Below are 115,343 nucleotides of genomic sequence, written 5' to 3' on the forward strand. Positions count from 1 at the left end.
AACCAGTTCGAGCTGGCTCCCGTCTTCGAGGAATGCAACCTGGCGGTAGACCACAACATGCTCATCATGGCCTTGATGCGTAAAGTGGCACGTAACCACGGTTTCCGCGTACTGCTACACGAAAAGCCCTTCAAGGGTGTCAACGGTAGCGGCAAGCATAATAACTGGTCGCTGGGTACGGACACCGGTATCCTGCTCCACGCACCCGGCAAACTGCCCGAAGAGAACCTGCGTTTCATCACCTTCGTAGTGAATACGCTGATGGCCGTATACCGTCACAACGGATTGCTGAAAGCCTCCATCTCCAGTGCGACGAACGCCCACCGGCTGGGTGCCAACGAAGCGCCTCCGGCCATCATCTCTTCCTTCCTGGGCAAGCAGTTGAGCCAGGTGCTGGAACACATCGAAGAGAGCACCAAGGACGACCTCGTCAGCCTCAGCGGCAAGCAAGGCATGAAGCTGGACATCCCGCAGATTCCGGAACTGATGATAGACAATACCGACCGCAACCGCACCAGCCCGTTCGCCTTCACCGGCAACCGCTTCGAGTTCCGCGCCGTGGGTTCCGAGGCCAACTGCGCCAGCGCCATGATTGCGCTGAACTCCGCCCTTGCCGAGCAATTAACGGAATTCAAGAAAGATGTGGACGAACTGATTGAAAAGGGGGAGCCGAAAATCTCCGCCATCCTCGAAGTCATCCGCCGGTACATCAAAGTCTGCAAACCCATCCACTTTGACGGCAACGGTTACAGCGATGAATGGAAAGCCGAAGCAGCCCGCCGCGGTCTGGACTGCGAGACAAGTGTTCCCGTCATCTTCGACAACTACCTGAAACCGGAGAGCATCCGGATGTTCGAGTCCATCGGTGTCATGACGAAGAAGGAACTGGAAGCCCGCAACGAGGTGAAATGGGAAATGTACACCAAGAAAATACAGATTGAAGCCCGCGTGCTCGGAGATTTGGCCATGAACCACATTATCCCCGTAGCTACACAGTATCAGTCGGATTTGATTGACAACGTCTACAAGATGAAAGACCTGTTCCCCGCAGAGAAGGCTGCAAAACTGTCTGCCAAGAATCTGGAACTCATCGAAGAGATTGCCGACCGTACCGCCTTCATCAAGGAGCATGTGGATGCCATGATTGAGGCGCGCAAAGTGGCCAACAAAATTGAGAGTGAACGTGAAAAAGCCATCGCCTACCACGACAACATCGTACCGATGATGGAGGAAATCCGTTACCACATCGACAAGCTGGAACTCATCGTCGACAATCAGATGTGGACGTTGCCCAAATATCGCGAGTTACTGTTTATAAGATGAAAAATGGAGGATGAAGGATGAATCCTTAATCCCTATCTCATTCTTTTGTTGGTTGTTTTAAGTTTGCAGGGGGGAGAGGTGCCGCGAGGCAGTTCTCTCTCTTTTTTTCGTCCATGCCAACTGTTGGCGGTAAGCGGGAAATAACCTATCTTTGCCCGTCAGATAAAACAATCCTGTCATCATGAAGAATTTACGTAACTGCTATGCAGCGTTCCTGCTGTTTGCCTTGCTGTTCGTTTCGGCTGCTGCCCCGGCACAAACCGATCTGCAGCAAAAACTGGGTCGGATTTCCGCCATTACGGAAACCCGTCCGTTGGAGTCCACCCGGTTCTCCGAGAAGTATGTAACCTATTTTACCCAGCCGTTGGACCACCGTCATCCCGAAAAGGGCAGTTTCCGCCAGCGCGTGATTGTCTCCCACGTCGGCTTCGACCGTCCCACGGTGATTGTAACCGAAGGCTATGGAGCTGCCTATGCCCTCAACCCCAAGTATCGCGAGGAACTTTCAGAGTTGCTCGATGCCAACATGATTTTTGTGGAATACCGTTATTTCCTGGAATCCACCCCTGAGCCTAAAGACTGGCAATACCTCACCGCCGAGAATTCTGCCGACGACCTGCACGCCGTCCGCAACGCCTTTAAAAGCATCTATCCCGGCAAATGGATTGCGACCGGCATCAGCAAGGGCGGACAGACTACCCTGCTCTACCGCACGTTCTATCCGGACGACGTGGATATTTCCGTGCCTTATGTAGCTCCGCTCTGCTACGGGGCGGAAGACGGACGCCACGAGCCTTTCCTCAGGAAAGTGTCTACTCCGGAGGACCGCAAACGGATTGAGGACTTCCAGTTGGAAGTGTTGAAACGGAAAGCCGCACTGCTCCCCCGCTTTGAGAAATATTGCAATGAAAAAGGACTCAAGTTCCGTGCGCCCGTTGAAGAGATATACGACTATTGCGTGCTGGAGTATTCTTTTGCCCTTTGGCAGTGGGGAACTCCCGTCAGCAGCATCCCTGCCACCACGGCCTCGGACGATGAGATATTTGCCCATCTGCTCGGTATCAGTAATCCCGACTACTTCATTGCCGACAGTCCCACAGCCTCATTCTTCGTGCAGGCCGCCCGCGAACTGGGCTATTACGGCTACGATACGAAGCCTTTCAAGAAGTATCTTTCCATCCAATCGAGCAAGGGTTACCTGCATCGCCTCATGCTCCCCGAAGAGCTGAAAGACATGCCCTTCGACAAGACCCTAAGCAAGAAAATCACGAAGTTCCTGAAAGAGAATGACCCGAAAATGATATTCATCTACGGACAGAACGACCCGTGGACAGCTGCCGGAGTGACCTGGCTGAAAGGAAAGAAAAACATCCATGTATTCGTAGAGCCCGGTGGAAGCCATCGGGCACGCATCGGCACACTGCCCGAAGAGGAAAAGAAGCAAGTGATGGAGCTGATAAATGAATGGTTGAAACAATAAAAACGGATGGTCCGTGTGGCATGAACAGACCATCCGTTTACTCCTGACAGACCATCTGTTCTACCTCAACAGATGGTCTGTTTTTTTATTCTATAATTTGTGCATCCTCAATATCGTCCACTGCCTTTACTGAAGCATCCGGTGTCTTCGGGCGGCGACGCGTAAACTTGAACCAGTTCAGCAGTTCCGAAGCCGCATAGACCAGACTGCTGATACCGATAATGATAAATGCCGTGGAGCGTACTCCCGTAGGATTGAACAGCGCAACCAAGCCGGCAAGCAGAATCAATACCGGAACCACATAAAAACCTCCCGGTACCGGCATCCAGCGACGGGCAGCGGAAAGCGAGGCAATCTGTTGCACTCCTCCCATCACCAGGATAAATCCCAATACAAATGTCAGCAAATCGGCAAAGAAACCGGGCATGATAATCAGCCACAAGCCAAACAGCAGGCTGCCCACTCCCTCGATAGGGAAACGGCTGCGCATCTCCGTGCTCTGTGCAAAGTAGCCTATGATGCTGATAAGCGAAGGCACCAGGAAAATGACACCTATCGTAATCACAAAGTAATCACCCGCCTGGTCGGGAAACATCACCAGCACCAAACCGATAACCAGCGCACATATAGCACGCAAAAATGAATAACTTAATCCTTTCATGAGTCTATGTTTTTTTGCGAAGATACATCTTTATCCGAATAACTCCACACGAAAATCCCGAAAAATCAGTTTACATTCAGCCAGGCATTCATATCTTCGGCCACAAAAAGCCAGTATAATAACAACAGTACAGCAATAACCACGCCTATGGCAACTAAATGTTTTCTATTCATAGTTTGTTCCTTTCTTTTTTTGAATGAATATTCGTTTTTACTACACTTATAAGAACAATATTTCAAGAAAAATGTTCTTATCCAGAAAAAAAGTCATATTTATTTTGGCAGTTAAAACAAAGTGCTTATATTTGTCGCGAAAACGAAGACAGGCTGCACCTCAGCATAAAAAATGAACAAGTTCATTTTATTATACATTCGGTTTGCACTGTCTTTGCCCCCGATAAAACAAAAAAAGTCAATGAAAACAATGTTAGTAAATACATATTGGTGGTGGCACCCGTTACAACTCCGACAGTCGTAAGGGAGCAGCGCTCGTATGTATATATGTAATATATAGTAAAAAACAAAAAGAGCCCTGTCGCACCAAGCGACGGGGCTTTTTTCGTTTAAGCAATAATGCGTTTTGATTTCTGAAATAGTAAATAGTAAATCGTCAAATAGTAAATAACATGATGAATTTCTTAGTTGACAAAGAAGGTTATTACGGAGAGTTCGGCGGGGCATACGTTCCCGAAATCCTCCACAAATGTGTAGAAGAGTTGCAGAACACCTACCTCAAGGTGCTGCAAAGTGAGGACTTCAAGCGTGAATACGACCAGTTGCTGCGCGACTACGTGGGACGCCCTTCCCCACTCTACTTGGCACACCGCTTGTCCGAGAAGTACGGTTGCCGGATTTACCTCAAGCGTGAAGACCTGAACCACACCGGTGCCCACAAAATCAACAACAGCATCGGGCAGGTGTTGCTGGCACGCCGCATGGGCAAGCGCCGCATCATCGCCGAAACCGGAGCCGGACAGCACGGTGTGGCCACAGCCACCGTCTGCGCCTTGATGAACATGGAATGCATCGTCTACATGGGTAAGACCGACGTAGAGCGCCAGCGCGTCAATGTGGAGAAGATGAAGATGCTCGGCGCCACCGTCGTTCCCGTCACCAGTGGCAATATGACGTTGAAGGACGCCACCAACGAAGCCATCCGCGACTGGTGCTGTCATCCCTCGGACACCTACTACGTGATAGGTTCCACCGTCGGCCCGCATCCGTACCCCGACATGGTGGCACGCCTGCAGTCCGTCATCAGCGAAGAAATCAGGAAACAACTTCTTGAGCATGAAGGACGCGAATGCCCCGACTACCTCATCGCCTGCGTAGGCGGAGGAAGCAATGCAGCCGGCACCATCTATCACTACGTCAACGACCCGCACGTGCAAATCGTCCTCGCCGAAGCCGGAGGAAAAGGCATTGAAACGGGAATGACAGCCGCCACCATCGCCCTCGGCAAGATGGGCATCATCCACGGCTCGCGCACCTACGTCATCCAGAACGAGGACGGACAGATAGAAGAGCCCTATTCCATCTCTGCCGGACTGGACTATCCGGGCATCGGCCCCATGCACGCCAACCTTGCCAAGCAGAAACGTGCCATCGTCCTCGCCGTGAACGACGACGAAGCCATCCGCGCCGCCTACGAGCTGACCCGGCTCGAGGGCATCATCCCCGCATTGGAAAGCGCCCACGCACTGGGTGCGCTGGAGAAGATGAGGTTCAAGCCGACGGACGTGGTGGTGCTGACGGTGTCGGGACGGGGGGATAAGGATATAGAGACGTATTTGAGTGATGAGTTATAAGTGATAAGTGATGAGCTATTTGAAAATACGAGATGAAATAAAATACAAGATACAATGAAACAATATGATTATAAAACAGTCAGCCGCACCATGCTCGGTGACTTGCATACGCCGGTGAGCACGTATCTGAAGGTGCGTGACATCTTTCCGCAGAGCGCACTTATGGAGAGTTCCGACTATCACGGCAGTGAGAACAACCGCTCGTTCATCGCTCTGTGTCCGCTGGCTAGTGTCAGCATAGACCACGGCACGGCTATCTTCCGTCTGCCGGACGACAGCCGCGAAGAGCATCCCATAACCGAAGAATACCGGGTGGAAAACGCACTGAACGATTTCCTCTGCCGCTTCCGCGTGGAGGGCGAATACAGCAATTACTGCGGACTCTACGGATACACCTCCTTCAATGCTGTCCGCTACTTCGAGAATATCCCCGTGAAGGACAGCCGCGAAGCTACCAACGATGCGCCGGACATGCTGTACATATTATATAAGTACCTCATCGTCTTCAACGACTTCAAGAATGAGATGCTGCTTCTCGAGATGCTGGCGCCCGGCGAGACCAGCGAACTGGACCAGGTGCAGAAGGCCATCCATAACCGTAACTACACCGCCTACGATTTCCGCGCCATCGGCCCCACCACCTCTCCGCTTACGGACGAGGAGCACAAGGCGAATATCCGCCGGGGCATCGCCCACTGTCTGCGCGGCGACGTTTTCCAGATAGTCCTCTCCCGCCGGTTCGAGCAGCGTTTCACAGGCGATGACTTCAAGCTCTACCGTGCCCTGCGCAGCATCAACCCTTCTCCCTATCTGTTCTATTTCGACTTCGGAGGCTTCCGCATTTTCGGCTCGTCCCCCGAAACCCATTGCCGCATCGAAGGCCGCCATGCCTATATCGACCCCATTGCCGGAACCACGAAGCGCACCGGCGATGCAGAGCAGGATGCCCTCAATGCCCGGTACCTGCACGACGACCCCAAAGAGAACGCCGAACACGTGATGCTGGTGGACCTTGCCCGCAACGACCTCTCCCGCAACTGCCACGATGTAAAGGTGGACTTCTATAAGGAGATGCAGTATTACAGCCATGTCATCCACCTCGTCAGCCGTGTCAGCGGAACGCTCCGCGAAGAGGCCGACCCCGTCAAGGCCTTCATCGACACCTTTCCTGCCGGCACCCTGAGCGGTGCCCCCAAGGTACGCGCCATGCAGCTCATCAGCCAGCTGGAACCGCACAACCGTGGAGCCTACGGAGGCTGCATCGGTTTCATCGGACTGAACGGCTCGCTGAACCAGGCGATTACGATTCGTACTTTTGTCAGCCGCAACGGTGTCCTCTGGTTCCAGGCAGGCGGCGGCATCGTGGCCAAGAGCAACGACGAGTACGAACTGCAAGAGGTGAACAACAAGCTCGGCGCACTGAAAAAGGCGATTGAGATGGCAGAAAAAATGTGAGTTTATGTACGATTTGACGATTTACGATGTACGATTTGCCATGCGGCGTACATTGCGCAGCCAAATCGTACATCGTAAATAAAGTAACTTCAATCGTACATCGTAAATCGTCAAATAGTAAATAAAATAGATTGTAAATACAAAAGATGAAAACAGTTATCATAGACAATTACGACTCCTTCACCTACAACCTTGCCCATCTGGTGAAAGAGCTTGGCGCAGAAGTGGATGTGCTGCGCAACGATAAATTCCGGCTCGAAGAATTGGAGCCATACGATAAAATCATCCTCTCACCCGGCCCCGGTGTCCCCGAGGAAGCCGGACTGCTGCTGGATGTCATCCGCACCTATGCCGGACGGAAACCCATACTCGGTGTCTGTCTGGGCGAACAAGCCATCGGACAAGTGTTTGGCGGAAAGCTGGTCAATCTGGAAGAGGTATTCCATGGGGTACAGACGGAGATAAGGATTAGGAGTGAGGGATTAGGGACGAGGGAGGAAGGATTAGGGATTAGTGATGAAGGATTGGGGGGAAAGGATTATGAAGGTATTTCTCTCGAAGAAGACTATATCTTCTGCGGTTTACCCAATAGGATTCCCGTCGGACGATACCACTCCTGGGTAGTGGATACGAAGGACTTTCCCGAAGCGCTGGCCATTACCGCCATCAGCCCCGAAGGACAAATCATGGCGCTGAAACATCGGGAGTATGACATACACGGCATCCAGTTCCATCCTGAATCGGTACTGACACCCGACGGAAAAACAATCGTAAAAAACTGGCTTTTCAAATGAGGCACTTCAGAAAAAGAGTAAATTCAATCGTCAAATCGTAAATCGTCAAATCGTAAATAAAAAGATGAAAGCAATACTCACCCGTCTCTTTAACCACGAAGAGCTTACGTCGGAGGAAACCAAACAAATCCTCCTCAACATCACCAAGGAAATGTATCCTGAGGCGCAGATAGCAGCCTTGCTCACTGCCTTCCAGATGCGGAGCATCACTGTGGACGAGCTTATCGGTTTCCGCGAAGCACTGATGGAGACACGCCTTCCCATCGACTTCGCCCCCTATCGCCCCATCGACATTGTAGGTACGGGCGGCGACGGAAAGAACACCTTCAACATCTCCACCTGCGCTTGCTTCGTGGTGGCGGGAGCCGGCTACAAGGTTGCCAAGCACGGCAACTACGGAGCCACTTCCGTGAGCGGAGCCAGCAATGTCATCGAGCAGCACGGCGTACGCTTCACCAACAACCCCGACACGCTGAAACGCAGCATGGAGGAGTGCAACATCGCTTACCTTCATGCCCAGCTTTTCAATCCGGCGATGAAGTTTGTCGGTCCCGTACGCAAGACGTTGGGAGTGCGCACCTTGTTCAATCTGCTCGGCCCGTTGGTGAATCCATGCTGTCCGGCATACCAGCTGCTCGGTGTGGCAGACCTCTCGCAGATGCGCCTATACACCAACGTATTCTATAAGCTCGGCATTGACTTTGCCGTGGTCAACAGCCTCGACAGCTACGACGAAATCTCCCTGACGGACGAGTTCAAGGTGATGACCCGCAACTATGAGCGCATCTACCGTCCGCAGGCCCTCGGCTTCAAGGATGCCCGTCCCGAAGAACTCTTCGGCGGCGTATGCAAGGAAGATGCCGCCCGCATCTTCGACAATATCCTTACGGGGCATGCCACACCTGCACAAACGCAATGCGTCATTGTCAACGCCGCCTTTGCCATCCAGGTGATGGAGCCGCAGAAAGAGATTGAAGAGTGCATCGCCATCGCACGCGAATCATTGGATAGCGGACGGGCGCTGGCGACACTGAAAAAATTTATCGAGATTAATAAATGAAGCAATGAAAGATATACTGTCCGAAATCATCGCCCATAAGCAAACAGAAATTGAACTGCAAAAGCAGACCGTCTCTCTGGAACAGTTGCAGGAGCAGGCCGGAGTCATCATCCGGGAGAATGCGGCCCACCGCCGCAGCATGAAGCAGGCCCTTGCCGCTTCTTCTACAGGAATCATCTCCGAGTTCAAACGCCGTTCACCCTCTAAAGGCTGGATAAACGAGGCTGCCCAAGCAGAGGAAATACCCGCCTCCTACGAAGCCGCCGGCGCCGCCGCCCTCTCCATCCTGACGGATGAGAAGTTCTTCGGCGGTACGCTGCGCGACATCCGCACGGCCCGTCCGCTGGTCCACATCCCCATCCTGCGCAAAGACTTCATCATCGACGAGTACCAGCTTCTGCAAGCCTGCATCGTAGGTGCCGACGCCGTACTGCTCATTGCCGCCTGCCTCAGTCCGGAGCAGTGCAGCACCCTCACCGCCCAAGCCCACGAACTCGGGCTGGAGGTATTGCTCGAAATCCACAGCCCTTCGGAACTCTCCTATATAAATAAGGAGGTCGACATGGTGGGTGTCAACAACCGCAACCTCGGCTCCTTCGTCACCGATGTAGAAAACTCCTTCCGGATAGCCCGGCAACTGCGCGAAGCCACCCACGGACCGGCATCCCCGCTCCTTGTCTCCGAAAGCGGCATCTCCGACCCCGAAACCATCTGCCGCCTGCGTGCCGCCGGCTTCCGCGGTTTCCTCATCGGCGAAACCTTCATGAAAACAGCCAATCCGGGCGAAACCCTGAAAGAGTTCATCCAAGACAGTCTCTTAATTAATAATTGAAAGCTGAAAGTTGATAATTGTAAATACAAAAGTCTCTCATACAGCGTTACATCGCGCAGCCAAATTGTAAATCGTAAATTGTAAATCGTAAATTGTAAATCGTAAATTGTAAATCGTAAATAAAATGTCTCCTCTCATCAAAGTATGCGGAATGACCGAAGCAGAAAACATCCGCAATGTAGAACTGCAAGGTGTAGATATGATTGGTTTTATCTTCTACCCCAAATCTCCCCGTTGTCTGTGCCAGATGCCCGGGTATCTGCCAGCCTGCGCCAAGCGCGTCGGCGTCTTTGTCAACGAAAGTAAGGAAAACATCCTGATGTATACCGACCGTTTCAGCCTGGACTACATCCAGCTGCATGGCAATGAAGCTCCCGAATACTGCCGTTCCCTGCGCAATGCAGGCCTGCACCTCATCAAGGCTTTCTCTATCTTGCTGCCCAAGGACCTGCTTGCCGTATCTGCCTACAATGGTCTGTGCGACTACTACCTCTTCGACACCAAGACCCCGCAGTACGGCGGTTCCGGCAACCAGTTCGACTGGAACCTCCTGCACCGCTACAACGGTCCCACCCCGTTCCTGCTCAGCGGTGGCATCAACCCCTACAGCGTAAAAGCCCTCCGGGAGTTCCGCCATCCCTATTTCGCAGGTATCGACATCAACAGCCGCTTCGAGACGGCACCGGGAATAAAGGATGTGGAACGCATCTCAAACTTCCTGAAAGAACTCAAGGGAGGTACGATTTGACGATTTACTATTTACTATTTGGCTGCGCAATATACGCCACATGGCAAATTGTACATTGTACATGGTAAATAGTAAATAGTAAATTGTCAAATAGTAAATAGTACCATGCAGCGTTATTGCGCAGCCAAATAGTAAATAGTAAATTGTAAAATAGTAAATAAAAATAGTATGTTGAACCGCATTAACCAACTTTTCCAGGACAGCCCCAAGAATCTGCTGTCCATTTACTTTTGTGCAGGCTGTCCCACCCTCGACGGTACAGCCGACGTTATCCGTGCCCTCGAAAAAAACGGAGTCAGCATGATTGAAATCGGAATTCCGTTCAGTGACCCCATGGCCGACGGCATTGTCATCCAGAATGCCGCCACCCGCGCCCTGCATAACGGCATGTCCCTCCGTCTGCTTTTCGAACAATTGCGCGACATCCGTCGCGATGTCCGCATCCCGCTTGTCCTTATGGGATACCTCAATCCCATCATGCAGTTCGGCTTCGAAGCCTTCTGCCAGAAGTGCGTGGAATGCGGCATCGATGGCGTCATCATTCCCGACCTCCCTTTCCGCGATTACGAAGAGAGTTACAAAGCCATCGCCTCGAAGTATGACATCCGTGTCATCATGCTCATTACCCCCGAAACCAGCGAAGCCCGCGTCCGCGAAATAGACGCCCACACCGACGGCTTCATCTATCTGGTGTCCAGTGCCGCTACCACCGGTGCCCAGAAAGACTTCGACACCCGGAAGCAAGCCTACTTCAAGAAGATAGAGGATATGAACCTGCGCAATCCACGCATGGTAGGCTTCGGCATCAGCAACAAGCAGACATTCGATGCCGCTTGCGCCCACTCATCCGGTGCCATCATCGGCAGCCGCTTCGTCACGCTGCTCAACGAGAAGGAAGGAGATGCGGAAAAGGCTATCAGGCAGTTGAAGGAAGATTTGAAACAGTGAGCTTATTCAAATTTCATACAATATATTTTTCGCAATGAAATAATAAAAGAGACAAAATCTGCAAAGACTTGTCTCTTTTATTTTCTCCCCATCTCATATTTCACTATCTTTGTGCCCGAAAAAAGCTCTAATACGAATATCATGAAAGTCGATTGCCCTTCCGTACTATTGATTTACACTGGCGGAACTATCGGAATGATAGAAAATCCCGAGACCGGTGCGCTTGAGAACTTCAACTTCGACCAACTGCTACAGCATGTTCCCGAACTGAAGCGCTTCAACTACCGCATCTCTTCCTATCAGTTCGACCCACCGATCGACTCTTCCGACATGGAGCCTTCCCTCTGGGCAAAGATTGTAAAAATCATCAACTACAACTACGACAATTTCGACGGCTTCGTCATCCTGCACGGTACCGATACGATGGCCTATACAGCCTCCGCCCTCAGTTTCATGCTCGAGAACCTTTCCAAGCCGGTCATCCTCACCGGTTCCCAGCTTCCCATCGGCACCCTGCGCACCGACGGGAAAGAGAACCTCATCACCGCCATTGAAATAGCCGCCGCCAAGCATCCGGACGGTACTCCTATCGTCCCCGAAGTGTGCATCTTCTTCGAGAACGAGCTGATGCGGGGCAACCGTACCACCAAAATCAATGCCGAGAATTTCAATGCTTTCCGCTCCTTCAACTATCCCGCACTGGCAAAGGCAGGCATCCATATCCGTTATAACGAGCACCTCATCCACCGTCCCGACCCGTCACGCCCCATGAAGCCGCACTACCTTTTCGACACCAATGTCGTAGTGCTCACCCTCTTTCCCGGCATCCAGGAAAGCATCATCAACTCCGTGCTTCATGTTCCCGGCCTGAAAGCTGTTGTCCTCAAGACCTTCGGTTCCGGCAATGCCCCCCAGAAAGAATGGTTCATCCGCCAGCTGAAAGAAGCCAGCGAACGTGGCATTGTCATCGTCAACATCACCCAATGCCAAAGTGGCGCCGTCGAGATGGGACGTTACGAAACCGGTCTGCAACTTCTCCAGGCAGGTGTCATCAGCGGCTATGACAGTACCCCCGAATGTGCCGTCACCAAACTCATGTTCCTCCTGGGGCATGGACTGGACCAAGCCGAAATCCGCCACCGCATGAATTCCGACCTGGCAGGAGAAATCACCAAGATTTAGTAAAGCGGCAATACAGAGGGCATTTAGTAATATTGATAATTTTCAAGACAAACTTGCATTATCTATCCATGCAAAATCGTTAAAAAGCGTTAACCAACACGCTTTTATCCCCCATTAATAAAGCTTATTAGTTTAAATAAACGTACTTTTGCTTACAATCAAGCAAAACAAATGTAAAATATGGGAGAAAATACCCTATACAAACGCTTTCTGCCGCTTGTTATTCTTACAGTAGGCATACTGCTGCAGGGTTGTAAAGACGATGTTTTTAACCCCGAAAAAGTGAAAGCAGCCTATCAAGACAGGTTTCCGGTCAAGAACATAGATCCGGCTATGGATTGGAAAATGACTCAGCAGGTCCGGGTCAATGTTTCTGTATCCGAAGATACCGGCATCGACTATACCATACGTATTTACGACAAGAACCCCTTAATCAGCCGGTCATCTGCCAAACTGCTGACAGAAGGCACCGCCAATAATACAACAGTATTTACTACCGTCATGGACTGCCCTTCTGTGCTGACGAGCGCTTTTGTGTGCCGCACCGATGCACACAGCCGCAACATAGTAAAATACGTATCCATCCAAAACGGTCAGCTCCATGCCGCTTTCGGCAGTTCCCCCACAACTACACGTGCCGCATGGACACGCAGTGTCAGCATCGAGACCTATTCACCGGAAAAGTCTGAGGCAGAAATCACCGCAATGCTATCAAGTGCCGAAGAAATAAGGCCGAATACCGATTTTCAAAACGGAAAAGCCTACAAAATCTCCAAAGACAATATATATAGGAATAAAATCAGCAAGGACGGCATGGGAAGTGACAATCCGGCCATCATCATCATTGAAGGCAGCTGGGAACCCAATGGAAACAACATGACCGTTGAACGAGGCTTCGAATTCTATGTGATTGACGGAGGGGAAATCGTGATACCGGACGAGCACACCTTCACTTTAGTGCAATCCAGCCGGTTTATCGTCTACGCGGGTGGAACCATCAAAGGGAACGACATCGAATTGACCAATGCATCCGGAGGCAGCTACAACTACAATGCCGGCACTATGGAAATAGATGATTTCCATGTCAGCCAGGGAGGAGCATTCTATAATTGCGGTACTGTGCGTGTCGATGAAATGAATTTCGACAGCGGATGCAAATTCATCAACCAGGGCAAAGCCTATATCGGGAAAACCGACAGCAACATCACTATAGACAACGGATGCTATCTATATGCGGAAGAATTTGTAGGCACACTGAACATGGGAGACACCTCTTCTGCAGAGATAGAGGATTTCGGGGACCATAGCAACAATTACAACACCCAAATCACGATGGGTGACAACTCCATGATAACCGTACTTGATGAAGCAGAATTGTCACAAGCACAATTTATGGGTCCAAACAATGAATATGCACTGGTAAAAATCAATAAAATTGAAGATATAGGAAATTTCTCCAGCCAGGGAAACATTCATTATGAAGTGAAAGAAATTGACGATGATATCACCGAGGATATCTGGTGGGAAGCCAAATTCCTTGATGCCATCAAGAACACCGAAGGAACCATATCCAAATGGGGAGAATCCCCCATCACCATTCCTGCCGGAGACTGTACGGGCGAAGGCAATACTCCGGACGAGTCCGGCTCAGAAACCCCTACAGACCCGGTCTCCTATACGTACGTATTCGAAGACAACTTCCCGTTGGTAGGCGACTATGACTTCAACGACGTGGTCTTGGACGTGAAGACCTACTATCACCGCGAGAAAAAGACGAACCACATCAAGCGCATACAGCTCGACGTGACCCTTGCTGCAGCAGGAGCAAGCAAGCCGTTGGGCGTAGGGCTCCGGATTACCGGAATCAATAAATCCGATATCCGGGAAGTCAAGACCGGAGGCGACGATTCGCGTTTCCAGGAGTCATTCAACAGCTCGTACAACAAATTCAGGTACAATAACGTTACTTATATGGAAGATTCCGATCCGAGTGTCGTAATCCCCATTGCAGGCGAAGTACACAATGTATTTGGAGTCGAACCGGGTGAGATGGTAAACACCGGCATTGGAGTAACCGCCAAAGAGTATACTTATGAAGTCATTATTGAACTGACAGACCAAACTCGGACAGAGCCCCTATTCTCAAAAGACAATCTGGACTTCTTCATCTGTTATCAATATAAAAGCATGGAACAACGCATGGAAGTTCATCTTTACGAATTTTGGGGATATGGCGCCACTGCCGCCGGAACCATACAGCAAGAGAATCTTGACTTAGCGGGCAACAACACGTGGGCAATCTGCGTGCCGTATGGCTTCCGCTATCCCAAGGAAACCATCAATGTTTCACGTACTGACATCCCCGAAGCAAGCGCATATCCGGAATTCATCTATTGGGCCCAAGACAGAACCCAGTATACGGAATGGTACGAACACCCGGTAGAAGAAAATGTATATAGATAAATATAGCAAACAATTATCATAAACAATGAAACAAATATTATTTGTAGATGACAAACCTGCCATAGGCAAGGTACTCTCGGTCTATTTAGGGAAAGAGAATGAGCTGGTTTATTTCGAAGATCCCGTCAGGGCCATAGAATGGCTGAATGAGGGGAACGAACCCGCTCTCATCATTTCGGACATACGCATGCCCAAGATGACCGGCAGTGAATTCCTGGCATATCTGAAAAGCAATTCACTTTTCAAGGACATTCCGGTTGTGATGCTTTCCAGTGAAGAAAGTACCACCGAGCGCATCAACCTGCTCGAAGCCGGGGCCGAGGATTTCATACTGAAACCTTTCAATCCTATGGAGCTGAAGGCCCGCATCAAGAAATTTCTCTAAACAACAAAATCAATGGATATGTTATATTATATCTACATAGGTAGCAACCGCGTCACCATCGACCACTTGAGCAAAATTACGGGAGGCATGTTCATGGCTGTTTCATCCTGCAACAAAGCGGCGAAAGTCATCGACGGTATCCGCGAACGGTACAACACATCCATTCTTTACGAAGAAAGTACCCCTCAAAAGGACAGCCAGAACATCACTTTCCTGCACAAGCGCTTCCCCCGTGTCTACATCATCCTCATCACCGAAGGACTGCAGAAGGAACACCGCAAGCTCTATCTGCAGGCAGGTGTCAACAACACCCTTTCCCCCATGGCCAGCGAAGAGAGCCTCCTGCAAATGGTAAAATTCCTCCGGTTGCGCAAGGAGCACAAACTGCAGGAATTCAGCCAGTCACACCGTAAGATATTCAACACCTTCCACCTGCCTGTGTGGAAGCGCATATTCGACATCCTCTTTGCCGTTGCCGTACTGATTGTGCTGTCTCCCATACTCATCGCGACAGCCATAGCCATCCGCGTGGAAAGCAAGGGAAGAGTGATTTACAAGTCCCAGCGTGTGGGCAGCAACTACCAGATATTCAACTTCCTGAAGTTCCGCTCCATGTACACCAATGCCGACAAGCGCCTGAAAGAGCTGAACGCCCTCAACCAATATAAGATAGAGGAAGAGCTTACGGACGAGCAGCCCGATATCCGCTTCGACGACCTGACCGGCACTTCTGAAGAAGAGGCTACCCTGCTGATTTCGGACGATTTTGTCATCTCTGAAGAAGATTTCCTCAAAAAGAAGGCCCAAGAAAAACAGAATACGTTCGTCAAGATAGAGAACGATCCCCGTGTCACCCGCGTAGGCCGTTTCATCCGCAAGTACAGCATTGACGAACTGCCGCAGCTGTTCAACGTCCTCAAAGGAGACATGAGCATCGTGGGCAACCGCCCGCTCCCCCTCTACGAGGCCGAGCTGCTGACCAGCGACGCATATATCGAGCGCTTCATGGCCCCCGCCGGACTGACGGGACTGTGGCAAGTGGAGAAACGAGGCGGCGCCGGGAAGATGTCGGCCGAAGAGCGCAAGCAACTGGACATTAAGTACGCCCAAGAATTCTCATTCTGGCTGGACATGAAGATACTGTGCAAGACGCTGACGGCGTTTGTGCAAAAAGAGAATGTATAAAAAGATAATAGGAATTATATGGTTTTAGAGATGATAAAAAGATATATCAAGTCCATCATTTACAGTGTAATCCTTTTAGGATTGTTGGGGGTACCTTTGTCTGTGGCTGCGCAGCAGGAGTTGACACGGGAGGAGCGCATCAAGATATTGGAGCAACTCAAGATGGAGGATAAAAAAATAGAAGTCAACACATTGGGTTTAATCAGTCCGAAGACATCAATAGATATTGAGAAATTAGAATTGCCCCCTCTATCTGTCTTTCTTGATGCAGTGACAGAGAATGCGTCAGTAAAAAGAGCCCAATCCCAAGTAGAGCAACTCAAGAACCAATATCGCCTGGAAAAGCGGAACTGGTGGAACTACTTCAGACTGAACGGTAACTATTCTTACGGACGCTACAATATTATAGGCAATGCCAGTGACGAGTTCACCCCTATGTACCAGACAACCATGTCGAGTGCCCAGCACAACTTCAATGTCGGGGCCAGCTTCGGCATCACCTTAGGAGACTTGTTCAACCGACCACTGAAACTGAAAGACTACCGCTATCAGATAGAACAATTGCAATATATGCAAGAAGATGTCATGGAAGAACGGAGACTAAAGGTATTGGAAGCCTACAATGCAGTTACCGAACAATTAGCCACTATAAAAGCCAAAGCAGAAACGGCCGCCTTGTATAACGCACAGATGAAAATTTCAGAAAACAACTTCATACAAGGAGCCATTGATATCATTGCACTTTCTTTGGAACGTGCACGCCGCACCGGTGCCGTGACTAATTATGAGCAAAGCCGCGTAGCTTTACACAATTCAATCGTATTGTTAGAGATGCTGACTAATGTTAAAGTTATAACAGACAAGTAAAACTAATTATGAATATAGTACAATTTTTGGCAAGCTTCTTTTACCGCATCCGTTATTGGTTATTGTGGGGAAGCCTCCTTGTTACAGCATTAGTCATATACTTTACACAGTTTTTACCATACAGTTATACGGTAAACAGCAGTCTATATGCAGGTGTAACCAACAGCACCAATCTGGACGGAAGCCAGCTTATCAATATCAACAGTACCTTCGACAATATCATCAATATAGGCAAGTCCAAAAACACTTTGGCAAAGGTTTCGGTACGTCTGCTTGCAACCAGCCTCGTATACGGTGATGAGTGGAAAGACAACATGTACATTCAAGCCAAACATTATAGGCAGCTCGTCCAAATCCTTCCTAAAGAAGTGCTGGCTTTGGTAGACCGTTCCTCTTTGGATAAAACTACAAATAATCTGATGAATTACCGGAAAGAGAACAGCAGTAATTTTGTCTATTCCATATTCAACCGTCCCTACCCTTATTACAGTTATAGCGCATTAAGCACAATCACCATTAAACGACTGGGTACCAGCGACCTGATAGAATTGGTATATACCTCCTCCGATCCCGGTATTACGCAAAACACCCTCAAGATATTGGAAGATGAACTGTTAAAGGCTTATGAGCAACTCCGGTTCAGTGCCACGAACAGTGCTATCGCCTATTTTGAAGAACAAGTGCGCATAGCCAAAAAAGCACTTACTGCAGAAGAAGATGATTTAACAGACTATAGTGTTCAAAAACAAGTCATCAACTACGACGAGCAATCCAAGGCATTAGCTTTGACCAAATATGCGACGGACGACCGTATGGAAGAAGTGCAGCGAAACTATGGAAGCGCAGTGGCTTTACGCCAGATGTTAGAGAATAAAATGGACATACGTGCCAAGATTATACGCACAAATACTAATTTGTTGCAAGAACTGGAAAAAGTTAGTACCCTGAACCAAAGTATTCTTGAGCAAGAAATATTCACCACAGAACAGAGCCAGCAGAATAGTGATAAACTTCAAAGAGAAAAAGACGCTCTGCAAAAGGCAGAAGAAAAGATAAGCCATCTCTCCGATAATTTAAACGAGTATGGTTTCTCCAAGGAAGGGGTAGGCATTCAAGAAATGGTGACAGAATGGCTGACGGCATGCATCAATGAGGCGAAAGCCAAAGCTGAAGTGAAAGTATTGGTTGACCGCCAACGGGACATTATCGACCAATACCGGGAATTCTCACCCGTAGGCACTCAAATCAAGCGGAAAGAACGTGCCGTAGGCATTGCCGAAGACAATTATCGCCGACAAATAGGAGGCCTTGCCGAAGCACACCTCCGTTTGCAGAATATCAAGATGACAACTGCCAACCTGCAGGTCATAGCATCCCCCGAGTATCCGCTGACAGACAATGGCAGAAAAAGAATTATCTACGTCCTTGCCGCATTCTTCGGCAGTATGATATTCATAAGCGGCTACTTCCTGCTGATTGAATTGTTAGACCGCACTCTCCGCGACCCGGACCGCAGCAAACGCCTGACCGGACTCTCTGTCATTGCAGCATTCAACGGTGTAAGCAACTTGAAGTATCGTGGATTCCTCAAGGCCTGTAACCGGCTTGCCGCTGCCTATAGTTGCCGGCAATTGAACAACTACCTGCACCCGGACCGTCCTACTGTCATAAACCTGCTCAGCATGGAGAAACGTGAAGGAAAATCATTCCTTGCCAAATATTTCATTGATTACTGGGAAACTGAGGGTATAAAAGTGCGCCTTGTAAAATATGACCACGATTTCGATACCCAAAACAAGGGATATGTACAAGCTCAAGAATTGTCTGACTTCTGGGTTCTGAATGAAGCAGAAGAAATACCGGACATCATTTTAGTGGAATATCCTGCTGTCAGTACCGCAACTCTACCTATGTCGGTATTGAAAAAAGCAGATTTCAATTTGCTGATAGCCAACGCCGCCCGATTGTGGGGCAGAGATGACGACACCCGGTTGAAACCGTTAAAGGAAGAATTGGAAGGAACTCCTCTATTTATGTATCTCAACAATGCAGACCGCGAAGTGGTTGAAAGCTTCACCGGAGAATTGCCTCCTCACACCCCGGTTCACAGCTTCTTCAGCCGGTTGGCACAATTAGGTTTAACATCAAAATCAGCAGCTGTCAAATAAATGCAAACGGATATCAAAGGACATAGCATATCTCCCTTGGCGGTAACATTATTAGTGTTCATCATCGGACTGGGTGCGCTCATCTATAGCATATTATTCAGTACTTGGGATATCACTGCATACGTTTGCCTTTCCCCTTTCTTCCTGATAATAGCAATACAAGCATTAAGAAACCCTTTTGCCGGTGTATGTTTCCTATTCACATTCAATTACTTTTTCATTCCCTGGTACAGATACACGCAGGGCAGTGGGTTGAGTGTCTGGTATGATGTCGCAACCGTCACCCTGCTTGTGACGCTCCTGATATATTCCTATCACCAACAAGGTAAGATTGCATGGAAATACACCAAAAACATTCTGACGTTCGGAGGTTGCATATGGGCCATATATACTGCGGCTGAAATCATGAATCCAACAGCTCTCACGGAAGCTTGGATTTACTCCCGTGGAATCATATACAGTACCCTTGTCATGTCATTAATTGGCGTTTTAACAATGACCTCCTACAAGCGGTTGCGCGTCATTATGCTTTTTCTGTCCATATTCACATTGACAGCCGTAGCCAAAGCTGTTTACCAGAAATATGCAGGTTTTGATGAGACAGAAACAACCATGCTGATTGAAACGGAAATGTACAAGACACACCTTTTATCCGATGTCACCCGATATTTTTCCTTTTTCACAGATGCCGGAAATTTCGGTTCCAACATGGGCTTTGCCGCCATTCTGTTCGGTATCTCGGCTATCTTCATAAAAGAACGTTCCATAAGAATCTATTATGCAATTATTGCCGTCTGTTCCATATATGCCTTGTTCATTTCCGGAACCCGCGGTGCACTGTTTGTCCCCATCGGAGGAATCATATTGTTAACTTTCCTCAGTAAAAATATCAAGCTCATGGGAGCTACAGTCTTCTTCGGATTGTTTTTTTATGTCTTTTTCGCCCATACCTATATCGGTGAAAGCAACACTTCCATCAGACGCATGCGTACAGCTTTCAGACCTACAGAAGACGCCTCATACATTGTCCGCAAAGAAAACCAAAAAAGATTGGCTGAATATCTAAAATACAAACCTTTCGGAGAAGGACTTGGTTTGGGAGGGGTAGAAGCCAGAAAATATGGTTCCCGTCTCACAACACTCATTCCCCATGATTCTTTTTATGTCAAGATATGGATGGAAACCGGCATTGTAGGATTAGTGCTTTTTCTTACCATATATGTCTGTACATTGTTAAGAGGTTGCTATCTTATCATGTTTCGGATTAAGAATAACGAGCTACGTGGAATACTCACGGCCATTGCTTGCGGTATTTTCGGACTAATGATAAGTGCCTATGGAAATGCCTTTTTCTTTCAATTCCCTACAGGATTTATAATCATTTTATTTTTGTCAGTTCTGATTAACGGGGAGCATATCGACCAACTGCTGACCCAACAAAAAATGAAAAAGAAATAGAAAATATTAAATAGAAAACATATATGAACGACATTTTTTCCATATTCAATCCCGACTGGTGGATGGACGAGAACAACAATGCCTTGCAAATGACAGACGCGGTTCTTTTCTTATTGCTGGCCATCCCCGTAGCCTACTTGTTTATCTATGCATTGGCCTCCTTGCGGAAATACAAGAATCCCTATCCACCGTCCCCCAAGCGACATCGGTTCCTGGTCCTCTTTGTTGTGCTGAAAAACGGCAAGGAAGTGATAGAGTCCATCAATCATTTCCTTGACACGCAGACGTATCCGAGAGAAAAATACGACATCGCAGTGGCTGCCACACAACTGTCCGAAGAAGATTTGGTTACGCTGCTCCAGATGCCGGTCAACATTGTCGTGCCCGATAAAGAACATTGCACAAAGATATATGCCATACAGCAGGTCATGGAGCGCTATTCTCCTCATGAGTACGATGCCATCACCATATTCAATTCAGACAACAAAGTTGTTCCTAACGCATTAGAGCTTTTCAACAATGCCTACTACTCCGGATGTGATGCCATCCAAGCCCACCGCATGACGGAAAACCTGAATACTAACATCGCCGTATTAAACGCCACCAGCGAAGAAATCAACAACCACCTCTTCCGCAAGGCACATACGGCACTGGGATTCTCCTCCGCCCTCATCGGTTCGGGCATGATGTTTGATTTTGAGATGTTCCAGGAAATCGCTCCCAGATTATCAGGAAGCGATTTGGCCAAAGCTACAGAAATGGAACTTCTGAAGGAAAACATATATACCGAATACATGGAAGAAATAGTCTGCTATTGCAAAAAGACGGACGATACATCGGGGTACAGCAAAGAACGCCAGCGCTGGTTGGGCTCACAGTACCGCAGCTCCATACTGGCATTGCAACAATTTCCGATAGCATTCTTACAAGGAAAGTGGGATTTATGCGAAAAATTATTCCAATGGCTACTTCCATCCCGTTTCCTGCTCATCTTATATATCACGATATGTGCCGTAGCAATGACGTTTCTGGAGTGGCCGCTTGCTACAAAATGGTATGCACTTTTAGCCGTTTTATTCATCACTTTTTTGATGGCCATGCCCGAAGGGGAAATCAGCCGCAAATTCCGGAGCGCTTTCTGGTCTCTGCCCATATTGGTAGTCACCTCTTCCATGAGCCACATCACAAGAATCTTTAAACGGAAAAAGAAAAGAAAGGCAGCAAAATGAGAATCGCCATCGAAGCCCAACGCATTTTCCGCAAAGACAAGCATGGCATGGACTTTGTCATCCTGGAGACACTGAAAGAACTGCAAAAGCGGAAAGACGGTAATGAATATTACGTATTCGTTGCTCCGGGGGAGGACTGGTGCCTGGAAGAATCGGAAAACCTCCATATCATTGAGCTTCGCTGCCCTACTTATCCTTTGTGGGAGCAGATAGCATTGCCCCAGGCCGTCAGGAAGCTGAAAGCGGACTTGCTGCATTGTACATCGAATACAGCCCCGTTATGGTGTCCCGTCCCTTTGGTGCTGACGCTTCATGACATTATCTATTTGGAGCCGCGTCAGCATCGCAGTCCTTCCTTCTATCAGGAAATGGGATGGCATTACCGTCGCCTGATTGTTCCCCGCATCCTGAAGAAAGCAAGAAATATTATTACAGTTTCTCAGTTCGAGTGTACCCGCATACGCGAAGCGCTGCAACTTCCCAAAGAAGTCATTAAAGCCGTTTACAACGGCTACAGCGCTTACTTTACGATGCAGGAAACACCCGATGAGAGTATTGTGCAGAAATACATACCGCACCCAGACTTTCTTTTCTTTCTTGGAAATACAGACCCCAAAAAGAATGCGGCACGTACCCTGAAAGCATACGCGTTGTATCTGAAAGCATCCCAAACGAAACGCCCCCTTCTCATTGCCGATTTAAAAGAAGAATATATCGACCAGCTTCTTCAGCAAGAAGGAATCACCGGGATAAAAGAACATCTGTATTATCCGGGATATATCGGCAACAAAGATTTAGCAACCCTTTATAATGCAGCATTTGCATTTCTCTATCCTTCCTTGCGTGAAAGTTTCGGGATTCCGATACTGGAGGCTATGGCTTGCGGCACTCCCGTAGTGACGGGCAACGTTTCGGCAATGCCCGAAGTAGCCGGTAAAGGTGCCATTTTAGTCGACCCTCAAGAACCGCAAAAAATAGCAGATGCCTTGCTACGCCTGGAAAATGATGCGACACTCTATCAGCAACAAGTAAATTACAGTCTGGAACGTGTAAAACTGTTCTCCTGGAAACACACTGCAGAAGAATATGTAAAGATATATCACTGTATTCACCAGTAACCGGCAAACATCATGAGAGACTTCATCATCACCAGCCTGCAAACATGGGACATCGAAATAGGTAGTACCATCAAGAATACTGCATTGGAAATTTCAAAGCAGAACCGAGTGCTCTACATAAACACTCCGATGGACATTTCCATCCGGCTGAGAGGGAACAGACAATCTCCGTCCTACATCCGGCGCATGGCTGTCATCAAGGGAGAGACTTCACCGCTCCGGCAAATCAACGCCAACATGTGGGTGCTGGACTGTCCTTTCATGTTGTTCTCGGCCAACTTCCTACCTGCACCGCTTTTCAATATCGTCAACAGAAAAAACAATGCCCGCATAGCCCGATGGATTGTAGAGCAGGCTGCCGCGCTCGACTTCAAAAATTACATCCACCTTATCGATACAGACATTTACCGCAGCCGCTATCTAAAGGAGTATATCCATCCGTCTGTTAGCATCTATTACCGGCGCGACTACGTCATAGGCGAAGCCTACTGGCGCAGGCACGGCACCCGTCTTGAACCGGAACTGGCTGCTTCGGCCGACCTTGTTCTGGCAAACTCCACCCGTTTTGCCGCAGAGTTGCAAGCCTACAATCCCCATACCTACCCCATCGAAACCGGCGTAAACCTAAAGCTGTACAATCCGGCCAAGAAATACGAAACACCCGGTGACATGCAAGACATTCCACGCCCTATCATCGGATATATGGGTACGATAAACAGTACCCGCCTTGACGGAGACCTGCTTTATCAGATAATAAGTCAGCGTCCCGATTATAGTTTTGTGTTCACCGGACCAGAAGATGACATTTTCCGTCGGAACCGTATCCATAGTTTGAAAAATGCCTATTTCACCGGACAAAAAAAAGTGGACGAATTACCGGCCTACATAGCTGCCTACGATGTCTGCATCAATCCGCAAATGGTGAACGAGATTACCGACGGTAACTATCCATTGAAAATAGACGAATACCTGGCTATGGGTAAACCCACTGTCGCAACCAGTACCCACACCATGCGCCACATATTCGCAAATCACACGCACCTGGCCACCACCCCGGAAGAATGGCTTTCGGCCATAGACCGTGCTGTGACCGAAGCCGATGACGAAGAACTTGCCAAACAGCGCATAGCCTTTGCCGAGACCCACAGCTGGGGGCACAGTGTAAAGAAAATATACGACATAATCGATAATTTTTTGAAGGAGAAAGCTACATGAACTATCGTAACATAGACGACCTGAACCATTGCATCCTGCAACATCTCAGCATTCTGCCACGGGATTTCGACCTCATTGTCGGCGTGCCCCGCAGTGGCATGTTTCCCGCCAACCTGCTGGCGCTCTACCTGAACCTGCCGGTCACGGACATAGACTCTTTCCGCAACGGGCATATCTATCAGACCGGAGAACGGGGGAAAACTTTCAACATGAACAATATACATAATGTATTGGTTGTGGATGATAGCATAGCCACGGGAAAAGCCATGAAGAAATGCCGCGAGCTCCTGAAGGACATAGAACATTTATACAACATCCAATATTGCGTCATTTATGCAGTCCCACTACACTCCCATTCCGTAGACTATTTTTTCGAAATAGTCGATTATCCCCGTTTCTTCCAATGGAACATAATGAACCACTCCATCCTGCAAAAAACGTGTATGGACATTGACGGCGTGCTTTGCGCAGACCCCACTCCGGAAGAGAACGACGACGGCGAGAAGTACCGTCATTTCCTGCTGAACGCTCCTCCGCTATTCATTCCCAAAGTCACCATCGGCACACTGGTCACTTCACGCTTGGAGAAATACCGTCCGGAGACGGAAGCCTGGCTCCAGAAGAACCATGTAAAATACAATAAGCTCGTCATGCTGAACCTGCCGGATATGGCTGCACGCCAACGGGCGAATTGCCACGCCTCCTTCAAAGCCAAAGAATACGGTTCATCCACAGACAACATGCTGTTTGTAGAAAGTTCCATGACACAAGCTGTCGAAATCAACCGCCTGACCAAGAAACCGGTACTCTGTACGGAAACGTTCCAGATGATTTATGAATCCAAATCGTTGTACTACAACCTGAAGTCGGGAGAAACATTCCCGTGGCTGCGGCGTTTTATGATAAGGATGCGCAACAAATTAAGCTCTCATTCAACCTCTTCCACCTGTAATAATGGCTGTAAAATGTGGAAAAAGTTTTTTCAACGAAGCGTATAACAAAAGATTAACAAGAATAATCACCAAAGGGCTAACAATATAAATAAGCATAAATTGCCAATCAGAAACGGGAGACATAAACTTAAACAGAATACGGACGAACATATTCAAGGGAAGCTGGTGACATGCATACACTAAAAAACAAGAGCTTATCAAAAAATAAGAAGATTTCCATCTTTCCCGTTCCACAAAGTAAGCAGTCAAAGCTATAATCGATACAATGCCCAATAATATGCCGGCATTGGCTACATATAGAAATCCATCTGCTCCTCTTACGCCAATTGTACCTATAGCAAAAAGAAAGTACAAGGCTACTCCCCAAGGAAAAAAAGATTTAAAGTCAGCAACAAAGTTACGTCCGGTAATACTAAACCATGCTCCCACAAAAAAGAAAAAGACAGCATCCATTCTTGGAATCTCCAAAGTTCCCCCTACCAGCCAAATACAACCAAACACTACCAATATATACCAACGAAAATAACGAAGACACCAGTATACTAATGGAGAAAAGGCCAACATGACCATTAAATCACGTATAAACCATAAAGCTCCATTTACCGGCATTCCATTAATATTCCAAAAACTAATCAGATAATCACAAACAGTATAATCGCTCACTTGTTTATAAGCACCTGATGTCAATTGTACCGGTGATAAAACTGTAACAATCCAATGTCCCACAAGTACTACAAAGTTCCAAAACAAATATGGTATTAATAAGGTTTTAATCCTTGACTTTAGCTTCTTTTTATAGACATCAACAGAAAAGGCAGTGCGAAAGAAAAAGAGATACCCTGAAATAAAAAAAAATAAAGGAACTGCCACTGAAGCCAAAATACGTGATATAAAAAAAGAAGTAGTATGATATATCGGTATCCCTGAATCCGGAATATCCAATCCCATAATACCTTCAAAAAAAGAATGCCACAGAACGACTCCAACAATCATAGGAAACCGCAGTACATCTATAACTCTTGATTGCAAAATATTTTTTTCCATTTGATTTAAGTAATCATGTACAAAGTTAATGATTTATAGATGTTTTACAAATTCTCCCCCATTTTTTTCGTGCACTTTTCTTTTTCGTATAGTAAATGGTAGAATACCAATAATTAAGTATCTTTGCCAAGATATTTTTTAACTAATAATGAACATAAAAAAACAACCTTGACCCTCCAAAGCGGAGGTCAAAACGCAGTAAGCATCGAAAAGAATACTGCACACAGTAGAAATCCATTATTGGATCAGTTGGAAATCATTGCAGAGGCAATTGGCGGCTTGCTGGAAGGGAAATCGTCTTTCTCCCAAAGCGAACTGCGCAGTCTGGCCCACATACGGCAGATGACACGTATGCACAAAACAAAGTCCGGAGAGTAATAGCCACTGTGAGTCAAATGTTTACGAATGTAACAAGTAGAAGGCCGCCTAAAGAGCGAGCTCCACCGGCTACTTTCTATAAAAAAATCACATATTTCACCATTGTAGGCTTCAGTTCCCCAGACGAAGGCCAGAACCCCCATACAATAGCTTCTGGACACGCCAAAGCATACATTAAGCCTACAAAAGTCCATTTGCAGGCTTATCCTATTATCCCTACCTTTGCATCACTAAACATAGAGAAAAATACTACGGAAAACGCCGTCGCCACAACAAGCAGCCCCGCTTTACGCACTACTTTTTCCCTCTAAAAAAATATATATGAAAAAGAATTTTTATTTCCAACACTCCTTAATGTCAATGTTCGACCCCAGAATGAAACACTTGGTAGACAACGAAGGACTCAGAGGACTGGGTGCCTACTGGATTATCATCGAAAAACTGTCAATCTTGCCAGAACCGCGCGCGCAACTGGATTATCTCCGTGCCTACTGCGACAGCAAGAAAATTACCTTATGCTACCTTAAGAAAATCATCCTGGAATACGACCTTTTTGAACTGGACGAAGACGGATACTTTATGCCCAAAGAGTTGAATCCCCTACACAAAAAAGGCGAAAAAACGGAAAAAACTACTCAGGAAAAGCCGGATTCCAAAGCAAAAAATGACGAAAAACAGCAAAAAGTATCGAGGAATAAAAGCAAAAAACAGTCTGATTTGTCAAGCAATACACTAAACAACAAGCATTTAGCTAAAAACGCCACAAATACTAATAAGAAGACTATAGATATTAATAAAACAACAACAGCAACAACAGAAGAAAAAGAAGCTGCTGCTGCCGATGCACTTTCATCACCCCAAACAACACCCGCTCCCATCGAACCCTGGCATACGCTGATAGACAAACTCACCGAAGAAAGTGCCTGGCTGGACGTGGCCTGCATGCACAGCGGCTATGGCAGCTTGCTGAAGACGCACATCAAAGAGGCTGTGGAGGTATTCAGGCAGCACGTCATACTGCACGACAACGGCAATGTGCTGCTGAACATGAAAGACACCCGACAATATTTCGTCAACTTTGTAAGGGCCGGCCAGCGCACCTCGCAGGAACTGCATATGCTGTTGCAGGGCCTCGAAAAGCAGCAGTCCGCCGCTGCACCTCCCGACCCCTACCGCTACGAGCTGCTTGTGGACGGACGGCGCACCTACCTGGGCTGCCCCATCCCCGACGGAGCGCCACCCCGACCAGACAATACCGCCTTCTGGAACGAAACTGCCCGTTCGTGGACGTCGCAAACCCCGCCGCCTTCATCGAAAAAGCCGAAACAGAAACCCGGCTGAAACGCCACACTCCGGCACCCGGAATGCCACACGTCAGCGTTCCGAATGCCACATGTCAACGTTCCGAATGCCACACCTCAGCACGTCCCAAGTGTGGCATTTACCCCCGTGAAGTGTGGCATTTCAACCCGCTAAGTGTGGCATTTCAACCCGCTAAGTGTGGCATTTCAACCCCTCAGGCTGCCCTGAAACTAAAATCTGCGTCTAAAAAATTATCAGAAAACTACTAAAGCAAACCTATATGAGAAATTTCCATCAACACGGCATTGATACCCGCGGCCGCATCAGCGGCAAAATCAAGATCATCTGCCCGCAATGTAACGACACCCGCGGACACAAAGGCAACAAGTCACTCTCCGTAGACCTGGACAAAGGCTTGTGCTACTGCCACCACTGCGGCTACAAGCTCTACGTGCCCGACGACGCCGAAGAACGCCTCAAGCAGCAACGCCGCGACATGCACCGGAAGCCCACCGCACCGCCCCAGCACTTCCGCCGTCCCACCTTCAACCCTGCCCGGATGCAACTCTCCGAGAACCTGGAACGCTACTGGACCACCGTCCGCTGCCTGCCGCAGGAGCTGCTGCGCACCCTGCGCATCACCGAAGAGACGGTGCGCCTCCCGGAGAGCAGCCAGGAGGAGAACTGCATCTGCTTCAACTACTTCGAGAACGGGACGCTCGTCAACACCAAGTACCGCAGCGCCCTGAAGCACTTCATGATGGTGAAGGGGGCCGAGCTCATCCCCTACAACGTGGACAGCATCCTCGGCACCCCGGAGTGCATCATCACCGAAGGCGAGTTCGACGCGGCAGCCGTCATCGCCGCCGGACGCAAGGACGTCGTCTCCGTGCCCGCCGGCGCCCAGAGCAACCTCACGTGGCTGGACCGCTTCGTGGAGTCGCACTTCGAAGACAAGCAGACCATCTACATCGCCGTAGACGAGGACCCGGCAGGGCAGTCGCTCCGGCAGGAACTCACGCGCCGCATCGGAGTGGAACGCTGCCGCATCGTGCACTTCGGCGAGGGCTGCAAGGATGCCAACGAGCATCTGGTGAAATACGGCGCCGAAAGCCTCCGCATCTGCATCGAGCAAGCCGAAGAAGTGCCCCTGGAAGGCATCTTCACCGCCGAAGACTGCCGCGACGACCTGCGCTCCCTCTACGAGAACGGCCTGCAGCGGGGTGCCGACACCGGCTGGGACAACTTCGACGAACACTGCACCTTCGAGCCCCGCCGCCTGCTGGTGATGACCGGACGCCCCGGCGACGGCAAGTCCGAATTCACCGACGAGCTGGTGCTGCGCCTCTGCCTGCGCCACGAGTGGAAAATCGCCTTCTTCAGCCCCGAAAACATGCCCATCGCCTACCATCTGCACAAGCTGGCGGAGAAGCTGACCGGCCACCGCTTCACCCCCGGACCGGGCATGACGGAAGCCGTCTACGGGCAGGCAGTGGGCTGGCTGGACCGCAACGTGTCGCACATCCTGCCCGACGACGGGAGCTACGGCATCGACCACATCCTGGAGAAAGCCCGCCAGGTGGTGCGCCGCAAAGGGGTGCGCATCCTCGTCATCGACCCCATGAACCGCCTGGAACAACGTCTGGAACCGGGGCAGACGGAAATGGACTACATCACCGACACGCTGAACAAGCTGGGACGCTTCGCCACCCGCAACCAGTGCCTCGTCATCCTCGTGGCCCACCCCCGCAAGGTGAACCGCAACGAAAAGGACGGCACCCGGCGCCGTGTCGAGATGAACGACATCAACGGCTCTGCCAACTTCGCCAACATGTCCGACTTCTGCCTCGTGGTAGACCGTAACGACACGAAACAGATAGCCACCATCTACATCGAGAAAGTCCGCTTCAAGCACCTGGGCAGCGCCCACACCGAGGCCAAGTTCGTCTACAACCACCTGAACGGACGCTACTGGCCCTGCGAGGAAGACGTCATCCACCCCCCCCAAGGAGAGCAACTGGGACCGGTGAACACGCAGTTCGACAATGAGAATTGGTTGAAAAATAATGAAGAACAAGGCAGGTTATTCGAGTAAAAATCCGTATCTTTACAAGACGGAAAGAAGAGAATAGGTGCAAGCATGTGCAAACTGTGCAATCACGTGTTATCCCTATCAAAGAAAACATACAACCTGAACTTTAAAGAATATGATGAAACAGAATGATTCCTTTGCAGAGCCACGCTTCCCCGTCCGCAGTTACGGGAAAGGCGAACTGGCCATGTACTACCTTCCGGGCATTGCCCAGCAGACTGCCGTCAACCGGCTGAACGAATGGATACGCACCGCCCCCGGGCTGGAACAACGCCTGCTTGCCACGGGCATGAACCCTTATTGCCGACGGTACACGCCCGCACAAGTGCAGCTTATGATTAATGTCTTCGGGGAGCCTTCTTAGAAGGTTCCCCCCCTTTTCACATAAATCCTCACCCCCACTCTGTCTATATGCTCACGCAATGCCTCGTTTTCAAGATTGGCATATACCACCACTTCACGCACTTCATCAAAACGAGCTAAAACAGCACATATCCTGATTACTGTTTTCCAACATATTCCATGTCTTTTTATTCAGTTTACGCACATCTATGCGAATACAAATATACCTCCTATTTGTCACAAATCCAAAACAAAAGAAACAATAACCTCCCTTATCCTCTCCCAACCTCCTCCTACCTCCCCCAACCTCCCATCCTCCCTGCCCCATGTCCTATCTTTGTATCAACGAAACGGAGCAGAGGCCATCGCCGCGGAGACACCTCCTTTCCCCCTTCGGAATGAAACATTAACCATTAAACATCAAACATCATGCCAACAGCATTAGTAGTGCGCACACAGCGCCACAAGAAAATCGGAGACAGCAGCTCCCCCATGGTCTACACCCTGAAACGCAAGCCCCAAGATGCCAAAATCTTCGACCTTGCCCGTATCGCGCAAGACATTGAAGCACTGGGAGCCATGTCGGCCGAAGACGTGGAGCACGTAGGCAAAGCCATCGTACGACAGATGCGCCAGACGCTGACGGACGGCAACAGTGTCCGTCTGGACGGCTTCGGCATCTTCCACACCACCTTTAAATGCCGTACCACCGAACTGGCCAAAGACTGCACCGTGAAAAACATCGAACGCGTCAATATCCGCTTCAAGGTAGCCAACACCCTGCGGCTGGTGAACGACAGCAACGCCACCACCAAAGGTGGAGCAAACAACCTCATCTTTGAGCTTGTAACTGCCGACAAGGATAGCACCGGTGGAGGTTCCGGCGGCAATAATCCCGATGGCGGAGGTTCCGACGGAGACCAAGGAGAGAATCCGCTGGGATAAAAAAATAGGGGTTAGCGATAAGCTTGTGTTCCCTAACCCCTACCCCTAATCACTAACCCCTAACCATTAACCATTATGAGTACAAAATCATCAGCCTGGGATAAGATTCTGAAAGTAATCATTGCTGTAGCTTCGGCACTTTTGGGTGCATTCAGCGCACACGCCATGAACAGCGGTGGTCCCTTTTAGCGAACAGCCCCCAAAGGCAAACAGTAAAGAAAAATGAGAAAAATTGATTTGATTGTGATACATTGCAGCGCCACGTGCGAGGACCGTCCCTTTACCGGGCAAGCTCTGGAAGCCGCGCACCGCCGACGTGGATTTGATGGCACGGGCTATCATTTCTACATCCGCCGTGACGGACAAATCCTGACTACCCGCCCGGTCGAGAGGGCCGGCGCCCACGCCCGCGGCTACAATGCCCACTCTATCGGAATCGCCTATGAAGGCGGATTGGACCACTATGGGAATCCCAAAGACACACGCACGGAATGGCAACGCCACTCGCTCCGCGTATTGGTCCGCGCTTTGCTGATGGACTATCCGGAAGCAAAAGTGGCGGGACATCGCGACCTCAGCCCCGACCTGAACAACAACGGAGAGGTGGAACCGATGGAATGGACGAAACAATGCCCGTGTTTTGAAGTAAAAAAAGAGAAGTGGTAACCAAGAAAAGGGAGGTGACAAAGCATGACAAAAGCTTTGCCACCTCATTTTTTATTCATACATTTGTTCTAATTAAGCAAAATGCGCATCAAACAAAGTTCAGCCGTATGAAGTACCCTATTGGAATACAGAGTTTTGAGAGCCTTATCAATGACGGATATATCTATGTGGACAAAACCGCCCTGATTTATCAGTTAGTACATACCGGTCGTTACTACTTCCTGAGCCGCCCGCGGAGATTCGGAAAGAGTCTGCTCATCAGCACACTGGAAGCCTACTTCAACGGGCAGCAGGAACTGTTCAAGGGACTGGAAATGGAACGGCTCGAAAAAGAATGGACGAAATATCCGGTACTGCATTTGGATTTGAACACGAGTAAATACGATGAGAAGAACAGTCTTATCGACATATTGAACGATACCCTCTGCCAATGGGAAAACATCTACGGAGCCGTCTCCAGCGAAGTCAACCCCGAACTGCGCTTCAAGGGAATCATCCGCCGCGCCTACGAGCAGACCGGCCAGCGCGTGGTCATCCTCGTGGACGAATACGACAAACCCATGCTCCAGTCCATAGGCAACGAGGAACTGCAGAACGAATACCGCAACACGCTCAAAGCCTTCTACTCCGTAATGAAGACGCAAGACCGGTATATCCGTTTCGGATTCCTGACGGGGGTGACGAAATTCGGAAAGGTCAGTGTGTTCAGCGACCTGAACAACCTGATAGACCTCTCCATGGACCGACAGTTCCAGACGCTCTGCGGAATGACCGACAAGGAGATACACACCTATTTTGAAGAACCGCTGCACCAGATAGCCGAAAACTACGGTATCACCTACGACGAAGTCTGCCTGCGACTGAAAGAACGGTACGACGGCTACCGCTTCCGTCAGAACGGAACCAATCTGTATAACCCCTTCAGCCTGCTGAATACGTTCCGTTCCTTGGAGTTCGGCAGCTACTGGTTCGAGACCGGCACCCCCACCTACCTTGTGAAACTGCTGAAAGACAACAACTTCTGTCTGCCCGACCTTACGAGTGAAGGAGTGACTGCAGAGACACTGACAGACGTGGAGTCGTTCAAGGATAATCCCATTGCCGTGATTTACCAAAGCGGCTACCTCACGATAAAGGAATATGACGAAGAATTCAACATCTATCGGCTGGGATTCCCCAACAAGGAAGTGGCCGAAGGATTCATCAAATATCTGGTTCCCTACTACATGCCGATAAAGGACAGTGAATCCGTCTATTAATAGATGAACAACAATGCCACTTGCTAAAAATGAAGCCAGCGCTTCACCTTATCCTTCAGATTTATATTGACCATGAAGCCAACCAACCACTTTTTAGCGGCCATAGGCATCATATAGAACAGAAGAAAAGGAAGCAGCTTCATCAAATTTTTATCCAAATGCCAATGTGACGGATAAGAAAAATGGCGGGATAAAAGATTTTCCAGATATTGCCGCTTCTTCTCCGGCGAAATACATGCAGAAGCATATACCCGGTTGGCATGATAAAGGCTCATTTTCATGATGTCCAACATCAGTCCGTTATAGAAAGACTCGCCGGTCAAAGAGTGTATATACCCAGACTTCAACAACTGCGTACCAATATATTGTTCTGTCAAAAACTCTGAATACCCTTGCAGCTCTTTCAAACTGGTGACCGATTGAGGATTATAAGTAAAGAACAGTGTACAATCCGGCAACAAGCGGCAAGAACGGGCCCGCAATATCACTTGATACGTAAACCAAGGGTCATCAATCAGATAATGAGGAATACAACGAACCTCATTTTTGCGCAGAAAATCCGTCCGATAAAGCTTGTTCCAAGTAGCTACAAAGATATTCTGCCCCCGTCCGTAACGATATTTAGCCACTGCATAATCTCCATCAGTAATTAGAGTATCCTCGTACTGGCATCCACCGGGATACACTTTTCCTTCCAAATCACGCCGGACGAAGGATGCCGCCACAAAATCCACTGGATGTTCCTGCATCTTATTATACAGCAATTCAATGCACTCCGGTATAAGCACATCGTCGCAATCCATTGTAAACAGATATTCCCCCGTCGCCTTCTCGACAATGGTATTACGTGCCGCCCCCGTACCCTGATTGACCACTTGGTCGATAATACGGACAGCACTTCCGCGTGGATGTTCCCCGGCTACCCTGCGAACTATATCCATACTATCCCCTTTATCATCGACAAAAATAAATTCAATGTTCGGATACGTTTGGTTAAGGGCAGACAATAATGTACGCTCTATAAGACCCGCAGCATTATAAATAGGTATGCCCAGCGTTATAAGCGGAAGAGTATTCATCTTTTTATCCATCGTTTCATTGTACGTAAAAAACGTTGCACATCCAGTATCAACAGAGGGGAAAGCGAAGCCAGACATAAGACAGCATAATCAATGGACAACCGGAAAGGCAATCGCTCTAACGCCGACCTTAGAGCCAATCTCTCCCGGCCAATGAACTCGCCTTTCTCTTTTCTATTATCACAAGCTGTATCCAGCCAAATGTGTACCCGTCGTATATCGTGTACACAAACCCTCATCCAGAAATCAGGGGCCGGATGTTCTTTCACATAGTCACTGTGGTTTTCGAGCCCTTCCAATAAAGACTCTATAATTCTTTTCTGATTATCAACATGATGAGACACCGACTGACTACGCATCCGATAATAATAAGCATCGACCGGAAGTGAACAGACAGCATTGGCATGATAAAAACAAAGAGGATTCAGCACACAATCCTCTGCCTTATTCCCTGGAATATAACGCAAACGGTGCTTTATCAGCAGGTCACGGAGTATCAAGCGATTGGTCAGTACCGGATTGTAATAGAAATCCTGATAGAGCTCTATCCCCGTCTTTATCGGTGATTCAGGTACGTCAAATCCGACAAAACGCCTGCATTTGCCGTCTTCAAAAGCCACATTATTGAATATCAGCATGTCCAAATGGCTTTCGCGGGTCTTCTCATAAAAACGAGACAACAAGCCGGGAGCAATGAAATCATCGCTGTCAACAAACCAGATGTATTTGCCGACCGCCTTTTCAATGGCTTCATTCCGAGTTTCAGCCGCTCCGGAATTAAGATGGGTAAAAACACGGATATTAGCATAATCAGCCCCATATTTCTGTGCTATCCGCAGACTTCCGTCAGTAGACCCGTCATCATAGAGTATTATCTCATATAGCTCTGACGGAACATCCTGATTCAACAAGCTATCTACACATTCAGACAGATAATCTTCCACATTGTATACCGGAACAATAAAACTCAGCCATTTCTCCATAAATTCATTATTCAACCATTTACCTACAAAAATACACAAAAAAAGGGAGCATACTATTTTTTTGTGTACTTTTGCTGGTAATAACAAAAAACTTATGCCTCAGGAGTCACGCCTTAAAAAATCATTGCTCAATGCGCGGGTTAATCTCATTTTTTATTTCCTGAGTTTAGCCCTATCATTTTTTTCCAGAAAAATCTTTCTGGATGCATTGGGCGCAGACTTTATGGGGCTGATAGGTACACTGAACAATCTCTTGGGTTTTCTGAACCTTGCAGAATTGGGTATCAGCACAGCCATCGGCTACGTTCTGTATAAACCCCTCTTTGAACACGATGAAAAGAAAATCAATGAAATAATTTCCGTTTTCGGTTTCATCTACCGCCGTATCGGTTTTATCATTCTAAGTGCAGGATGTGCCTTGGCATGCTTCCTGCCCTTGATATTCCCCAATAATGTCTTTGATTTAGGCGTCATCTATTTTGCATTTTTCTCGTATCTGACCACTTCACTAATAGGATATTTTGCCAATTACAAGCAAACCCTTTTGGGAGCAGACCAGAAGAACTATGTAGTGACAGCCTATTTTCAAAGTGCCGTACTGATAAAGACTTGTCTGCAAATGGGATTAGTCTATTATACGGGCAACTATTACCTATGGATTAGCCTGGAACTTCTGCTGGGCATTGTCTATTCCATTATCCTGAACTGGAAAGTCAACCAGGTATACCCTTGGCTGAAAAGCGAAGTGAAACAAGGAAAGCTGCTTTTCAAGAAATATCCGGAAGTAACCCGGTATACCAAACAGCTCTTTGTCCATAAACTGGGCAGTTTCGTACAGTTCCAAACCACTCCCTTCCTGGTATATGCCTTCGTCTCACTCAAAACTGTGGCTTACTATGGGAACTATACGCTCATTATTGATAAGATAAGTATATTTATCAGCAACCTATTAGGGAGTACCAATGCAGGAGTAGGTAACCTGATAGCCGAAGGTGATTCCAAACGTATCCAGCAAGTATTCTGGGAGTTGATGGGTATCCGTTTCTTGATAGCCGGAACCATTTCATTTGCCCTGATTCGACTGACCGGCGCTTTTATTTCATTATGGCTGGGAAGTGAATACGTATTGCCCCAACATATTCTGTATCTGATTATCATCAACTCGTTCATCAGCTACACCCGAGGTGCCATAGACCAATTTACCTATGGGTATGGTTTATTTCAAGATACTTGGGCTCCCATTGCGGAAGTAATCATCAACCTGACTGTTGCCATCATTGCCGGACATTTTTGGGGACTGCCGGGAATTTTGATGGGCAACATAACCAGCCTATTTCTCATCATAGTCATTTGGAAACCTTACTTTCTTTATTCGCAAGGATTCAAAATACCCGTTCTTCACTATTGGATGGGCTACATCAAGCATCTGCTGATTATACTGCTGCCGGGAATAGTATGCTACCATCTCTATCCAAGCAATGACTTTACACCGGAAAGCTCTTTTACACATTGGATTCTCTATGGAATGATTCTGATTTCCACTTATGGGATATTGACCTGCTCGTTGCTCTATCTTTTCACTCCGGGCATACGTGCATTCGCTCACCGGATACTGAAAAGGCATCATTGACGAGCTGTTGATTTCAGTCGGTCAAAGGCATTTTCCCACTCGTCCGCCACATTCTGTATGTCAAAGCGCCTCACATACTGCACACAATTTTTTGACATCTCCCTGCGCAGTTCTTCATCTTTCATCAATGAGCCCAACTTCCGGGCAAACTCCTTATGCGAGAACGGAGGAACCAACAATCCGTTCTTCCCATCATCAATAATATCTGTGATAGCTGCATACGAATTGAACGCCACCGGAACCGCCCCGAATGTCATGGCTTCGGTCAATACCATTCCCCACCCTTCAAAGTCACTCGTCAGACATAGGATGCTTGCATCCCGGTAAAATGGTTCAGGGTCTTGCCAACCGGTGAAAACAACCCGTTCCATCTTTAAGGCTTTCTGTTCCAATGTCTGCCTTATCGGCCCGTCTCCCACAATGACCAACTCCCAATCGGGAAATTTTTTATATATACGCTTCCAGATATCAATCAGCCGTCCTACACGCTTCTGGCGCCACTCTATCCGGCCTACATACAATATCTGCTTCTTCTTGAGAAAATCTGTATTTTCTTGAGCAGGATATGTATTCGGATTGGGGATGGCAATCACCCGGCTCAAATCTTTTGAATATATCTGCCACAAATCAGGAAGAAATTTCAAGGAAAGTAAACATAATGCATCTGTATATCGAAAAATGCCTCCATAATCTGATTGTAATGTACGCTTGTAATCATACTTAAGCATGGGAATTTTGAGGATACGGGCCACCTTTCTGATTTTTCCCATGATTGTGTTTTTTCCTGATACCCACATTACGAACTCTCCCAAATGATGATATATGCCAAGAGGATTATAATGTATCACGGAAATAATATACACGTCCCGCAAGGTTTTAGAGAAGGAATATAATGTATAATAAGTCTGCGGGTCCTGGTCTATGACCATATCAATACGGTGCTCTTGCAGGAAACTACGGAAAAACAACCCGTTCTTTTCTACTTTCCGAACCTGATATGGGAAAAAATAAGAGGATGCAGGATATGCATAATCCATGCGGCTTTCATCCCGCACACTATGTAAACAAAGAACATGGTGTCCCCGTCTTATGAATTCACGGCACAAAAGGTCACTTACTCTTTCAATCCCTCCCCGTTGGGGATGGAACATGACAGGATGTATAAACAAGATATTCATAATGCCCTCCGTTATTTCGCTCCAAACATTTTCTTGAATTTTATACCTGACAAGAAACGCATCCACCCATCAAAAGCCGATGCCCCCACCCTGCAAAGCAAGAATTTGCCCAACACATCCGCTTTATACTGTGGAAGAAAAAATCGTCTTATCCATTCTTTGTCTGATAAAAGGACTTGATGTAAAAAAGACAACCGTTCCTGCCGGGTATACTTATGCTCTGGTTTATAGATGGCCAAAATCACTTTATGGAAAAAGACAGTCAATGAATTCCATGTTCTATCCAGTGAGCTATCCTCCAAATTAAATTTCTTTTGATACACATAGACCCTTTCCAAAAAATTGGAGAATGCTGCATATTCTGCCGGAAAGCTGTTTATACGCACAGACAACACATCTACAGAATACCCTACTCTATAAACGTAATTATTGTAATCACGAATAACCATAAAATCCGCATACATCAGGTAGTCCAACATAAACAGCATATCTTCCAGTCCGGAAACAAAAGGAACAAAGCCCACCCGGTATTGCTTGATAATCCGATGGTCGTATAGCTTGCTGCCTGCGTACGCAACACGCTTGTCTATCAAGTCTGTCAATATAAGATACATCTGTTCCGAAGCTATATCTTGTTCGGGAACGTGAAACGTTTGAAAGTCCCCATTTGGCAGATACGCATCAAGAGAACCGACTATTACTCCCTCCTTCGTTTTATCGGCAGGCAATGCACCGTACAGCCTTTCAAGATAACAAGGCTTTACATAATCATCTGAATCAATAAAGGTTACATATCTTCCACGAGCATTCATCAAACCAGTATTCCGGGCACAGCTCAATCCTGCATTAGCCTGATGGAACACCCGTATCCTCGTATCCTTCCCGGCATACTCTTCACAAATCTCCCCACAACGGTCAGGGCTCCCGTCATCTACCAGCAACAGCTCAAAATCCGTAAAGGTCTGTGCAAGAATACTGTCAATGCACTGGGGCAAGTACTCTTCTACCTTATAAACGGGTACTATAACGGATATTTCCGGAAGATTATTCATATTCGCTCATTTTGCATGAAACACTGCCTTCATTTTTATAGACAACACCAACAAATAGTAGGCTGACTTTACAAAAGCCTTAAAATACAGATAGCCGGCATACGTAGGAAGCACATAATGGATGTTCTGCAGCATCAGCTTCCATTCGGGACGCAGGCCCGTCATCTCCAACAAAGACGCATACTTTTTGTTCCTGAATACCAAATAACTCTGATAATGAAAGGATGTGTCTTTCGTGAAATACAGAATACGGTCAAAATATTTCGCCTTCAGACTCTCAAAGTATATATATATCAGCCGGTTATCCTGCAAACACCGGGAAGACCGGATAAAGTCGTAGATATAACCAAGCACCAGCACACGACATTCCAAATTACGCATAGACGGCGCTCGCATGATGGAATCTGGCTGCATGGAATAATAGTAAGTGGTCTCATTGACGACATACATACTTTGAGACATACATGCCAACTTAAATGACCATAAATCATCCTCGTGTACAATGCCCTCCTGGAAGTAGAGTTTATGCTGCAAAACGAGGGGACGACTCACCAGCTTGTTCCATGCCATGACATACCATTTTCCCTGCACATAAGTGGAAAGTACAAGAGCATTCCCTTCATAAAACCCGGTGCCTAATGATAAAGGAGGAGCCCAACGTCTGGCGCCGGTCACCTCGTAATTGCCTATCACAAAATCCGGTCGCTTCTGCACCGCTGCATCCGCCAAAAGCTCTATTGCATTCGCTGAAATATAGTCGTCGCTATCCAAGAAGTACAGATAATCGCCAACAGACGCTGAAATACCGGTGTTTCTTGCAGCAGAAAGCCCTCTGTTCTCTTCATGTTCCAGACATCTCACCACCGTTCCGCGCGGATGCGAAGCCACCACCCGTCTGGCTATCTCCATAGAGTTGTCCGGAGTGCAGTCATTCACAAGAATGACTTCCAAATCCTGCCAAGTCTGGTCCAACACGGACAACAAACACCGTTCTATGTACTTGGCAACATTATAAACCGGAACAATAATGGAAACTTTCATGCTTTCAATCATATTTTCAGAATTTCACCTCATGGCCTTCCACAAACTCTTCCCACCACACAACAAGCGTCAACAGATTGAAATATTGCAAAGCCTTGTTCTGCCTATGCCAGAACCAACCACCCTCCTTCTCTGCAACTTGTTCATAATCTGTAAGAAACTTCTCCACTGCATCACGACGCAGATAGTTGTCCATAATGCCGGAAGCAAGAATAAATTCCTTAAAGAAAGCACGTCGGGCCCTATCACGGAAGAACAGTGGCATAGGTGCAAAACCGCCCTGCTTCTTCTTCAAGGTAATGGCCTCGGGAAGTAAAGGTTTATAATGGTGCTTTAACAGATATTTAGAAACGGAACGACCCCGCGCAATGTCCAGTACACTGTTGCCCCTGCACTTCAACCCTACCGGCAGCTCCTGCAGGAAATGGAAAAGCTCCAGGTCCATAAAAGGATACGTCAGATTGTTACCGAACATGCGTGCCATGCTGGAAGCCTTGAAAAGAATGATACGGTTGATTACAGTCTCCAAATCGGAAAGAATGGCATGCTGCGCATAAAGATGCTCGAAACTGTGGATATCGGGCCGTAGTGATTTTACCGGCTCAAAATCTTCTTTCGGATTTTGCAGAAGGGCACACAAGGCAGAATCGGAGAAGCCGAAACGCTCCCCTTCCAGAATATGAAGTATCTTATCCAAATGGAAATTGATGCGGGAAAGCTTTCCACCGGTATCAAAGGTTTCATGCTCCAGCAGACGGCTGATGCCACGCAGCAAGGGACGCAATCCTATGCGGGCGGATAGATAATGCAACGCCACTTCGCGACCGGAAGTACCGAAATACTGGTCACTGCCGTCACCTCCCAGAATCACGTCGGGCTTGTCATCGCCTATCATGCGCATGGCACAATAGTTTACCATCAGCCCGCCTTCCATAAAAGGCTCACCCAGAAAACGGACAATGTCGGGCAAGGCACTGGTTTCCGTACCGTCAATCTCGTACTCGTGGTGGCGGGTACCAAAGGTTTCAGACATCAGACGGGCCATGGGCAGCTCCGTCCAGGCATCTCCTTTAAAGCCCACGGAATAGGAGTCAATCTGGCCGTCGTAAATGCTGCGCAGCGCAGCAAGGTTTGAACCGGAATCATAGCCGCCACTCAGCAGGATACCTACCCTGCGGCTATGGCCGATACGCCGGCGGATGGCTTGCGCATGCAATTCTCCATAACGGCGGGAGTAGGTTTCTACATCCGGATTCCGTTCAGTCGCCACCTTGGGTTCATGCTCAAAAACGCTGTCGCGCTTCAGACAATAAATGTCATCTGCCACCTTTTCATATAAGCTGGGATTTCTTTCCTTCAGCGAATCAAACATGGAATGTACGTTCGCCTGTGTCTCTAACTTTACAGAAGCCCAAACCGGCATCAGATAACCAAGCTCTGTCAACATGTAGAACTTTTCGCCAGCACCTAAAGAATGAACATCGAATAGGGCGAAATTATTCTTCTTCAAAATGCCACGCTGAAGGAATGTACTCAATGAAACCAGATTAGGCTCGAAATTTTCTTCCAGCTGGTCCTCTAAAAATTGCCAGGAAGTGGCAAAATTACCATCAATGTGACAATAGACGGGATAATGCGTGCCATGATGGTCGCGCACCACTCCGCATTCATTTTCTGAATAATATACTATGGTGAACGAACCGTCCAGGCGTGAAAAGCCATATGCCGGATCGGATAGAAACGCATCGGCAGCAAGCTTGGCATTGGTATCATCCGGAGTTGCCTGCAAGGTGTCCCGATTATACAAAGTTCCGAAAAAGAAAAGTCTCAGATTATAACTTTCAAAAGAAGATTCCGGCTCTTCTCCCTCTACGCAGGCTGTACGCCAATCTTCTAAAGTGATTTTTCCGTATATCATTTGTTTGCTTATAGACTTATTTGTTTCACGTAAATGCACTTCTTCTATTTTTCGACCACCCCATGCTTTGTATGTATAAAGCTCTTGTTTGCCCCCCGCAGCTTAAAGATATTTCCCGCCATCAGCAGGAAAGTGTAAGGTATCTTTTGCAGGGCCATTGCCAGGCGGCTGGTACAGAATCTTTTGGGAACGGCAACGAGCAATGCCACAGCGAGCAGAACCAGAAGCAGCCACCACTTCAGTCCCCACGTCCAGCGATAAATCGTAAATAGTACGGAAAAAAAGAACGTGAACCCCATCAACAGCAGGCGGGGAATGGAAAGCTGCTGGAAAAGCTTGTCGCAGAAGTCCCAGTTACGCGCAGCAAGCGCCTTCCACAGAAACTTGGCGAAGGTCTGGCAGTAATGCCATTGTGCCGACAGCCAGCGGCGGCGCTGACGGGAGAAATCGTCGGTGTTCTGTATCTTCTCATCGAACACAAAGGTTTCGGGCAGATAATAAAAACGCTTGCCGCGATAGAGCAGGGTCAGCTCCAATTCACGGTCGAAACCGCCCACAGCCTTGATGTCAGCCATCGTATCACGAAACAAGTCATAACGGAACGCCATACCGGAACCGATAAGGGCAGCCGACAAGCCCAGCTTGGCATGCCCCAGACGGAAAATGGTATTGTTGATTTCCTCACTGATGGCATCGAGCAGGGCCATGTCATTGTTCAGGTTCTTGGCACTCCGGTGGGTCTGCACAATCTCGACTTCCGGATTGGCGAAGAGGTCGTTAATATCACTCAGATAATCGTAAGGGATGACATTGTCCGCATCGAGCACCAAAGCGATGTCATAGTCATTGCCGATGGCAGCCATGGCGGCATTCAGAGATTTGGACTTGGTGCTTTTCTCAAAATGCACTTCAACCAGGCGGACAGGAAGCACAGCGAGGGAAGCGTTGGTTTCGGGCTGCATACGGTCCGAAATGACAACCGTATCAAAACAGTCGGCGGGATAATCCTGCTCCAGACATGAATGGACGCACTCGTGTATCACGGCGTCTTCGCGGTAGGCAGGAATCAGTATGGCAAAACGCTTGTGTTCCTTGGCTGGAGGGGGCAGAGGCAGGTCACGCCGGCGTGACGCCAGACTGTAAACCAATAGATACAGTATGTTTATTGCAAACCATATGTATAAAAGCCAATCGAATATATTCAATATATGTTCCAAAATCAGAGCTATTTAAGCTTTAGAGTTGCTGCTTGTTTTTAATGGGTATCCGACACAAAGATACAAAAAAGAAGTAGAGTCTGGACAAAATATACAAAAAATGCGAAGAATATAGGAATAAAAAAACGAGCAAGCTCTCACGAACCCCTCGCCCCTGTAAGAAAAGCCTTAAAGGCTTTTCTTTTAAACTGCATCAATGTTACCTAAAAATCAATCTTTCTCTTTACCTGAAAAATAAAACTTCAATTACCTATTCTGAAAACTTCAAAATCCAATTTTTACCTTTACCTAATTTACCTATTTATTCAAAACATTTAGCTTATGAAAAAAATCTATTTTCAATCCTTTTACCTAATAACTAATATCCTTTATTGAAAACTGTTTTGTTATTTATCAAATCCAAATGCAGTTTCCCAACTGCACTGCAAAGGTAAGTGTTTTATCCGCGCGCGCAAAACGCCGGCACATTTTTCGCGCGTTTTATAACATTGTTTTAGAGTTTAAGGGTACAGTTTACACTTATAAACATTTTATTGTTCATCGGGAGTATACTTTCCAGTAAAAAACAAGCCACCGAAGCGCCGAAACGCTTCGATAGCTGTCCCCTTTAAACACCTTTAAACAAAATGAATTTCTTATTTATTTTCTTGCTTCGGCAATATACCCCAAAGCTTCTTTACATTTTTCTGTAACGTAAGTCCAGTCTTCGGCAGCGACCTTATCCTTCGGGAAGAGTTTGGAACCCATACCTACGCAGAACACACCCGCCTTAATCCAGGAGGTCAGGTTTTCCTGAGTCGGCTCCACCCCACCGGTCACCATCAGCTTGGACCAGGGCATCGGAGCCAGCAGACCTTTCACGAGTTTGGCACCAAGCACGTCGCCCGGGAATATCTTGCAGAGGTCGCACCCTGCTTCTTGCGCGAAACCTACCTCTGAAACGCTTCCGCATCCCGGAGTATAGGCTACCAGGCGACGGTTACAAATCTTGGCAATCTCCGGGTTGAACAACGGGCCTACAACGAAACATGCACCCAACTGCAAATACAGCGCCGCAGTAGCAGGGTCAACGATGGAACCTACACCCATAGCCATCTCCGGGCACTCTTTGGCCGCAAACTTCACAACTTCCGCAAACACCTCGTGGGCAAAGTCACCACGGTTCGTGAATTCGAACGCACGAACACCTCCATCGTAACAAGCCTTTACAACTTTCTTTGCAACTTCTGCATCCTTATGATAAAAGACGGGCACCATGCCGGTAGAACCAATCTTATTCAATACTGAGATTTTATCAAATTTACTCATCTTTTTATTTACTATTTACAATGTACAATGTACAATTTACCATGCGGACTACTTGTACAATGCTTAATTGTCATATTACTTAATATATTATACTTACCTCTATATATTATACTTTACCATTTACTTTATCACGCATAGTGAGTATAGATTTTACTACAATCTTCAAAAGCTCCTTGTTTTCAAGATACAAATCCTGCAACAAATCAGGTTTAACAAGTTCCAATTCCATTATAAGCTCCAACCAATAGGCCGTTTCATCAAGTTCTTCCTCTACCATTTTTAATTTGTTTAAGAAATCCTTGTCTGATTTTCCAACACAAGCTGCCCGATAATTGGCACCGGGAGAAGTACCGGAACGGACAATCTGGTTGCCAATAGCTCTACCTGCTGATGTATTAGGCAACTTGTCTACCAGCCTTATTATTCGTACCGCAAACATCTTCAAGCGGTTTTTCATATCATCTCGATTCATCAGCAGCACAAATTGTACATTGTAAATGATAAATTGTAAATGAACTTATCTCTGCACTCGTCCGCTTGCATCCCCTCCTGCCAGCGCTTCTACCTCTTCTGTGGAAACAAGGTTGAAGTCACCGTTGATAGTGTGCTTCAAGGCGGAAGCGGCTACTGCAAATTCGAGGGCGGCACCCTGGTTGGGTTTTGTCAGCAGGCCGTGGATGATACCACCTGAGAAAGAGTCGCCGCCACCTACGCGGTCGATGATAGGATTGATGTCGTAACGCTTTGACTCGTAGAATTCCTCGCCGTTGTAAATCATTGCTTTCCAGCCGTTGTGGGTAGCGGAGAAAGACTCGCGCAACGTAGAGATTACGTATTTGAAGCCGAATTCCTTCGCCATCGCCTTGAAGATTCCCTTGTAGCCTTCAGCGTCCGTCTTGCCGCCTTCCACGTCTGCATCGGGCTTGAAGCCCAGACAGAGTTCAGCATCCTCTTCATTGCCGATGCAGACATCCACATACTGCATCAAAGGCTTCATGATGGACTGGGCTTTTTCTTTGGTCCAGAGTTTTTTACGGAAATTGAGGTCTACCGACACCGTAACGCCGTGACGTTTGGCAGCCTCGCAAGCCAGGCGGGTCAACTCGGCGGCCTTGTCGGAGATGGCGGGAGTGATACCTGACCAGTGAAACCAGTCTGCACCTTCCATGATGGCATCGAAATCAAAGTCTGCCGCATCTGCCTCGGCAATGGCAGAGTGTGCACGGTCATAGATTACCTTACTGGGACGCATGGAAGCACCGGTCTCAAGATAGTAGATACCTACACGGTCACCACCACGCGCAATGAAATCTGTCTTTACACCATACTTGCGCAATGCGTTGACAGCCGACTGGCCTATTTCATGTTTCGGCAACTTGGTTACAAAATAAGCATCATGTCCGTAGTTGGCACAGCTGACAGCCACGTTGGCCTCGCCGCCGCCATATACCACATCAAAAGAGTCGGACTGCACAAAACGGGTGTTTCCCGGAGTAGACAGCCTCAGCATGATTTCACCTAATGTAACTACTTTCTTTCCCATAATCTTTCTATGTTTTATTTTAATATGAAATTAATTTGTTTCCTTTCAATTTATCATTTCGAGGTATAAACAGAACCTAAACATCTGAAACTATGGAGAGTAAATCAAAATAATATTCGTTCTTCATAGTCTTCGTGTACGGGCACAAAGATACAACAATTTTTGAAATACAAAAAATTATCATATATTTGTATCGAAAATATTAAGATTATAATTGTGTGCGAGCACAAGAAGATGTACGATGGGACGATTTACGATTAGACGATTGAGATTACATTGTAGAATCGTAGCCAAAGCAACATCAATCGTACATCGTAAATCGTTAAATCGTAAATATACAGATGGAAAGAGTCAGAATAAAGGATATCGCCAAGATGGCCGATGTATCCGTGGGAACCGTCGACCGTGTGATTCACGGGCGTAGCGGTGTGTCCGAGTCCAGCCGGAAGCGGGTGGAAGAAATCCTGAAACAACTGGATTACCAGCCCAATATGTATGCCAGTGCACTGGCTTCGAACAAGAAGTACGCATTTGCCTGCCTGCTGCCACTGCACGAGAAAGGCGAATACTGGACAGACGTGGAGACGGGCATACACAACGCCGTAGAGACTTACTCTGACTTCAACGTGGCCGTGCACCTCTCCTACTATGACCCGTATGACTATCATTCATTCGCGGAAGCCTCCGGACAGATTCTGGCACTGGAGCCGGACGGAGTGATGTTTGCCCCCACCGTTCCGCAATACACCAAGCCCTTCACGGATGAGCTGACGCAACATAATATACCTTATATATATATAGACTCCAACATAAAGGAAGAGCCCGCCCTCTCCTTCTACGGGCAGAACTCGCACCAGAGCGGATATTTTGCCGCCCGCATGCTGATGCTGCTTGCCGGAGAAGACGCGCAGGAAATCGTCATCTTCCGCAAGATAAATGAAGGCATCGTGGGGTCGAACCAGCAGGAACGCCGCGAAATAGGTTTCCGCGAATACATGCAGGAGCATCATCCCGCCTGCCGCATCTGGGAACTGGACCTGCATGCCAAGCGCGACAGCGAGGACACACTGATGCTGGACGAGTTCTTCCAAGAGCATCCTACCGTAAAGAACGGAATCACCTTCAACTCCAAAGCATACATCATCGGGGAATACCTGCTGAAGAAAGAGAAAAAGGGCTTCAACCTGATGGGCTATGACCTGCTGCAACGCAACGTAGACTGCCTGAAGCAGGGAAGCATCTTCTTCCTCATAGCACAGCAGCCCACCCTGCAAGGATTCGACGGCATCAAGGCCTTGTGCGAATACCTGATTCTGAAGAAGGAAATCACAAGGGAGAACTTCATGCCGATTGACTTGCTGACGAAGGAGAATATAGAGTTTTATTACAATAAATAGTTACATGTACAATGCACCATCTACAATGTACAATTCGGCCATGCGGAAGGGGACTAATACTAATGCAGCGCAGCCAAATTGTACATTGTAAATGGTAAATGGGAAATTTAAAAGATGGAGGCAAAGTACCTGAAAATCAACCCTGCCGACAATGTTGCAGTGGCCATCACAGCACTCCCGGCCGGTGAAAAACTCACGGTGGACGGAAAGGAAATCACCTTGAATGAGGATGTTCCTGCCGGACACAAATTTGCACTGAAAGATTTTGCGGAAGGCGAAAACGTCATTAAATACGGATATCCCATCGGCCACGCCCGGAAAGCGCAGAAGCAGGGGGATTGGATGAATGAAAACAATATCAAGACCAACTTGTCCGGGTTGCTGGAATACACTTACAACCCCGTCAACGTAGACCTCAATACTACAACCCTAAACCTCAATACCGGCGCGCCAAACCTGACCTTTAGAGGGTACAAACGTAAGAACGGCGACGTAGGTGTGCGCAACGAGATATGGATTATTCCGACAGTGGGCTGCGTGAACGGAATCATCAACCAGCTTGCCGAAGGCCTGCGCCGCGAAACGGGCGGAAAGGGCGTGGATGCCATCATGGCTTATCCCCATAACTACGGCTGCTCCCAGTTGGGCGACGACCACGAGAATACAAAGAAAATCCTCCGCGACATGGTGCTGCATCCCAATGCGGGAGCCGTACTCGTGGTAGGCTTGGGGTGCGAGAATAATCAGCCGGATGTATTCCGCGAGTTCCTGGGAGACTATGACCAGGAGCGCGTAAAGTTTATGGTGACCCAGAAAGTGGGTGATGAATACGAAGAAGGAATGGAACTGCTGCGCGAACTTTATGCCAAAGCCATCCAGGACCAGCGCGAGGATATTCCCTTAAGCGAACTGCGCGTAGGCCTGAAGTGTGGCGGTTCGGACGGTTTCTCCGGTATCACCGCCAATCCGCTACTGGGCATGTTCTCCGACTTCCTCGTAGCACAAGGCGGCACCAGCGTACTGACGGAAGTGCCGGAAATGTTCGGCGCAGAAACCATACTGATGAACCGCTGCCGCACCAAAGAGCTGTTTGAGGACACGGTGAAGCTGATTAATGACTTCAAGGAATATTTCCTCTCACACGGTGAACCGGTAGGTGAAAACCCGTCTCCGGGAAATAAGGCGGGTGGCATCTCTACATTGGAGGACAAGGCCTTGGGATGCACACAGAAATGCGGCACAAGCTACGTGGAAGGGGTACTTCCATATGGCGAACGCCTGAAAGTAAAGGGACTGAACCTGCTGTCTGCTCCGGGAAACGACCTTGTAGCCGCCACTGCCCTTGCCTCTTGCGGATGCCACATGGTGCTGTTCACCACAGGACGCGGAACCCCCTTCGGAACCTATGTGCCGACCATGAAGATTTCCACCAACTCCACTTTGGCAAAGAACAAGCCGGGCTGGATAGACTTCAACGCCGGAGTTATCGTCGAGAACGAACCGATGGAGAAAACCTGCGAACGCTTCATCGAATATATCATCAAAGTAGCAAGCGGTGAATTCGTGAACAACGAAAAGAAAGGCTACAAGGAAATAGCCATCTTCAAGACCGGAGTAACTTTGTAAATTGAAAATTAAGGGCTGATAGATGGAGGGCGGGACAAAACCATTTTGTGCCGCCCTTTGTTTTTGTTACCTTTGCGGCGGAATTGATTTCACCACAGATAACACCGATTAACATGGAATTGATTGAAAGATAGAAATCTGTGGTGAAACATTAATCTCAACCAAACAATACAACTATGTCAGCAACAACCGATACAACCCCTAAAACCAAAGGCGGCTGGTGGGCACTCAGCCCGTTGGCGGTGTTCCTTTGCCTCTACCTGGTGACCTCGCTCCTGGTGAACGACTTCTATAAAGTCCCCATCACGGTAGCCTTCCTCGCCTCATCCTGCTATGCCATCGCCATCACGCGCGGCCTGAATCTGGAACAGCGCATCTATCAGTTTTCCGTAGGCGCCAGCAACAAGAACATCATGCTGATGGTATGGATATTCATCCTTGCAGGAGCATTCACCCAAAGCGCCAAGCAGATGGGCGCCATTGATGCAACCGTAAATCTGACCCTACATATACTACCGGACAACCTGCTGCTGGCGGGCATCTTCATTGCCGCCTGCTTCATCTCCCTCTCGATAGGAACAAGCGTAGGAACTATCGTCGCACTGACTCCCGTAGCCGTGGGGCTGGCGGAAAAGACGGGCATCGACCTGCCCTACATGGTTGCCATCGTGGTGGGAGGCTCGTTCTTCGGAGACAATCTTTCCTTCATATCCGACACCACCATTGCATCGACCAAGACGCAGGACTGCGTGATGAGGGACAAGTTCCGCGTCAACTTTATGATTGTGGTACCGGCAGCACTTATCATACTGGGCATCTATATCTTTCAAGGACTGTCCGTCTCTGCCCCACCACAAGTACAGACCATCGAGTGGATAAAAGTAATCCCCTACCTCATCGTACTGGGTACGGCCGTAGCAGGCGTCAATGTCATGCTGGTACTGCTGCTGGGCATCCTCTCTACTGGAATTATCGGTATCTATACCGGCACCGCCTTCTTCGACTGGTTCGGAGCCATGGGAACGGGCATCACCGGCATGGGCGAGCTCATCATCATCACCCTGCTGGCCGGAGGCATGCTCGAAACCATCCGCTACAACGGCGGCATCGACTTCATCATCTCCCGGCTGACCCGCCACGTCAGCGGCAAGCGGGGAGCCGAATTCAGCATCGCCGCCCTGGTCGGCATCGCCAATCTCTGCACCGCCAACAACACCATTGCCATCATCACCACCGGCCCCATAGCCAAGGACATCGCCCTCCGCTTCCACCTGGACCGCCGGAAAACAGCCAGCATACTGGACACCTTCTCATGCCTCGTGCAAGGAATCATCCCCTACGGAGCGCAAATGCTGATAGCCTCCGGACTTGCCGGCATTTCACCCATCAGCATCATCGGAAACCTGTATTACCCCTTCTGCATGGGAACATGCGCCATACTCGCCATTCTGCTGAGATACCCCAGGAAATACTCGGGAGAAGGATGAGTGACAAGTGATGAGTTATGGGTGACGTTGTGTGAACATTTAAAAAAAACACCCCTCGTGCCAACAAATAACTCATAACTCATAACTCAAAACTCAAAATCTTTTCTTACCTTTGCACTCGCTATTACGAGATAGTAGCATAATTCAAATCATTAACTAAAAACATTTTAATTAAATGGCAACAAAAATCAGATTGCAAAGACATGGACGTAAAAGCTACGCTTTCTACTCTATCGTTATTGCAGACGTAAGAGCACCACGTGATGGTAAATTTATTGAGAAGATTGGTACTTACAATCCTAACACCAATCCTGCCACAGTAGATTTGAAGTTCGACCGCGCACTTGACTGGGTGTTGAAGGGTGCACAACCTACTGACACAGTTCGTAACATCCTCTCTCGCGAAGGTGTTTACATGAAGAAGCACTTGCTGGGCGGTGTAGCGAAAGGCGCATTCGGCGAAGCTGAAGCTGATGCTAAGTTCGAAGCCTGGAAGAACAACAAACAAAGCGGTTTGGCTGCTCTGAAGGCTAAGGAAGACGAAGCTAAGAAAGCTGAAGCAAAAGCACTGGCTGAAAAGAAAGCTGCTGAAGCTGCTGCAAAAGCCGCTGCCGAAGCACCGGCCGAAGAGGCTCCTGCCGAAGAAGCCCCTGCTGCTGAAGAAGCTGCTGCCGAATAATAGTAAGCACAGCGTTATCGCTAAAAATGGGATTAAAACTATAAAAATCCTCTCCGGTTCATATCGGAGGGGATTTTTTATTACTATATTTGCAGCTATAATCATTCATTAAAAAAACAAACAATGAAAAAGTTTACTTATCTGCTCGCTGTAGCCGCTGTATTTACAGCTTGTAACAGTGGAAACAACGGTTACACCGTAACCGGAACTGTAGAGGGTGCAGCCGACGGCGACACCGTATATCTGGAAACCGTGGAAGGACGCCAATTCGTAAAATTGGACTCTGCTGTCATCAAAGATGGAACATTTACCTTCAAGGGTACACAAGATACTGCTGTCAACCGCTACATCTCCTACAAAGCCGAAGGAAAAGACGGCGCAGCCATCGACTTCTTCCTGGAAAACGGCAAGATTAAAATCAACTTGTCGCAGGAAAACAACTCTGCCACCGGTACTGCCAACAATGATGCCTACCAGGAAATCAGAGCCCAAATCAACGGTCTGAACAAACAAATGATGAGCATCTACGAATCCATGTCGGACACCACACTGACCGACGAACAACGCGAGGCTAAAGGCAAAGAGATGGAAAATCTGGAAAACAGCATGATATCCGCCATCAAAGCCGGCATCAACAAGAACATCACCAACCCGGTGGGTGTACTCCTGCTGAAGCAGAACTACTACTACATGGATGTGGCAGACCTCGACCCGCTGATGCCCCAAATCCCTGCAGCTTACGACAACGACGAAGCCATCGTCAAGATAAAGAACAACGTTGAAAAGATGAAAGCCACTGCCGTAGGCCAGAAGTTTACAGACTTCGAGATGCAGACGCCGGAAGGAAAAACGGTAAAACTGTCCGACTACGTAGGCAAGGGCAAAGTTGTCCTTGTTGACTTCTGGGCAAGCTGGTGCGGCCCCTGCCGTCGCGAGATGCCCAACCTGGTGGAAGCTTACGCCAAATATAAGAACAAGAACTTCGAGATTGTAGGCGTATCTCTGGACCAGAGTGCTGACGCATGGAAAGAAGCCATCAAGAAGCTGAACATCACGTGGCCGCAAATGTCCGACCTGAAATACTGGAACTGCGAAGGCGCACAGCTTTATGCCGTAAGCAGCATCCCCCACACTGTGTTGATTGACGGTGAAGGAACTATCCTTGCACGCGGACTGCACGGTGACGAGCTTCAGGAAAAGATAGCCGAAGCTGTCAAATAATAAAACCGGACACACCGGAAACTAAAAAAGGAGTGCCACACTTCGTCAATCGAAATGCCACACTTCACGAGGCCCAATCAATGGCATTTACCTCTGTGAAATGTGGCATTTTCCTTGCTGAAGTGTGGCATTCGGAATGATGGAATGCGGCGTTTTTCAAGAGAAGATACGCGCAGCCATTTCCATCCCCAACCTTACGGTTTCCCACTGTTTCTCCTCATCGGCCTCCGAAGGCGAAAGAAGCGCATTGGCATCCGGCAGACATAAAGTGAAACGTTTCAAAGGAATATAGTTCAATACACTTTCGGTTTTCGCCTGCAATTCATCCAATTCGTCTTCCTGAGGATAATGGGACAGCACGAAACCGAACACCGCTTCCTTCTCGTGTATGAACCAGAGCAGACGGTTACGGTCGCACGCGCCACAGTCGTAATTCAGGAAATAAGCATCGGCCCCATGCAGTTGCACCAGCATATCCGTAGGTGCATGGAATGCAACATACATCCCTGCAGGACGCTCACGCAAAACCCGGTTGTTGAGCCGGATGGTATCTTCCATTATCACCGAATGTACCCCGTCGAACTGGACGTAGCGGCAGCCTGCATCATAAAGTTTGGTAAGCAAAAATTTGTAGCAGGAAGCAATATCATCCGTCAAAAGCCGGATGTCGGAGTAAACGGTTTCTATCTGAGTCCGCTCCACACGTTGAATAATCTGGGTCATAACCTCTGCCGGCGAAGGGATATGCTGTTTTTTCATCACCCCTCCGTCCACAATGGAATCAAGAAATGCGAATTCTTCCAGAATAGGATGCCGTAGCAAACTGAGCCGTCCTGTAATCTCCAAAGGAGAGCCTTCGGAGAAAGGCCGGCCGTCTTTGGAACAAATACCCTCCCAGCTTTCCAAAAAATCGCGACTTCGGAAACCACCATCGGAAACAACCTTCATGCCTCCCAGCTCCAGCCGTTCCACCAGACTGCGCACTTCCGCATCTTCAACAGCCTGCAATATCTGCCGGCTCACCTGCCCGTTCTGATATTGCTCGCGGACATCCTTCAATGCACGAGGTACACAAAAAGCCCCAGCTATATCAATTTTAAACGGAGGAAATACATTTGCCATGTTCATCCTTTCTTTGATTATTATAATAATGATACTTTTGCCCCAATACCATGAGCAGCAAAGCAATACAATCGAATGGCAACAAGAAGTATTATCAAGGACTAAAAACCTTAAATAAACCAATTCGTTGCAAATATAACTAAAAAAATCGAAGATTCACAATCTGCCCAAAAGATTTATCTTCATTTGACACTTCGAAATCAGATGATGCTTATGCATGCAATAATAATCAGTAATGAATAACTTTAAAAGTTATTTTTCATTAGAAGTTTTCCACTTTAAACAATTATATCATTAATAATCAATAGATTAACACTTTTTAAACTACAAAAAGTTTTCCAAAAAGCAAAACCTATCAATAACTATAATATCTTTGTTTCCGCAATTAAACTAAAAAAGACAGTCACATTTAAGCATAAAAGGTTATGATACAGACAGTACTCAAGCGCGACGGGCGCGTTGTCGGATTCAACGAAGAAAAAATAGCAACGGCCATCCGCAAAGCCATGTTGCATACAGACAAGGGGGAAGACCTGCAACTGATACACCAGATTACGGACCGCATCTCTTTCAAGGGAGATTCGCAGATGACGGTGGAAGCCATCCAGGATTTGGTGGAAGTGGAGCTGATGAAGAGCAGCCGCAAGGACGTTGCCCAGAAATACATCGCTTACCGCAACCAGCGAAGCATTGCCCGCAAAGCAAAGACGCGCGACATGTTCCTGGAAATCATTAACATCAAGTCCAACGACATCACACGCGAAAATGCCAACATGAATGCCGATACCCCGGCGGGCATGATGATGAAGTTTGCCAGCGAAACCACCAAGCCTTTTGTGGACGACTATCTGCTGAGTGAAGAAGTGCTGGATGCTGTCACCCAGAACTATCTGCACATCCATGACAAGGATTATTATCCCACCAAGAGCCTGACATGCGTGCAACATCCGCTGGACCATATTCTGAAATACGGCTTCTCTGCCGGACACGGCGAATCGCGCCCGGCCAAACGCATCGAGACTGCCAGTATCCTGGGATGCATCTCGCTGGAAACAGCCCAGAACGAGATGCACGGCGGACAAGCCATCCCTGCATTCGATTTCTACCTTGCCCCCTACGTGCGCAACAGCTTCATCGAGGAAGTCAAGAACCTGGAAGAACTGAATGGAAAAGACTATTCCCATCTCTATCAGAAGGAACTGGCCGACTATCTGCTGCAGCCGTTGGACGGACTGACGGGCGAGGACCGCATCGTACAGCATGCCGTCAACAAGACCGTATCGCGTGTGCACCAGTCCATGGAGGCGTTTATCCATAACATGAACACCATCCACTCACGCGGCGGCAACCAAGTGGTGTTCAGCTCCATCAACTACGGCACAGACACCTCTGCCGAGGGGCGCTGCATCATCCGCGAGCTGCTGAAAAGCACCTATCAAGGGGTAGGAAACGGAGAAACCGCCATCTTCCCCATCCAGATATGGAAAAAGAAACGGGGTGTGAGCTACCTGCCTGAAGACCGCAACTACGACCTCTACCAACTGGCCTGCAAGGTGACGGCACGGCGTTTCTTCCCGAACTTCCTGAACCTGGACGCCACCTTCAACCAAAGCGAGGACTGGAAAGCCGATGACCCGAAACGCTACCAGCATGAAGTTGCTACCATGGGATGCCGTACCCGTGTATTCGAAAACCGTTTCGGACCGAAGACCTCCATCGGACGCGGCAACATCTCTTTCTCTACCATCAACATCGTCCGTCTGGGCATTGAGTGCATGAACATCGAAGACAAAGAACAGCGCATCGCCCGGTTCTTTGCCAAGTTGGATAGTATGCTCGAAGTGACCGCACGCCAGCTGCACGAGCGCATGGAGTTTCAAAAGACCGCCTTCGCCAAGCAGTTCCCGCTACTGATGTCTGCCTTGTGGATAGGCAGCGAGAAGCTGAAACCGAACGATACGATTGCTTCCGTCATCAACCAGGGAACACTGGGAATCGGTTTCATCGGGTTGGCAGAATGTCTCGTGGCATTGCTCGGAAAACATCACGGCGAATCTGGCGAAGCCCAGGAGCTGGGACTGAAAATCGTGACCTATATGCGCGACCGTGCCAACCAGTTCTCGGAGCAATACCAGCACAACTACAGCGTGCTTGCCACTCCTGCCGAAGGGCTGTCGGGCAAGTTCACCCGCATCGACCGTAAGAAGTTCGGCACGCTGCCGGGCATTACGGACCGTGACTACTACACCAACTCCAACCACGTGCCCGTATACTACAAATGCAGCGCCCGCCACAAAGCGGAAGTGGAGGCTCCTTATCATGAGCTGACCCGCGGCGGACACATCTTCTATGTGGAGATAGACGGTGACGCCACCCACAATCCGGAAGTCATTATGCGTGTAGTGGACATGATGGACCAATACAACATCGGCTACGGTTCGGTAAACCACAACCGTAACCGCTGTCTGGAGTGCGGCCACGAAAACTCCACCCCAAACCTGGAAGAATGCCCGAAGTGCGGCAGCAAGCATATCGACAAGCTGCAACGCATCACCGGCTACCTGGTGGGGACAACCGACCGCTGGAACAATGCCAAGCTGGCAGAGTTGAACGACAGGGTCGTTCATAATTAAAAATTGAAAATTAAAAATTAAAGGGCTGCGCAGTGCAAAGCGGAGCTTCATTTTTAATGGTTGACGTTTAATTTTTAATGATTAATGTTCAGCTTCCTACCTGCGATGTTTAATTTTTAATTATTAATTCCCTACTCATGCTTTCTATTCTCGACATTTTAGAAGATACCACAGTAGACGGTCCGGGCTTCCGGACCGCCATTTATGCTGCCGGATGCCCCAACGGTTGTCCCGGTTGCCACAATCCGGAGTCGTGGGACATCAACCGCGGGCACTGGATGAGTACGGAAGAGATTCTGGAAAAAGTCCTTGCCGACAACTTTGCAGACGTCACCTTCAGTGGTGGAGACCCGATGTTCCAGCCGGAAGGATTCACCCAACTGGCGCATGCCATCAAGGAGCGGAGCCGGAAAAACATCTGGTGCTATACGGGCTATACTTTCGAAAAACTACTGCGCAACCCGCGCCAAGCCCAACTGCTGAAGTACATCGACGTACTGGTGGACGGCAAATTCAAGAAAGAACTGAGGGATGAGGAACTCTATTTCCGGGGAAGCCGCAACCAGCGTCTGATTGACGTACAAACATCCCTGCAAAAAGGCGAAACCGTCATTTACCACTATAATCCGAAAAAGGGCATTTAAAAAAGAAGAGAAGTTTTCAAAAATATATGAGCACTTTTATAATGTTATAATATCAGGCGCGAATTACACGGAATAACACGGATTCAATAAACAAAATCCGTGAAATCCGCGTAATCCGCGCCTAAAAGAAAGTGTTAAGAGTTTTTTGACACCCTCCACCTATATCACCATTCTATAAATTTCCCTCTTTCCCTGCGCTTCTGCAGCTCCTCCTGAAGAAAGCGCTGCCTATCCTTGGCAATATACCGGCGGGCAAAGATATTGGGCACCGCCACTCCCAGCGCTATGCAGAGAATAATCAGTGAAGCCGTGATGCCGTTGGAAACAACCGCCGTCACCTCGCCTACCACACCGTGCATATTGATAAGCCCGAAAAGTGCACGATACATCAGCACTCCCGGAATCATCGGGATGACAGAAGGAATCGTCAGTACGTGATTGGGAACATGGAACCAATGCACTGCCTTCACGGCTATCAGGCTGACAACCATGCTGCCCATGAACGAACCTATCACCGGTCCGTAACCCAATTCGAAATTGACAAAGTTACGCGTACAAACGGCAATGATACCGCCCACCGCAACAACCCACAACAAGCGCCGCTGTATGTTGAATATCATGGAAAATCCCATGGCAGCTATCGCCGCCGCAATGGCATACACCAGATAACTGTCATGAGGCACCATACTCAATTCGCTGAACTTCTTGTCAATCACGACATCCTCCACCGTCAGCAGGCGCATGGCTATTACAATGCCGAAGGCCATTGCACAGACCATCAGCACCGTATTCACAGCCCGCACAATGCCCACCTGGATATAATTGTCAATCATATCATCCACAAAGTTTATCAGCGGCACCCCCGGAACGATGAACAGTGCACACGCCAACAACGGATGATAGGGAGTTTCCGAGAGCCCGGCAAACGAAGACACATAGGCCAGACAGGTAGAAATCAATGCGGCAATGGCAATACTCATATAGTGATTGATGCCGAACTCCATGCAACGGGCACGGACGCGGAAGCCGGCAAAAGCGCAGATAGAGGTAAACAGAAACGCCATCCAGTCACCACCGAACAGTTTACAGAAACCTCCGCAGGCAAAGCCGGCACCGATGGCAACAACGTATGGCACATAGTTCCGCTTCTTGTTTTTGATTCTTTCCAGTTCCTCCTCATACTGGTCGAGGGAATAGTCATTCTCAATAGCCCGCCAGGACAGTTTGCTGATTTCGGAAATGGCCGTCATGTTGATGCCATGCTTTTCACATTTCTGGAATTTGGAGAACGAATGCAGGCCGTCGCTCACATTCACCACCAGCATGGTATAACTTACGTCGATGTGGAGCTTTTCTTCCGGCAGCCCCAGATAGGCGGCAACACGGTTCAGGTTACGAACAACACGGTTCGTATCAGCCGCACTCTCCACCAGCAGCTGTCCGGTACGAAGCAATAAATCGAGTTTCCTGCGCAGCAGGGCAATCTCTTGTTCAGTCAAAGTCTTATCCATGAATCTTTTTACCTATTTTTTTGGAGGCACAAAGATAGGCAAAATGTAGAAAACGATTTCATTCTTTCGGCAGAAAACTCTACCTTTGCAGCCGTTTTTTTAATGGACACAAATGGAAATATTCTGGAATACTATCGCACAATACAACGAGGCCACCTGGTGGACACAGCTCCTCATCACCGCAGCAGGTATCCTGCTCACCACGCAACTCTACTGGAAACCGACCTTATGGGCAAAACGCTCCATGAAAATCTACATGGTATTTCTGAACGGGTGGATATCCATCGTGTACTACATGATGTATTGCGGAGCGCGCGGACACCACCATATACTCGCCATCTTCTGGGGAGTGATTGCAGTGTTGTGGCTATGGGATTTGTTTACCGGCTACACTCCGTTCGAGCGCAACCCGAAATACAAGGTACTGGTGGGGGTACTCTATGCAATGCCTTTCCTCTACCCGCTCCTTTCGTGGGCACGCGGAATGGAATTTCCCATGATGACCACCACCGTGATGCCCTGCTCGGTAGCAGTTTTCACCATCGGGCTGCTGCTGGCTTTCTCGCGCAGGGTCAACCTGCTCGTCATTCTGTTCCTTTGCCACTGGGCGCTCATCGCCTTTTCCAAAGTCTACATCTACAAGATTCCCGAAGACCTGCTACTGGCAAGCGCCACTGTGCCTGCCATCTATCTGTTCTTCAAGAACTACTTTGAACAGAACTTGCACAAGGAAACCAAGCTGGGCGCACGGCTCATGAACTGGTTCCTTATCCTCATCTGTATAGTGGTCGGGGTACTGCTCAGCATGACGCTGCTCCATGGGATGAGAGGATAAAGAAATAGCGCGCTTCCGCGCGCCAAAATCATTTCTTCTTTCCCTGATTGGCCACAGCCTCCATCAATTTCTTTATCTCCTCGGGGTCACCCAAGAAATAGTCTTTCGTCAAGTTCAGCTCATCGTCAAACTCAAAGACGTAGGGCACCGCCGTAGGCAGGTTCAGATGCACAATTTCATCGTCCGAAATATGCTTCAGATGCTTGATAATACCCCGCAGGCTATTGCCATGAGCCACTACCAGCAATTCGTCGGCCGTCTTCAGATTCGGGAAGATGACACATTTCCAGTAAGGCATGATACGCTCAATCGTATCTTTCAACGACTCCGTACGGGGCAGTTCGGCATCGGGCACTTCTTGATAACGGTCCTCAAAACGCGGATTACGCGGGTCATCCTCGGCCAATGCATGCGGAGCCACATCAAAGCTCCGGCGCCATACCAACACCTGCTCGTCACCGTACTTGGCAGCCGTCTCTGCCTTGTTCAGCCCTTGCAACTGGCCGTAGTGTTTCTCATTCAACCTCCACGATTTCTCCACCGGAATCCAGTCCTGGTCGAGGCGGTCCAGCACACAATCCAGTGTCTTCACGGCACGCTTCAGATAGGAAGTATACGCCTTCTTGAAGCGGAATCCCTTTTCTGCCAGCAGCTCACCCGCCCTTACAGCTTCAGCAACGCCTTTCTCTGTCAAATCAACATCCGTCCACCCCGTGAAGCGGTTTTCCTTATTCCATGCACTCTCGCCGTGGCGAAGCAAAACAATCTTTTTCATATAGTCTCCTTTCAGTTTTACCTATAGAACACCCGGCTACCTCCTCTTGTTCATGCAATAGCGGACCACATATACCAAAAGTATCAGAAACGCCACCCACACCATGCTGATGACCGGCAGGTAGCGGTTATACAAATATTCCCCTTCCTTCGGGACACGGTTGAAAGTACAGATTATGCAATTACAGCACGCATCGAGTGCATCATGCGAGAATACCGAAAAAACAATGATAGCCACCCCCGCAAGAAGCATCATCAAAGTCCCCCACACCAGCCACTTACCAGCCACGGAAGGATGGAATTGCGAATGAGTGGAATGTACGAATCTAACCATAAACACTTGTCTATTATTACCGGTACAAATGTCCTTCATTTTTAACAATCCGGCAATACCTACTTTTCATCAAAAAGAGAGTCTGCCATCCCAATTAGTAGGTAGCCGCGACCTCTATAAACCACGCCACAAGCTAACCCGAAATGGGGAGCGGCACAACACTAAAAGCCCTACATGTAGGTATTTCACGTTCTCCGGCAAAGCCTTTACTTTGCAGCAAACAATTTAATCACTTTATTTACAATGAAAAAGACTGGTGTTTTTTATGGTTCCAGTACCGGAACCTGCGAAGAGTTGGCTAACCAGATAGCCGAAAAGTTGGGAGTTTCCTCCACCGACGTACATAGTGTTGACAAGATGACCGCCGATAAAATCAAGGAATATGAAGTGCTGGTTCTAGGTACCTCCACTTGGGGAGACGGCGAACTGCAGGACGACTGGTATGACGGCGTAAAGGTACTGAAGAGCGCCGACCTTTCCATGAAGTTCGTAGCCTTATTCGGTTGCGGCGACTCCGACTCCTACTGCGACACATTCTGCGACGGCATCGGAGTACTCTACGAGGACCTGAAGGATAGCGGGTGTACCTTCTTGGGCAACAAAGTCAGCACGGACGGGTATTCCTTCTCCTCTTCCATCGCCGTGGTAGACGGTGCATTCGTAGGACTTCCCCTCGACGAAGTGAACGAAAGTAACAAAACCGCCGAACGCATTGATGCCTGGACAGCCGAAATAAAAAGCAAGCTCTAGAAAAGAAACAGACCATCCGTTTACTTTAAACGGATGGTCTGCCTGCATCATGCAGATGATATCTTTTATCTGAACAGATAATGTGTTCTGCCATATCCGCAGGCACATTATCTTTTTTATGCTCTTATACGAACCAGCGAACGTAGCAGAAGTCCTGACGGTGAGGCAGGTCTGCATTCTTCGGGAACATACGGTAAGAAACCTTGAAGCTACCCGCATTTTCCATCTTGTGCTTAGCTTGGAAAGTATAAAGGTTACCTTCTTTCTTCACTACATTGAACGGTTCTACGGAATAAACGTGCTGTTTGCCATCCTGAGCCGTATAAGTAGTCACCAGTTCCAGACCGATAGCATCGTTCAAGCCCTTCTCGTCGATAACATAAGTAATGGTGTATTCCTTACCGCTCTCGATGGAGCCTTTCACCAGGTCTTCGGTCTTTTCGCAAGACACCACTTCAATGCTGTCCCACTTCTCGGCAACTTCTTCCTTCCAAGCAGCTATTTCCTTAGCCTTGGCACAACCGTCGGCAGCCAGCATCTTGAAACGTTTGGCCTCCTTGATGTAGAACTTGTCGTAATAGTCGTCCAGCTGACGCTTCATTGTATAGTGGGGAGCAATCTGTGCGATGGAGTTCTTGATAGTCTTCACCCAACCTTCAGAATATCCCTTCTTGTTGCGTGCATAGAACAACGGCAGAATTTCTTGCTCAAGAATGCTGTAGATAGTAGCGGCATCGAGCTGGTCCTGATGTTCCTGGTTCTGGTAAGTACGCTTTTCGGTCAATGCCCAACCGGCACCTTCACGATAGCCTTCCAACCACCAGCCGTCGAGTACGGAGAAGTTTACAACACCGTTCATCAACGCCTTTTCGCCGGAAGTACCGGATGCTTCGAGCGGACGTGTCGGAGTGTTCAGCCAGATATCCACACCTGAAACGAGGCGACGTGCCAACTGCATGTCATAATTTTCCAGGAAGATAATCTTGCCCAGGAACTCCGGACGACGGGAAATCTCGATGATTCTCTTAATCAAGCCCTGGCCAGCACCATCGTGCGGGTGAGCCTTACCGGTAAAGAGGAACTGTACCGGATAGTCGGGGTTGTTCACAATCTTGGCCAGACGGTCGAGGTCGGTGAACAGCAAGTGTGCACGCTTGTAGGTAGCGAAACGGCGTCCGAAACCTATCAGCAGAGCGTTCGGATTGATTTTGTCCAGCAGGGAAACGATGCGTGAAGGGTCACCCTGGTTCTTCAACCAAGTTTCACGGTATTGCTTGCGAACATAGTCAATCAGTTTGTTCTTCATCACCATGCGCGTCTTCCAGATTTCTTCGTCGGACACGTTATAGATAGCCTCCCAAATCTTGGGGTTGGACTGGTCGTAGAGGAAGTTCTCATCAAAATGCGCAGCATAGAGATGTTTCCACTCCGTAGCGCTCCAAGTGGGGAAGTGTACACCGTTGGTAACGTAGCCCACATGGCTTTCTTCGGGGAAGTAACCCTTCCAGATGGAAGCGAACATCTCCTGGGAAACCTTTCCGTGCAGCCAGCTCACACCGTTCACCTCCTGAGAAGTATTGCAAGCGAATACAGACATACAGAAACGTTCACCCTTGTCGCCCGGATTGTTACGTCCGAGGTCCATCAGGTCGTCCCAGCTGATACCCATTCTTGAAGGATAGCCGCCCATGTACTTGCCGAAAAGGCCTTCGTCGAAGTAGTCGTGACCGGCAGGAACCGGAGTATGTACAGTATAGAGAGAAGAAGCACGTACCAGCTCGATAGCCTGGTCGTAAGTCAGACCTTCGGCCACGTAGTCACAGATGCGCTGTACGTTGATTAAAGCAGCATGTCCTTCGTTGCAGTGATAGATATCTTTCTTGATGCCCAGCTTCTTCAGCGTCAGAATACCACCGATACCGAGCAGGATTTCCTGCTTCAAGCGGTTTTCCCAGTCACCGCCATACAGCTGGTGAGTGATGGAACGGTCGAACTCGCTGTTCATTTCATTGTCAGTATCAAGCAGATAGAGAGAGATACGTCCAACGTTCACTCTCCACACATAAGCATGCACGTAGTAGTCCAGATAAGGAACATCCACTACCATCTGCTCGCCCTTCTCATCCAATACACGGTCGATGGGCAACTGGCCAAAGTTCTGTGCCTCGTAATTGGCAATCTGCTGGCCGTCCATAGACAATGTTTGTGTAAAGTAACCGTAGCGGTACAGGAAACCGATTGCACACAAGTCGGCGTTGCTATCGGAAGCTTCTTTCAGGTAGTCACCGGCAAGTACACCCAGACCGCCGGAATATATCTTAAGTACATGGCTCAAACCATACTCCATACTGAAATAAGCCACGGACGGGCGCTTGCTGTCAGGCTTCACATCCATGTATGTGCGGAACTTGGAGTATACGTCATCCATTCTGCGCAGAATAACTTTGTCATTTGCGAGTGCCTCGAGTTTAGCATAACTCATACGTTCCAGCAGAAGTACGGGGTTCTGTCCCACTTCTTTCCAGAGAGCAGGGTCAAGGTCTCTGAACAGTTCGGTGGCTTCATAATTCCATGCCCACCAGATGTTATGTGCCAGTTCAGACAGTTTCTCCAGTTCGGCGGGAATGTGCGATTTCACATTCACATCTTTCCAGTTAGGAGTGTTTACATTACTAACTTTAATCTTCATTGTATGATAACTAATTGATTAATAATTCTTTTATTTTAGTTGACGCTTCATGGCATTGCGCAGTGCAATGTCGTAAGCCTCGTAATAATATTGTATAAAGTGCTTCCACAAAGCCTGCTCTGCCACCTGGCCTGCACGCTTGCGTATTTCCTTGATTTCGGCTTCCGTCTTGGTAGAGAACAAGGCTACGGTGTCCTTGATGCCGTCTGCCACTTCGGAATAGTTATAGTCCGAACGGTGCAGCACTTCCACTCCGTCGTTTATGCCATGCTGGTTTTTCAGGCTGTTCACCCAAAGTCCGAAACCGGCAAGGTCGGTGGTGATGGTAGGCACCCGGAAAGCCACGCTCTCCAGCGGGGTATATCCCCACGGTTCATAATAGGACGGATAGACACTGAGGTCCTCGCCTAAAATCAAGTCATAATAATGCTTGTTGAGGATGCCATCGTGACCATCCTGATAGCAAGGTACAAAAATTACTTTCACCTTATCTTCGGGACGATTGCCCATACCGAGGTATTTCAGCATATCCAGCACCTGGTCGTGCGTCATATTGTGCAGCCAGTGGGTGATGAAAGGACACTGCAACGGTTCGGTGAACTTATCTTTGCTCTTCAAGCGCTTCTGCAAGTCCTCGCGGGGGTCTCCCACCCAGCTGGGCACGTTGACAAACGCCAATACTTTCTTCTTTAAATCTTTATCGCGGTTCAGCCGGTTCAATGATTCCAGGAACACATCGATACCCTTATTTTTGAACTCATAGCGTCCGCTGGTACCGATAATCAGCGTATCGTCGCCCAAGTCCTCACCCAGCAGGCAGTTTGCCACACGCAGCATGGTGGAACGGGCACGTTTGCGCTTGCCGGTAAAGGTGGCGCCTTTCGGTACAAAATCATCTTCAAAACCGTTCATCAGCACAACATCCGCAGGCTTGTCAAGCAATTCCCTGCATTCGTTGTTTGTGATTTCGCTCACAGTGGTGAAACAGTCCACATAGTGGGCCGTCTGCTTTTCAATGGAATGTTTGGACTGCATGTTCAGCTCCTCCGCCATCTGGTCGCCGTTGTAGGCGAAAAGATAATCGTAAAGCGGCTTGTTGTTGCCAGCTATGGAGCGGCCGATGGACGTGGCATGGGTGGTGAAGATAGTCCCTATCTCGGGAACGGCAGACTGAAGATAGAGGGCGGCCATGCCGGTCATCCACTCGTGTGCCTGGAACACCACTTTGTCCGTTTCCGTCAAATTATAGCGATAGAAGCTCTCTATCACCTTGCCGGTAGCGAAAGCAAACATGGATGCTTCGTCATAATCACCATATCCATGCAGTGAATCCACCTGATAGCGGTTCCACATTTCTGTATAAATCTCATTTTTTTCTGCAAAGAACGGTTGGAAATCAACCAATATAACAATAGGTTCTCCCGGAATGTTCCAGCGACCTACGCGGACGGAAAGATTGTCTTTCAACGCTGCATGTTTTTTCCACGCTGCACAAAGGTTATCAGACTCAATGAACAAAGGGTTCTCTTTTCCCTGCCAGAAATCCGGCCCTATAAAGAATAATCTATCGCGAAATTTAGTCTGTAAAGTATTTGCCCTTGTAGACAAAACTGTATAGATACCGCCTACTTTATTACACACTTCCCAACTCGCTTCGAAGATGTAATCGGGGGTAAGTAGTTCTTTAGTCATATTATGTTATAATCTCTTTATCTTAATTACGGCTGCAAAAGTACGTATTATTCTTTGAAAAATAGCCTTTTAATCGAAAAAACTGATTAAATATGCATAAACAATCGTTTGCGGAATGTCATAGTTTAGCCACAAAAGCCCCATTGGCTCGCCCATCCATGCATTTTTCGTCTAAAATTCCCGAAGTTTCAAAAAAGAATTCCCGGAGTTTTCAGTTGAAGCCCCAGGAATTTAAACAAAAAACCCCAGGGATTTCAATTGTAAATCCCTGGGGTTTATTTTCTTATAATCCGGATTATACCATCAATGCAGCTACCAGCGCCAAAATAGCGTAGAATTCAGGAAGCGCGGCGTAAATCATTGTATTGGTCTGTACGTCGTGTCCCTGGGAAATACCCACAATACCGCTAGCACAAATCTGTCCCTGACGGATAGCGGAGAACAGGCATACCAGCCCCACACCCAGTCCGATGCCCAGCATCAAAGGGCCGTCCGTAGCAAAATCCCTGCCCATGGACATCAGGAAAGCCACGAAGCCGTAAAGTCCCTGCGTAGCCGGAAGGGCCGACAAAATCATATAACTTGCTGACTTGGAAGGGTCTTTCTTCAACGCACCTTCTGCCGCACTACCGGCGATAGTTGTACCGAAGCAACTGCCAATTCCTGCAAGGGCCAACATCAGGCCCAGACCGAGATAACCTAAAATTTCATTCATAATGTTTCTATTTTTATTTGTTTTTTAATTTGTTTATTTCTTTACTACTGTAAAAGGTTTATAGGCTTCGCCCTTACCTTCGTAACCGGAATTCTTGAAGTATTCCACAAATGTCAGACGGAGCGGGTGTACAAAGGCACTCAGACAAGACATGGCAATGTTCAGCGTATGCCCGAATATCAGTATCAGACCGCAGAACAGCCATCCCAGGGCCGGACCTGCAGCATCGTTCACCATGAAGGCAAGCTGGTTGAACACGCCTCCAAGCATACCGCCTGCCAAGCCGAGGGCATAGAGACGGATGTAGGAAAGTATATCGCCCATCAATCCGGTTGCCATGTTATAGGTATCCCATACTCCGGCACCGATGTTGACAAATACATTCCGGTGGATATTGTTCAGCAGGTAGATACCGATGGCAGAAACACCGCCAATCACGATAAATGCCCACGTAGACACGTCTTCCGAAATTATTTTGAAGAAGGAAAGTCCGCCGGTGCAGATAAATCCCACCACCAGCAACAGCCATCCCCAGGCACTGAGCGACTCCTTGAAGCCGAAACGAACGGTCTGTCCCACGGCCTTCACCGTCATGGCAATGCAGATGTGCACCGCACCGATAATCAACGCCAGCAGCATTTGCTTGTCATAGGTAGTCTCACCTATCTTACCCACAATCATGAATTCCTTCAGTTTGGCGGGTATCTCCAGGTCAAAGAGGCTTACACCGAAGAAGGTTCCCAATATGGCACCGATGACGGACGTAAATATACCCAACGTAATCACCAGGTTCATCATGCCTTTCATGGACTTGGACATCTTCCTTTTCAAAATGAACCCGAGTGCAATCAGTACCAGACCGTAGCCCGCATCTCCCATACAGAAAGCAAAGAAGAGCGAGAAGAATGGCGCAAGTATCGGTGTCGGGTCGAACTCGGCATATTCGGGCATACCGTACATTTTGGTAAGCACTTCGTACATGCGTGTATAGGCGTTGTTTTTCAGCTTGATGGGAGCATTGTCCTCGCGCTTGGCAGCCCTTATCTCATAATAAGTGCCGCTTTCATCGAGAAGTTTCCTCACATCCGCCTCGCAGTCTTCGGGAATCCAGCCTTCCATCAACACTACGGCACCTTCTGCCATATGTTCGCTGTTCAGCTTGACTTTCAGCAGGTCTATCTCTTCCTGGAGCTGTAGGTTGTACTTCTCCAACGTGCAGTAATTCGCTTTGCAGAATTCTTTCAATCCGGCATGTGCCTGCACAAGGGCCTCTTCCGTATCGGCTTTCTTCCGGCTCAGTTCGGAGAGGCTGAGTGAAGGTAGACGGAGCGGTTCCACATCCAGTTCTACCGGTTGGGGAGTGACGGTCACGAAATAAAGATGTCCGCCGTTCTCTTTCACCACGATGGCATTGTAGTCCTCTGCCCACGCTTCGTTATAGTCTTTCTCCGGGCAGGTATAGAACTGCACGAACCAACCAGCATCTTCCAGCTTGCGGATGGCTCTCCAATCGAAATCGCCCCAGACTTCCATCTGCACCACATCCTTGTCGATGGCGGGAATCTGCTGGTTCAAGTCTTGTATCCGCGCCTGCAAGTCCTCGTAGAATTTCACCAGAGCATCGGCCGACAACTCTTTATGCACCTTTTCTTCCGGCTGTTTGTCTGCCAGGGTGTGCATGCTCTGAAGCATATTCTTGTAGAGCGTACGCTTCTGCATGAATTGCTGCAAGGTGTCGTCCATCTCGCCGCACTGCCTTTCCACAACGTGCACCACGCCCAGTTCCCGGATTTGTGCCAGAAATGCTTCGTACTCCTTATGATACACAAGGAACGTGAGCTTCTTCATTTTCGTAATCATGCCTCTGCCTCCTTCCTTTTCTCCTGATGGGATTTCATGATTTTCTGCGATGACTTGGAAAGGTTCTCCTCGTCTTCCATAAACCGCTTGATTTTGCGCAGAGCATCCTGATAACCCGGAATCTGTACTTTCTCAAAAAGATTCACCTTCTGGGTGGTCTTTTTACGCGCATGTTCCAACAAGTTCAACTTGGCAACAGTAAATTCACGCTCGATGGCAGTATGTGCCAGTGACTTAAGCAAATGCAGCCCGTCTGCATACCATTTGGGCGCATTGAACAAGCTGTAAGGGCGTATCTCGAAATCTACATTCTCGAGCAACGGCACCCGTACACCGGCAATCTTCTTTACACCGAGATGAACATCGCTGACCTTTATCAATGAAGCGTCGAACTCATTCCAAAGGGCGAACATGGCTTCGTAAGCTTGGATTTCCTTTTCCAACCTCGCGTCCAACGCGGCAGCGTCTCCCTTGCAGCGCTTCACTTCCATACGCAGGGCACTCTCCTTATTCTTAATAATGGGGAGTGTGCGCACGCGCACCTTCAGTTGCTTTTCGAGTTGCTGAAGCGAGGTTTTGTTATATTGAAACTTAATAGCCATTTTATTTACGATTTAACGATTTACGATTAGACGACTGAAGCTACTCAATTTCTCAATTTACAGATTTACAATTTCAGTAATATCAATCGTAAACCGTAAATCGTCTAATCGTACATTTATTTAGTTTGCTTTCGGCCAGAACTGGTCCACAAGCTCTTTCTTGATATTCACCTCTTCCGGACGGAAATACTTGCCGAACAGACTCCATGCCACATCGAGCATCTCTGTGGTATCGAGGTTGACGTCGATGGCCAGCAGTTGGTTGGAGTAGTCCTTGGCAAAGGCAAGGGTACGTTCGTCGTAGTTCGTCAGGTCGAAACCGTTTTCAAGCTTGGTTTTGGCGTTGGCGGCATCGGCGTACAGACGTACGGCGGCATTCATCACCTGCGGATGGTCCTTACGTGTCTTTTTGCCCGTAACAAGCTGTTTCAGACGGGACAAGGAACGGAACGGGTCAACGATAACCTTACCGATGTCGCTGTCACGACGGAGGAACAACTGGCCTTCCGTGATATAACCCGTATTGTCGGGCACGGCATGCGTAATGTCGCCACCGGACAGAGTCGTCACCGCAATAATCGTGATGGAACCGCCGCTTGGGAACTGCACCGCCTTTTCGTATATCTTCGCCAAGTCCGAATAAAGGGAACCCGGCATGGAGTCCTTCGAAGGAATCTGGTCCATACGGTTGGACACGATGGCGAGCGCATCGGCGTAGGAAGTCATATCCGTCAGCAGCACCAGCACCTTTTCATTATTGTTTACAGCAAAATACTCGGCCGCCGTCAGTGCCATATCCGGAATCAGCAGACGCTCTACCGGAGGATTCTCGGTGGTATTCATAAAGCTGACGATACGGTCGAGCGCACCGGCATTGGAGAATACGTTCTTGAAGTAGAGGTAGTCATCGTTCGTCATACCCATACCGCCAAGGATAATCTTGTCGGTCTCCGCACGCAGAGCCACATTCGCCATCACCTGGTTGAAGGGCTGGTCGGGGTCGGCAAAGAACGGAATCTTCTGTCCGGACACCAGCGTATTGTTCAAGTCGATACCTGCAATACCGGTTGCAATCAGTTCCGAGGGCTGCTTACGGCGCACCGGATTCACGGATGGACCGCCAATTTCCACCTCCTCGCCTTCAATGGCCGGACCACCGTCGATGGGGTCGCCAAAGGCGTTGAAGAAGCGTCCGGCAAGCTGCTCGCTCACTTTGATTGTAGGAGCCTTGCCCAAGAATACTACCTCTGCATTGGTGGGAATACCTTCCGTACCCTCAAACACCTGCAAAGTCACTTCGTCGCCGGCAATCTTCACCACCTGGGCCAGCTTGCCGTTTACGGTCGCCAACTCGTCATACCCCACTCCGGTTGCCTTCAGCGAACACGTAGCTTTCGTAATCTGAGTAATCTTGGTATATATTTTTTGAAATGCTTTTGTTGCCATCTATTTATTTACAATTTAGCAATTTACTATTTACTATTTAAATCTCTGCCATCCTATTCTACTATTTTCCTATCTACAACCTCCGTACACCTGCATCCGCAAGGCAAATAGTAAATTGTAAATAGTCACATAGTACATCCTTAGGCTTTACGTTCCTCAACCAGTTCCTGCAACTGCTTATGGAACTTGTCGTATTCTTCCGACTTAAACTTCGAGTAGTTCATCTGCTTGCAGATGTTAATCATCTTCTTGAAGTAATCCATTACTTCGTTGAAGTTGTCGAACTCAAATTCGGTATGACAGATTTCTATTACCATATTCAGAATCTCCTCCTGACGCTCCATCGGGGTCACGGCATCAATTTCATCAAAGGCATCCTGCTGCAGAATAACGAAGTCAATCAATTCCGATTTCCAGAAAGTCACGTGATACTCTACGGGCACACCGTCGTCACCCAAGATGTTGATTTGCTCGGCAATCTCCTTACCACGCTGCAAACGGGTCTTGATTTCATTCACCTTGCCAATCCACTCACCGTTGATGTGCTTGGTGATATACTCTTCAAATTCAGGGTATTCTATATATTTGGAATACGAGTCAATCGGGTTTACGGCAGGATAACGCTTCTTGTCGGCACGGTCTTGCTCAAGGGCATAGAAGCAGCGTGCCACCTTCTTCGTATTCTCGGTTACCGGCTCCTTCAAGTTACCACCGGCAGGCGATACCGTACCGATGAAAGTAATGGAACCGGACTCGCCGTTGTTCAGCTTCACATAACCCGCACGGCCGTAGAAGTTGGAGATGATGGAGGACAAGTCCATCGGGAAGGCATCGGGACCGGGCAACTCCTCCATACGGTTGGACATCTCGCGCAATGCCTGCGCCCAACGTGAAGTGGAGTCCGCCATCAGCAGTACCTTCAATCCCATGCTTCGGTAGTATTCTGCAATCGTCATAGCCGTGTAGACAGATGCCTCACGGGCAGCCACCGGCATGTTCGAAGTATTGGCAATGATAATCGTACGTTCCATCAGCTTCCGTCCCGTATGCGGGTCAACCAATTCGGGGAATTCTGTAAAGATTTCCACAACCTCGTTGGCACGCTCACCGCAGGCAGCGATGATTACGATGTCCGCTTCCGCTTGTTTTGAAATGGCATGCTGAAGCACCGTTTTTCCAGTACCGAACGGACCGGGGATAAAACCCGTACCACCTTCCACAATCGGGTTTACGGTGTCGATTACACGCACACCGGTTTCCAGCAATTTGAAAGGACGCGGTTTTTCCTTATAGTTGGTCATGGCGCGCTTCACGGGCCATTTCTGTATCATGTTCACCCGGATGTCATTACCTTCGCTATCCGTCAGCACTGCAATGGTATCCTCAATGCTGTAATCACCTTCCTTTGCAATGGATTTCACGGTGCACACACCTTTCTGTTCAAAAGGCACCATGATTTTCAGAGGTTGGAAGTTTTCGTCCACTTGTCCCAGCCAGGCAGCGGCTTCCACTTGGTCGCCCACCTTTGCCAAAGGCACAAAATGCCATTTGCTTCCTTTATCCAGCGGATAGGTATATTGCCCGCGTTTCAAGAAAACACCGTCCATCTTATCGAGGTCGTTTTGCAGACCGTCGTAGTTCTTCGAAAGCATACCGGGCCCCAGTGTTACTTCGAGCATATGTCCGGTAAACTCAGCTTCGGCCCCCACTTTCAGTCCGCGGGTACTCTCAAATACCTGCACGTAGACCTGGGTACCTACTACCTTAATCACCTCCGCCATCAACTTGTCTCCTCCGGTCGAGATATAACAAATCTCATTCTGCGCTACCGGTCCGTCGACGACGAGGGTCACCATGTTGGCTATTACGCCACTAACAGTTCCTTTTGTTGCCATATATTTTTAGTTGTTTATTTTATCTGAATTCTGCGGGTATCTGCACCTCGTCTTTCAAGGCAGCGATAATGCTGCGGAACAGTTGGTTACCCTTCTCTTTATCCAACGAAATCCACCGTTCTATCATCTCCAGCTGTAGCAGGAAGACAAACAGACGTTCCACGGTAAAGTAATCGAAGAATGTGGCCTCCTCCATCCAGTCCCAGCGAAGCTGGTCCAGTTTCTTTTCCCGGTCCACCAGTTCCTCCGTCTCACTGATTTTCACCAGCTGCTCCAGATAATCCACCTCAGTACCCAGACCGAAGTCACGGGCATTGGAAGTACGCAGAGCCTCGCACACTTCCGTATCACCCACAATCAGCGGAGCAATGTCCAGCTTGAACTTACGTGCTGTGAGCGCCACCAATATATTATTGAGAGTGAGGTTGAAGCCAAACCAGGAAGACACAAACTGATTCCTGCATTCCATAGCATAGGCGTAATAGAGCGCTGCCAGGCGGTCTTCATACAAGAAACCGTCCTCGGCAGGCAGGCTGAAGTATTCGGAAATGAACGTAGAGAGATAAGATGGGAATACACTGTCAGAGACTTCGTCGCCATCCTTCAGTTGTGAGATATATTCCGCCAGTTCCTCCGACGAATAGTTTCCGCGCGGGTCGATGGCAGCATCCTTATCCTTCAATAGTTTCAAGACATTCGCATTATCGAATTTCAGATAAAACAAATCTATCAACTTTTTATCATCTTCCGACAAGGCAGGATATAGTTCCGTCTTGAAATCGGCTACTGTATAGCTCAGTTTACTGTCTTCCAGAGTAAGTTCAGGCAAACCGGCTACCAAGTAATAGTATTTACTCATAATCCTGTGGGAGTTTTTAGAACAGCATTTCCACTAATTGCGGACGCAGGAATTCCTTGAAGTAATTCATAAATTCTTCTTCGCCGAAGTTCACCTTGTACGAACCATCGGCAGGCGATACGGAGAACAAGGTTTTGATGCCATTCACTTGCTCAATCTTCACACCCTTGTCCAGCAGGTCTTTCGCCTTCGCTGCGAAATATTTTGTCAAGCCTTCCGCATCGGCAGTAGAGATAACGATTGGTTCGTTCACACTCCATTTGGACGCCAATGCAACGATGAAGGCATTAAGATAATCCTTGTTTGCAGCAAATGCCTTTACATCGGCATTCACAATGTTGTCCGTCACCAACGTAGCGATTTCGGACTTCAGAGCATTCACAGCCTGACCGGCAAACAACTTTAATTCAGATTTTGTATTCTCTGCCAGTTCATCGGCAGACTTATGAGCGGTAGCCACGATAGAATCCGCTTCCTTGTGAGCATCCTCTATAATTCTCTTGGCTTCTTCCTGAGCTTTTGCGATAAGTTTCTGTGCCTCTTCGTTTCCTTTCTCTACGCCTTCGCGGTAGATCTTATCGGTCAGCTCTTGAATCTTGTTTTCCATATTTGCAGGAGTTATTATATGATTTATATTACAATATTAATTGCGTGATTTTTTCCCTTCCTATTAGATTCACGCCAAATTTACAAAAATCCATTTGATATTGAATAGAAAGAAAGGAAGAAAAGTTCTTGCTCTTCCAAAAAAAACTCATTTTACACCAACTTTGTTCTGTAATGATAACAAAAGAATGACAAAAGAAGCAGAAAAATACGTATGCAACAACGCATGACAGGGATTAAGGGGAGCAGTTCCGGAGGTATATAAACGAACAAAGCCTCCGTATCCTTATCAGACACGGAGGCTTCTTCTGAAAACGGCGACTACCTACTCTCCCACTGTTACGCAGTACCATCGGCGTGACCGGGCTTAACTTCTCTGTTCGGAATGGGAAGAGGTGGAACCCCGGTGCTGTAGTCACCTGAATAAGGCAGACATGATGAGAAAAAAGTAAAGTGTCCATACATTGCTGAACGTATATACCTCCATACACGGAAGGCAAAAAGTGGACGGGCAATTAGTAATGCTCGGCTATGACATCGCTGCCTTTACACCTGCATCCTATCAACGTTGTAGTCTACAACGACCCTGAGAAATCTAATCTTGTGGCTGGCTTCGTACTTAGATGCTTTCAGCACTTATCCAATCCCGACTTAGATACCCGGCAATGCACCTGGCGGCACAACCGGTAAACCAGAGGTCAGTCCAACACGGTCCTCTCGTACTAGTGTCAGAGCCACGCAAATTTCATGCGCCCACGATAGATAGAGACCGAACTGTCTCACGACGTTCTGAACCCAGCTCGCGTGCCACTTTAATGGGCGAACAGCCCAACCCTTGGGACCTTCTCCAGCCCCAGGATGTGACGAGCCGACATCGAGGTGCCAAACCCCTCCGTCGATATGAGCTCTTGGGAGGGATCAGCCTGTTATCCCCGGAGTACCTTTTATCCTTTGAGCGATGTCCTTTCCATACAGAAACACCGGATCACTATGCTCTAGTTTCCTACCTGATCGACTTGTAAGTCTCCCAGTCAAGCGCCCTTATGCCATTACACTCTGCCGACGGTTACCAATCGTCGTGAGGGCACCTTTAGAAGCCTCCGTTACACTTTTGGAGGCGACCACCCCAGTCAAACTACCCACCAAACAGTGTCCCCGCAACAACGGGTTAGAACTCAAATAATCAAAGGGCCGTATTTCAACAGCGGCTCCACGGACACTGGCGTGCCCGCTTCGAAGCCTCCGGCCTATCCTACACATCAATTACCCAAATTCAATGTTAAGCTATAGTAAAGGTTCACGGGGTCTTTTCGTCCCATCGCGGGTAATCGGCATCTTCACCGATACTACAATTTCACTGAGCTCACGGTTGAGACAGCGTCCAGATCATTACACCATTCGTGCAGGTCGGAACTTACCCGACAAGGAATTTCGCTACCTTAGGACCGTTATAGTTACGGCCGCCGTTTACTGGGGCTTCAATTCAATGCTTCTCTTGCGATGACATCTCCTCTTAACCTTCCAGCACCGGGCAGGTGTCAGGCTGTATACTTCATCTTTCAATTTTGCACAGCCCTGTGTTTTTGTTAAACAGTTGCCTGGACCTATTCTCTGCGCCTCGCCGTTAAGCGAGGACCCTTTATCCCGAAGTTACAGGGTCAGTTTGCCTAGTTCCTTAACCGTGAATCACTCAAGCGCCTTAGTATATTCAACCCGACTACGTGTGTCCGTTTGCGGTACGGGTACCTGCAGGATTAAGTTTAGCGGATTTTCTTGGAAGTATGATTACACGCACTATTGGATTGTTCTAAGAACGCTCCATACTATCAGGTTCGACTCTTGCTCCGGATTTGCCTGGAACAATCAGCATCTACACCCTTCAACGGACTATTCCGTCAGTCCGCGGCGCTGTCACGACTCCGTCTCCACGTCACTCCCACAGGTAGTACCGGAATATTAACCGGTTCTGCCATCGGCCTCGCCGTTCGGCTGAGCCTTAGGACCCGACTTACCCTGATCCGATTAGCGTTGATCAGGAAACCTTAGTCTTTCGGCGAGGGGGTTTCCCACCCCCTTTATCGTTACTTATACCTACATTTGCTTTTCCACACGCTCCAGCAAAGCTCGCGCTTCACCTTCGACGCCGAGTGGAATGCTCCCCTACCGATGATTTCTCATCCCAAAGCTTCGGTAGAATACTTATGCCCGATTATTATCCACGCCAAACTCCTCGACTAGTGAGCTGTTACGCACTCTTTAAATGAATGGCTGCTTCCAAGCCAACATCCTAGCTGTCTTAGCAATCTGACTTCGTTAGTTCAACTTAGTATTCATTTCGGGACCTTAGCTGTTGGTCCGGATTGTTCTCCTTTAGGACATGGACCTTAGCACCCATGCCCTCACTCCTGACATAGAACTGACACGCATTCGGAGTTTGTCAAGACTTGATAGGCGGTGAAGCCCTCGCATCTTATCAGTCGCTCTACCTCATGCCAGTATAAGTCAAGGCTGCACCTAAATGCATTTCGGGGAGTACGAGCTATCTCCAAGTTTGATTAGCCTTTCACCCCCACCCTCAGGTCATCCAGAAGCTTTTCAACGCTTATTGGTTCGGTCCTCCAGATGGTGTTACCCATCCTTCAACCTGCCCAAGGGTAGATCACTTGGTTTCGCGTCTACTCCTTCCGACTATACGCCCTGTTCAGACTCGCTTTCGCTTCGGCTGCAGATCTGAAATCCTTAACCTCGCCGGAAAAAGTAACTCGTAGGTTCATTATGCAAAAGGCACGCCGTCACACCAGAAGGTGCTCCGACCGCTTGTAGGCACATGGTTTCAGGAACTATTTCACTCTTCTGTTCGAAGTGCTTTTCACCTTTCCTTCACAGTACTGGTTCACTATCGGTCTCTCGGGAGTATTTAGCCTTACCGGATGGTCCCGGCAGATTCACGCAGAATTCCTCGTGCTCCGCGCTACTCAGGATACCACTAGGCTTCGCTTGGCTTCGCATACGCAGCTCTCATGCTCTATGGCTGTACTTTCCAGAACATTCTGCTCACCAACTTTCTTGCCACGGCGTGGTCCTACAACCCCACCCATGCCGTAACATGGATGGTTTGGGCTATTCCCCGTTCGCTCGCCACTACTGGGGGAATCATTGTTTATTTTCTTTTCCTGCAGGTACTAAGATGTTTCAGTTCCCTGCGTTAGCCTCCTGCAATGCAGGATGATACTTCTTCAAAGTACCGGGTTGTCCCATTCGGAAATCCGCGGATCAAAGGTCATTTGCACCTACCCGCAGCTTATCGCAGCTTATCACGTCCTTCATCGCCTCCGAGAGCCAAGGCATCCGCCATGTGCCCTTACTTACTTTTTGTCTTACCGATCACGTATGGTCGATATATACTTTCAGCTTTTAACTTTACTTTTTTTTGGTCACATCATGTCAAAGAACGGTGTTTCAATTATAAAACAATAATCAAAACGGAGTGGAGAATAACGGATTCGAACCGTTGACCCCCTGCGTGCAAAGCAGGTGCTCTAGCCAGCTGAGCTAATCCCCCTTCTTATAAGTGGAAAACGGAAAGTGGAAAGTGGAAAATCCGGAGAGTTCCCGATTTTCATTTCTCAATTTTCAGTTTTCAACTTTGAAGTAGTCCCAGGCAGAGTTGAACTGCCGACCTCTACATTATCAGTGTAGCGCTCTAACCAACTGAGCTATAGGACTGTCAGTCAAACCCTCGCCTTACGGCTCGGCTTCTACTTTTCTCGTATATTTTAATAAACAAGTACGCGCAGTACAAGAGGTTCTTATGGAAGCATAACTTCAAGAACCAACGATCGAGTCGAGACGTCACTCCAGAAAGGAGGTGTTCCAGCCGCACCTTCCGGTACGGCTACCTTGTTACGACTTAGCCCCAATCACCAGTTTTACCCTAGGGCGCTCCTTGCGGTTACGCACTTCAGGTACCCCCGGCTTTCATGGCTTGACGGGCGGTGTGTACAAGGCCCGGGAACGTATTCACCGCGCCGTGGCTGATGCGCGATTACTAGCGAATCCAGCTTCATGGAGTCGGGTTGCAGACTCCAATCCGAACTGAGAGAGGCTTTAGGGATTAGCATCACGTCGCCGTGTAGCTGCCTTCTGTACCCCCCATTGTAACACGTGTGTAGCCCCGGACGTAAGGGCCGTGCTGATTTGACGTCATCCCCACCTTCCTCACATCTTACGACGGCAGTCTCGACAGAGTCCCCAGCATAACCTGATGGTAACTATCGATAAGGGTTGCGCTCGTTATGGCACTTAAGCCGACACCTCACGGCACGAGCTGACGACAACCATGCAGCACCTTCACAACTGCCTTGCGGCTGACATGTCTCCACATCATTCAGTTGCAATTCAAGCCCGGGTAAGGTTCCTCGCGTATCATCGAATTAAACCACATGTTCCTCCGCTTGTGCGGGCCCCCGTCAATTCCTTTGAGTTTCACCGTTGCCGGCGTACTCCCCAGGTGGAATACTTAACGCTTTCGCTTGGCCGCTTACTGTATATCGCAAACAGCGAGTATTCATCGTTTACTGTGTGGACTACCAGGGTATCTAATCCTGTTTGATACCCACACTTTCGAGCATCAGCGTCAGTTACAGTCCAGCAAGCTGCCTTCGCAATCGGAGTTCTTCGTGATATCTAAGCATTTCACCGCTACACCACGAATTCCGCCTGCCTCTACTGTACTCAAGACACCCAGTATCAACTGCAATTTTACGGTTGAGCCGCAAACTTTCACAACTGACTTAAGCGTCCGCCTACGCTCCCTTTAAACCCAATAAATCCGGATAACGCTCGGATCCTCCGTATTACCGCGGCTGCTGGCACGGAGTTAGCCGATCCTTATTCATACGGTACATACAAAAAGGCACACGTGCCTCACTTTATTCCCGTATAAAAGAAGTTTACAACCCATAGGGCAGTCATCCTTCACGCTACTTGGCTGGTTCAGACTCTCGTCCATTGACCAATATTCCTCACTGCTGCCTCCCGTAGGAGTTTGGACCGTGTCTCAGTTCCAATGTGGGGGACCTTCCTCTCAGAACCCCTATCCATCGAAGGCTTGGTGGGCCGTTACCCCGCCAACAACCTAATGGAACGCATCCCCATCGATGACCGAAATTCTTTAATAGTTCCACCATGCGGAAGAACTATGCCATCGGGTATTAATCTTTCTTTCGAAAGGCTATCCCCGAGTCATCGGCAGGTTGGATACGTGTTACTCACCCGTGCGCCGGTCGCCATCAAACTTAGCAAGCTAAGTTCATGCTGCCCCTCGACTTGCATGTGTTAAGCCTGTAGCTAGCGTTCATCCTGAGCCAGGATCAAACTCTTCATTGTAAAAGTATCTTGACTGCGCAAATTAAAAATTAAAGTGCGACAGCTTAATTATCTGTTCAGGACGCTCGAATTCAAAAGTTTATCTTTACCTATCTATATAGAATAAGTATTGACGGTTCTTTTGTTTTACCCAGGTACGACGCGCCTTAATTATTAGTTTCCAATTATTAATTTGCGAAGCACCTGCTCTTGTACTACTTGTATTGTTTATGTAAATCTGTTCAAAGATCGCTCGTTTCACGATTGCTGTTCTTTTCAGAAAGCGGATGCAAAGGTAAGAACTTTAAAGCATATCTTCCAAATATTTTCGGAAGTTTTTTTTTCATTTTTTTCTTTTTCCTGTATTTTCAAATCCTTTAAACAAGGATAAGAAAAGCAAAACAAGAAAAGTTCTTTTTCTTTGCGAGTCGGACTGCAAAGATAAGGAGAATTATTAATAAGTTCCAAATGTTTTTCGAAAAATATTTTTATCTCTTTTTATTTCTCTGTGTCACCTTCCACACTTCTGTTTCAGTATTTCAATCTTACCACTTTCCTTCTCTTGGAAAGCGGGTGCAAAGGTATAGGATTTAACAATACAAGCCAAACATATCTATCATTTTTTTTAATAAAAATGAAACTTTTTTGTAACTTACTGATTCATAAATGCATTTCGCATGAACAATTTTGAAGAAAGGAAAAAGAGAGAAAATAACTATACATTATATATATACGTGCGCGCGAAGAGCACGAAGAAAGAGAATAAAAACATTTTATAAGCATGCCGGATTGGGTGGTGGCGGTTCTGTCAGTATAGTCGCCGCATCAAAGCAGGGACATTGTTTCACCCACTCTTCCGGCTCTATCTCCCCGTTATGGTTCAGGTCGGGGCTCAGGTCGCGGTGACCGCAAAGCCGGGAACCGGGATAATCCTTCAGCAGCAGCAACACAAGCACATGCAGGGAGTGCTTTTGGAAAAGGGTGCGTGTATCGGCAGGGCGACCGCACTCGTCAAGACCGCCTTCGTAACAGACACCGATGCTACCTGCATTCCAACCCCGGACATGGGCACCAGGCAGGGACAAGGGACGCAGGGACTTGATGTCACCGTTCTTGCGGATATAAAAATGATAACCTGCGCCGGAGAAGCCCCGGCGCAGGTGGTCTGTCGTCAAGTCGTGCTCCGTATAGCAGCGGTCGCAGCGGGTGGCGGAACAATGGACGACGATAAGATTGATGAATCTCATGAGAATTAAAAATTAGAAATTAAAAATTAAAAGTGAAGGAAACCCGCTACACTGTCATGGCATGGGCGCTCAGGGCACCAATAAGCGCGGAGGCTACAGCGATTATCACTTTCAGAATCTTATCCCAAACAGATGATTTTGTACTCATAAAATTAAGGATTAATAGTTAAGAATTAATGGTTAAGGATTAGTGATTAAGGATTAGTGATTAAGGATTAGTGATTAAGGATTAAGGGCTAATGATTAATGGTTAATCATTAGGGATTGATTAGCGATAAGCGATTTGCTTGTGTTCATTAACCATTAATCACTAACCCTTAATCATTCCTTCTTTATCCCAGCGGATTTTCGCCCTGGTCGCCGTCGTCGCCGGAGCCGCCTCCGGAACCACCGCCTTGATTGCCGCCGCCGGAGCCGCCCTCCTCGGGCTTGTCGAGCACAAAGCCCACATTCGCCGGGCTGCGGGTCACGGCGGTACTGCCGTTCACCAGCTTCAGCTCCTTGTCGGGGATAAAGCGGATATTCACCTTCGAGATATTGCGCACCGTACATTTGTCCGAGGCCTCCATGCCGGGACAGCGGAACGTCATGTGGAAAGTGCCCAGCTGGTTCAGCTTCACCTTGTCGCCATTGGCAAGGTTGCCTTGAATCTCCTCCACCAGGGCTTCGATGACGTGCTTCACGTCGCCCTTCGTCATGGCACAGTTTTTCTGAATGGAGGCGGCAAGGACATCGATGTCCACGGTGCCGCAGGTCTTGGGTTTCTGACGGAGATAGTACAACATGGGCGAAGCCGGGTTGCTCACGATTTTACGGCGCTGGAAGCGCTCTACAATTACATCCATAAATTTAAAAAGTTAAGGTTTAAGTTAAGAAAAATGAGTTATAAGAGAGAAGTGGGTAAGGGAAGGGATAGGGCGCCCGAATCAATGATTATTCCTTTTCTTAAGCACATTACAAAGATACAACATTAAGAAGCGGAAGTCAAGTGTTTTGCCATTTTTTTTACTACAAAAAACACGGAGACACAGAGTTTTTCAAGCAATAAGAAAAATCTCCGTGTCTTTGTGTCTCTGTATTCTATAAATTTCCATCCATCACTTTGCATTCCTCGTCAGCCACTCCAATGGTGGTATGTAGTCCACCAGTTTTGTCATGCTTTGGTTATGATGGAAATAGACTTCACCGGTTTTGCCATTACGGTGCTTGGCTATGATGACGATACCCAGGCCATCGGTGGGATAAGTACTCTTCTTATCGACGGTCTTGCCGTAGAGGGCAGGGCGGCAAAGCAGCATTACCATATCCGCATCCTGCTCTATGGCGCCGCTCTCGCGCAGGTTGCTCAGGGTGGGGCGATGGTCTATGCTACCGTCGCTCGCCCGGTTCAGCTGACTCAGCAGCAGTACGGGGATATCCAGCTCCTTGGCCAGCAGCTTTGCCTTGCGGCTTGCCTGCGCCACTTCCTGCTCGCGGTTGCGGTTTTTCTGGTCACTCCTCATGTCACATAGTTGCAGATAGTCCACAATCACCATGTCACAGCGATTCTTGCTCTTCAGCAGGCGGGCGGAAGAACGCACGCGGTCCATGCTCGTCATCGGATGGTCGTCTATCAGTATGGGCAACCGCGACAACTCGGCAGACGCCTCATGCACCTGCCTCACCTCGCCGGGTGTGAGCTGGCCGCTACGCAGGTGTTGCGGGTCTACCCCCTCCGTAGCTGCAAGCAGCCAGCGGTCTCCCAGGCGCTCGCCTTGCATTTCGAGGCTGAAGACCACCACATGACGCCCCGCCATGGCAGCGGCACGGGCCAGGTGGAGGGCAAAGGCCGTCTTCCCCACCGACGGACGGGCAGCAAGGATGTTCAAGTCGCCGCGCTGCCAGCCCGCCGTAACGTGGTCCAGAGCGTCAAAACCCGTAGGGATACCCGTAATGCCGTTGCATCCGTGCTCCATACGCTGCTCCACCTCGGCCAGCGTGTCGTCCATCAGCCGGTCTATGGAGCGAAGGTGGTCGGCTACGCCGCTCTCGTCCTCCAGCCCCTCCAGCAGTCGATGGGCTTCCACCAGGATGTCGTCAATATCCATCGACTCGTCGGCACTGAACGCCAGCAGTTGCTGGAATCCCGTACGCATGATACGCCGCGTGTGCAATTGCCTAAGGATGAGCGCATGATACTCCAGATGAGCACTGGAGCTGACCTTCGAGCTGATGCGTAACAGTTCGTAAGGCCCGCCCACGGCATCGAGTTTGCCACGGGCTGCCAGTTCGTTCTTCAGCGTGATGGTATCTATGGACTTTGCGCTGCGATACATCGATTGCAGGGCGGCAAAAATTTCCAGATTCTTCTCCTCGTAGAACATCTCGGGACGAAGTTTGTCCACCACCAGAGGCATGGCAGCGCGCTCTATCATGCAGGCACCGATGACAGCTTCTTCGAGGTCACTGTCGTGGGAAAAAGTAGTTTCAGTCATCATATTCATTTTCAAAAGATTTGTCCGCCAGATAGGTGGCGGCTTGTTTACAATATTTTTGGTTGTTCAGATGGTCGTAATATTCGTCGATGTTGTCCAGTGCCCGCTGTTTCTCGCCTGCCGTCAATTTTTTCCATTCGCGACGGGCCCGGCCGATGTTTACCTTGGGATGCTCGGTGATGTCATGAAACTTTTCCCAGAAGATGCAGAAGTCCTCTCCCACCCCAGCCACCGGCGCTGCCTTCTTCTTCCGCGGGGCTGCTTTAGGACGGGCATTGCCAGTAAGGAAATCATAATCGGGGATACGGATGTGCATCACGTAGGGGTTGGCCACCCGCTCCACGATGCCGGCGTCGAACATCTTGTTGAAGAAGTAGCGCGTACGGTTGCGGGGCCACCCCAATATCTCCATCCAGCGGGCCAGGGAAAGTACGGACTCGCCACGTACACAGTCGAAAAGGTGTCCCCTGACGTTGCAGGTCACCGTGCTGTAGTTGACGTGTGTCAGCACAAAGACAAAGGCTTCGAAGGCATCGGCGGCTTTCTCTCCGGTTTTCATATTCATTTGTTCCTCAAACAAGGCTTTGGGGAAGAGGAGATAGCCTTTCTTCAGCATCTCCGTTGTCATGGGTCTCATTTCTTTTTCCATTTTTGTCTATTCTTAATTCGATAATGCGACAAAGGTAAGGGACCAGCCAGGGGGATACAAATAAGCAGTTAGAATCGGCTAAAAATTAATGAAATACATAAGGTGGCGAGAGAGGGGTTCACCTCATCCTCCACCACCCTATATAATAATATACTAAAATAATCAGAATGTATTAGAAATACATTCTCTATTTCGCATATTTTTTAGAGACCAGAAGATACGGATTTTTCACGGTCATATCCTTCACGTGGTCGGGCATCCCCCAGTAACTCAGGAGGATGCCTATCTGTACGGGGGTGAGGTGGGCAGTCCTGGCGGTATAGCCCTGGTCCGTCAGGTCCTTCAGCAGGCAAGCGTGTTCCGCAATGGAACGGCGCAGGGCCTTTACAGCCGAGCAGGCATACGCGTAGTTTGGGTAATAGGCCACTGCCACATCTGCAATGCGATGGCATCCCTCGAGCAGCCATTCAAAACTTTGTTCTTTTATCATTTTGCATATATTTATTAATAAAACATGTTGCAAAGTTAGAATGGGAGGGAAAACTGGGAAAGTTCGAGTGGCAATAAGAAAACTTGCTCAAGAAAAATGAATGTGTCAAAACGGTTGATGACACACCCTCACTGTCTTATTGATAAAAGCAACACTTTCATACTATAATAGTAAAGCACACATTTTGTGTATTTCATGCAACTTATCGGTCAGCGATTTTTCTTTAAGAGAGACAGCCATATTATATCTCGCCTGCCTATTAACGAGAAGTTCCGCACTAATCCCTAAGGCTGCTTCTACCATAAGAGCGAAGTCACTGGTTACATCTCCCTCTCCCTCTTGAAGTACCCCAGCACCGTGGCCGGTGTAAGACAGCAGCGTTCCACGCTTTTCAGGCGGCTCTGAAAAGTATATCGGGAGCATAGCACAAGGCAGAACCAAGTATAGTTCAAGCTACGGTGCAAGCGGTGCTGAAGGTGGTCGAAAAAACGGGAAACACGGGCAAAGAAGCTAGCGATACGCTCGCGGGGGACAAAACGGGAAGGCTGTGCGGCAGCATTGCGGGAGCGCTTGGCGGTACGTTCCATCTGTGCAAGGGTATACTCCAGTTGCTCGATGTCATTGCGGGTGTTCTCCATGGTTTGTTCCAATTTCTCGCGTCGTACCTGCTGCTTGGCATATCGTTCTTTTCTGTCAGCGATTCGATTTTTGAGGTCTTCTGCGGTGAGGTTTATTCCTTTGTTCTGGATTGATTTCATTATAAATGTATGTTTTATAGTTGTTTGTCTGTATATAAGTTCACGAAAACACATCATCCGTCTGCACCGAATGCATAATGCATAAAAGGCAAACGGATGATATATCAGGAGCAAATGTACGATGAATATTGCAGATAAAGTTCTTAATGACCATTAAGTCTTGTTATAAAACATGATATTATCTACTGCAAATTTGGAGATTATAAGAAAACACGTACCTTTGCAATGTGTTTTTCATAGTATTAGATTTAAGGTTAACAAAAGATTGGCTGTCTGGGATAGATAGCCTTTTTTTTATGCCCGCACCATTCGATTCATCCAATTAGTATCAATTCACTTTATACAACTTTTTAACCCACCAAAAGTGTTTTTAAACCCCAAAAGTTGTAGATTATAAATACTATGTTTATATTTGCAACATGAAAAAAGCGCTCGAGAAAATGTAGTATCTACAACTCGTCTGTGAAGTGGGTGGCGGTTGTGATATAGACAGCGTTCATAAGACAAACAAGCAAGCAATCTACAACAATAAAAATATGAAAGTTAGACTTATGACGAAAGTTAGTGCTGCAACCCTCATTTCAGCAATTGCCTGCAGCATATTCACGGGATGTACCGAAAAAGACCTATACAATCCCGAACGTGGAAAAACAGAACTAAAGCCGGAGAGCGAATACTTTGACTTTGCAACAACAGCCCAGGTAGCTTTTGACGTGAATTATGGAAAAATCGCAGGAGGCGCATTAATAGAGGTGTTTACAGAAGACCCCATCACCTATCAGACAAACAACCTCTACTCCATCAACGGCGAAGCGGTTTTTAAAATCTTTGCAGATGCAGACGGACGCTTCACCGGCAACGTAGAACTGCCCAAAGCGACAGAAAAGGTATATATCATCTCACAAAGTTGGGGAGCCCCCATGTGTGTGGAAGCGGATGTGGAAAACGGCAAAGTGGTGGTAGATATGACCGAGGACAATGCCAACACTCGCTCAGCTGCCATGACACGTGCAAAATCCAACCTGACTATCGACCTAAAGGATAGGAAGGAACGGGTATACTCCATCGTTGGATGGGGACAATCTCACGGTGAGATTATTGATAATAATGACATTGTAACTACGGGAAATTTCAATGACGGAACTTTAAAGCAGTTACAACACACACTGTGGAAAGGTTATGACAGCAAACCCAGCAATCTGGACAACAGAGCTTTGGTGAGCGATACAAAGCATGTGAACACCACCATTGCCCAAGCATATATCAACAACCAGGGACAACACGTAACGATTACCGATGCAGAACTGTATCTGACCTTCCTGACCGAACGTGCCGGTTACCTGACTTCCATCGGCTATTATTACTACAAGACCAATGAAATTCCCAACAGCCCTGACAAGGTAGACAAATTCATTATCATTCCCAATGCATCCATTGCAGGAGACGACCCGTATACCGGATGGTCTGGAAGTGGTAACAAATATTCCCGATATGACGCTCCCATACAGAAGAATACAAAAATACAACTTCTGTATCAGGACGAAAACGGTAATGTCTCCACCAAATTCCCGGCAGGATATACCATAGGATATTTCATCATCCCCAATGGATATACCCCCAATAAAGGTATCGACTACTCTATAAATTATATATATTCCAATAAAGAATGGAACAAGATATATGCAGGCCAACAAGCTCGCTTTATCTCCCTCTCCACCAGCAACGGCACGGTAGTCTACGGAGTAGAAGATGGCGATGATACCAGCTACGAAGACATACTGTTCTGTATCGATGCCAACCCCAATGAAGCCATTCAAGACCCGGACCGTCCGGTCATAGACCCGGAAGAGCCTACGGTGACGAGCTCCGAAACAACCTACCGCACGTATGCCTACGAAGACATCTGGCCCAATGGCGGTGACTATGACTTGAACGACGTGATTATCGAACACAAACGGGCCATTTCATTCAACAGCAACAATTATGTGCTGAAGGTGGAAGACACCTTTGTACCCGTACAGCAAAGTGGTGCCGCCACATACTCCAACGCATTTGCCGTGCAATATGTGGCCAGCCAGCGAGGCAGCATAGAACTGCCTGCCGGAGCAGTCGATGAAACAGAGACCTCTTCTGTCATCCTATTCCCCGATGCAAAGTCTGTGCAGGGCAACGAATTTACCGTAACCCGTACATTTGCAGACAACACATTGCCTAAGAAGAATCTGGAGAGCGACTTGAACCCGTTCATCATTGCCCAGTATACAGCCGGAGCCGACAACCGGACAGAAGTGCATCTGCCCAAGAAGAAAGCGACCGGTAAAGCCAACGCAGAGCAAATCGGAGCCGAAGACGATGCCTACTACATCAACAAGGACGGCAAATATCCATTCGCCATCATGCTGCCGGCCACAACCGGCACGGAAGGCCCCATCCGGTTCACTCCGGCAAAGGAAACCGTACGCATCGACCTGGAGTATCCCGATTTCGCCAAATGGGTAGAGTCCAATGGTGCCACCAATAATGACTGGTATCTCTACTACCAGTCGTCCAAAGAGTGAAATCCTACGACATTGCTTAAAGAAGAGCCGCGCAATAGTTGCATTTGCGCGGCTTTTTCATGCATGACCATTACCGTTATGAAATTATTTTTTCTACATTTGCATCCGCTAAAAGGAAACAAAACCGCATCAGGCTGAAAAAAACATGAGGAATACATCACCCGCCGCACCTACCATCCGCTTCCGCCGCTGGAGCAGAAAAGCCTACGCTGCATTTGCCAGCATAGGACGGTGTGTCACCATCGGTTGCCTGCGCAAAAGCGTGGCAGACAGCTCTCTGTCCAAACAGAAGACTGCGGGAACCGCCGGACATGCCGGATGCGGGGAAGAGAGTACCTGGAAAGGAGAAACGGAAGGAAGGGAAACCGACACCGGCATTCCGCTGGGTAGCAGCAGCGTCCTGACAAGTATCCTCACGGAGCCGGGAACGAACCGGCACATTCTTTTTGAAACACAATTCATCCGCCCCTGCGGGAATACGGGCGGACAAGACACATATAGCCTGAAACAAAAGAGAACAAGAGGTACGGATTACCGGAAGCCATGCAGCAGAATGACGAGCTGCACCGCCCCGGCAATCCGTACCTCTGTCTTTATCCATGAACATAACCCAAGAAAGATATGACCCTACAGAAATTAAAGGAACAAGTGCTGCGCGGCAGCCACATCAGTAAGGAAGAAGCCGAATGGCTGGCTGTGCAACCCGACAAGGAAGCGCTATACGAAGCTGCCCACGAGATAACCCGGGCCCGAGCCTCGGAGGAGTTCGACATGTGCTCCATCATTAATGCCAAGTCCGGACGATGCCCGGAAAACTGCAAGTGGTGTGCACAGTCGTCGCACTACAAAACCCAGGCAGACGTGTACGACCTGGTGGACAAAGAAGAATGCCTGCGGCATGCCCTGCATAATGAAGCCCAGGGCGTGGCACGTTTCTCGCTGGTGACCAGTGGACGGAAGCCCTCCTCCAGAAACATGGAGAAACTGTGCGAAGCCGCCCGGCACATGCGCCGGCACTCGTCCATCCAGTTGTGCGCATCACTGGGACTGCTCAACGAAGACGAAATGCGGGCACTGCACGACGCAGGCATCACCCGCTATCACTGCAACCTGGAGACAGCCCCCTCCTACTTTCCCCAACTGTGCAGCACGCACACGCAGGAAGAGAAGCTGCGCACCCTGCAAGCCGCCCGCAACGTAGGCATGGACATCTGCAGCGGCGGCATCATCGGCATGGGCGAGAGCATGGAGCAACGCATCGAATTCGCCTTCACACTGCGCGAGCTGGAAGTACAGTCCATCCCCATCAACCTCCTGAGCCCCATCCCCGGCACACCGCTGGAACGGCAGGCACCACTCAGCGAGGAGGAAATACTGACCACCATCGCCCTCTTCCGCTTCATCAACCCGACAGCTTTCCTCCGCTTTGCCGGAGGACGCTCGCAACTGAGCAAGGAGGCCGTGAAGCAAGCGCTGCACATCGGCATCAACTCCGCCATCGTGGGCGACCTGCTGACAACGCTCGGCTCGAAAGTGTCGGAAGACAAGGTACTGATAGAAGATGCCGGATACCGGTTCTGCGGCTCGCAGTTCGACAGAGAGCACCTATGGCACCCCTATACCTCCACAACCAACCCGCTACCGGTGTACAAGGTGAAGCATGCCGAAGGCGCCACCATCACCCTGGAAAGCGGAGAAACACTCGTAGAGGGAATGTCGTCGTGGTGGTGCGCCGTCCACGGGTACAACCACCCTACACTGAACCGGGCGGCAGAGGAACAGCTGGGCAAGATGTCGCATGTGATGTTCGGAGGGCTGACACACGACCCTGCCATTGAACTGGGCCAGTTGCTGCTACCGCTTGTCCCGCCGTCCATGCAGAAGATATTCTATGCCGACTCGGGCTCGGTGGCAGTAGAGGTGGCCTTGAAAATGGCCGTGCAGTACTGGTATGGCAAGGGAAAGGCGAAGAAGAACAATTTTGTGACTATCCGTTCGGGCTATCACGGGGATACATGGAATGCCATGTCTGTCTGCGACCCGGTGACGGGCATGCATTCGCTGTTCGGGGCATCATTGCCGGTGCGCTATTTCGTGCCGCAGCCGCGCTCGCGCTTCCACGGCGAATGGGATGAACGGGATACGGTGGAACTGCGGAAACTGGTAGAGGAGCATCACGAGGAACTGGCAGCGCTTATCCTCGAACCTGTGGTGCAGGGCGCTGGCGGCATGTGGTTCTACCACCCCCAGTACCTGCGCGAAGCGGCACAGATATGCAAGGAACATGGCCTGCTGCTGATATTCGATGAGATAGCCACGGGCTTCGGACGGACGGGAAAACTCTTTGCCTGGGAGCATGCGGGTGTAGAACCGGACATCATGTGCATAGGAAAGGCCATAACGGGCGGATACATGACGCTGTCTGCCGTACTGACGACGAATGAAGTGGCGGATACCATCTCCAACCATACGCCGGAGGTGTTTATGCACGGACCCACCTTTATGGGAAACCCACTGGCATGCGCCGTAGCGTGCGCTTCGGTGAAGCTGCTGACCTCGCCCGAATACGACTGGCAAGGCAAGGTGACTCGCATCAGCCGGCAACTGCAAGAAGAGCTTGAACCGGCACGCCGATTACCGCAAGTGACGGATGTACGTGTGCTGGGAGCCATCGGGGTGATTGAGACAAAAGAACCCGTAGACATGGCGTGGATGCAAAAACGCTTCGTTGAGGAGGGAATCTGGGTACGCCCGTTCGGAAGATTGGTATACCTGATGCCTCCGTTCATTATAGAGCCGGAACAGCTGAGGAAGCTGACGGGGGGATTGATGAAAATTATAAGAATGTGCTAATATGCTAATGTGCCAATTGGCTGCGCAATGTTTACGCTGCGCTATCACGCCGCAGGTCATTGGCATATTAGCACATTGGCACATTAGCACATTAAAACCACATTGGCACATTTTAAAAGAATTATGAATGCAATAGAATATATGCAGCAAGAGCTGCAAACATTGAAAGAACACAGCAACCTGCGCCGCCTGCCGCAACTGACACACGAGGGACGCACGGTTATAGCCGATGGCCGGCATATGCTGAACCTTTCGTCCAACGACTACCTGGGCCTGGCTGCCGACCGCCAGCTAAAGGAAGAATTCCTGCAGACACTGACACCGGACACCTTCCTGCCGACTTCCTCCTCCTCCCGCCTGCTGACGGGGAACTTCGGGATTTACGAAGAACTGGAGACGGAACTCGCCACACTTTTCGGCACAGAGACAGCACTGGTGCTCAATAGCGGCTATCATGCCAATATGGGGATTCTGCCCGCCGTGAGCGATGCACAAACCCTAATACTGGCAGACAAGCTGGTGCATGCCAGCATCATCGACGGCATCCGCCTATCCACCGCACGCTGCATCCGCTTCCGCCACAACGACCTGGTGCAACTGGAACGCCTGCTGGAACAACACCATGCAACATTCCGGCAATTGATTATCGTCACAGAAAGCATCTTCAGCATGGACGGTGACCAAGCCGACCTCACGGCATTGGTGCGTTTGAAAAAAAGATACTCCAACGTACTGCTCTATGTGGACGAAGCCCATGCATTCGGCGTAAGGGGACTGCGCGGCCTGGGCTGCGCCGAAGAAACCGGATGCATCCGGGATATAGATTTCCTCGTGGGCACCTTCGGCAAGGCAGCGGCATCTGCCGGCGCATACATCGCCTGTTGCCGGACGATACGCGAGTATCTCGTCAACCGGATGCGAACCCTCATCTTCACCACGGCATTGCCTCCGACAAGTATTGCCTGGACACTGTTTATCGTGCGGAAACTTGCCGGAATGCAGGACCGCCGCGAGCATCTGGCAAGAATCAGCCGGACGCTGCGCGAAGCATTACAAGCCAAGGGGTACGGATGCCCTAGCGCAAGCCATATCGTCCCCTTGATTATCGGCCCCAGTGCCGACACTGTGCTGTGCGCAGAGTTGCTGCAGAGGCATGGGTTCTATGCACTGCCGGTACGCCCGCCCACAGTGCCCGAAAGGACATCACGCATCCGCTTTTCGCTGACGGCAGACATACGGGAAGATGAGATTGGAGAACTGATACCCCTTATTCCCCTAAAGGAAGAGAGGAATACTAACGCTATACGATTCTAAAAACAGATGAAACAAAGTTACATTATACACGAGCATCATCCCCGGCTATTGCTGTTCTTTGCCGGCTGGGGAGCCGATGAGACGCCTTTCAAAATGTATCGTCCGGCAGCCAGCGACTTCATGGTGTGCTATGACTACCGCACACTGGATTTTGACGCCTCCGGACTGGAAGAATACCGCGAAATCAACCTCATCGGCTGGTCTATGGGGGTATGGGCGGCTTCGCAGACCGTGCCACAGCTCTCATCGCCAGGTACGTCCGGCGAAGGTATCCATATGGCAAACAGCATCGCCATCAACGGAACGCCCTACCCCATAGACCAGCATATGGGCATTCCACCCGCCATCTACCACGGGACATTGGACGGACTGACTGGGGCTTCACTGCACAAATTCCTCCGCCGCATGTGCGCCAACGGAGCAGCCTTCAAAGCTTTCCTGGAAATCACCCCCCGCCGTCCGCTGGAAGAGTTGAGAGATGAGTTGACGGAGATTGAGAAGATGTACCACACACTGCCTGCTGCCACCTTCCATTGGCAGCAGGCAGTAACGGGAGGCAACGACCGCATCATTCCACCAGCCAACCAGCTGCAAGCCTGGGAAATACTCGGCACCCCCGTACTGCAAACGGAGGATGCCCACTACCAGGAAGAGTTATTCAGACATTACCTGCAAGACCTATGGACAAGCCACTGAACCCGATGGACAAACAACTGATAGCCGCCCGCTTTGCCAAAGCCCGGAATACCTATACCCGGGAGGCCCGCGTGCAGCAACAAGTCGCCGAGAAGATGATGCAGCTCATAAAGGAACCATACACACGTTTCCGCCGTGTCGTAGAGTTTGGCTGCGGAACGGGAAGCTACTCACGTATCCTCCTCCACACCTTGCAACCGGAAGCTCTGCTGCTGAACGACTTGTGCCGGGAAATGGAGGAGTGCGTCAAGGAACTTTGCGACGGCACTACCGTGCAGTTCGTCCCCGGTGATGCCGAAGCCATCGACTTCCCCGGAGAAACCGACCTGATAACCTCGTGCTCCACCCTGCAATGGTTCAACGACCCAGGTGCTTTCTTCACCCGCTGCCACCAAGCACTGGTGGCAGACGGCCTGCTTGCCTTCAGCACCTTCGGCGCCACAAACATGCACGAAATACGCCAACTGACTGGGCACGGGCTGGACTATCTCTCCGTTGAGGAGCTGCAAGCCCTGCTGTCTCCCGGTTTCGATATTCTTCATGCCGAAGAAGAGGTGATATCCTTGCCCTTCCCCACTCCCCAGGCAGTGCTGAAGCATCTGAAGCAAACCGGAGTCACGGGTACGGAAAAAAGGATGTGGACGCGTAGTCGCCTGCAATCCTTCTGCAAAGAATACACAACCCGGTTCAGTGATGCCGCAGGCAACGTAAGCCTGACCTATCACCCTATTTATATCATCGCACGAAAAAAAACAAAATAATGGAAACAAAAAACATCTACTTCATCAGCGGCATTGATACAGATGCCGGAAAAAGCTATTGCACCGCCTGGTACGCCCGTGAGCTTATGCAACGCGGCCTGCGCGTCATCACCCAAAAGTTCATCCAGACCGGCAACACCGGTCATTCCGAGGACATCGACCTGCACCGCCGCCTCACCGGAACCGGCTACCTGCCGGAAGACAAAGAGGGGCTGACCATGCCCGAGATATTCTCCTATCCCTGCTCTCCCCACCTCGCCGCCCGCATAGACAAGCGCCCGATAGACTTCGGAAAAATAGAGCGTGCCACCAGGGAACTTTCCCATCGCTATGATACCGTGCTCGTAGAAGGCGCCGGCGGTCTGATGGTTCCCCTTACCGAAGATTTCCTGACGATAGACTACATTGCGGAGAAGCAGTACCCGCTTATCTTTGTCACCTCCGGAAAGCTGGGCAGCATCAACCACACCCTGCTGAGCTTCGAAGCCATCAAGAACCGGGACATCGCGCTCGATACGGTACTCTACAACCTCTATCCCACGGTAGAGGACAAGACTATCCAGGAAGACACGATGAAATACATCAAGCAGTATTTGTCCAAGCACTTTCCCGGAACAAAGTTTGAGGTAGTGCCGGAAATTGTGTAAATTTGCAGCACATAAACGTCCTACTGCACATGGAAGCATTTACATTAGATTCAACTGAAATTATCGTACTCGCTACGGCGGGTGGTCTGTTCCTTATTCAAATTATCTACTACCTCTGTCTCTACAACCGTATTCATGCGCGCAGCCGTGCCGTGAAGCAGGGAGACACGCACTTCACCCAGGAACTGCCCCCCATATCCGTCATTATCTGCGCCCGCGAGGAATCCGAGAATCTGCGCCGCAACCTGGGCGCCGTGCTGGAGCAGGACTATCCCCAATTTGAAGTCATCGTCATTAACGACGGCAACACCGATGAGAGCGAGGATTACCTGACCATCCTCGAGGAGAAATATCCCCATCTCTACCACAGCTTCGTACCCGATTCCTCCCGTTACATCAGCCGCAAGAAGCTGGCCGTGACGCTTGGAATCAAGGCCAGCAAATATGAATGGCTGGTGTTTACCAATGCCAACTGCATGCCCCAAAGCAACCAATGGCTGCGACTGATGGCACGCAACTTCACATCACGTACCCAAGTGGTGCTGGGATACAGCGGCTACGAACGCGGCAAAGGCTGGCTGCACAAACGGGCGGCATTCGACAATCTGTTCACTTCCATGCGCTATCTGGGATTTGCCCTGGCAGGCAGCCCCTACATGGGCATCGGGCGTAACCTGGCCTACCGGAAGGAACTCTTCTACCAACAGAAAGGATTCTCCGCACACCTCAACCTGCAACGGGGAGACGACGATTTGTTCATCAACCACGTGGCTACCCCGGAGAACACGCGGGTAGAAACGGATGCCAATGCCATTGTGCGCATGCAGCCGCTTCTGCGTACCAAGGACTGGAAAGAAGAGAAAATAGGCTACGCCTCCACAGCACGGCTGTATCATGGAATGCAACGCTGGCTGGCCGGTTTTGAGACCCTGACCCGCCTGGTATTCCACGCATCCTGGATAGCCGCGATGGTCATCGGCATTCTGCACTTCCACTGGCTGGCAGCAGGCGTCGCTTGTCTTTTGTTCCTGTTCCGTTTCACCCTGCAGGCCGTCATTGTCAACAAGACCGCCCGCGACCTGGAAGAACAACGTAGATATTACTTCACACTACCGGCTTTCGACTTATTGCAGCCGATACAGTCTTTACGTTGGAAATGGTACTGTCTGTTCCGCAAGAAAAGCGATTTTCTGAGAAAGTGATTCTCTTATTCGTAACGGATGGAAGTTGCCGGATGGATGCGTGTAATCAGGAATGATGGGCCCAGCAACATCAGGACCGAAGCCAGCAATGTGCCGGCATTCAGCAGCAGGAACAGCCAGATATTGAAAGATACCGGAACAGTAGCCATGTAATAGGTTTCAGGGTCGAGCTTGAACAAGCCGGACCAGCGCTGCACGAAATAGAACGCAAGGCCGATTATGTTCCCCCAAAGCATGCCTTTCCCAATGAGGAAGACCAAAAACCAAAGGAAGACTTTACGGATGGTAAGGTTATTGGCTCCCAAAGACTTCAGCACGCCTATCATGGAGGTACGCTCTATGATGATAATCAGCAGGCCGGATACCATGGTGAACCCCGCCACTCCAATCATCAGAATGAGAATGACCCAGATGTTGACATCCAAGATGCCCAGCCAGGCAAAGATTTGGGGATTGAGCTGCTCTACATTGCGGACGCAATACTCGGCACCATAGCGGTCGGGATTCTCGTCCGTATCGACAGCTATCTCATAGGTGGTTTCTTCCAGCTTGTCATAATCGCGTATTTCCAGCTCCACACCGCTCACCTGGTCCGGCTCCCAGTTGTTCAGGCGATTCACCAAATAGAGGTCGGTAAGCAGGAATAGGTTGTCGTATTCGGAGAAGTTGGTTTGGTAGATACCTACAATCTTCAGGCGGCGAGCACGCACATCGTCCTGGATGAAGTAGGTGTCTATCTTGTCACCGAGTTTCAATTGCAGCTTGTTGGCAAGAGACTTTGAGATGACTACGCGGTTGGACGAAGCGGAATCGCTGAATTGCGGAAACTCCCCCTCCAGCAGATGGCGGTGGAAAAAGGTGCTGTCATACTCCTGCCCCACACCTTTCAGCACCATTCCCTGAAAGGCATCGGCGGTCTTTATCATCCCCGGCTTGGTGGAGTAGCGTTGTACATGCTTCACTTCGGGATAATCGGAAAGCGCAGCCATCATGCTGTCGCCCACCACCACCGGGCGCGTCTCATAAGAGCGTGCAGCATCCAGGTTGCCTATCTGGATATGGGCACCGAAACCCACGATTTTATCCCTTACCTCGCTCTTGAAGCCAACAATGACGGACACGGCAATAATCATCACCGCCAGTCCGAGAGCAATACCCACCATGGCAATAAGGACAGCCGGACGGGAAACTTGCTTGCCCGGCTCCGAGTTGCGATAAATGCGCAACGCTATAAAGCGAGATAAGTTCATAAATTAATCCCTAATCCTTCATTTCTCTTCCCGGATAGGCTTCCAATGCTTTTTGCAATACAAACAAGGCGCGGTTCAAGTCATCTTTCTTCAGTACGTATGCGATACGCACTTCGTTGCGACCGGAACTCGGCGTAGTATAGAATCCGGACGCAGGCGCCATGAATACCGTCTGTCCCTCGTATTCGAACTCCGACAGACACCAGGCACAGAACTTGTCCGAATCATCTACCGGAAGCTTTGCCACCGTATAGAATGCTCCCATCGGGATGGGCGAATATACGCCCGGTATACGGTTCAATCCGTCAATCAAGCATTTACGGCGTTCTACATATTCATCGTATGTGTCGCGCAGATAATCCTCATCGGCATCCAGCGATGCTTCTGCGGCAATCTGGCCTATCAACGGAGGACTGAGACGCGCCTGGCAGAACTTCATGACAGCATCCCGGATTTCCTTGTTCTTCGTTATCAGGGCACCGATGCGGATGCCGCACTCCGAATAGCGCTTGGACACGGAATCAATCAGCACCACATTGTTCTCAATGCCCTCCAGATGGCAGGCAGAGATATAGGGAGAACCCGTATAAATAAATTCACGGTACACCTCGTCCGAGAAGAGGAACAAATCGTACTTCTTCACAAGGTCGCGAATCTGGTTCATTTCACGGCGTGTATAGAGGTAACCCGTAGGATTGTTGGGATTGCAAATCAAAATAGCACGCGTGCGCTCGTTAATCAACTCCTCGAACTTCTCTACCTTGGGCAACGAGAAACCCTCTTCGATGGTCGTGGCAATGGTGCGTATCTTGGCTCCGGCAGAGATGGCAAACGCCATATAATTGGCATAGGCCGGCTCGGGAACAATGATTTCATCCCCCGGATTGAGGCAAGCCAGGAAAGAGAACAACACCGCCTCCGAGCCGCCGGAAGTGATGATGATGTCGTCTGCAGTCAGATTGATATTGTACTTTGCATAGTAACCCACCAACTTCTCGCGGTAACTGCGATATCCCGCACTGGGACTGTATTCCAGAACTTTCCGGTCGATGTTCCGTATCGCTTCAATCGCGACTTCCGGAGTAGGCAGGTCGGGTTGACCGATGTTCAGGTGAAATACATGTATACCCCTCTGCTTGGCAGCATCTGCCAGAGGAGCCAGTTTTCTGATAGGAGATGCGGGCATCTCCATTCCGCGAATAGATATTGTTGGCATGAGGTTTATTTACTATTTGACGATTTATGATTTACTATTTAATAGAGTATTTATAGGTGATATTGCTATCACTTTATCATTAAAGTTGCAAATGTAGCGAATTATTTGAAACCAAAAGGAAGGCAAGACCATAAAAACTTTAAAAAACTTATCTATCGTAAAAACTCTATGATATGTAAACAGAAACTTGTATCTTTGAAAAAGCAAACGAGCCAAGTAGAATCAATTGTAAATAGTAAATAGTCAAATAGTAAATAACACCATGGTCATCAACCTTATAACTTTTGCTTCCATACTGCATAAACAAGCATCAGTCCGTAGCTCCCACGAAGTGATATTGACTGAATTGGAAAAATACTTTACCGTCAACTTCATTGATTACAAAGACATAGACAAGTTATCACCCGATGACTTCAGTATTATATTCATTGCCACCGGAGGTGTGGAACGGCTGGTAATCCAGCATTTCGAATCCCTTCCCCGCCCCGCCATCCTCTTGGCAGACGGCATGCAGAACTCACTGGCCGCCGCTCTCGAAATATCTTCCTGGCTGCGCGGCCGGGGAATGAAAAGCGAGATTCTTCACGGAGAGCTCCCCGAGACCATCAAGCGTATTTTTGTCCTGCACAGCAATTTCGTGGCACAACGCAGCCTTTTCGGCATGCGCATCGGCGTAATGGGCACTCCGTCCAGCTGGCTCGTTGCCAGCAATGTGGATTATCTGCTTGCCAAACGCCGCTGGGGTATCGAGTACACAGACGTCTCATTGGACCGCATTTATGAATACTACGGACAGATAACGGACGACGAGGTGGGCGAAGCATGCGCCGGACTGGCAGGAAAAGCGCTTGCCTGCCGAGAGGCAAGCCCCGAAGACATGATAAAAGCCATGCGGCTGTATCGAGCCATCAAGAGGATTGTAGAGGAAGAGCGACTGAGCGCCATTACCCTCAGCTGCTTCCGCCTGATAGACCAAACGGGAACCACCGGCTGCCTTGCCCTTGCCTTGCTGAACGACGAAGGAATCATTGCCGGATGTGAAGGCGATTTGCAATCCGTCTTCACCATGCTGGCCGTAAAAGTGCTGACGGGGAAAAACTCCTTCATGGCCAATCCTTCCATGATAAATGCCCGTACCAATGAAATCATATTGGCACACTGCACCATCGGCATCGCACAAACGGAGCAGTTCATCATACGCAACCATTTTGAGACGGAAAGCGGCATCGGTATTCAGGGAATCCTGCCGACGGGAGATGTAACCATCGTAAAATGCGGAAGCGAAAGCCTGGACGAATATTACTTGAGCACCGGCACGCTTGTTGAGAATACAAACTACATCAATATGTGCCGCACCCAAGTGCGGATAAAAATGAACTCCCCTGCCGACTATTTCCTCAAGACACCGCTGGGCAACCACCACATCATGCTGTATGGCAATTACGAGGATATATTGGAAGAGTTCCTGCAAGCCAATGCCTGCAAACGGATTGAATGATTACTCGTTCGCATCCGGTATCACCACCTCGAAACGCGTTCCTTTTCCCAACTCTGAGGAGACCGAGATAGAACCATGCAGGCGGTCTACGATGGTCTGGCAAATGCTCAGCCCCAAACCGGCGCCCTGCGTAAAGCTGTCTTCTTTGTAAAAGCGTTCGAAGATATGTTTCTGGGCGTCTTCAGAGATACCGCTTCCCGTGTCTTCGACAAAGATGGTGGTATATCCTTCCCGGTTCGTGACATAGCCGAAGGTGATGCTGCCCGTTACCGTGAATTTCTTGGCATTGTTTATCAGGTTGTTCACGACCTGCTTCAAGCGGACGGAATCGGTGATGACCAATTTGTCTTCCCCTTCCGGAATCTCTATACGCAGCTCTACATCCCGAGGCATACTCAGACGCTGGGATTCATGGACCTCCTGCATGATAAACGCCAGGTTGAATGCTCCGAACTTAAAGTCCATCGTGCCCGATTCTATGCGCGAGAGGTCCAGAATATCGTTTATCAACGCCAGCAGCAATGTACAGTTGATGTTGATTGTTTCGACGAACTGCTTTACCTCTTCCGGAGAAAAAGCGTCCAAATCCTTCAACAAATCCGAGAAGCCGACAATGGCATTCAAAGGGGTGCGTATCTCATGGCTCATATTGGCAAGAAACGCAGATTTGAGCTTGTCGGCCTGCAAGGCACGGTCACGTGCGGCAATCAAGGCCTCTTCCGTATCCTTGTAACGCTGGATGCTCTGGCATACTCCCAATACCATGTATGGGGTATCAACCGTCAGTCCGTCATAAGCGGTACTGCGGAACTCCCACCATTCATAGCTCCCATCCGCACTCTTCAACCGGAAACTCATCCGTGAATTGATTTCATTGCCCAACAGAATGGCATCAAAATTCCTGCGCGTATGCAGCAAGTCTTCCGGATGTATAAGGGTGTCCATCTCATCACGTGCCAGCAAGTCCGTATCATCGGTATACCCGAAACGGCGCAGCAATCCACCCGGGAAATGGAAACGGTTCATATGCATGTTGTACTGCCACGGATAAATGGAGCTTTCCTCCACCGCCATATTGAAGAAGCGTCTCTGCATCTCTTCTTCGGAGATATTGCGGCATACAATCGCCATTCCCGTCATCTTTTCATTGGCAAAGATAGGTACTACCTCGCCGGAAACGGGGAAATACGTTCCCTGATGGTTTTCCTGCATGAAGGCTTTCTCCGGAATAGAAATAGGTCTCTTTCCGGTACGTACTTTCTTCAACAAGTCCTGCAGGATGTTTTCTCCATTCATGTAAATCCTGAAAATGGAGCCGGCCATCTGCCCTTCATAGAAACGGGACGTATAGGTTTCGGAAGAAAGTCCCAACATCTGTAACAACGGACGGTTGACAAAATGGATGCGCAGGTCGGTATCATACGTAATCAAGCCGTCGCGAATGGAACAGAAGATATTGTCGAACTCGTCGCGCTGCTCCACCAGGCGGTGCTGTATCAACAAGCGGGTCTGGGCATGTATGCGCTTACGCGACTCCCTGCGGTTGGCACGGAAAAGCCAGGCAACCAGCAGCACCAATGCCCCGACAATCAGCGAATAGAACAGAATGAACCAGACACGGTAACGCTCCATCAACGGTATATTCAAAATGATGCCCTTGCTCTCCGCACGGTTCGTGTCCACACGGAAAAACTGCAACTGTTTGTAATCGAACAGCAACTTGCCCCCAAAGTCCTTTACTTCCAATGAGGCGGGTGACTTGCCCTTCAAAATACTTGCAGCCTGCCGGCCGGCAGCAAAAGCATCCTCTCCGGGAACGGCATCATACACACACAGAACACCGTTCGTCATAGCCAGGTTCTGGCTGGTAAACACGGGGGCCTTCAACTTCAAGGAAAGAAAGGGAATCCATTTGGGAGCAATGACAATATGCTTGTAGGCATTGTAGTCATAGCAAATGGAAGTGATGATAGAGTTCAAGGACTTGGCCTGCACATTCAGCACTTTCAACTCATGCTCCGGATAGTTGCTCTTTATGCGTTCCCAGGATTCCTCCACAGCCTTAACCCCTTTAAGGCTCAGGAAACTGCTGTCGGACAGACAGACCAACTCCCTGCGGGAAGGAAACATGCGGACAGCCGCATCCAGCAAGACATCGAAATCCGTTTTCGAAACATAGCCGGAGACGTTGGGCATTCTTTCAAAGACTCTCTCATCCGGGTATTTGATACCCGAAACCACTACCGGTATCTGATAAGGCAGGGAATCACCGCAATGGGTCAATGTGAAGAAAGCCTCATCGCTGGAGGTCACAATCAAGTCCGTTTTCCGTTGCCTGGCACGCTCGCAGATGCGGCGCATGATGAAGCACTCGGAAGCGAAAGACCAGTAATCGGCATTCAGATATTCAGTAGTGATATTGGCTTTAACTCCCCCCTTGTCCAGTCCGTTCTCCAAATTTTCTGTCAGAAGGCTGTGCCAAGGAGTATTTTTTGTATAGGACTGTATGAAAAGTACATTGTACGTACGTCCCGTAGCCGAAAGTGTTCCCGACATCAACCACAACAAGCCTGCAAACAATGGAAAGAAAAGGCGTTTCATCATAATATAGATTTTGTATACTCAACGCAAAACTCTTATTCGTCACGCAAATATACAAGTTATATTGAGAATGAGCACAGATTATTCAAAAAAAACTCACTCATCGTGCAATGCTTCGGCAGGCTGTACCTTCATGGCCCGTGAAGCCGGATACCAGATTCCTGCAATCACCATCAATGCCATCAATATCCAGACAATAGAAACGCATATGACAAATCTCCCCCAAGTGGCATCCGTGGCTTCCGTAAAAGTGACATCTGCCATAACCATATTGATACATATCATCAAAGCGGGGATGGAAGCAAGTGCCAACAGCAGCAACCCTTCACCCAGCAATTGCCAGCGTATTCTTCCGCGGCTGCTGCCCATGGCCATGCGCAAAGCAATCTCGCTGCGGCGATGGCGGGTACGGAACCAAAAAGTTCCCATCAGCCCGATGAATACATTGAAAACAAAGAATATCACAATGAGCCTTGCGCTGCGGATATACGGGGTGATTCCTTCGGCAGCATCCCGCTCTATCTTCTGGTCCTTATAGCTCTGTATGTCGAAAAGATAGAATGGAGCGACCTGCAGCTGCGACATCATATCCTGATAAAAACGAGCTGCAAAATTATCCGTATCCGCCTCCGGACGTATCCGTAGGGAGATGAACGGGAGGTACTGGTCCTCATAGAACCAACCGGGGAAAGGAGTCAGGACAAAAGGTCCGTAACGGGCATAGTCATCCGTCTTCTGCAAGGCACAGACTGCAGAGACACGGTAACGGAGACCTCCGCTGTAATAATCCAGAAACTCGCGGCCCACCGCCCCGGCACTTGTCTGAAAAAGACTGTCTGCCAAATCACGGGTCACCACGGCAGGCAGAGGACTGGCAGTGGAATTCCAATCCGAGACATTCCCCTGCAACAGCGGAATGCGCATGACGTCGAAATATTCGGGAGACACATAGCGCACTGTAGTCTCGACAACATGCACGCTGTCCGTCGTATACCCCTGGTAAACACGCCCGCGGGTATAAGTATCGGTACCCAGCCACGTGGCAGCACTTTCCACTGCAGGATATTGCCTGATACGCCGGAGCACTTCCTCCATCGGCTTGAACCAGAAGGTCTGCAGGCTGTCTTCCGACGTGCACGGCACTATCTGTGTGGGATTGCAGGAAATCCTTATCTTATAGACATGCTCCAAATCATACCCCTTAGGCTGCCGTTCTGCATGGGCAAAGCCATAGAGTACATCCACACAATACCACATCAATGTAAATACAATCAACAGCTCGGCAAACAGCCAGCCGTTACTGCGGCGCTGGTTCCATATCTGGTGTAAAATAGAATGTATCATACTCGTTACTGTTTTAATTGGGATTCGTTTATCCGCTCATTCTCCGCCAAGAACCTCGGCTATAGGGCGACGGGTGGCATGCCAGGCAGGAATAAACACAGAAAGCAGGTTGAACAACAGACACACCACCAATACAGCCACGAAAACCGCAGGACGGAGGAAGAGCCAGACGCTTACATCAAAATTCGTTCCGGGAGCACCATCGCCAAGCATCCAGTCCTTACCCAGCCATAGGAATATGCACGAAAAGAGAAAACCGAGCAATGCGCCGGCAAATGCCAAGGCCAGGTTCTCGCGGAGCAACTGCACCATCAAGGTAGAACGGCTGACGCCGTATGCTTTCCTTACCGCAAGCTCAGCCATGCGACGGGACATTTGCGAAGATATAAGTCCGCTGACATTGATAGCGGGCACAATAAGCAATATCAAACCCAGGATGATGCAGGTTACGGCAGGACTCATCGTGTCATTACGGAAGAACTGCCGTTCCGTATAGGTGCTGAGGTCGGGAAGCTCCAGTTCATATTCGACCAGTATCTCGTTGAAGCGGGCAAGCGACTGTTCTATCTGCCGCTTGAGTTCCTCTCTGCCGACACCGGGCTTGACAAGGGCCACAGCCTCGAAATCTCCCCGTAGCCCTTCACTGCCCAGACCGGAATCCCGGGTGGAATAAGGCATCCACAACTCTCCATAGGCAAATGTGAACAGAGAGCTCACATCCTTGGTGACCCCGACAATGCGCTTAGGGCGAAAGTTGACAAAATAATTTTTGCCAATGGCTGCTTCGGCAGACCCGAAAGCTTCGCGAGCAAGCTGTTCGCCTATAACCACGACATCCCGGCAAGCATCGAACTCTTCGGTACTGAAAAGACGGCCCGCCACAAGAGGGATATCGTAGACACGCCAATAGTTCAAATCCACCTGACGAACCGTACGGCGCATTCCCCGCACGGGCGAATCCCCACAGTATCTAAGATAGGTAGGTCCCAGATAGGTGACAAGTTCCGCACCCGGAAGTTCTGCAAAAATAGCGTTGACAGCCCGATAAGACATGCCCGTATTGGAATTGCTGTGGTCGGACTTGCGGTAAGAGTATCCATAAGAAGAATATACCATGCTACTGCGGTGCGACTCGGGAGCCAAGTCAGCCGTCTGGATGTCATACACCATGTAAATGACCATGACAAAGGTTATACTCACTGCCGTACCGATGACGGAAACAGCACTGAAAAAGGGATTCTGGCGGATAAGAGCTAAAATTTGTTCCATAGCTTTCTATTCATCGTGCAATGCTTCGGCAGGCTGCACCTTCATCGCCTTGCGGGCAGGAATACCTATACCGATGACAATCATTAGGGTAATCAGCACAAAGCTGATGGCAGCACAGAGCAGCAGGCGGTCCCACTCCAACGTCGTACCGTTCCTCCAGGAATTCAACTCCAGGTGTGCAAGATTATAATCGATGAGCAATGCAACGGGGGTGACAATTGCCAACAACAATATCCCTTCACTAAGCAGCCGGCTGAAGATGGCACGGTCTGTCGCTCCATGCGCTTTGTGCAGTGCTATCTCCGAACGGCGTTGCTGCGTACGGAACCAGAATGTTCCGAGCAAGCCGAGGAAAATGTTCAGCAGCAGGAATCCCATACCCATCACATAGTTACGGATGTCATTGGTCCATGCCTGCTGGTAGTTGCGACGAATATCCTTGAAAGAACGTATCTCCGAAATGAAGATATTGCCTATGCGGAACTGGCTCTCACTGTCTGCCTTCAGCCTCTCAATGAAGTCATTGTCCTGCCCTTCACGGACGCGGACACAAAGTTCGAGACCGATATAGTAGAAACTCTGCTTCACCATCATGGAATATGAGCTTCGCGCCTGGTCATAATCGTGATAGCGTACATTTTGCAGTGCAGCACCCAGCCGGTAGGTCTTCGTAGTATCACCAAAAAGATAGAACCGCTGGCCTACGAGATCTGTCATCCGGCGGTCGTATTTCCGGTAGAGGTTATCCGAAGCCATAAACTCCCCGCGCTCCAACATTTCAGCCAATTGTTCGGGTGTCTCGCCACGCGTGCCCCGATAGCGGAATACACGGGGAAAGTCCGGTGTCACTAACCTGCGGATGGTCCAACCGGGAGAACGCAAAGTGTCATAGCTTACTTCAGCGCCTGAATTGCTTCCGTTGTAAGGATATGAATTCTGCGAAAGGCTGACCGCTTCTATCTCCGGCCGACGACGCAGACGCTCCAACAACTCGGCTATGTCATCGTGGGTTTGCTGAGAGGTATGCCCGGCTATGTAGTCGGGACTTTTGGGTGTCAGTTCCCCCAACTCTATAAGGTAGCAGTGCTCTATATTAAAGCCTCTCGGCTCCAGATAGGTGGCGGCGCGCGTGTAGAGATAGTCTACCACGTACCACATCACTACACTCACTACCAATAACTCCAACACCAACCATAGGTTTGAGAGCCATTCATTCTTTATCTGTGTAAGAAGTTTCTTAGTCATTTTCTTCAATGATTAATGTTTTGTGATGGAGTTATTTATGCAAACGTCCGCCCAATGCATTTACAATCCCTATTCTTGATGCACGCCATGCGGGAATACCGGAACTTAGTAAGTTTAGCACAAAGCAGAACAACAACGCCCAGCCAAAGGTGGAGCCATGCAGCAATATGCTTGCATCCACTGCCGGAGGACTCAGCGTCTGGCTGAATTCCTGCGCAAACAGCAGTGTATTTCCCAAATAAGCGAATGCTACACTCAGCAACAATCCCATCACCCCTGCCAGCAATGTCACCACCAGATTTTCTGCAATGATTTGCCCCATCAGTTCCAGTCTCGTTGAACCGAATGCCCGGCGCACACCAATCTCTGCCACACGCTGGCGCAGACGGCTCTGCGTCATCGAGCTGAGGTTGATGGCAGGAACAATCAGTAGAATGATGAAGATAATGAGACGCTGCCTGCGTGCCTGGTCCACGTCCGGTTCGATGTTGGCAGCCATTCCTGCGGCATTTTTCTCCTGGTCATAAGGACGGTTACGGTAAATCAACGAATAACCATTCTCGCCAATTACAGTGTCGTACTCCTGACGGCGGCGTTCCGTCTCCTCACGAATAGCGGGAAAATCATCACGGCTTTTCGCCAGAATGGTAACGCTCATCATCCCCATATGCTCATCACTCCATGTGCTTTTCGTTATCTCAGTAGAAGTATAGGGCACCCATACCTGCGCATAGGCAGTGTTGGCCAAAGTAGAAACATCCTTCACTACACCGGACACTGTATAAGGAGCATGGTTCAAAAGGAATTCGCGACCAACAGCCTCCGTTGTCTGGAATAACCTGCGCGCTACACTTTCCGTAATTACCGCTACGGGTAGTCCGGCATCGAATGTAGCCTGGTCATAAGGTTTCCCGGCAACAAAAGAAAAATCAAACACACGCCAGAAAGTATCATCTGTCTGCAACAGGTCGATACCCGTTGCAGGTTGTCCCGGCAGATTCACGGGGGTAGAAATGACCATACAGGTATAAATCGTTACTGCTTCGGGGGTCTTCAGCGATTTGAAGCACTCAAGCGCAGTCTTTATCCCCATCGGTCCGTTGGAACTGTTTCCCTCTCCCCAGCTTTTGTTGGTGATGCTCATATAATGCACATGTAGAAAGCGGTCGCGGTTGCTCTCCGGAGCAAACGGAGCTACCTTCACCTGCTGCATCATCACCACCAGCATGATGAGGAAGATGGCAAGTGCCGTACCGGCTATGCTGACGGCACTAATCATCGGTTGCTGCCGCAACTGTGCCCAGGCTTGTGTGAAGTATTGCTTTATCATATTGATATTTACGATTAGACGATTTACTATTTACGATTGGTGTTACCGCTACTCAACGGCCCACCTTCAGGTTACATGTATTCACTCCGCCTATGCCTCCTTTAGAAATGTCAGCATGCCCGGCAGTTCCGCTCAAAGTGACGTCACCCACACCACTCATTCTGGCAGTCAAATAATCGCAGACTACATGAATATCGGCGCTACCTACTCCGCGTAAAGTAACTTTCAGCTCGTCACACGTCAAATCGGATACATTCACTTCACCCACTCCCTTTACCTCAAATGACACTTCATCCAGTTTCAAGGGCTTCTCACAATTGAATTCCCCTACACCGGTAAACTCCACCTTCTTCAAATCAGGAGCCGAAATCCAAATGGTCACGCCATCTTTCTGATTTCTCATGCTCTTGTTTTTCCTATCCTTGAAGCCTATCAGCAGACAGCCGTCCTTCACTGTGGTTTCTGTATTCTTCACGTGCTTCTCCTTACCTTCAATCTTGAAAGAATAAGTGTCACTCTGTGTAAAATAAATTGTTCCCACAGACGTTATCTCAATGGACGAAAAGGCATCCACTTTGCGCACTTCACTCACTTTGGTATCTTGTGCATAAACACTCAGCATACCTACAAATGTCAATATCAATGCAATGATAATACCTACTATATTAGTTTTCATTTTTCTTCTTTTTTATTGTTAATCCTCTATTGTTTTTCATACTACTCTTCATGCAACGCCTCTGCCGGCTCAATCTTCATAGCCTGCCGTGCCGGAAACCATATTCCAATCACTACCATCAGAGCTATCAGTAACCAAGCCCCTAGAGAACCTGCAAGGAAGCGTATCACACTCCACTCTATCGGCCAAGTGGATATGAGAGAGGTACGTCCTATAGTAAATTCCGCCATCCCCACATTGTAGCATACAACCATGGCAGGCAATGTCACTAACGCCAATAACAGTAACCCCTCACCTATCAGTAAACGAAACACACCGCCACGCGTACTGCCCATCGCCATCCGTAGAGCTATCTCCGAACGGCGGCGGCGAGTACGGAACCAGAAGGTGCCTATTAACCCCAAAAATACATTCACCAGCAGGAAGAGCACCACCACAGCCTGACTGTTCACCTTATCCGTATCGCCATTCATCACCTCGAACTGCAACTGTTGTTCAGTATAGGGAGCGGCATCTGCCACAAACGCATTGTCCGTGTCCAGTTTAGGCGCTATTTCGCGCAGAAACTTCTCCCGATAATCCGGTCCGTCGGCAGCAGGCTTCACGCGGAAAACAATCTGCGACCAATTGTCGGCAAACTCTGCCTTAATCATATTCTCTCCCAAATGATAAAAGAACCAAGGTTCCTCAACTCCATAACGATAGGAACGGAAAGCACCGGTCTTCCCCATCTGCTTGATGATTGTAACAGAATCACCATTACCTAACGGCGTAGTCTGCGAAAACTCCGGCATTTTCTTACGAAAACGTTCAAAAGCGGCATTACTCAGTGTCACATTGTTCCATCCTGCGGGAGTGTCCCGGAACGGGTGACGCGGGTCCTCACTTATCCGGAAAACATCCATATATCCTCCAGTCGTATAAATACAGCGTCCTTGCACCCAGGAAGTATCTTGCACAACCAACGCATTGTAACTATTACTGCCACTCATCGGAAGGCTCCAATAACAAAGGGCAGCTGCCTCTACGGAAGGCTCTTGTTCCAATTTCGCCAATATACCCAGATATTTATCGGCATCAGTCAGACTCGTATCCCGACTTTCTCCACCTACAACGGTGGATAATTTATAGACATGTTCAATATTATAACCCAGCGGACGGTAGAAAGTATATTTCATGCATCCCAGTGAGTCACAGAGGAACCACATCACGATGAATACCAAGAACAATTCAGCCAATACCCAGCCGTTACTGCTGAAGCGTGCCTTTATCATACGTAAGTTATGTATCGTAAATTTCATATCAAGTACCTCCTTCTATTTATCATTCAAAGAATCTACAATAGTGCGCCGTGCCGCTATCCATGCAGGCAGTGCCGCACTCAACAGATTGATGACCACACAGAAAACAAATGCCAGCAGGAATACCCACGGACTAAACAGCGCCTCCATGTTCAAGCTGAACTCGCCCGACGTACCCACATTCTGATTATTGGTGAACAGCCACATACGCATGGCATATACTGCCAAATAACTGAAAAGCAGTCCCACTACTCCACCCAGTAATGTCAACATCAGATTTTCGTTCAGTATCTGCCGCACAAGCACACTTTTCGTTCCTCCAAAAGCCTTACGTACACCTAATTCGGTAATACGTTGCTGCATGCGGCTGTTACTCAAGCCACACAGATTGAGTGACGGTACCAACAAAATGATAAATAAAGCTACGGCATATTGAAGATAAAGCATTGTCAAGTCTGGCCCTACATTAGCCCATACGTGGTTGACGTGCGCCACGATATTGTCCGGCTGTTCCATGATGTCTATCTGTTTATTACCCAATCCGGCATTAACACGTTCCACCTGCTTGGCAATGCCCTCCCGGATGGCAGGAAAGTCATCAGATGTACGTGCCAATACAGCAATCTGCATGCCTCCCAAATAACTGTGGACTCCGGTAATTTTCAGTTCGTCGGCACTGTACATACCCCACACTTGTGCATATGCATCCTTAGCAGTGACGGAAACATCTTTCACCACTCCCACGATACGTGCAAGTTCCCGGTTCAGCAGGAATTCCTGTCCCACTACATCTGTACTTCCATACAGTTTCCGCGCTACAGACGCACAGACTACTACAGCCTTGCTTTCTCCAGCACGGTCGGCTTCGCTGAAGCCGCGTCCGGCAAGAAACTGCATGCTGAACACTTTCCAGAAGTCGGGATCTGTCCGCATAGCATCCACTTTCACCCGATTGTTACCGTCAGTCAACGAAGCCAACGACAAACCGGCTGGGGAAAATGCCGTACAGTATTCCACTTCGGGCACCGGCTGCACGCATTCTTTCATAAATGCCGCCGAAGGATTACTCCAATTATTATTGCCGTCCTTTTCCTTGTCGTATACGTGCATAGCGGAAAAGTAAAGACACCGACTGCGGTTCACTTCCGGTTCCAAGTCAGCATATTTTGTCTGCCAAGTAATCACAATAGCCATAATCATGGTGATAGCAAAGGCCGTACCCAATATGGAAATCGTACTTAGCAGCGGATTCTGCTTCAAGATTGTAAAAGCTTGTCTTACGGTTTGCATTTCATTTATTGATAGTTGATAATTAATAGTTGACAGTTGGCTGTTAAGCAGTAATTATTCCACCTGACGTCCGTCGAAGAAGCGGACGGTACGTGAGGTCTGTTTGGCCTGCTCTTCATTGTGGGTCACCATCACGATGGTACGTCCGTCTTCCTTGTTCAGTTGATGCAACAGTTCCATGACTTCGGCACCCATCTTGGAGTCCAGGTTACCGGTGGGCTCATCGGCGAGGATTATCTCCGGGTTGCCGATAATGGCACGGGCAATGGCTACACGCTGGCACTGACCGCCGGAAAGCTGTGTAGGCATGTGACGCATGCGGTGGCTCAAACCGACCTTCTTCAATACCTCTTCCGCCAGATGACGGCGTTCCTTGGCAGACACCTTTCTATACAGCAAAGGCAGCTCCACATTATCCAGCACATTCAGCGAATTAATCAGATGGAAAGACTGGAACACAAAACCCAGCTTCTGGTTACGGAAAGCAGCCAGCTCCTTGTCCTTCATGCCGTCCACTTTCGTACCGGCTATTTCGATGGTGCCGCTGGTAGGTGCATCCAGTAAACCCATAATGTTCAGCAACGTAGATTTTCCACAACCGGAGGGTCCCATGATACTGAGAAATTCTCCCTTGTTCACTTCGAGGTTTACATTTTCCAATGCCACGGTTTCAATCTCGTTTGTACGATAAATCTTGTTGATGCCAGTTAACTTAATCATAATGGTAAGTATTTAATTGTTATTATTCTGTTCCGTTTCTATTCCGCACAATTTCTGTTTCAAGAGGTCAAAAGTTGTGCCAAAACCGTTTATTATTGATTATCTGCTATTTATACATGCAGTAAGGTGTCCGAAAATGAACACTTTGTCCGTTTTCATCTATTCGTCACGCAGAGCTTCCGTAGGTGGAATGCGGCTGATGTTGCGCGCTGGGATATAGATTCCCACCAACACTACCACCAGCAGTATCAGAAAGATGACGAGCGACACGAGCAGATAATGCGAGGTGAAATCCGACACCCAATAGCTCTCTGTACTCTCCACCCAATTCTGTCCTTTGGCCAGCCCTTCTTTCAGTGCATATTGCAAATAAAGCAGAAAACCAGTCAGTGAAGCGACCACGGTCAATACCGTGCCTTCGCCCATCAGCAGGCGGACAATGTCACTGCGTGTAGCTCCGAACGACAGCATCACTCCCACTTCCTCGCGCCTCGTACGTGTCTGCAACCAGAAGGTACCGATGACACCCAGGCAAAGATTCACCAGGAAGAAAGCCGCCATCGCCAGATTACGGCGGTAAATCGGTGTGGAATTGCTGGCTTCGCTCTCCGTTATAATCTGCTCATAGGAACGGACACTACGGGCAAACAGATTACCCCGCCTCATCTCCTTCACCATCCAGGGACGGAAATCGTGCAGAAAACGCTCCATGCTGACACCCTCTTTGAGACGTACCAGGATATGGGCACTTTCAGGGATATAACTTGTATCGATGGTAAGCATCGGCATAAATGCAACGGGGACGGGACGCCACTCGCTATACATCTTCATGGCTCCTATCGTACCGACAACCGGCATGTACAAGGTATCTCCATGGTCTCTGCTTATACAGCGTTTGCCATGCGCGTCTTTGGTATGGAACAACTGTTCGGCAGCATTCTCCGTCAGTACAATGTCATTCGGGGCATAGGCGTAGTCGGACAGCTGTCCGGGTGTCCGCCCCTTACCGGAACGGAAACCATACGTATCGAAAAAGTTCGTATGAGGCAAAAATTGTATCATCATAATAGATAAGGGAATCGTATCCCCTTCGGCAAACAATTGACTATTCGAACTTCCCGAAGAATTGGGATAACAGAATCCCAGCACGGGAGTGGCCGATTCCACACCGTCAAAGTCCTTGACATAACGCACCAAATTATAATAGTTGTCCACCAACGTAGCAGAGTCCTGCGCTTCGGCATCGTATCCCGGTGCCTGGGGCTGCAATGCGCCCAATGAAATGAGGCAAAGCCGCTCCGCATCATAGCCCAACGGGATATTACGATCGTGCGTGACCACAATCACCGGGTCCAATACAACCCAACTGATGATACTCACCAATATCAATTCGGCCAACAACCATCCGTTCTTGCGGCGGCGCGCCCAAAGATTCTTCCATATTAACTTAAACATACCAACCTCCCGTGTCTTATCGTTTTTCATTCAGTGAGTTCACAATCGGTTTCCGCAAGGAATACCACGCCGGTATAAGGGCCGACAACAGATTCAGCACGACGCACAGCGCCAATGCGGCGAGAAAAACCAGCGGAGCAAACAGCATTTCACCCGATACGCGGACCTCCACTCCTTCGGGTACCATATTCGGCCAGCTGTCGAATACCGTAAATATCCACTCGCGTCCCACGTAAAGTGCCAGCCATGCCAGCAGCAAGCCCAATGCTCCGCCCAGTGCGGTCAGCAGCAGGTTTTCCCACATCACTTGTGAAAGCAGTATCTTACGTCCGGCTCCAAACGATTTCCGCACGCCCATCTCTGCCAGACGTCCCTCCATACGGCTCGATATCATGCCGCTCAGATTCAGGGCAGGCACCAACAGCAATACGAGCAGGACAAGCAGAAAGTGGCGCACTGTGGCCCAAAGGTCAAACTCCATACTTGCATAAGTCTTGAAGACACTCAACAGATGGGAGGTGGGCTGCTCCCAGAAATCTACTTTCCATTCATCGGGATGCATAAGATTCTCCTTGCGGCAGATTTCCTTTATCTCAGCCCGCAGAGCATCTCCCTGCTTACTGTCCTGCACCAGAAAGGCAGCACTGAAAGCTCCCAGATAGGGAAGGTCGTACTTGGGAGTGCTGTAATCGGGCGACACCGTATAAGGTATATAAAGCTGTGCATAGGATTTAGAGGTGAGGTAACTGGCACTGCGCACCACCCCACAAACCCGATAGTCGATATAGTTCAGGCTGAACGAGCGTCCTACTACCTCTTCCGTCGTACCGAACAAGCGGCGTGCCAAATCATCGGTAATGACAGCAGTGGAAATGCCACTTGCCAGGTCGGATGCCGTGAATGGACTACCTTCCAGGAATTGGAAAGAATATATCTTGAAAAAAGCAGGGTCTGTCAACTTTACCATAACCGGAAAATCACCGCTGCGGTCGGCAGGCTGTATATAACTGTTTTCCGACAAATCATTATGCAGCTCGGCCGAAACGACAAGGGCATTCTCTACGGGATAGAACCAGTCTTGCAGTGCCTTGTAGGAAACAGCCCATTGCATGGTCCTGGTATTGTTGCCGCTTCCCTGCGTGAATTTTGAATTGCTGAGGTAAAGCGTATTCATGCGGTTTGCCTCTGGATAGACGGGCGCAATCTTCACATAATACACCACCGCCATAATCATTGTCATGGCAATGGCCAGCCCCGTACCCACAATGTAGAGCATGCTGAACAGTTTATTCTGCTTCAACAGCTCCCAGGCTTGTTTCAAGTAAACCTTTATCATTTTAGCTTCAACTTATTCTTGTTCTTATAGTTACTCATATCGCTCACCACCACTTCATCACCCGGTTGCAAGCCACTGACCACTTCTACAAACTCAAAGTTGGAATCGCCCAGCTGCACCTTGCGCTTTACAATTTCCTTGTCGGAATTGCGTACAAAAAGTTCATACTCCCCACGTCCCACATAATAGCTGGCATTGGCTATGCGCATCACGTCTTCCTTCACTGCATTCATCACATAGACGTCGGTTTTCAGACCGGAACGCAGTCGGCGGTTGTTGTCCTCATTCAACTGCACGGTAAAGGAGATGACGCCATTCTTTGAAAGCGGAGTAACACTGCTTACGGAACCTTCCAGCTTTTCGCTGCCAATCTTCACAATGGCCTTGCCGCCGGCAGCCACACGGTCACCGTAAGTATCGGCAATCTCGCCTTCCACCTTGAAGTGACTCAAGTCGGAGATGACGGCAATCTGTGAGCCTTCGGGAACCTGAGCACCAATCTGATTGTTGATATAAGTAAGGATGGCCTTCCGGGGCGAACGCACCTGCGCATCGTCGAGCGTACGTTTGGTTTCGGCCAGTGTCTTTTGGAACATGCTGAAATCCAGTTCCTGCACTTGGTATTCTGCAGCCAGCACTTCCTTCTCGTTGGCATACTGCTGCTGTAATTGCTCGTATTCCAGTTGTGCTACGTTGTAGCTCAGTTCGGCTTGGCGCACTTTGTCGGTGGTGCCCGAACCGAGGCTATCAAGGTACTGCTCGTTACGCAGCTCCACCTTCATGCGGTCCAGCTTCATGGCGGAGACTTTGATTTTCATCTGAAGGTCGGTCAGCTTGGTCTGGTTGTCAAGTTTCAGCTGTTTCAGCTTGTAGCTGCGCATCTGCTCTTCATCCAGCATCTTTTTGTAGTCGGTTTCGGCACTCTGTAAGTCCAGTTTCAGGATAGGGGTACCGACATCCACACTATCACCACCTTTTCTGTACACTTCCAAAATGCGGGTATTAATAGGCGAATTTATAATTTCCTCGAATGCAGGAACCACTTTTCCGGAGGCACTGACACTGACTTCAATCGTACCCTTGCCTACTTTGGAGAAAACGAGGTCTTTCTCCTTCACTCCCGTACGCATCAATGAAATGAGTACACTGACCACTACGATACCTGCCACGCCGATAGCACCGTAGCGGATGATTTTCTTATTGCGTTCTTTATTACGCACTTCTTTCGGAATTTCTCTATCCATATCTTTTAATTTTATTGTTTGCGAACATAACGCTTAATATATACTAAATCCATGCCAAAATCATAACCCCCTGAAAGTAAGCGAAAAGACAAAAAAGAAGGGTGTCCGTTTTCGGACACCCTGTACATTTTCGGATAGCTTCTTTATCTTAATCTCAATCTGTCGCCAATCTCCGGCACGTATTCCGCATCCTTGCGATTCATCTTATAAAGGTTCTTCAGACGAATGCCGTACTTTTGGGAAATGGTATGCATGGAATCACCGTCTTTCACTATGTAGACGGTATGGGGTTTGGCGGCTTTCTTGCGCTTTTCTTTCAAGTAAATAATGTCTCCCGCCTCCAGTGTATATTCTTTATGGAGGTCGTTGTATTTCACCAGTTTCTTCCAGCTGATGTCAAACTCCTTGCCCAATACCTGGAAGGTGTCTCCGTCGCGTGCCACGACATAAGCTATATCGTTGGCAATGTACACCTGATGCGGATTGGCCAGCCAAGGTTTCTTTTTCAGTTCCTTCTCCCAACTGCGGACATCGTGTTTGCTCATGCCACGGCTGTCGTACTTATACAGTTCATAGTCCTCAATAATGGTTATCAGGCGGTTGGCATACGACGGGTCGGTAGCATAGCCGGCCTTCTTCAAGCCGCGCGCCCAACCCTTATAGTCCGTAATCTTCAGTTTGAAAAGAAAAGCATAACGTGCTCCCCGTTTCAGGAAATCGGAATGGTCTTCATAAGAGTCTTTCGGATTGCGATAAGCGCGGAAACATTCATTGCGGGCATCGTCATCATGCCTCACCGTCCGTCCGCGCCAGTTGCCTCCACACTTGATGCCGAAGTGATTGTTGCTCTTGCGCGCCAGCTCACTG

The 115,343-nt window shown here is 48.9% G+C and carries 93 protein-coding genes, 2 tRNA genes, 3 rRNA genes and 1 pseudogene (2 of these 99 cut by a window edge); 47 read left to right on the forward strand and 52 right to left on the reverse strand.

Annotation, left to right across the window (positions count from 1 at the left end; all coding sequences use genetic code 11):
• Both NQ510_RS15580 and NQ510_RS15585 read left to right on the forward strand, forming a co-directional pair.
• Window positions 1-1,323 carry the 3' portion of a glutamine synthetase III family protein gene (locus NQ510_RS15580; RefSeq protein ID WP_005827544.1) on the forward strand. 867 nt of this gene lie to the left of the window's left edge, so 1,323 of the gene's 2,190 nt are visible here — the last part of the coding sequence; the start codon falls outside the window, past its left edge; it ends in the stop codon at window positions 1,321-1,323.
• Between the two features lie 181 nt (window positions 1,324-1,504).
• A complete protein-coding gene (locus tag NQ510_RS15585) occupies window positions 1,505-2,803 on the forward strand; it encodes a S28 family serine protease (RefSeq protein ID WP_005827539.1) in 1,299 nt (432 codons plus the stop codon).
• Between the two features lie 85 nt (window positions 2,804-2,888).
• On the opposite strand, the gene NQ510_RS15590 is transcribed toward NQ510_RS15585, so the two are convergent.
• Window positions 2,889-3,464 (reverse strand): HdeD family acid-resistance protein, encoded by a 576-nt coding sequence (locus tag NQ510_RS15590; protein WP_005827537.1) that lies wholly within the window; start codon window positions 3,462-3,464, stop codon window positions 2,889-2,891.
• Between the two features lie 628 nt (window positions 3,465-4,092).
• Between NQ510_RS15590 and trpB the strand changes: the two genes are divergently transcribed.
• From trpB to NQ510_RS15680, 18 genes are all read left to right on the forward strand, one after another.
• Window positions 4,093-5,271 (forward strand): tryptophan synthase subunit beta, encoded by a 1,179-nt coding sequence (trpB, locus tag NQ510_RS15595; RefSeq protein WP_171029006.1) that lies wholly within the window; start codon window positions 4,093-4,095, stop codon window positions 5,269-5,271.
• Window positions 5,272-5,325: 54 nt separating this feature from the next.
• Complete coding sequence (locus tag NQ510_RS15600) at window positions 5,326-6,726, forward strand: anthranilate synthase component I family protein (RefSeq protein ID WP_034525535.1); 1,401 nt, start codon at window positions 5,326-5,328, stop codon at window positions 6,724-6,726.
• A 146-nt stretch (window positions 6,727-6,872) separates the two neighbouring features.
• Window positions 6,873-7,520 carry an anthranilate synthase component II gene (locus tag NQ510_RS15605; protein WP_005827523.1) on the forward strand — a complete coding sequence of 216 codons (648 nt, stop codon included), beginning with the start codon at window positions 6,873-6,875 and terminating at the stop codon, window positions 7,518-7,520.
• Window positions 7,521-7,584: 64 nt separating this feature from the next.
• Entirely contained in the window at window positions 7,585-8,580 is a 996-nt protein-coding gene (gene trpD / locus NQ510_RS15610; RefSeq protein ID WP_005827521.1) for an anthranilate phosphoribosyltransferase, read from the forward strand.
• Between the two features lie 4 nt (window positions 8,581-8,584).
• Window positions 8,585-9,412 carry an indole-3-glycerol phosphate synthase TrpC gene (gene trpC / locus NQ510_RS15615; protein ID WP_005827518.1) on the forward strand — a complete coding sequence of 276 codons (828 nt, stop codon included), beginning with the start codon at window positions 8,585-8,587 and terminating at the stop codon, window positions 9,410-9,412.
• Between the two features lie 124 nt (window positions 9,413-9,536).
• On the forward strand, window positions 9,537-10,160 hold the full coding sequence (locus NQ510_RS15620; protein WP_034525534.1) for a phosphoribosylanthranilate isomerase: 624 nt from the start codon (window positions 9,537-9,539) through the stop codon (window positions 10,158-10,160).
• 168 nt (window positions 10,161-10,328) lie between these two features.
• Window positions 10,329-11,108, forward strand: coding sequence for a tryptophan synthase subunit alpha (gene trpA / locus NQ510_RS15625; protein WP_005827514.1), 780 nt, complete (start codon window positions 10,329-10,331; stop codon window positions 11,106-11,108).
• Between the two features lie 141 nt (window positions 11,109-11,249).
• Window positions 11,250-12,290, forward strand: a complete 1,041-nt coding sequence (gene ansA, locus NQ510_RS15630; protein WP_005827512.1) for an asparaginase — start codon at window positions 11,250-11,252, stop codon at window positions 12,288-12,290.
• Window positions 12,291-12,470: 180 nt separating this feature from the next.
• The gene (locus tag NQ510_RS15635; RefSeq protein ID WP_005827510.1) at window positions 12,471-14,753 is read left to right on the forward strand and encodes an LruC domain-containing protein; all 2,283 of its coding nucleotides are present in this window, start codon (window positions 12,471-12,473) and stop codon (window positions 14,751-14,753) included.
• A gap of 25 nt (window positions 14,754-14,778) precedes the next feature.
• Window positions 14,779-15,138 carry a response regulator gene (locus NQ510_RS15640; protein ID WP_005827508.1) on the forward strand — a complete coding sequence of 120 codons (360 nt, stop codon included), beginning with the start codon at window positions 14,779-14,781 and terminating at the stop codon, window positions 15,136-15,138.
• Between the two features lie 18 nt (window positions 15,139-15,156).
• Window positions 15,157-16,323: a sugar transferase gene (locus tag NQ510_RS15645; protein WP_034525542.1), complete on the forward strand. Its 1,167-nt coding sequence runs from the start codon at window positions 15,157-15,159 to the stop codon at window positions 16,321-16,323.
• Between the two features lie 30 nt (window positions 16,324-16,353).
• Complete coding sequence (locus NQ510_RS15650) at window positions 16,354-17,190, forward strand: TolC family protein (protein ID WP_034525533.1); 837 nt, start codon at window positions 16,354-16,356, stop codon at window positions 17,188-17,190.
• An 8-nt stretch (window positions 17,191-17,198) separates the two neighbouring features.
• Window positions 17,199-19,358: a GumC family protein gene (locus NQ510_RS15655; RefSeq protein WP_005827501.1), complete on the forward strand. Its 2,160-nt coding sequence runs from the start codon at window positions 17,199-17,201 to the stop codon at window positions 19,356-19,358.
• Complete coding sequence (locus NQ510_RS15660; protein ID WP_005827499.1) at window positions 19,359-20,816, forward strand: O-antigen ligase family protein; 1,458 nt, start codon at window positions 19,359-19,361, stop codon at window positions 20,814-20,816.
• A gap of 23 nt (window positions 20,817-20,839) precedes the next feature.
• On the forward strand, window positions 20,840-22,045 hold the full coding sequence (locus NQ510_RS15665; protein WP_005827498.1) for a glycosyltransferase family 2 protein: 1,206 nt from the start codon (window positions 20,840-20,842) through the stop codon (window positions 22,043-22,045).
• A complete protein-coding gene (locus NQ510_RS15670; protein WP_005827496.1) occupies window positions 22,042-23,163 on the forward strand; it encodes a glycosyltransferase family 4 protein in 1,122 nt (373 codons plus the stop codon). Before NQ510_RS15665 ends, NQ510_RS15670 begins: the two co-directional genes overlap by 4 nt.
• 12 nt (window positions 23,164-23,175) lie before the next feature.
• Window positions 23,176-24,378 carry a glycosyltransferase gene (locus NQ510_RS15675; protein ID WP_005827494.1) on the forward strand — a complete coding sequence of 401 codons (1,203 nt, stop codon included), beginning with the start codon at window positions 23,176-23,178 and terminating at the stop codon, window positions 24,376-24,378.
• The gene (locus NQ510_RS15680) at window positions 24,375-25,376 is read left to right on the forward strand and encodes a phosphoribosyltransferase (protein WP_005827492.1); all 1,002 of its coding nucleotides are present in this window, start codon (window positions 24,375-24,377) and stop codon (window positions 25,374-25,376) included. Before NQ510_RS15675 ends, NQ510_RS15680 begins: the two co-directional genes overlap by 4 nt.
• Here the strand turns inward: NQ510_RS15680 and NQ510_RS15685 are convergent.
• The gene (locus NQ510_RS15685; RefSeq protein ID WP_009038303.1) at window positions 25,311-26,375 is read right to left on the reverse strand and encodes an acyltransferase family protein; all 1,065 of its coding nucleotides are present in this window, start codon (window positions 26,373-26,375) and stop codon (window positions 25,311-25,313) included. The two genes, NQ510_RS15680 and NQ510_RS15685, sit on opposite strands and share 66 nt — an antisense overlap.
• Before the next feature lie 168 nt (window positions 26,376-26,543).
• Between NQ510_RS15685 and NQ510_RS15690 the strand changes: the two genes are divergently transcribed.
• The 8 genes and pseudogenes from NQ510_RS15690 to NQ510_RS15725 all read left to right on the forward strand — a co-directional run.
• A complete protein-coding gene (locus NQ510_RS15690) occupies window positions 26,544-26,753 on the forward strand; it encodes a hypothetical protein (RefSeq protein ID WP_229031894.1) in 210 nt (69 codons plus the stop codon).
• 321 nt (window positions 26,754-27,074) lie between these two features.
• On the forward strand, window positions 27,075-28,094 hold the full coding sequence (locus NQ510_RS15695) for a DUF7833 domain-containing protein (RefSeq protein ID WP_005827485.1): 1,020 nt from the start codon (window positions 27,075-27,077) through the stop codon (window positions 28,092-28,094).
• A 241-nt stretch (window positions 28,095-28,335) separates the two neighbouring features.
• A complete protein-coding gene (locus NQ510_RS15700; RefSeq protein ID WP_005827482.1) occupies window positions 28,336-30,150 on the forward strand; it encodes a bifunctional DNA primase/helicase in 1,815 nt (604 codons plus the stop codon).
• A 112-nt stretch (window positions 30,151-30,262) separates the two neighbouring features.
• On the forward strand, window positions 30,263-30,511 hold the full coding sequence (locus NQ510_RS15705) for a DUF4248 domain-containing protein (RefSeq protein ID WP_005827481.1): 249 nt from the start codon (window positions 30,263-30,265) through the stop codon (window positions 30,509-30,511).
• Window positions 30,512-30,918: 407 nt separating this feature from the next.
• Entirely contained in the window at window positions 30,919-31,434 is a 516-nt protein-coding gene (locus tag NQ510_RS15710; protein WP_005827477.1) for an HU family DNA-binding protein, read from the forward strand.
• 75 nt (window positions 31,435-31,509) lie between these two features.
• Window positions 31,510-31,623, forward strand: a complete 114-nt coding sequence (locus NQ510_RS15715) for a smalltalk protein (protein WP_005827475.1) — start codon at window positions 31,510-31,512, stop codon at window positions 31,621-31,623.
• A gap of 33 nt (window positions 31,624-31,656) precedes the next feature.
• Window positions 31,657-32,100, forward strand: a complete 444-nt coding sequence (locus tag NQ510_RS15720) for an N-acetylmuramoyl-L-alanine amidase (RefSeq protein WP_005827473.1) — start codon at window positions 31,657-31,659, stop codon at window positions 32,098-32,100.
• A 107-nt stretch (window positions 32,101-32,207) separates the two neighbouring features.
• Window positions 32,208-33,356, forward strand: a pseudogene (locus tag NQ510_RS15725) (ATP-binding protein); the annotation flags it as partial.
• Between the two features lie 26 nt (window positions 33,357-33,382).
• Here the strand turns inward: NQ510_RS15725 and NQ510_RS15730 are convergent.
• Window positions 33,383-34,450 (reverse strand): glycosyltransferase family 2 protein, encoded by a 1,068-nt coding sequence (locus NQ510_RS15730; RefSeq protein WP_005827470.1) that lies wholly within the window; start codon window positions 34,448-34,450, stop codon window positions 33,383-33,385.
• Complete coding sequence (locus tag NQ510_RS15735; RefSeq protein ID WP_005827468.1) at window positions 34,435-35,421, reverse strand: glycosyltransferase; 987 nt, start codon at window positions 35,419-35,421, stop codon at window positions 34,435-34,437. Before NQ510_RS15735 ends, NQ510_RS15730 begins: the two co-directional genes overlap by 16 nt.
• A gap of 94 nt (window positions 35,422-35,515) precedes the next feature.
• Here NQ510_RS15735 and NQ510_RS15740 point away from each other — a divergent pair, with 94 nt between their 5' ends.
• Window positions 35,516-37,051 carry a lipopolysaccharide biosynthesis protein gene (locus NQ510_RS15740; RefSeq protein ID WP_005827464.1) on the forward strand — a complete coding sequence of 512 codons (1,536 nt, stop codon included), beginning with the start codon at window positions 35,516-35,518 and terminating at the stop codon, window positions 37,049-37,051.
• On the opposite strand, the gene NQ510_RS15745 is transcribed toward NQ510_RS15740, so the two are convergent.
• The 8 genes from NQ510_RS15745 to NQ510_RS15780 all read right to left on the reverse strand — a co-directional run bounded on the left by NQ510_RS15745 (window position 37,045) and on the right by NQ510_RS15780 (window position 46,308).
• Window positions 37,045-37,821, reverse strand: a complete 777-nt coding sequence (locus NQ510_RS15745; protein WP_229031895.1) for a glycosyltransferase — start codon at window positions 37,819-37,821, stop codon at window positions 37,045-37,047. The two genes, NQ510_RS15740 and NQ510_RS15745, sit on opposite strands and share 7 nt — an antisense overlap.
• A gap of 419 nt (window positions 37,822-38,240) precedes the next feature.
• Entirely contained in the window at window positions 38,241-39,281 is a 1,041-nt protein-coding gene (locus NQ510_RS15750) for a glycosyltransferase family 2 protein (protein WP_005827459.1), read from the reverse strand.
• Window positions 39,282-39,287: 6 nt separating this feature from the next.
• On the reverse strand, window positions 39,288-40,322 hold the full coding sequence (locus NQ510_RS15755; protein WP_229031896.1) for a glycosyltransferase family 2 protein: 1,035 nt from the start codon (window positions 40,320-40,322) through the stop codon (window positions 39,288-39,290).
• Between the two features lie 16 nt (window positions 40,323-40,338).
• Window positions 40,339-42,240 (reverse strand): asparagine synthase-related protein, encoded by a 1,902-nt coding sequence (locus tag NQ510_RS15760; protein WP_005827452.1) that lies wholly within the window; start codon window positions 42,238-42,240, stop codon window positions 40,339-40,341.
• A gap of 44 nt (window positions 42,241-42,284) precedes the next feature.
• A complete protein-coding gene (locus NQ510_RS15765; protein WP_005827449.1) occupies window positions 42,285-43,457 on the reverse strand; it encodes a glycosyltransferase in 1,173 nt (390 codons plus the stop codon).
• Window positions 43,458-44,096: 639 nt separating this feature from the next.
• Window positions 44,097-44,765, reverse strand: a complete 669-nt coding sequence (locus tag NQ510_RS15770; RefSeq protein ID WP_005827446.1) for a bifunctional 4-hydroxy-2-oxoglutarate aldolase/2-dehydro-3-deoxy-phosphogluconate aldolase — start codon at window positions 44,763-44,765, stop codon at window positions 44,097-44,099.
• A gap of 106 nt (window positions 44,766-44,871) precedes the next feature.
• The gene (locus NQ510_RS15775) at window positions 44,872-45,237 is read right to left on the reverse strand and encodes a four helix bundle protein (RefSeq protein WP_005827444.1); all 366 of its coding nucleotides are present in this window, start codon (window positions 45,235-45,237) and stop codon (window positions 44,872-44,874) included.
• A 45-nt stretch (window positions 45,238-45,282) separates the two neighbouring features.
• Window positions 45,283-46,308, reverse strand: coding sequence for a sugar kinase (locus NQ510_RS15780; RefSeq protein WP_005827441.1), 1,026 nt, complete (start codon window positions 46,306-46,308; stop codon window positions 45,283-45,285).
• Window positions 46,309-46,649: 341 nt separating this feature from the next.
• On the opposite strand from NQ510_RS15780, the gene NQ510_RS15785 reads away from it, so the two are divergent.
• The 5 genes from NQ510_RS15785 (at window position 46,650) to NQ510_RS15805 (ending at window position 52,718) form a co-directional block, all read left to right on the forward strand.
• On the forward strand, window positions 46,650-47,705 hold the full coding sequence (locus NQ510_RS15785) for a LacI family DNA-binding transcriptional regulator (protein ID WP_005827435.1): 1,056 nt from the start codon (window positions 46,650-46,652) through the stop codon (window positions 47,703-47,705).
• 114 nt (window positions 47,706-47,819) lie between these two features.
• Window positions 47,820-49,331 carry a UxaA family hydrolase gene (locus NQ510_RS15790; RefSeq protein WP_005827433.1) on the forward strand — a complete coding sequence of 504 codons (1,512 nt, stop codon included), beginning with the start codon at window positions 47,820-47,822 and terminating at the stop codon, window positions 49,329-49,331.
• A 176-nt stretch (window positions 49,332-49,507) separates the two neighbouring features.
• Window positions 49,508-50,818, forward strand: a complete 1,311-nt coding sequence (locus NQ510_RS15795; protein WP_005827429.1) for a Na+/H+ antiporter NhaC family protein — start codon at window positions 49,508-49,510, stop codon at window positions 50,816-50,818.
• A gap of 175 nt (window positions 50,819-50,993) precedes the next feature.
• Window positions 50,994-51,497: a 30S ribosomal protein S16 gene (locus NQ510_RS15800; protein WP_005827426.1), complete on the forward strand. Its 504-nt coding sequence runs from the start codon at window positions 50,994-50,996 to the stop codon at window positions 51,495-51,497.
• A gap of 123 nt (window positions 51,498-51,620) precedes the next feature.
• Complete coding sequence (locus NQ510_RS15805) at window positions 51,621-52,718, forward strand: TlpA disulfide reductase family protein (RefSeq protein ID WP_005827423.1); 1,098 nt, start codon at window positions 51,621-51,623, stop codon at window positions 52,716-52,718.
• A 156-nt stretch (window positions 52,719-52,874) separates the two neighbouring features.
• Here the strand turns inward: NQ510_RS15805 and NQ510_RS15810 are convergent, their stop codons facing one another.
• Entirely contained in the window at window positions 52,875-53,846 is a 972-nt protein-coding gene (locus NQ510_RS15810) for a uroporphyrinogen decarboxylase/cobalamine-independent methonine synthase family protein (RefSeq protein WP_005827419.1), read from the reverse strand.
• Between the two features lie 419 nt (window positions 53,847-54,265).
• Here NQ510_RS15810 and NQ510_RS15815 point away from each other — a divergent pair, with 419 nt between their 5' ends.
• Complete coding sequence (locus tag NQ510_RS15815; RefSeq protein ID WP_005827414.1) at window positions 54,266-56,473, forward strand: anaerobic ribonucleoside triphosphate reductase; 2,208 nt, start codon at window positions 54,266-54,268, stop codon at window positions 56,471-56,473.
• 137 nt (window positions 56,474-56,610) lie between these two features.
• Window positions 56,611-57,117 carry an anaerobic ribonucleoside-triphosphate reductase activating protein gene (nrdG, locus tag NQ510_RS15820; RefSeq protein WP_005827412.1) on the forward strand — a complete coding sequence of 169 codons (507 nt, stop codon included), beginning with the start codon at window positions 56,611-56,613 and terminating at the stop codon, window positions 57,115-57,117.
• 164 nt (window positions 57,118-57,281) lie between these two features.
• Here nrdG and NQ510_RS15825 read toward each other — a convergent pair whose 3' ends face one another.
• Window positions 57,282-58,628: a threonine/serine exporter family protein gene (locus NQ510_RS15825; protein WP_005827410.1), complete on the reverse strand. Its 1,347-nt coding sequence runs from the start codon at window positions 58,626-58,628 to the stop codon at window positions 57,282-57,284.
• 112 nt (window positions 58,629-58,740) lie between these two features.
• Here NQ510_RS15825 and NQ510_RS15830 point away from each other — a divergent pair, with 112 nt between their 5' ends.
• Entirely contained in the window at window positions 58,741-59,463 is a 723-nt protein-coding gene (locus NQ510_RS15830; RefSeq protein ID WP_005827409.1) for a DUF6064 family protein, read from the forward strand.
• 28 nt (window positions 59,464-59,491) lie between these two features.
• Here NQ510_RS15830 and gpmA read toward each other — a convergent pair whose 3' ends face one another.
• Together gpmA and NQ510_RS15840 are read right to left on the reverse strand one after the other, a co-directional pair.
• Window positions 59,492-60,238 carry a 2,3-diphosphoglycerate-dependent phosphoglycerate mutase gene (gene gpmA, locus NQ510_RS15835; protein WP_005827407.1) on the reverse strand — a complete coding sequence of 249 codons (747 nt, stop codon included), beginning with the start codon at window positions 60,236-60,238 and terminating at the stop codon, window positions 59,492-59,494.
• Window positions 60,239-60,274: 36 nt separating this feature from the next.
• Window positions 60,275-60,571 carry a hypothetical protein gene (locus tag NQ510_RS15840; RefSeq protein ID WP_005837364.1) on the reverse strand — a complete coding sequence of 99 codons (297 nt, stop codon included), beginning with the start codon at window positions 60,569-60,571 and terminating at the stop codon, window positions 60,275-60,277.
• Window positions 60,572-60,814: 243 nt separating this feature from the next.
• On the opposite strand from NQ510_RS15840, the gene fldA reads away from it, so the two are divergent.
• Complete coding sequence (fldA, locus tag NQ510_RS15845; protein ID WP_005827403.1) at window positions 60,815-61,321, forward strand: flavodoxin FldA; 507 nt, start codon at window positions 60,815-60,817, stop codon at window positions 61,319-61,321.
• 124 nt (window positions 61,322-61,445) lie between these two features.
• On the opposite strand, the gene NQ510_RS15850 is transcribed toward fldA, so the two are convergent.
• The 21 genes from NQ510_RS15850 to NQ510_RS15950 form a co-directional block, all read right to left on the reverse strand.
• Window positions 61,446-64,010: a glycosyltransferase family 1 protein gene (locus NQ510_RS15850; protein ID WP_005827401.1), complete on the reverse strand. Its 2,565-nt coding sequence runs from the start codon at window positions 64,008-64,010 to the stop codon at window positions 61,446-61,448.
• A 30-nt stretch (window positions 64,011-64,040) separates the two neighbouring features.
• A complete protein-coding gene (locus NQ510_RS15855; RefSeq protein WP_005827398.1) occupies window positions 64,041-65,702 on the reverse strand; it encodes a glycogen/starch synthase in 1,662 nt (553 codons plus the stop codon).
• 295 nt (window positions 65,703-65,997) lie between these two features.
• Window positions 65,998-66,417 carry an ATPase gene (locus tag NQ510_RS15860; RefSeq protein WP_005827396.1) on the reverse strand — a complete coding sequence of 140 codons (420 nt, stop codon included), beginning with the start codon at window positions 66,415-66,417 and terminating at the stop codon, window positions 65,998-66,000.
• A 33-nt stretch (window positions 66,418-66,450) separates the two neighbouring features.
• Complete coding sequence (locus tag NQ510_RS15865) at window positions 66,451-68,277, reverse strand: V-type ATP synthase subunit I (RefSeq protein ID WP_005827394.1); 1,827 nt, start codon at window positions 68,275-68,277, stop codon at window positions 66,451-66,453.
• A complete protein-coding gene (locus NQ510_RS15870) occupies window positions 68,274-68,879 on the reverse strand; it encodes a V-type ATP synthase subunit D (protein ID WP_005827391.1) in 606 nt (201 codons plus the stop codon). Before NQ510_RS15870 ends, NQ510_RS15865 begins: the two co-directional genes overlap by 4 nt.
• A gap of 120 nt (window positions 68,880-68,999) precedes the next feature.
• A complete protein-coding gene (locus tag NQ510_RS15875; RefSeq protein ID WP_005827389.1) occupies window positions 69,000-70,325 on the reverse strand; it encodes a V-type ATP synthase subunit B in 1,326 nt (441 codons plus the stop codon).
• A 140-nt stretch (window positions 70,326-70,465) separates the two neighbouring features.
• Complete coding sequence (locus NQ510_RS15880) at window positions 70,466-72,220, reverse strand: V-type ATP synthase subunit A (protein WP_005827385.1); 1,755 nt, start codon at window positions 72,218-72,220, stop codon at window positions 70,466-70,468.
• A 19-nt stretch (window positions 72,221-72,239) separates the two neighbouring features.
• Window positions 72,240-73,079, reverse strand: a complete 840-nt coding sequence (locus tag NQ510_RS15885) for a DUF2764 domain-containing protein (RefSeq protein WP_005827384.1) — start codon at window positions 73,077-73,079, stop codon at window positions 72,240-72,242.
• Window positions 73,080-73,095: 16 nt separating this feature from the next.
• Window positions 73,096-73,686 carry a hypothetical protein gene (locus NQ510_RS15890; RefSeq protein WP_005827382.1) on the reverse strand — a complete coding sequence of 197 codons (591 nt, stop codon included), beginning with the start codon at window positions 73,684-73,686 and terminating at the stop codon, window positions 73,096-73,098.
• Window positions 73,687-73,997: 311 nt separating this feature from the next.
• A 5S ribosomal RNA gene (rrf, locus tag NQ510_RS15895) occupies window positions 73,998-74,108 on the reverse strand.
• A gap of 72 nt (window positions 74,109-74,180) precedes the next feature.
• Window positions 74,181-77,060, reverse strand: a 23S ribosomal RNA gene (locus NQ510_RS15900).
• Window positions 77,061-77,173: 113 nt separating this feature from the next.
• A tRNA-Ala gene (locus tag NQ510_RS15905) sits at window positions 77,174-77,247 on the reverse strand.
• A gap of 90 nt (window positions 77,248-77,337) precedes the next feature.
• Window positions 77,338-77,411 (reverse strand) — tRNA-Ile (locus tag NQ510_RS15910).
• 135 nt (window positions 77,412-77,546) lie between these two features.
• Window positions 77,547-79,073 (reverse strand): 16S ribosomal RNA (locus NQ510_RS15915).
• Together the 16S, 23S and 5S rRNA genes with 2 tRNA genes alongside form the textbook arrangement of a ribosomal RNA operon.
• 752 nt (window positions 79,074-79,825) lie before the next feature.
• A complete protein-coding gene (locus tag NQ510_RS15920; protein ID WP_005831100.1) occupies window positions 79,826-80,299 on the reverse strand; it encodes an N-acetylmuramoyl-L-alanine amidase in 474 nt (157 codons plus the stop codon).
• A gap of 46 nt (window positions 80,300-80,345) precedes the next feature.
• Entirely contained in the window at window positions 80,346-80,447 is a 102-nt protein-coding gene (locus tag NQ510_RS15925) for a smalltalk protein (protein ID WP_005837396.1), read from the reverse strand.
• 184 nt (window positions 80,448-80,631) lie between these two features.
• Window positions 80,632-81,144 (reverse strand): HU family DNA-binding protein, encoded by a 513-nt coding sequence (locus NQ510_RS15930; RefSeq protein ID WP_005837397.1) that lies wholly within the window; start codon window positions 81,142-81,144, stop codon window positions 80,632-80,634.
• Window positions 81,145-81,396: 252 nt separating this feature from the next.
• Window positions 81,397-82,776, reverse strand: a complete 1,380-nt coding sequence (gene dnaB / locus NQ510_RS15935) for a replicative DNA helicase (RefSeq protein WP_022400564.1) — start codon at window positions 82,774-82,776, stop codon at window positions 81,397-81,399.
• Window positions 82,766-83,422, reverse strand: coding sequence for a hypothetical protein (locus tag NQ510_RS15940; RefSeq protein WP_005831106.1), 657 nt, complete (start codon window positions 83,420-83,422; stop codon window positions 82,766-82,768). Before NQ510_RS15940 ends, dnaB begins: the two co-directional genes overlap by 11 nt.
• A gap of 187 nt (window positions 83,423-83,609) precedes the next feature.
• Window positions 83,610-83,912 carry a DUF4248 domain-containing protein gene (locus tag NQ510_RS15945; RefSeq protein ID WP_005831107.1) on the reverse strand — a complete coding sequence of 101 codons (303 nt, stop codon included), beginning with the start codon at window positions 83,910-83,912 and terminating at the stop codon, window positions 83,610-83,612.
• A gap of 320 nt (window positions 83,913-84,232) precedes the next feature.
• Complete coding sequence (locus NQ510_RS15950) at window positions 84,233-84,670, reverse strand: hypothetical protein (protein WP_005831111.1); 438 nt, start codon at window positions 84,668-84,670, stop codon at window positions 84,233-84,235.
• A 536-nt stretch (window positions 84,671-85,206) separates the two neighbouring features.
• On the opposite strand from NQ510_RS15950, the gene NQ510_RS15955 reads away from it, so the two are divergent.
• From NQ510_RS15955 to NQ510_RS15990, 8 genes are all read left to right on the forward strand, one after another.
• The gene (locus NQ510_RS15955) at window positions 85,207-87,228 is read left to right on the forward strand and encodes an LruC domain-containing protein (protein ID WP_009038283.1); all 2,022 of its coding nucleotides are present in this window, start codon (window positions 85,207-85,209) and stop codon (window positions 87,226-87,228) included.
• A 145-nt stretch (window positions 87,229-87,373) separates the two neighbouring features.
• A complete protein-coding gene (locus NQ510_RS15960; protein ID WP_005837403.1) occupies window positions 87,374-87,853 on the forward strand; it encodes a hypothetical protein in 480 nt (159 codons plus the stop codon).
• Entirely contained in the window at window positions 87,850-90,081 is a 2,232-nt protein-coding gene (gene bioA, locus NQ510_RS15965) for an adenosylmethionine--8-amino-7-oxononanoate transaminase (protein WP_005831123.1), read from the forward strand. Before NQ510_RS15960 ends, bioA begins: the two co-directional genes overlap by 4 nt.
• A gap of 123 nt (window positions 90,082-90,204) precedes the next feature.
• The gene (locus NQ510_RS15970) at window positions 90,205-91,395 is read left to right on the forward strand and encodes an 8-amino-7-oxononanoate synthase (protein ID WP_005831124.1); all 1,191 of its coding nucleotides are present in this window, start codon (window positions 90,205-90,207) and stop codon (window positions 91,393-91,395) included.
• A gap of 6 nt (window positions 91,396-91,401) precedes the next feature.
• A complete protein-coding gene (locus NQ510_RS15975; RefSeq protein WP_005831127.1) occupies window positions 91,402-92,091 on the forward strand; it encodes a pimeloyl-ACP methyl esterase BioG family protein in 690 nt (229 codons plus the stop codon).
• The gene (gene bioC, locus NQ510_RS15980; protein WP_005831129.1) at window positions 92,076-92,852 is read left to right on the forward strand and encodes a malonyl-ACP O-methyltransferase BioC; all 777 of its coding nucleotides are present in this window, start codon (window positions 92,076-92,078) and stop codon (window positions 92,850-92,852) included. The genes NQ510_RS15975 and bioC overlap by 16 nt, the downstream gene beginning before the upstream one ends.
• Complete coding sequence (bioD, locus tag NQ510_RS15985) at window positions 92,852-93,499, forward strand: dethiobiotin synthase (protein WP_005831133.1); 648 nt, start codon at window positions 92,852-92,854, stop codon at window positions 93,497-93,499. The genes bioC and bioD overlap by 1 nt, the downstream gene beginning before the upstream one ends.
• A gap of 29 nt (window positions 93,500-93,528) precedes the next feature.
• Window positions 93,529-94,701 carry a glycosyltransferase gene (locus NQ510_RS15990; protein ID WP_034526053.1) on the forward strand — a complete coding sequence of 391 codons (1,173 nt, stop codon included), beginning with the start codon at window positions 93,529-93,531 and terminating at the stop codon, window positions 94,699-94,701.
• Between the two features lie 5 nt (window positions 94,702-94,706).
• Here the strand turns inward: NQ510_RS15990 and NQ510_RS15995 are convergent, their stop codons facing one another.
• On the reverse strand, window positions 94,707-95,951 hold the full coding sequence (locus NQ510_RS15995) for an ABC transporter permease (RefSeq protein WP_005831139.1): 1,245 nt from the start codon (window positions 95,949-95,951) through the stop codon (window positions 94,707-94,709).
• A 10-nt stretch (window positions 95,952-95,961) separates the two neighbouring features.
• Window positions 95,962-97,167: a pyridoxal phosphate-dependent aminotransferase gene (locus NQ510_RS16000; RefSeq protein ID WP_034526055.1), complete on the reverse strand. Its 1,206-nt coding sequence runs from the start codon at window positions 97,165-97,167 to the stop codon at window positions 95,962-95,964.
• Window positions 97,168-97,429: 262 nt separating this feature from the next.
• Here NQ510_RS16000 and NQ510_RS16005 point away from each other — a divergent pair, with 262 nt between their 5' ends.
• Entirely contained in the window at window positions 97,430-98,665 is a 1,236-nt protein-coding gene (locus tag NQ510_RS16005; RefSeq protein ID WP_005831144.1) for a fucose isomerase, read from the forward strand.
• Here NQ510_RS16005 and NQ510_RS16010 read toward each other — a convergent pair whose 3' ends face one another.
• The 13 genes from NQ510_RS16010 to NQ510_RS16070 all read right to left on the reverse strand — a co-directional run.
• Window positions 98,666-101,269: a sensor histidine kinase gene (locus NQ510_RS16010; protein WP_005831146.1), complete on the reverse strand. Its 2,604-nt coding sequence runs from the start codon at window positions 101,267-101,269 to the stop codon at window positions 98,666-98,668.
• 93 nt (window positions 101,270-101,362) lie between these two features.
• On the reverse strand, window positions 101,363-102,610 hold the full coding sequence (locus tag NQ510_RS16015; protein ID WP_005831148.1) for an ABC transporter permease: 1,248 nt from the start codon (window positions 102,608-102,610) through the stop codon (window positions 101,363-101,365).
• 36 nt (window positions 102,611-102,646) lie between these two features.
• Window positions 102,647-103,879 carry an ABC transporter permease gene (locus NQ510_RS16020; protein WP_005831150.1) on the reverse strand — a complete coding sequence of 411 codons (1,233 nt, stop codon included), beginning with the start codon at window positions 103,877-103,879 and terminating at the stop codon, window positions 102,647-102,649.
• Window positions 103,880-103,885: 6 nt separating this feature from the next.
• Window positions 103,886-105,124, reverse strand: coding sequence for an ABC transporter permease (locus NQ510_RS16025; protein WP_005831152.1), 1,239 nt, complete (start codon window positions 105,122-105,124; stop codon window positions 103,886-103,888).
• Between the two features lie 31 nt (window positions 105,125-105,155).
• Window positions 105,156-106,454 carry an ABC transporter permease gene (locus tag NQ510_RS16030; RefSeq protein ID WP_005831154.1) on the reverse strand — a complete coding sequence of 433 codons (1,299 nt, stop codon included), beginning with the start codon at window positions 106,452-106,454 and terminating at the stop codon, window positions 105,156-105,158.
• A 52-nt stretch (window positions 106,455-106,506) separates the two neighbouring features.
• Window positions 106,507-107,130: a GIN domain-containing protein gene (locus NQ510_RS16035; protein ID WP_005831156.1), complete on the reverse strand. Its 624-nt coding sequence runs from the start codon at window positions 107,128-107,130 to the stop codon at window positions 106,507-106,509.
• A gap of 41 nt (window positions 107,131-107,171) precedes the next feature.
• Window positions 107,172-108,431, reverse strand: coding sequence for an FtsX-like permease family protein (locus tag NQ510_RS16040; protein ID WP_005831158.1), 1,260 nt, complete (start codon window positions 108,429-108,431; stop codon window positions 107,172-107,174).
• A gap of 15 nt (window positions 108,432-108,446) precedes the next feature.
• Window positions 108,447-109,721 carry an ABC transporter permease gene (locus tag NQ510_RS16045; protein WP_005831160.1) on the reverse strand — a complete coding sequence of 425 codons (1,275 nt, stop codon included), beginning with the start codon at window positions 109,719-109,721 and terminating at the stop codon, window positions 108,447-108,449.
• A 54-nt stretch (window positions 109,722-109,775) separates the two neighbouring features.
• Window positions 109,776-110,441 carry an ABC transporter ATP-binding protein gene (locus tag NQ510_RS16050; RefSeq protein WP_005831162.1) on the reverse strand — a complete coding sequence of 222 codons (666 nt, stop codon included), beginning with the start codon at window positions 110,439-110,441 and terminating at the stop codon, window positions 109,776-109,778.
• 159 nt (window positions 110,442-110,600) lie between these two features.
• Window positions 110,601-111,896 (reverse strand): ABC transporter permease, encoded by a 1,296-nt coding sequence (locus tag NQ510_RS16055; protein WP_008664747.1) that lies wholly within the window; start codon window positions 111,894-111,896, stop codon window positions 110,601-110,603.
• A gap of 16 nt (window positions 111,897-111,912) precedes the next feature.
• Window positions 111,913-113,232 carry an ABC transporter permease gene (locus NQ510_RS16060; protein ID WP_005831165.1) on the reverse strand — a complete coding sequence of 440 codons (1,320 nt, stop codon included), beginning with the start codon at window positions 113,230-113,232 and terminating at the stop codon, window positions 111,913-111,915.
• Window positions 113,229-114,476 carry an efflux RND transporter periplasmic adaptor subunit gene (locus NQ510_RS16065; protein ID WP_005831166.1) on the reverse strand — a complete coding sequence of 416 codons (1,248 nt, stop codon included), beginning with the start codon at window positions 114,474-114,476 and terminating at the stop codon, window positions 113,229-113,231. The genes NQ510_RS16060 and NQ510_RS16065 overlap by 4 nt, the downstream gene beginning before the upstream one ends.
• Window positions 114,477-114,619: 143 nt before the next feature.
• Window positions 114,620-115,343 carry the 3' portion of a glucosaminidase domain-containing protein gene (locus NQ510_RS16070; protein ID WP_005831167.1) on the reverse strand. Its footprint extends 200 nt past the window's final position, so the window shows 724 of its 924 coding nt (coding positions 201-924); its start codon lies off the right edge, out of view; the stop codon is at window positions 114,620-114,622.

Origin of the sequence: Bacteroides uniformis, assembly GCF_025147485.1 — a bacterium.
GTDB classification, from domain to species: domain Bacteria; phylum Bacteroidota; class Bacteroidia; order Bacteroidales; family Bacteroidaceae; genus Bacteroides; species Bacteroides uniformis.

What these genes read in the sequence shown, in the direction of transcription:
- NQ510_RS15585 (WP_005827539.1), top strand. Translation starts at nt 1,505, where the DNA reads ATGAAGAATTTACGTAACTGCTATGCAGCGTTCCTGCTGTTTGCCTTG.
- NQ510_RS15590 (WP_005827537.1), bottom strand. Translation starts at nt 3,464, where the DNA reads ATGAAAGGATTAAGTTATTCATTTTTGCGTGCTATATGTGCGCTGGTT.
- trpB (WP_171029006.1), top strand. Translation starts at nt 4,093, where the DNA reads ATGAATTTCTTAGTTGACAAAGAAGGTTATTACGGAGAGTTCGGCGGG.
- NQ510_RS15600 (WP_034525535.1), top strand. Translation starts at nt 5,326, where the DNA reads ATGAAACAATATGATTATAAAACAGTCAGCCGCACCATGCTCGGTGAC.
- NQ510_RS15605 (WP_005827523.1), top strand. Translation starts at nt 6,873, where the DNA reads ATGAAAACAGTTATCATAGACAATTACGACTCCTTCACCTACAACCTT.
- trpD (WP_005827521.1), top strand. Translation starts at nt 7,585, where the DNA reads ATGAAAGCAATACTCACCCGTCTCTTTAACCACGAAGAGCTTACGTCG.
- trpC (WP_005827518.1), top strand. Translation starts at nt 8,585, where the DNA reads ATGAAAGATATACTGTCCGAAATCATCGCCCATAAGCAAACAGAAATT.
- NQ510_RS15620 (WP_034525534.1), top strand. Translation starts at nt 9,537, where the DNA reads ATGTCTCCTCTCATCAAAGTATGCGGAATGACCGAAGCAGAAAACATC.
- trpA (WP_005827514.1), top strand. Translation starts at nt 10,329, where the DNA reads ATGTTGAACCGCATTAACCAACTTTTCCAGGACAGCCCCAAGAATCTG.
- ansA (WP_005827512.1), top strand. Translation starts at nt 11,250, where the DNA reads ATGAAAGTCGATTGCCCTTCCGTACTATTGATTTACACTGGCGGAACT.
- NQ510_RS15635 (WP_005827510.1), top strand. Translation starts at nt 12,471, where the DNA reads ATGGGAGAAAATACCCTATACAAACGCTTTCTGCCGCTTGTTATTCTT.
- NQ510_RS15640 (WP_005827508.1), top strand. Translation starts at nt 14,779, where the DNA reads ATGAAACAAATATTATTTGTAGATGACAAACCTGCCATAGGCAAGGTA.
- NQ510_RS15645 (WP_034525542.1), top strand. Translation starts at nt 15,157, where the DNA reads ATGTTATATTATATCTACATAGGTAGCAACCGCGTCACCATCGACCAC.
- NQ510_RS15650 (WP_034525533.1), top strand. Translation starts at nt 16,354, where the DNA reads ATGATAAAAAGATATATCAAGTCCATCATTTACAGTGTAATCCTTTTA.
- NQ510_RS15655 (WP_005827501.1), top strand. Translation starts at nt 17,199, where the DNA reads ATGAATATAGTACAATTTTTGGCAAGCTTCTTTTACCGCATCCGTTAT.
- NQ510_RS15660 (WP_005827499.1), top strand. Translation starts at nt 19,359, where the DNA reads ATGCAAACGGATATCAAAGGACATAGCATATCTCCCTTGGCGGTAACA.
- NQ510_RS15665 (WP_005827498.1), top strand. Translation starts at nt 20,840, where the DNA reads ATGAACGACATTTTTTCCATATTCAATCCCGACTGGTGGATGGACGAG.
- NQ510_RS15670 (WP_005827496.1), top strand. Translation starts at nt 22,042, where the DNA reads ATGAGAATCGCCATCGAAGCCCAACGCATTTTCCGCAAAGACAAGCAT.
- NQ510_RS15675 (WP_005827494.1), top strand. Translation starts at nt 23,176, where the DNA reads ATGAGAGACTTCATCATCACCAGCCTGCAAACATGGGACATCGAAATA.
- NQ510_RS15680 (WP_005827492.1), top strand. Translation starts at nt 24,375, where the DNA reads ATGAACTATCGTAACATAGACGACCTGAACCATTGCATCCTGCAACAT.
- NQ510_RS15685 (WP_009038303.1), bottom strand. Translation starts at nt 26,375, where the DNA reads ATGGAAAAAAATATTTTGCAATCAAGAGTTATAGATGTACTGCGGTTT.
- NQ510_RS15695 (WP_005827485.1), top strand. Translation starts at nt 27,075, where the DNA reads ATGAAAAAGAATTTTTATTTCCAACACTCCTTAATGTCAATGTTCGAC.
- NQ510_RS15700 (WP_005827482.1), top strand. Translation starts at nt 28,336, where the DNA reads ATGAGAAATTTCCATCAACACGGCATTGATACCCGCGGCCGCATCAGC.
- NQ510_RS15705 (WP_005827481.1), top strand. Translation starts at nt 30,263, where the DNA reads ATGATGAAACAGAATGATTCCTTTGCAGAGCCACGCTTCCCCGTCCGC.
- NQ510_RS15710 (WP_005827477.1), top strand. Translation starts at nt 30,919, where the DNA reads ATGCCAACAGCATTAGTAGTGCGCACACAGCGCCACAAGAAAATCGGA.
- NQ510_RS15715 (WP_005827475.1), top strand. Translation starts at nt 31,510, where the DNA reads ATGAGTACAAAATCATCAGCCTGGGATAAGATTCTGAAAGTAATCATT.
- NQ510_RS15720 (WP_005827473.1), top strand. Translation starts at nt 31,657, where the DNA reads ATGAGAAAAATTGATTTGATTGTGATACATTGCAGCGCCACGTGCGAG.
- NQ510_RS15730 (WP_005827470.1), bottom strand. Translation starts at nt 34,450, where the DNA reads ATGGATAAAAAGATGAATACTCTTCCGCTTATAACGCTGGGCATACCT.
- NQ510_RS15735 (WP_005827468.1), bottom strand. Translation starts at nt 35,421, where the DNA reads ATGGAGAAATGGCTGAGTTTTATTGTTCCGGTATACAATGTGGAAGAT.
- NQ510_RS15740 (WP_005827464.1), top strand. Translation starts at nt 35,516, where the DNA reads ATGCCTCAGGAGTCACGCCTTAAAAAATCATTGCTCAATGCGCGGGTT.
- NQ510_RS15745 (WP_229031895.1), bottom strand. Translation starts at nt 37,821, where the DNA reads ATGGGAAAAATCAGAAAGGTGGCCCGTATCCTCAAAATTCCCATGCTT.
- NQ510_RS15750 (WP_005827459.1), bottom strand. Translation starts at nt 39,281, where the DNA reads ATGAATAATCTTCCGGAAATATCCGTTATAGTACCCGTTTATAAGGTA.
- NQ510_RS15755 (WP_229031896.1), bottom strand. Translation starts at nt 40,322, where the DNA reads ATGAAAGTTTCCATTATTGTTCCGGTTTATAATGTTGCCAAGTACATA.
- NQ510_RS15760 (WP_005827452.1), bottom strand. Translation starts at nt 42,240, where the DNA reads ATGATATACGGAAAAATCACTTTAGAAGATTGGCGTACAGCCTGCGTA.
- NQ510_RS15770 (WP_005827446.1), bottom strand. Translation starts at nt 44,765, where the DNA reads ATGAGTAAATTTGATAAAATCTCAGTATTGAATAAGATTGGTTCTACC.
- NQ510_RS15775 (WP_005827444.1), bottom strand. Translation starts at nt 45,237, where the DNA reads ATGAATCGAGATGATATGAAAAACCGCTTGAAGATGTTTGCGGTACGA.
- NQ510_RS15780 (WP_005827441.1), bottom strand. Translation starts at nt 46,308, where the DNA reads ATGGGAAAGAAAGTAGTTACATTAGGTGAAATCATGCTGAGGCTGTCT.
- NQ510_RS15785 (WP_005827435.1), top strand. Translation starts at nt 46,650, where the DNA reads ATGGAAAGAGTCAGAATAAAGGATATCGCCAAGATGGCCGATGTATCC.
- NQ510_RS15790 (WP_005827433.1), top strand. Translation starts at nt 47,820, where the DNA reads ATGGAGGCAAAGTACCTGAAAATCAACCCTGCCGACAATGTTGCAGTG.
- NQ510_RS15795 (WP_005827429.1), top strand. Translation starts at nt 49,508, where the DNA reads ATGTCAGCAACAACCGATACAACCCCTAAAACCAAAGGCGGCTGGTGG.
- NQ510_RS15800 (WP_005827426.1), top strand. Translation starts at nt 50,994, where the DNA reads ATGGCAACAAAAATCAGATTGCAAAGACATGGACGTAAAAGCTACGCT.
- NQ510_RS15805 (WP_005827423.1), top strand. Translation starts at nt 51,621, where the DNA reads ATGAAAAAGTTTACTTATCTGCTCGCTGTAGCCGCTGTATTTACAGCT.
- NQ510_RS15810 (WP_005827419.1), bottom strand. Translation starts at nt 53,846, where the DNA reads ATGAACATGGCAAATGTATTTCCTCCGTTTAAAATTGATATAGCTGGG.
- NQ510_RS15815 (WP_005827414.1), top strand. Translation starts at nt 54,266, where the DNA reads ATGATACAGACAGTACTCAAGCGCGACGGGCGCGTTGTCGGATTCAAC.
- nrdG (WP_005827412.1), top strand. Translation starts at nt 56,611, where the DNA reads ATGCTTTCTATTCTCGACATTTTAGAAGATACCACAGTAGACGGTCCG.
- NQ510_RS15825 (WP_005827410.1), bottom strand. Translation starts at nt 58,628, where the DNA reads ATGGATAAGACTTTGACTGAACAAGAGATTGCCCTGCTGCGCAGGAAA.
- NQ510_RS15830 (WP_005827409.1), top strand. Translation starts at nt 58,741, where the DNA reads ATGGAAATATTCTGGAATACTATCGCACAATACAACGAGGCCACCTGG.
- gpmA (WP_005827407.1), bottom strand. Translation starts at nt 60,238, where the DNA reads ATGAAAAAGATTGTTTTGCTTCGCCACGGCGAGAGTGCATGGAATAAG.
- NQ510_RS15840 (WP_005837364.1), bottom strand. Translation starts at nt 60,571, where the DNA reads ATGGTTAGATTCGTACATTCCACTCATTCGCAATTCCATCCTTCCGTG.
- fldA (WP_005827403.1), top strand. Translation starts at nt 60,815, where the DNA reads ATGAAAAAGACTGGTGTTTTTTATGGTTCCAGTACCGGAACCTGCGAA.
- NQ510_RS15850 (WP_005827401.1), bottom strand. Translation starts at nt 64,010, where the DNA reads ATGAAGATTAAAGTTAGTAATGTAAACACTCCTAACTGGAAAGATGTG.
- NQ510_RS15855 (WP_005827398.1), bottom strand. Translation starts at nt 65,702, where the DNA reads ATGACTAAAGAACTACTTACCCCCGATTACATCTTCGAAGCGAGTTGG.
- NQ510_RS15860 (WP_005827396.1), bottom strand. Translation starts at nt 66,417, where the DNA reads ATGAATGAAATTTTAGGTTATCTCGGTCTGGGCCTGATGTTGGCCCTT.
- NQ510_RS15865 (WP_005827394.1), bottom strand. Translation starts at nt 68,277, where the DNA reads ATGATTACGAAAATGAAGAAGCTCACGTTCCTTGTGTATCATAAGGAG.
- NQ510_RS15870 (WP_005827391.1), bottom strand. Translation starts at nt 68,879, where the DNA reads ATGGCTATTAAGTTTCAATATAACAAAACCTCGCTTCAGCAACTCGAA.
- NQ510_RS15875 (WP_005827389.1), bottom strand. Translation starts at nt 70,325, where the DNA reads ATGGCAACAAAAGCATTTCAAAAAATATATACCAAGATTACTCAGATT.
- NQ510_RS15880 (WP_005827385.1), bottom strand. Translation starts at nt 72,220, where the DNA reads ATGGCAACAAAAGGAACTGTTAGTGGCGTAATAGCCAACATGGTGACC.
- NQ510_RS15885 (WP_005827384.1), bottom strand. Translation starts at nt 73,079, where the DNA reads ATGAGTAAATACTATTACTTGGTAGCCGGTTTGCCTGAACTTACTCTG.
- NQ510_RS15890 (WP_005827382.1), bottom strand. Translation starts at nt 73,686, where the DNA reads ATGGAAAACAAGATTCAAGAGCTGACCGATAAGATCTACCGCGAAGGC.
- NQ510_RS15920 (WP_005831100.1), bottom strand. Translation starts at nt 80,299, where the DNA reads ATGAGATTCATCAATCTTATCGTCGTCCATTGTTCCGCCACCCGCTGC.
- NQ510_RS15925 (WP_005837396.1), bottom strand. Translation starts at nt 80,447, where the DNA reads ATGAGTACAAAATCATCTGTTTGGGATAAGATTCTGAAAGTGATAATC.
- NQ510_RS15930 (WP_005837397.1), bottom strand. Translation starts at nt 81,144, where the DNA reads ATGGATGTAATTGTAGAGCGCTTCCAGCGCCGTAAAATCGTGAGCAAC.
- dnaB (WP_022400564.1), bottom strand. Translation starts at nt 82,776, where the DNA reads ATGATGACTGAAACTACTTTTTCCCACGACAGTGACCTCGAAGAAGCT.
- NQ510_RS15940 (WP_005831106.1), bottom strand. Translation starts at nt 83,422, where the DNA reads ATGGAAAAAGAAATGAGACCCATGACAACGGAGATGCTGAAGAAAGGC.
- NQ510_RS15945 (WP_005831107.1), bottom strand. Translation starts at nt 83,912, where the DNA reads ATGATAAAAGAACAAAGTTTTGAATGGCTGCTCGAGGGATGCCATCGC.
- NQ510_RS15950 (WP_005831111.1), bottom strand. Translation starts at nt 84,670, where the DNA reads ATGAAATCAATCCAGAACAAAGGAATAAACCTCACCGCAGAAGACCTC.
- NQ510_RS15955 (WP_009038283.1), top strand. Translation starts at nt 85,207, where the DNA reads ATGAAAGTTAGACTTATGACGAAAGTTAGTGCTGCAACCCTCATTTCA.
- NQ510_RS15960 (WP_005837403.1), top strand. Translation starts at nt 87,374, where the DNA reads ATGAGGAATACATCACCCGCCGCACCTACCATCCGCTTCCGCCGCTGG.
- bioA (WP_005831123.1), top strand. Translation starts at nt 87,850, where the DNA reads ATGACCCTACAGAAATTAAAGGAACAAGTGCTGCGCGGCAGCCACATC.
- NQ510_RS15970 (WP_005831124.1), top strand. Translation starts at nt 90,205, where the DNA reads ATGAATGCAATAGAATATATGCAGCAAGAGCTGCAAACATTGAAAGAA.
- NQ510_RS15975 (WP_005831127.1), top strand. Translation starts at nt 91,402, where the DNA reads ATGAAACAAAGTTACATTATACACGAGCATCATCCCCGGCTATTGCTG.
- bioC (WP_005831129.1), top strand. Translation starts at nt 92,076, where the DNA reads ATGGACAAGCCACTGAACCCGATGGACAAACAACTGATAGCCGCCCGC.
- bioD (WP_005831133.1), top strand. Translation starts at nt 92,852, where the DNA reads ATGGAAACAAAAAACATCTACTTCATCAGCGGCATTGATACAGATGCC.
- NQ510_RS15990 (WP_034526053.1), top strand. Translation starts at nt 93,529, where the DNA reads ATGGAAGCATTTACATTAGATTCAACTGAAATTATCGTACTCGCTACG.
- NQ510_RS15995 (WP_005831139.1), bottom strand. Translation starts at nt 95,951, where the DNA reads ATGAACTTATCTCGCTTTATAGCGTTGCGCATTTATCGCAACTCGGAG.
- NQ510_RS16000 (WP_034526055.1), bottom strand. Translation starts at nt 97,167, where the DNA reads ATGCCAACAATATCTATTCGCGGAATGGAGATGCCCGCATCTCCTATC.
- NQ510_RS16005 (WP_005831144.1), top strand. Translation starts at nt 97,430, where the DNA reads ATGGTCATCAACCTTATAACTTTTGCTTCCATACTGCATAAACAAGCA.
- NQ510_RS16010 (WP_005831146.1), bottom strand. Translation starts at nt 101,269, where the DNA reads ATGATGAAACGCCTTTTCTTTCCATTGTTTGCAGGCTTGTTGTGGTTG.
- NQ510_RS16015 (WP_005831148.1), bottom strand. Translation starts at nt 102,610, where the DNA reads ATGATACATTCTATTTTACACCAGATATGGAACCAGCGCCGCAGTAAC.
- NQ510_RS16020 (WP_005831150.1), bottom strand. Translation starts at nt 103,879, where the DNA reads ATGGAACAAATTTTAGCTCTTATCCGCCAGAATCCCTTTTTCAGTGCT.
- NQ510_RS16025 (WP_005831152.1), bottom strand. Translation starts at nt 105,124, where the DNA reads ATGACTAAGAAACTTCTTACACAGATAAAGAATGAATGGCTCTCAAAC.
- NQ510_RS16030 (WP_005831154.1), bottom strand. Translation starts at nt 106,454, where the DNA reads ATGATAAAGCAATACTTCACACAAGCCTGGGCACAGTTGCGGCAGCAA.
- NQ510_RS16035 (WP_005831156.1), bottom strand. Translation starts at nt 107,130, where the DNA reads ATGAAAACTAATATAGTAGGTATTATCATTGCATTGATATTGACATTT.
- NQ510_RS16040 (WP_005831158.1), bottom strand. Translation starts at nt 108,431, where the DNA reads ATGAAATTTACGATACATAACTTACGTATGATAAAGGCACGCTTCAGC.
- NQ510_RS16045 (WP_005831160.1), bottom strand. Translation starts at nt 109,721, where the DNA reads ATGCAAACCGTAAGACAAGCTTTTACAATCTTGAAGCAGAATCCGCTG.
- NQ510_RS16050 (WP_005831162.1), bottom strand. Translation starts at nt 110,441, where the DNA reads ATGATTAAGTTAACTGGCATCAACAAGATTTATCGTACAAACGAGATT.
- NQ510_RS16055 (WP_008664747.1), bottom strand. Translation starts at nt 111,896, where the DNA reads ATGTTTAAGTTAATATGGAAGAATCTTTGGGCGCGCCGCCGCAAGAAC.
- NQ510_RS16060 (WP_005831165.1), bottom strand. Translation starts at nt 113,232, where the DNA reads ATGATAAAGGTTTACTTGAAACAAGCCTGGGAGCTGTTGAAGCAGAAT.
- NQ510_RS16065 (WP_005831166.1), bottom strand. Translation starts at nt 114,476, where the DNA reads ATGGATAGAGAAATTCCGAAAGAAGTGCGTAATAAAGAACGCAATAAG.